Annotated in this window: 94 protein-coding genes and 1 pseudogene (2 of these 95 only partly in view); 36 read left to right on the top strand and 59 right to left on the bottom strand. The window is 65.1% G+C overall.

Annotation, left to right across the window (positions count from 1 at the left end):
* From KI242_RS22105 to KI242_RS22080, 6 genes are all read right to left on the bottom strand, one after another.
* Positions 1-1631, bottom strand: partial view of a ShlB/FhaC/HecB family hemolysin secretion/activation protein gene (locus KI242_RS22105; protein ID WP_202602773.1) — the 5' portion only. Its footprint begins 37 nt before the window's first position; 1631 of the gene's 1668 nt are visible here — the first part of the coding sequence; it begins with the start codon at positions 1629-1631; the stop codon falls past the left edge of the window.
* 824 nt (positions 1632-2455) lie between these two features.
* Complete coding sequence (locus KI242_RS22100) at positions 2456-3787, bottom strand: deoxyguanosinetriphosphate triphosphohydrolase (protein ID WP_053153067.1); 1332 nt, start codon at positions 3785-3787, stop codon at positions 2456-2458.
* Positions 3788-4012: 225 nt separating this feature from the next.
* Positions 4013-5176: an EAL domain-containing protein gene (locus KI242_RS22095; RefSeq protein ID WP_053153063.1), complete on the bottom strand. Its 1164-nt coding sequence runs from the start codon at positions 5174-5176 to the stop codon at positions 4013-4015.
* A gap of 125 nt (positions 5177-5301) precedes the next feature.
* The gene (locus tag KI242_RS22090; RefSeq protein ID WP_011062508.1) at positions 5302-5643 is read right to left on the bottom strand and encodes a hypothetical protein; all 342 of its coding nucleotides are present in this window, start codon (positions 5641-5643) and stop codon (positions 5302-5304) included.
* Positions 5640-6029, bottom strand: a complete 390-nt coding sequence (locus tag KI242_RS22085; RefSeq protein ID WP_011062507.1) for a phage holin family protein — start codon at positions 6027-6029, stop codon at positions 5640-5642. The genes KI242_RS22090 and KI242_RS22085 overlap by 4 nt, the downstream gene beginning before the upstream one ends.
* Before the next feature lies 1 nt (position 6030).
* The gene (locus KI242_RS22080) at positions 6031-6345 is read right to left on the bottom strand and encodes a YqjD family protein (protein ID WP_011062506.1); all 315 of its coding nucleotides are present in this window, start codon (positions 6343-6345) and stop codon (positions 6031-6033) included.
* A 335-nt stretch (positions 6346-6680) separates the two neighbouring features.
* Between KI242_RS22080 and KI242_RS22075 the strand changes: the two genes are divergently transcribed.
* Positions 6681-7889 carry an ammonium transporter gene (locus tag KI242_RS22075; protein ID WP_011062505.1) on the top strand — a complete coding sequence of 403 codons (1209 nt, stop codon included), beginning with the start codon at positions 6681-6683 and terminating at the stop codon, positions 7887-7889.
* Positions 7890-7951: 62 nt separating this feature from the next.
* On the opposite strand, the gene KI242_RS22070 is transcribed toward KI242_RS22075, so the two are convergent.
* Entirely contained in the window at positions 7952-9907 is a 1956-nt protein-coding gene (locus tag KI242_RS22070; protein ID WP_212805579.1) for a monovalent cation:proton antiporter family protein, read from the bottom strand.
* A 220-nt stretch (positions 9908-10127) separates the two neighbouring features.
* Here KI242_RS22070 and KI242_RS22065 point away from each other — a divergent pair, with 220 nt between their 5' ends.
* The 6 genes from KI242_RS22065 to KI242_RS22040 all read left to right on the top strand — a co-directional run bounded on the left by KI242_RS22065 (position 10128) and on the right by KI242_RS22040 (position 14426).
* A complete protein-coding gene (locus KI242_RS22065; RefSeq protein WP_041119367.1) occupies positions 10128-11222 on the top strand; it encodes an acyltransferase in 1095 nt (364 codons plus the stop codon).
* Positions 11223-11258: 36 nt separating this feature from the next.
* Positions 11259-12230, top strand: a complete 972-nt coding sequence (locus KI242_RS22060) for an acyltransferase (protein ID WP_212805578.1) — start codon at positions 11259-11261, stop codon at positions 12228-12230.
* Positions 12231-12299: 69 nt separating this feature from the next.
* Positions 12300-12536, top strand: a complete 237-nt coding sequence (locus tag KI242_RS22055; RefSeq protein WP_011062501.1) for a glutaredoxin family protein — start codon at positions 12300-12302, stop codon at positions 12534-12536.
* Between the two features lie 112 nt (positions 12537-12648).
* The gene (locus tag KI242_RS22050) at positions 12649-13095 is read left to right on the top strand and encodes a S24 family peptidase (protein ID WP_212805577.1); all 447 of its coding nucleotides are present in this window, start codon (positions 12649-12651) and stop codon (positions 13093-13095) included.
* 40 nt (positions 13096-13135) lie between these two features.
* Positions 13136-13456 (top strand): hypothetical protein, encoded by a 321-nt coding sequence (locus KI242_RS22045; RefSeq protein ID WP_011062499.1) that lies wholly within the window; start codon positions 13136-13138, stop codon positions 13454-13456.
* 79 nt (positions 13457-13535) lie between these two features.
* Entirely contained in the window at positions 13536-14426 is an 891-nt protein-coding gene (locus KI242_RS22040; RefSeq protein WP_041119365.1) for a pseudouridine synthase, read from the top strand.
* 72 nt (positions 14427-14498) lie between these two features.
* Here KI242_RS22040 and KI242_RS22035 read toward each other — a convergent pair whose 3' ends face one another.
* Positions 14499-14720, bottom strand: coding sequence for a YgdI/YgdR family lipoprotein (locus KI242_RS22035; protein WP_015636515.1), 222 nt, complete (start codon positions 14718-14720; stop codon positions 14499-14501).
* Between the two features lie 242 nt (positions 14721-14962).
* Here KI242_RS22035 and moaB point away from each other — a divergent pair, with 242 nt between their 5' ends.
* Both moaB and glp read left to right on the top strand, forming a co-directional pair.
* Complete coding sequence (gene moaB / locus KI242_RS22030) at positions 14963-15502, top strand: molybdenum cofactor biosynthesis protein B (RefSeq protein WP_015636514.1); 540 nt, start codon at positions 14963-14965, stop codon at positions 15500-15502.
* Between the two features lie 22 nt (positions 15503-15524).
* Positions 15525-16712 carry a gephyrin-like molybdotransferase Glp gene (glp, locus tag KI242_RS22025; protein WP_212806397.1) on the top strand — a complete coding sequence of 396 codons (1188 nt, stop codon included), beginning with the start codon at positions 15525-15527 and terminating at the stop codon, positions 16710-16712.
* 45 nt (positions 16713-16757) lie between these two features.
* On the opposite strand, the gene KI242_RS22020 is transcribed toward glp, so the two are convergent.
* The 13 genes and pseudogenes from KI242_RS22020 to KI242_RS21960 all read right to left on the bottom strand — a co-directional run bounded on the left by KI242_RS22020 (position 16758) and on the right by KI242_RS21960 (position 32284).
* Positions 16758-17012, bottom strand: a complete 255-nt coding sequence (locus KI242_RS22020; RefSeq protein WP_011062495.1) for a hypothetical protein — start codon at positions 17010-17012, stop codon at positions 16758-16760.
* Positions 17013-17139: 127 nt separating this feature from the next.
* Complete coding sequence (locus tag KI242_RS22015; RefSeq protein WP_077934584.1) at positions 17140-18066, bottom strand: glycosyltransferase family 2 protein; 927 nt, start codon at positions 18064-18066, stop codon at positions 17140-17142.
* 16 nt (positions 18067-18082) lie between these two features.
* A complete protein-coding gene (locus KI242_RS22010; RefSeq protein ID WP_019095070.1) occupies positions 18083-19498 on the bottom strand; it encodes a lipid II flippase MurJ in 1416 nt (471 codons plus the stop codon).
* Positions 19499-19507: 9 nt separating this feature from the next.
* Positions 19508-20329 carry an acyltransferase gene (locus KI242_RS22005; RefSeq protein ID WP_212805576.1) on the bottom strand — a complete coding sequence of 274 codons (822 nt, stop codon included), beginning with the start codon at positions 20327-20329 and terminating at the stop codon, positions 19508-19510.
* Entirely contained in the window at positions 20326-21744 is a 1419-nt protein-coding gene (locus KI242_RS22000; RefSeq protein ID WP_212805575.1) for an O-antigen ligase family protein, read from the bottom strand. The genes KI242_RS22005 and KI242_RS22000 overlap by 4 nt, the downstream gene beginning before the upstream one ends.
* Positions 21744-22844, bottom strand: coding sequence for a glycosyltransferase family 1 protein (locus tag KI242_RS21995; protein ID WP_212805574.1), 1101 nt, complete (start codon positions 22842-22844; stop codon positions 21744-21746). Before KI242_RS21995 ends, KI242_RS22000 begins: the two co-directional genes overlap by 1 nt.
* Complete coding sequence (locus KI242_RS21990; protein WP_015636507.1) at positions 22835-24052, bottom strand: glycosyltransferase family 4 protein; 1218 nt, start codon at positions 24050-24052, stop codon at positions 22835-22837. Before KI242_RS21990 ends, KI242_RS21995 begins: the two co-directional genes overlap by 10 nt.
* 2 nt (positions 24053-24054) lie before the next feature.
* Positions 24055-25349, bottom strand: a pseudogene (locus KI242_RS21985) (cellulase family glycosylhydrolase).
* On the bottom strand, positions 25339-26535 hold the full coding sequence (locus KI242_RS21980) for a glycosyltransferase (protein WP_212805573.1): 1197 nt from the start codon (positions 26533-26535) through the stop codon (positions 25339-25341). The pseudogene KI242_RS21985 and the gene KI242_RS21980 overlap by 11 nt, the downstream one beginning before the upstream one ends.
* Positions 26535-28529, bottom strand: coding sequence for an LPS biosynthesis protein (locus KI242_RS21975; protein ID WP_011062486.1), 1995 nt, complete (start codon positions 28527-28529; stop codon positions 26535-26537). Before KI242_RS21975 ends, KI242_RS21980 begins: the two co-directional genes overlap by 1 nt.
* 18 nt (positions 28530-28547) lie before the next feature.
* Positions 28548-29324, bottom strand: a complete 777-nt coding sequence (locus tag KI242_RS21970) for a polysaccharide biosynthesis/export family protein (RefSeq protein ID WP_015636504.1) — start codon at positions 29322-29324, stop codon at positions 28548-28550.
* A 68-nt stretch (positions 29325-29392) separates the two neighbouring features.
* Positions 29393-30850: a mannose-1-phosphate guanylyltransferase/mannose-6-phosphate isomerase gene (locus KI242_RS21965; RefSeq protein ID WP_212805572.1), complete on the bottom strand. Its 1458-nt coding sequence runs from the start codon at positions 30848-30850 to the stop codon at positions 29393-29395.
* Entirely contained in the window at positions 30851-32284 is a 1434-nt protein-coding gene (locus KI242_RS21960) for an undecaprenyl-phosphate glucose phosphotransferase (protein WP_011062483.1), read from the bottom strand.
* 438 nt (positions 32285-32722) lie between these two features.
* Between KI242_RS21960 and yegS the strand changes: the two genes are divergently transcribed.
* On the top strand, positions 32723-33622 hold the full coding sequence (yegS, locus tag KI242_RS21955; protein ID WP_011062482.1) for a lipid kinase YegS: 900 nt from the start codon (positions 32723-32725) through the stop codon (positions 33620-33622).
* A 1-nt stretch (position 33623) separates the two neighbouring features.
* On the opposite strand, the gene KI242_RS21950 is transcribed toward yegS, so the two are convergent.
* From KI242_RS21950 to KI242_RS21940, 3 genes are all read right to left on the bottom strand, one after another.
* A complete protein-coding gene (locus KI242_RS21950; RefSeq protein WP_011062481.1) occupies positions 33624-34283 on the bottom strand; it encodes a response regulator transcription factor in 660 nt (219 codons plus the stop codon).
* Positions 34280-35173 (bottom strand): sensor histidine kinase, encoded by an 894-nt coding sequence (locus KI242_RS21945; RefSeq protein ID WP_011062480.1) that lies wholly within the window; start codon positions 35171-35173, stop codon positions 34280-34282. Before KI242_RS21945 ends, KI242_RS21950 begins: the two co-directional genes overlap by 4 nt.
* A 537-nt stretch (positions 35174-35710) precedes the next feature.
* A complete protein-coding gene (locus tag KI242_RS21940; RefSeq protein ID WP_019095078.1) occupies positions 35711-36148 on the bottom strand; it encodes a hypothetical protein in 438 nt (145 codons plus the stop codon).
* Positions 36149-36709: 561 nt separating this feature from the next.
* On the opposite strand from KI242_RS21940, the gene KI242_RS21935 reads away from it, so the two are divergent.
* Together KI242_RS21935 and KI242_RS21930 are read left to right on the top strand one after the other, a co-directional pair.
* Entirely contained in the window at positions 36710-37645 is a 936-nt protein-coding gene (locus KI242_RS21935; protein ID WP_212805571.1) for a chemotaxis protein CheV, read from the top strand.
* An 82-nt stretch (positions 37646-37727) separates the two neighbouring features.
* Positions 37728-38531, top strand: coding sequence for an MOSC domain-containing protein (locus tag KI242_RS21930; protein ID WP_011062477.1), 804 nt, complete (start codon positions 37728-37730; stop codon positions 38529-38531).
* A 76-nt stretch (positions 38532-38607) separates the two neighbouring features.
* Here the strand turns inward: KI242_RS21930 and KI242_RS21925 are convergent, their stop codons facing one another.
* The 8 genes from KI242_RS21925 to KI242_RS21890 all read right to left on the bottom strand — a co-directional run bounded on the left by KI242_RS21925 (position 38608) and on the right by KI242_RS21890 (position 47952).
* Positions 38608-38892 carry a pyrimidine/purine nucleoside phosphorylase gene (locus tag KI242_RS21925; protein ID WP_011062476.1) on the bottom strand — a complete coding sequence of 95 codons (285 nt, stop codon included), beginning with the start codon at positions 38890-38892 and terminating at the stop codon, positions 38608-38610.
* Between the two features lie 74 nt (positions 38893-38966).
* Complete coding sequence (locus KI242_RS21920) at positions 38967-39506, bottom strand: exonuclease domain-containing protein (protein ID WP_015636499.1); 540 nt, start codon at positions 39504-39506, stop codon at positions 38967-38969.
* A 149-nt stretch (positions 39507-39655) separates the two neighbouring features.
* Positions 39656-41611: an acetyl/propionyl/methylcrotonyl-CoA carboxylase subunit alpha gene (locus tag KI242_RS21915; RefSeq protein WP_077934578.1), complete on the bottom strand. Its 1956-nt coding sequence runs from the start codon at positions 41609-41611 to the stop codon at positions 39656-39658.
* A 57-nt stretch (positions 41612-41668) separates the two neighbouring features.
* On the bottom strand, positions 41669-42466 hold the full coding sequence (locus KI242_RS21910) for an enoyl-CoA hydratase-related protein (protein WP_161466110.1): 798 nt from the start codon (positions 42464-42466) through the stop codon (positions 41669-41671).
* The gene (gene atuD / locus KI242_RS21905) at positions 42463-43620 is read right to left on the bottom strand and encodes a citronellyl-CoA dehydrogenase (protein WP_011062472.1); all 1158 of its coding nucleotides are present in this window, start codon (positions 43618-43620) and stop codon (positions 42463-42465) included. Before atuD ends, KI242_RS21910 begins: the two co-directional genes overlap by 4 nt.
* A gap of 41 nt (positions 43621-43661) precedes the next feature.
* The gene (gene atuC, locus KI242_RS21900) at positions 43662-45278 is read right to left on the bottom strand and encodes a geranyl-CoA carboxylase subunit beta (RefSeq protein ID WP_072450595.1); all 1617 of its coding nucleotides are present in this window, start codon (positions 45276-45278) and stop codon (positions 43662-43664) included.
* A gap of 3 nt (positions 45279-45281) precedes the next feature.
* Positions 45282-46151: an SDR family oxidoreductase gene (locus tag KI242_RS21895; RefSeq protein ID WP_019095082.1), complete on the bottom strand. Its 870-nt coding sequence runs from the start codon at positions 46149-46151 to the stop codon at positions 45282-45284.
* 10 nt (positions 46152-46161) lie between these two features.
* Positions 46162-47952, bottom strand: a complete 1791-nt coding sequence (locus KI242_RS21890) for an acyclic terpene utilization AtuA family protein (protein ID WP_053153022.1) — start codon at positions 47950-47952, stop codon at positions 46162-46164.
* Between the two features lie 186 nt (positions 47953-48138).
* Here KI242_RS21890 and KI242_RS21885 point away from each other — a divergent pair, with 186 nt between their 5' ends.
* The 3 genes from KI242_RS21885 to KI242_RS21875 all read left to right on the top strand — a co-directional run bounded on the left by KI242_RS21885 (position 48139) and on the right by KI242_RS21875 (position 50108).
* Entirely contained in the window at positions 48139-48762 is a 624-nt protein-coding gene (locus KI242_RS21885; protein ID WP_015636493.1) for a TetR/AcrR family transcriptional regulator, read from the top strand.
* 96 nt (positions 48763-48858) lie between these two features.
* On the top strand, positions 48859-49653 hold the full coding sequence (locus tag KI242_RS21880; protein WP_019095084.1) for a transporter substrate-binding domain-containing protein: 795 nt from the start codon (positions 48859-48861) through the stop codon (positions 49651-49653).
* A 95-nt stretch (positions 49654-49748) separates the two neighbouring features.
* Positions 49749-50108: a hypothetical protein gene (locus KI242_RS21875; RefSeq protein WP_019095085.1), complete on the top strand. Its 360-nt coding sequence runs from the start codon at positions 49749-49751 to the stop codon at positions 50106-50108.
* Positions 50109-50141: 33 nt separating this feature from the next.
* Here the strand turns inward: KI242_RS21875 and KI242_RS21870 are convergent, their stop codons facing one another.
* A complete protein-coding gene (locus tag KI242_RS21870) occupies positions 50142-50690 on the bottom strand; it encodes an RNA polymerase factor sigma-70 (RefSeq protein WP_011062465.1) in 549 nt (182 codons plus the stop codon).
* Between the two features lie 373 nt (positions 50691-51063).
* Between KI242_RS21870 and KI242_RS21865 the strand changes: the two genes are divergently transcribed.
* The 8 genes from KI242_RS21865 (at position 51064) to KI242_RS21830 (ending at position 72303) form a co-directional block, all read left to right on the top strand.
* On the top strand, positions 51064-64080 hold the full coding sequence (locus KI242_RS21865; RefSeq protein ID WP_212805569.1) for a non-ribosomal peptide synthetase: 13017 nt from the start codon (positions 51064-51066) through the stop codon (positions 64078-64080).
* Positions 64081-64307: 227 nt separating this feature from the next.
* Positions 64308-65345, top strand: a complete 1038-nt coding sequence (locus KI242_RS21860) for a hypothetical protein (RefSeq protein ID WP_183001569.1) — start codon at positions 64308-64310, stop codon at positions 65343-65345.
* A gap of 119 nt (positions 65346-65464) precedes the next feature.
* On the top strand, positions 65465-66514 hold the full coding sequence (locus tag KI242_RS21855) for a hypothetical protein (RefSeq protein ID WP_053153012.1): 1050 nt from the start codon (positions 65465-65467) through the stop codon (positions 66512-66514).
* A 111-nt stretch (positions 66515-66625) separates the two neighbouring features.
* Positions 66626-67132, top strand: a complete 507-nt coding sequence (locus KI242_RS21850) for a sigma-70 family RNA polymerase sigma factor (RefSeq protein WP_041752437.1) — start codon at positions 66626-66628, stop codon at positions 67130-67132.
* Positions 67129-68088 (top strand): FecR domain-containing protein, encoded by a 960-nt coding sequence (locus KI242_RS21845; RefSeq protein ID WP_015636488.1) that lies wholly within the window; start codon positions 67129-67131, stop codon positions 68086-68088. The genes KI242_RS21850 and KI242_RS21845 overlap by 4 nt, the downstream gene beginning before the upstream one ends.
* 86 nt (positions 68089-68174) lie before the next feature.
* Entirely contained in the window at positions 68175-70616 is a 2442-nt protein-coding gene (locus KI242_RS21840; protein ID WP_015636487.1) for a TonB-dependent siderophore receptor, read from the top strand.
* A 409-nt stretch (positions 70617-71025) separates the two neighbouring features.
* A complete protein-coding gene (locus KI242_RS21835) occupies positions 71026-71382 on the top strand; it encodes a hypothetical protein (protein WP_077934573.1) in 357 nt (118 codons plus the stop codon).
* A 108-nt stretch (positions 71383-71490) separates the two neighbouring features.
* The gene (locus KI242_RS21830; RefSeq protein ID WP_077934572.1) at positions 71491-72303 is read left to right on the top strand and encodes an alpha/beta fold hydrolase; all 813 of its coding nucleotides are present in this window, start codon (positions 71491-71493) and stop codon (positions 72301-72303) included.
* Between the two features lie 115 nt (positions 72304-72418).
* Here the strand turns inward: KI242_RS21830 and dsbG are convergent, their stop codons facing one another.
* From dsbG to dsbD, 3 genes are read right to left on the bottom strand one after another with little or no spacing between them, the layout of a single operon-like run.
* On the bottom strand, positions 72419-73186 hold the full coding sequence (gene dsbG / locus KI242_RS21825; RefSeq protein ID WP_053153005.1) for a thiol:disulfide interchange protein DsbG: 768 nt from the start codon (positions 73184-73186) through the stop codon (positions 72419-72421).
* Positions 73162-74025, bottom strand: coding sequence for a TlpA disulfide reductase family protein (locus KI242_RS21820; RefSeq protein ID WP_011062458.1), 864 nt, complete (start codon positions 74023-74025; stop codon positions 73162-73164). The genes dsbG and KI242_RS21820 overlap by 25 nt, the downstream gene beginning before the upstream one ends.
* A complete protein-coding gene (gene dsbD / locus KI242_RS21815) occupies positions 74025-75776 on the bottom strand; it encodes a protein-disulfide reductase DsbD (RefSeq protein ID WP_212805568.1) in 1752 nt (583 codons plus the stop codon). Before dsbD ends, KI242_RS21820 begins: the two co-directional genes overlap by 1 nt.
* A 153-nt stretch (positions 75777-75929) precedes the next feature.
* On the opposite strand from dsbD, the gene KI242_RS21810 reads away from it, so the two are divergent.
* From KI242_RS21810 to KI242_RS21795, 4 genes are all read left to right on the top strand, one after another.
* Positions 75930-76607 carry a response regulator gene (locus tag KI242_RS21810; RefSeq protein ID WP_011062456.1) on the top strand — a complete coding sequence of 226 codons (678 nt, stop codon included), beginning with the start codon at positions 75930-75932 and terminating at the stop codon, positions 76605-76607.
* A complete protein-coding gene (locus KI242_RS21805) occupies positions 76608-77933 on the top strand; it encodes an ATP-binding protein (RefSeq protein ID WP_194238002.1) in 1326 nt (441 codons plus the stop codon).
* 235 nt (positions 77934-78168) lie between these two features.
* Positions 78169-79581: an aspartate aminotransferase family protein gene (locus KI242_RS21800; RefSeq protein ID WP_019092941.1), complete on the top strand. Its 1413-nt coding sequence runs from the start codon at positions 78169-78171 to the stop codon at positions 79579-79581.
* Between the two features lie 82 nt (positions 79582-79663).
* On the top strand, positions 79664-79888 hold the full coding sequence (locus KI242_RS21795) for an MbtH family protein (RefSeq protein WP_011062453.1): 225 nt from the start codon (positions 79664-79666) through the stop codon (positions 79886-79888).
* A gap of 423 nt (positions 79889-80311) precedes the next feature.
* Here KI242_RS21795 and KI242_RS21790 read toward each other — a convergent pair whose 3' ends face one another.
* The 10 genes from KI242_RS21790 to KI242_RS21745 form a co-directional block, all read right to left on the bottom strand.
* Entirely contained in the window at positions 80312-81139 is an 828-nt protein-coding gene (locus tag KI242_RS21790) for a class I SAM-dependent methyltransferase (protein WP_019092942.1), read from the bottom strand.
* A 211-nt stretch (positions 81140-81350) separates the two neighbouring features.
* A complete protein-coding gene (locus KI242_RS21785; RefSeq protein ID WP_011062451.1) occupies positions 81351-82334 on the bottom strand; it encodes a zinc ABC transporter substrate-binding protein in 984 nt (327 codons plus the stop codon).
* A complete protein-coding gene (locus tag KI242_RS21780; RefSeq protein WP_015636482.1) occupies positions 82335-83234 on the bottom strand; it encodes a metal ABC transporter permease in 900 nt (299 codons plus the stop codon).
* The gene (locus KI242_RS21775) at positions 83234-83977 is read right to left on the bottom strand and encodes a metal ABC transporter ATP-binding protein (RefSeq protein ID WP_212805567.1); all 744 of its coding nucleotides are present in this window, start codon (positions 83975-83977) and stop codon (positions 83234-83236) included. Before KI242_RS21775 ends, KI242_RS21780 begins: the two co-directional genes overlap by 1 nt.
* Complete coding sequence (locus KI242_RS21770; protein ID WP_011062448.1) at positions 83974-84903, bottom strand: metal ABC transporter substrate-binding protein; 930 nt, start codon at positions 84901-84903, stop codon at positions 83974-83976. Before KI242_RS21770 ends, KI242_RS21775 begins: the two co-directional genes overlap by 4 nt.
* A gap of 35 nt (positions 84904-84938) precedes the next feature.
* On the bottom strand, positions 84939-85511 hold the full coding sequence (locus KI242_RS21765; protein ID WP_015636479.1) for a DUF6162 family protein: 573 nt from the start codon (positions 85509-85511) through the stop codon (positions 84939-84941).
* On the bottom strand, positions 85508-85846 hold the full coding sequence (locus tag KI242_RS21760) for a hypothetical protein (protein WP_015636478.1): 339 nt from the start codon (positions 85844-85846) through the stop codon (positions 85508-85510). Before KI242_RS21760 ends, KI242_RS21765 begins: the two co-directional genes overlap by 4 nt.
* Positions 85843-86385, bottom strand: coding sequence for a hypothetical protein (locus tag KI242_RS21755; protein ID WP_011062445.1), 543 nt, complete (start codon positions 86383-86385; stop codon positions 85843-85845). Before KI242_RS21755 ends, KI242_RS21760 begins: the two co-directional genes overlap by 4 nt.
* Positions 86382-87605, bottom strand: coding sequence for a PepSY domain-containing protein (locus tag KI242_RS21750; protein ID WP_053159635.1), 1224 nt, complete (start codon positions 87603-87605; stop codon positions 86382-86384). The genes KI242_RS21755 and KI242_RS21750 overlap by 4 nt, the downstream gene beginning before the upstream one ends.
* Positions 87606-87901: 296 nt before the next feature.
* Entirely contained in the window at positions 87902-88369 is a 468-nt protein-coding gene (locus KI242_RS21745; protein WP_011062443.1) for a VOC family protein, read from the bottom strand.
* A 283-nt stretch (positions 88370-88652) separates the two neighbouring features.
* Here KI242_RS21745 and KI242_RS21740 point away from each other — a divergent pair, with 283 nt between their 5' ends.
* The 3 genes from KI242_RS21740 (at position 88653) to KI242_RS21730 (ending at position 91398) form a co-directional block, all read left to right on the top strand.
* Positions 88653-89876 (top strand): SfnB family sulfur acquisition oxidoreductase, encoded by a 1224-nt coding sequence (locus KI242_RS21740; protein WP_047337435.1) that lies wholly within the window; start codon positions 88653-88655, stop codon positions 89874-89876.
* 3 nt (positions 89877-89879) lie between these two features.
* A complete protein-coding gene (locus KI242_RS21735) occupies positions 89880-90545 on the top strand; it encodes a methionine ABC transporter permease (protein ID WP_011062441.1) in 666 nt (221 codons plus the stop codon).
* Positions 90546-90627: 82 nt separating this feature from the next.
* Entirely contained in the window at positions 90628-91398 is a 771-nt protein-coding gene (locus KI242_RS21730; RefSeq protein WP_011062440.1) for a MetQ/NlpA family ABC transporter substrate-binding protein, read from the top strand.
* Between the two features lie 89 nt (positions 91399-91487).
* On the opposite strand, the gene KI242_RS21725 is transcribed toward KI242_RS21730, so the two are convergent.
* From KI242_RS21725 to soxR, 5 genes are all read right to left on the bottom strand, one after another.
* Positions 91488-92822, bottom strand: a complete 1335-nt coding sequence (locus tag KI242_RS21725; RefSeq protein ID WP_212805566.1) for a hypothetical protein — start codon at positions 92820-92822, stop codon at positions 91488-91490.
* Positions 92819-99136, bottom strand: a complete 6318-nt coding sequence (locus KI242_RS21720; RefSeq protein ID WP_212805565.1) for an AAA domain-containing protein — start codon at positions 99134-99136, stop codon at positions 92819-92821. Before KI242_RS21720 ends, KI242_RS21725 begins: the two co-directional genes overlap by 4 nt.
* Before the next feature lie 15 nt (positions 99137-99151).
* Positions 99152-99796: a 4Fe-4S cluster-binding domain-containing protein gene (locus KI242_RS21715; RefSeq protein WP_019092947.1), complete on the bottom strand. Its 645-nt coding sequence runs from the start codon at positions 99794-99796 to the stop codon at positions 99152-99154.
* Positions 99793-101631 carry an AAA family ATPase gene (locus KI242_RS21710; protein WP_077934566.1) on the bottom strand — a complete coding sequence of 613 codons (1839 nt, stop codon included), beginning with the start codon at positions 101629-101631 and terminating at the stop codon, positions 99793-99795. The genes KI242_RS21715 and KI242_RS21710 overlap by 4 nt, the downstream gene beginning before the upstream one ends.
* Positions 101632-101889: 258 nt before the next feature.
* The gene (gene soxR / locus KI242_RS21705; RefSeq protein ID WP_011062436.1) at positions 101890-102363 is read right to left on the bottom strand and encodes a redox-sensitive transcriptional activator SoxR; all 474 of its coding nucleotides are present in this window, start codon (positions 102361-102363) and stop codon (positions 101890-101892) included.
* Positions 102364-102471: 108 nt separating this feature from the next.
* Here soxR and KI242_RS21700 point away from each other — a divergent pair, with 108 nt between their 5' ends.
* Positions 102472-102837 carry an antibiotic biosynthesis monooxygenase gene (locus tag KI242_RS21700; protein WP_011062435.1) on the top strand — a complete coding sequence of 122 codons (366 nt, stop codon included), beginning with the start codon at positions 102472-102474 and terminating at the stop codon, positions 102835-102837.
* Here the strand turns inward: KI242_RS21700 and KI242_RS21695 are convergent.
* The 4 genes from KI242_RS21695 to msuE form a co-directional block, all read right to left on the bottom strand.
* The gene (locus KI242_RS21695; RefSeq protein WP_011062434.1) at positions 102834-103934 is read right to left on the bottom strand and encodes a sigma-54 dependent transcriptional regulator; all 1101 of its coding nucleotides are present in this window, start codon (positions 103932-103934) and stop codon (positions 102834-102836) included. The two genes, KI242_RS21700 and KI242_RS21695, sit on opposite strands and share 4 nt — an antisense overlap.
* Before the next feature lie 24 nt (positions 103935-103958).
* Positions 103959-105146, bottom strand: a complete 1188-nt coding sequence (locus KI242_RS21690; RefSeq protein ID WP_011062433.1) for an acyl-CoA dehydrogenase family protein — start codon at positions 105144-105146, stop codon at positions 103959-103961.
* Between the two features lie 134 nt (positions 105147-105280).
* Positions 105281-106420 carry an FMNH2-dependent alkanesulfonate monooxygenase gene (gene ssuD / locus KI242_RS21685; RefSeq protein ID WP_011062432.1) on the bottom strand — a complete coding sequence of 380 codons (1140 nt, stop codon included), beginning with the start codon at positions 106418-106420 and terminating at the stop codon, positions 105281-105283.
* A gap of 9 nt (positions 106421-106429) precedes the next feature.
* A complete protein-coding gene (gene msuE / locus KI242_RS21680; protein WP_011062431.1) occupies positions 106430-106993 on the bottom strand; it encodes an FMN reductase in 564 nt (187 codons plus the stop codon).
* A gap of 400 nt (positions 106994-107393) precedes the next feature.
* Here msuE and KI242_RS21675 point away from each other — a divergent pair, with 400 nt between their 5' ends.
* From KI242_RS21675 to KI242_RS21660, 4 genes are all read left to right on the top strand, one after another.
* The gene (locus tag KI242_RS21675) at positions 107394-107654 is read left to right on the top strand and encodes a hypothetical protein (protein ID WP_053152983.1); all 261 of its coding nucleotides are present in this window, start codon (positions 107394-107396) and stop codon (positions 107652-107654) included.
* Between the two features lie 102 nt (positions 107655-107756).
* Positions 107757-108371 (top strand): LysE family translocator, encoded by a 615-nt coding sequence (locus KI242_RS21670; protein WP_015636467.1) that lies wholly within the window; start codon positions 107757-107759, stop codon positions 108369-108371.
* 210 nt (positions 108372-108581) lie between these two features.
* Positions 108582-109751, top strand: coding sequence for an aminotransferase class V-fold PLP-dependent enzyme (locus KI242_RS21665; protein ID WP_015636466.1), 1170 nt, complete (start codon positions 108582-108584; stop codon positions 109749-109751).
* Between the two features lie 55 nt (positions 109752-109806).
* A complete protein-coding gene (locus tag KI242_RS21660) occupies positions 109807-111615 on the top strand; it encodes an aminopeptidase P family protein (RefSeq protein WP_053152981.1) in 1809 nt (602 codons plus the stop codon).
* Positions 111616-111699: 84 nt separating this feature from the next.
* Here KI242_RS21660 and KI242_RS21655 read toward each other — a convergent pair whose 3' ends face one another.
* Together KI242_RS21655 and KI242_RS21650 are read right to left on the bottom strand one after the other, a co-directional pair.
* Complete coding sequence (locus tag KI242_RS21655) at positions 111700-112296, bottom strand: 2-hydroxychromene-2-carboxylate isomerase (RefSeq protein WP_212805564.1); 597 nt, start codon at positions 112294-112296, stop codon at positions 111700-111702.
* 37 nt (positions 112297-112333) lie between these two features.
* Complete coding sequence (locus tag KI242_RS21650) at positions 112334-113074, bottom strand: SDR family oxidoreductase (RefSeq protein ID WP_019092954.1); 741 nt, start codon at positions 113072-113074, stop codon at positions 112334-112336.
* A 93-nt stretch (positions 113075-113167) separates the two neighbouring features.
* Between KI242_RS21650 and KI242_RS21645 the strand changes: the two genes are divergently transcribed.
* Positions 113168-113737: a TetR/AcrR family transcriptional regulator gene (locus KI242_RS21645; protein WP_011062424.1), complete on the top strand. Its 570-nt coding sequence runs from the start codon at positions 113168-113170 to the stop codon at positions 113735-113737.
* 9 nt (positions 113738-113746) lie between these two features.
* On the opposite strand, the gene KI242_RS21640 is transcribed toward KI242_RS21645, so the two are convergent.
* Complete coding sequence (locus KI242_RS21640) at positions 113747-114028, bottom strand: hypothetical protein (protein WP_011062423.1); 282 nt, start codon at positions 114026-114028, stop codon at positions 113747-113749.
* A 158-nt stretch (positions 114029-114186) separates the two neighbouring features.
* Positions 114187-114598: the final stretch of a threonine/homoserine exporter RhtA gene (rhtA, locus tag KI242_RS21635; protein ID WP_019092955.1), read on the bottom strand. It continues 476 nt past the right edge of the window; the window shows 412 of its 888 coding nt (coding positions 477-888); its start codon lies beyond the right edge, outside the window; it ends in the stop codon at positions 114187-114189.

The raw sequence follows: 114598 nt of genomic DNA, 5'->3' as shown, positions 1-114598 counted from the left end.
GGCTCCGTTCGGAAACCTTCTGGGGTGTTGAGGCTGCGTTGGTAGTCCAGGTCGACCTGGAGTTTTTTCCAGCTCAGGTTGAGCCCCAAGCTGGCACCGCTCAGCTGCCGGCTCCGGGCGCCGTGCTCGGCCTTGATCCAGCCGTTGTCCAGGCCCAGGCGCGGGGTGATCTTGACCGGCAGGTCGTTGTCGAGCGGCAGGCGCAGGGTGTTGCGCCATACCGCGCCAATGGCGCCGGAAGCACTGTTGATGCGATAGCCGCGCACCGCCGAATCGTCGGTGCCCAGCAGTTGTTCGATGGCCGGCAGCGGGTCCGGGCTGTACTGCGCCGAGAGCTGGCTCTGCCACTGCCAGCGCTGGGTGCCCAGCTGGCCGTTGCGCCACTGGCTGAGGCCGGCGCGGTACTTGCGGAATTGCGCCTGGGGCAGGTTGCGCTGTACCTGCTGCGAGTCGCGGTCGGCGCCGAACCAGGTCAGGCCCTGGGCGTAATTGACATCCAGGTTCCACACTGCGCTGTCGAGCCAGAACAGGTTGAGCCCGGCTTCGGCCACGGTCAGGGTCGGGCTCTGGATCTGCAGGTGGGCCTTCTGCAGGTAGCTGTCCACGTCCTTGTAGGCCAGTTGCAGGTTGGCGCTCAGCTGGTGGCTCTGGTCGCGCCACAGCACCCGGTCGGCGCGGCCGCTGACCATGTCGGTACGCCCGCTGTTGTACAAGGTGGTGCGGGGCAGCTTGAGCGGCGCGCGGTATTCGGCATGGCTGGCGAACAGGCTGTAGGTCCAGTAGCCGTAGGGCACCGAGTAGAACAGGCTGCTGCTGCGGCTGTAGCGCGGGCCGTGGTTGAGGGTGTCGCTGTAGTTCAGGTTCAGCGCATCGTTGATCTGCAACGGGCTGTCGAGGTTGAGGTTGATCGACTGCCGGTCACGCCCGGTGCCGGCGCTGCCCAGGTTGTCCACCCCCAGGCCCAGGCCCCAGCGTGCGGCGCTGCTGCGCGAGCGCAGGATGATCCGCGAGGCCCCGGGCTGGCTGCCGGGGGCGATGTCGGCGGTCAGGTCCAGGGAGCGCAGGCGGTTCAGTTGATCCAGGCCCTGCTCCAGGTCCCGCAGGTACAGGGGCTTGCCGAGCATGCCCGGGAAAGCGCCGCCCAGGGACACCGGCAGGCTCTGGTCGGCCAGTTCGATGGCTTCGACGTAGCCTTCCTCTACCAGGATATCCAGGCTGTGCCCGGCCGCCGGAGTGCTGGCCAGGTAAGGGCGGCTGGCGATGTAGCCGGCCTCTACATAGAGGCGAGTGATGGCCGCCAGCAACTGGTTGATCTGGTTGGCCCCCATGCACGGCGCGACATACGGCTTGATGTAGTCATTGAGCCGGGCCTTGTCGAACAGGCTGACGCCGCCGATGCGGGTGCCGCTCAGGGGCCAGCAGCGCTCGTCGCTGGCAGTCTGCGCAGGTTGGCTGGGGGCCGCCGGGGTGCTGCTGAAACTGCCGCGCTGCATCTGCCGCTGGCGCTGTTCCAGTTGCAGTTGTTGCAGGTCCCGTTGCTGTTGTTGCTGCAGGCGCAGGGCTTCCTGGCCCGGTTGCAGGTTATCGGCCAGGGCCGGCGTCAGGTACGTCAGGCCCAGCAGCAGTCCCAGGTACCAAGTGCTGGTGTGGGGGAGAAGGGAGCGGTCAGTGCGTAATGAATAGGGCACTTGGCATCCTTACTGTAATAAGACGAAGTGACAGACACTCGGAAAGCCGGGTATGAGGCTCAACTAGTGACGTCGCTTTTAGTTCTGCCCTGTGAACGCTAAATACCTTCGATATCTATATCTGAGGTTCAGTGCTCAAGTGCTCGGAAGTGACAGTTCCTGAGTAAGTGCCGGATGGGTTAGTGCAAATTCAGGTATGACAAAAGGGTTGAGTGAGTTGCAGTGGAAACGTTACAGCGCAGTGCAAAATTAATTTTTCCGGGGGTGGTCAGCGGGGGAATAGCCTGTGAAATCGAGACTATCCGAAACCCAAAAGGCTATTTGTACGTAAATTGTAAATACATAGAAGGCTAACGAAATTTGCTTGTCAGCCCTGATTGGCAAGGGGTGTGGCGCTCGGGTGAATTATTCAAAGGTAGGATGTTTGGTTGAATGGCTAACTGGATGTTTAATTCTGTAATCGTCAGTTCGTATATCAACTTGCGAGCGCCAAGTGTTTTCGGCTACTTGCTCTTTCTGTTTGAGTAGTTGCTCTATTGTTGTTCTTGTTTGATCGGGCTGTTGTTGCTAGGGGATCTCCTTAGATGTCTTGGTGGTAAGAATTCCGCACTGCACCCATAGTTTCTGGTGGTGTCGCGGGTAAAATTATCGACGTATAGAAAACTATATAGCGATACTCTGGCTAGGGGATTCCCTTAGTTGCAGATTGAATGTCGCAGGTCATATAAAGTGCCTGGCACGGTGGCCGGGCACTTGATGAATGACGGTTATTGCGGGCTGGAGCGCCCGGTCATTTCCCGGGCCATCTCACTGGCATAGCTGTCGGTCATGCCGGCGATGAAATCGATCATGCGCAGGAACGAGGTATGCAACGGCCAGTTCGGGTCCGGCGCGTTATTGCCCAGCAGATCGAGGATCCGCCGGTTCTTGAACGAGGGGGTCTTGCCGCCGTGCTGTTCCAGCGCCGCGCCGCAGAAGGAGTTCAGCAGGATCTCCAGGGTGGTGTAGGCGCCGATCTCGTGCAGGGTCTTGCGCTTGTCCTGGAAGATCTTGCGTCGCGCCACATCCTTGGCATTGAGTACGCAACGCTTGGCCGGACCATGCATGTGCTCCACCAGGTCGCCGTGCAGGGTGCCGGCCAGCAGGGCGTCCTGCTGTTCGACAAAGGCCCTGGCGGCGGCGTTGGTCAGGTGCTCGATGGCCTTGCCCCGCAGGATCGCCAGGCGTCGCCGGCGCGAATCGCTGGGGCCCAGCTGGCGATAGGTTTCCGGCAGGTCGTCGCCCACCAGGCCGAGTAGCAGCGCCTCGACTTCGGCGTACTCCAGCAGGTCCATCTCCAGGCCGTCCTCAAGGTCGATCAGGGCATAGCAGATGTCGTCCGCCGCTTCCATCAGGTACACCAGCGGGTGCCGGGCCCAGCGCTGGTCTTCCAGCTGGGGCAGGCCCAGCTTGTGGGCGATCTGTTCCAGCAGCGGCAGCTCGCTCTGGTAGCAGCCGAACTTGTGCTTCTTGTAGCCCAGGGAGTCGGCATGGCGCGCGGTCCAGGGGTACTTGAGGTAGGTGCCGAGGGTGGCGTAGGTGAGCCGGGTGCCGCCATCGAACTGGTGGTATTCGAGCTGGGTGAGCACCCGGAAGCCCTGGGCGTTGCCTTCGAAGTTGAGGAAGTCCTGGCGTTCGGCCTCGCTCATCGCATCCAGCCAGCCCCGCCCGGCGGCTTGCTGGAACCAGTGGCGGATGGCGTCTTCCCCGGAGTGGCCGAAGGGCGGGTTGCCGATGTCGTGGGCCAGGCAGGCCGATTGCACCACCATCCCCAGGTCGCTGGGCTCACACCAATCGGGCAGGGCGCTGCGCAGGGTCTCGCCGACGCGCATGCCCAGGGAACGACCGACACAGCTGACTTCCAGGGAGTGGGTCAGGCGGGTGTGGATATGGTCGTTGCTGGACACCGGGTGCACCTGGGTCTTGCGCCCCAGGCGGCGGAAGGCACCGGAGAAGATGATGCGGTCGTGGTCTTTGTGGAAAGGGCTACGGCCGAGTTCTTCCGGGCTGTGCACTGGCTTTGCGAGGCGTTCGCGGTTGAGCAGGGTCTGCCAATCCAAGGCGGGTCTCTCCGAAAAAAACTGAAGGGCAGAGCTTCCGGTTTCTCGAGCGTGGCCGCAAGAGGCGCATGGTCTGCGCTTGTGTCGACGCCTTCGCTGGCAAGCCAGCTCCTGCACGGAAATGACCTGGCCTGCGGCCCACCTGTAGAAGCCGGCTTGCCGGCGAAAGGGCCCGCAGTTCGTGCATCCATCGTGGCGCTGCGTTCGCCGGCAAACGGGACGGGGTTACAGGCCGGCCGCGTCGATGTCGATCAGCAGCAGGCGCTGGCCGTTGTCGAAAAACTGCCCGGCGGTCAGGCAATACTGGTTGCTGGTGGCGTCGCGGTAGGTGTTGGACAGGGTCAGGCGTCGCTCCTCCCAGCCTTCGGCCAGCAGGTGATAGAAGTACGGGCGCCAGGACCAGTTGTGGCCAACGTAGCTGCTGTCGGCCTGCCAGCTGTTGTGGCGCCATTCCAGGTTCGGGGTCAGTTGGGTGCCATGGCGGTCGCACTGATAGAAACGCAGCAGCCAGGGAAAGGCCTCGACCCGGGGCAGTTGGCTGATGGGCGCCTGGGCCTGGGCCCAGGCCTGCAGCAGGTTCATCAGTTCGGCCAGTTGCAGGCGCATGCGCATCAGCCGGTTGCGTTCGGCCAGCTTGTGCCGCACGTAGCGCTCGCGCAGGCGGGCGAAGGGCTGGACGAAGGCATCGCTGGGGTAAAACTGTTGCTCGGCCTGGGCAAACAGGAAGCCCTGTACATAGCGCGAGCCGCACTCCAGGGCGAAATCCAGTTCGGCTTCGGTTTCCACACCTTCGGCGATGATCCAGCAGCCGGTCTTCTCCGCCATCTGCGCCAGGGCCTTGACCACGTCGCTGCTGGGGCCACCCCGGGCCGCGGCCTGGAACAGGCGCATGTCGAGCTTGAGGATGTCCGGTTGCAGGGCCAGCACCCGGTCCAGTTGCGAGTAGCCGGCGCCGAAGTCGTCGATGGCGATCCGTGCCCCGGCCTGGCGATAGCGCGCCACCACTTCGCTGAGGCGTTGGCTGTTGCCCCCCAGTTCAGTGATCTCGAACACGATGCGCCGCGGGTCTACGCGGTTCTGCTGCAATTGCTTGAGGCTGGGCAAGGGCTGCCCGGGGCGCAGGCGGCTGATCCATCGGGGGGAAATGTTCAGGCTCAGGAACCAGTCCGCGGGTGCCTCGTGCAGGCGCCGCAGGGCGTCGTCGCGGATCAGCCGGTCAAGGCGGCGCAGGGCGCTGGAGGGGGTTCGAGGATCGGCGAACAGCGGCCCCACGGACGCCAGTTGGCCATTGTCCTGGCGCAGGCGGCCCAGGGCTTCGACCCCGGCGATACGCCCGGTGGCGGTGTCGATGAAGGGCTGGAAGCAGGCGAGCGGTTGCCCGTCGATCACAGGGCCTCCTTACAAGAGTCTGGGTGGAGTAGGGCCGTGGCTGACGGGTAGGCGGCCACGAACCGGCCCCTGGGTAAAGGGGCCGATCCGGGTTGCTTAGCAAGAATGCAGCCAGATAGCGCCGCTCAGGATTTGCGCGAGGAGCCTTGCATCACCAGCTTGATCAGCGGCACCAGCGTGGTGCCCAGGCGAACCAGGCGTGTGAGGCCGCCGGCACCGCCGCTCTTGGCACCCTTGCCGGTGATGAAGCCCAGGAGCGTCACCACTGCCACGCCCCAGAGCGGGGCGTGCTTGATGCCCAAGCCTTCCTGCCAGCTCTGCCCCAGGCCGCGGACCCGTTGCAGGGGTTGCAGCAGTTGCTGGGACTCGTGGCGGATTTCCTGGCGGTGCATTTCCATGCGCAGGCGGATCAGTACCTTGCGCATTTCCCGGCGTGAAGTGTTCTGCGGGACTTCAGGCAGTTTCATGGCAGGAGGCGCTCCCGATCATTGGCCAACTCTTCGAGGGTGGCGTGGAAAGGTGAGGATTCATCGAAGATCGCTGCCTTGAGGCGCAATCCGCAGAAGATCGCCGCCAGGGTGTAGAACACGCACAGGCCGATGATTCCAGCCAGGCGATAGCTGTCCCACAACAGGATCAGCACCAGTGCCGACAGCCCCACCAGCAACAGCAGGGCGAACACCAGGGCCAGCCCGGCGAACAGCAGCAGGCTCACGGTGCGTGCTTTCTGCTCCTGCAACTCGATGCCGAACAGCTCGACATGGCTGTGCAGCAGCCCCAGGACTGCCGCCCCCAGGCGCCGCGAAGACGCGCTCGGGCCGCTGCCGGACGAAGTGGATTCGCCGATAGCCATATCAGCGCCGCGTCGCCAGGAGGCCGATCAGGAAGCCCACGCCGGCAGCGATGCCCACCGATTGCCAAGGGTTGCTCTGCACATAGTCCTCGGCGGCGGTGACCGCTGCCTGGCCCCGCTGGCGCAGGGAGTCTTCGGTCAGTTGCAGGGTCTCCCGGGCCTTGAGCAGGCTGTCGTGGATCTGCTCGCGCAACTCGTCGGCCTGGTCGCCGGCCAGGGTCGCGGTGTGTTCCAGCAGACGCTCCGTGTCACTGACCAGTGCCTGAAAATCCGCCATCAGTACTTCTTGAGCCGTCTTTGCCGTTTTGCTGGCCATGGTTCCATCTCCGTTAGTTGCTTGTGTGAGCTATGAGTGTGAGCCCTGGGCGAAGGTTCACTGCAATTGTCTGGTACAGCTTTTGCTTTGTCCTGGTGCGCCAGGCCCCGGGCCTGCGCCGAAAACGAGCGAGGGTCGCGCTGTAGCCCGCGTAAACCCTGGCCAAGAAAACCATAACCTCAGGTCAGTCCTCACCCCGTGGTTTGTCGTGCCGCCCCCGGCGCGCCAAAACGGTTCACCGAATGCGTGCAATGGCGCGCCCGGGAGCCAACTTGGTGCAAGGAGCGGGGCGCCCTGCCAGGGAACGGCTGGCCGATTTCGGATCTGCCTACTCCATGGAAAATCTGCAAAGCGCTGTGGACACCCTGGTCCACGGTTCCAACACCCTGTTCATCCTGATCGGGGCGGTCATGGTCCTGGCCATGCACGCCGGCTTTGCCTTCCTCGAAGTCGGCACCGTCCGGCAGAAGAACCAGGTCAATGCGCTGTCGAAGATCCTCAGTGACTTCGCCGTCTCGACCCTGGCCTATTTCTTTATAGGCTATTGGATCTCCTACGGCGTGAGCTTCCTGCAACCGGCGGCGGTGATCAGTGCCGATCACGGCTACGGCCTGGTGAAGTTCTTCTTCCTGCTGACCTTCGCCGCGGCGATCCCGGCGATTATCTCCGGTGGCATCGCCGAGCGCGCGCGTTTTGTGCCGCAATTGTGCGCCACGGTGCTGATCGTGGCCTTTGTCTACCCGTTTTTCGAAGGGCTGGTGTGGAACGGCAACTTCGGGGTGCAGGCCTGGTTGCAGCAGCGCTTTGGTGCCGGCTTCCATGACTTTGCCGGCTCGGTGGTGGTGCACGCCATGGGAGGCTGGCTGGCCCTGGCCGCGGTGCTGTTGCTGGGGCCGCGCAATGGCCGCTACCGCGACGGCAAGCTGGTGGCGTTCGCGCCGTCGAGCATTCCGTTCCTGGCCCTGGGGTCGTGGATCCTGATTGTCGGCTGGTTCGGCTTCAACGTCATGAGCGCCCAGACCTTGCAGGGCGTCAGCGGGCTGGTGGCGGTGAACTCGCTGATGGCCATGGTGGGCGGTACGGTGGCGGCGCTGATCGTCGGCCGCAACGACCCCGGCTTCCTGCATAACGGCCCGCTGGCCGGGCTGGTGGCGATCTGCGCCGGCTCGGACCTGATGCACCCGGTGGGCGCCTTGATCACCGGTGCCATTGCCGGAGCGCTGTTCGTCTGGTGCTTCATCGCCGCGCAGAGCCAATGGAAGATCGACGACGTGCTCGGGGTCTGGCCGTTGCATGGCCTGTGCGGTGTATGGGGCGGCATTGCCTGCGGGATCTTTGGCCAGAGTGCCCTGGGCGGCCTGGGTGGGGTCAGCCTGGTCAGCCAGTTGATCGGCACCGGCCTCGGGGTGGCGGTGGCGCTGCTGGGCGGCCTGGCCGTGTATGGGGTGATCAAGGCGGTCTGCGGGCTGCGCCTGACCCAGGAACAGGAGTACTACGGCGCCGACCTGTCGCTGCACAAGATCGGCGCGGTGAGCCAGGACTGAGACGACGCCCCTGCTATTGATGACCCTGGGCGCTCGCCGCCCGGGGTTTGGTCTGGGTGGCTTCAACCGGCTTGCAGGCGTGCTTCGCAAGCCTCGATGGCCGCCTGCGGGCCGGACACCAGCACCCGGTCGCCGGCTTGCAGGCGCGGGCTGGGGTTCAGCGGCAGGTCGTTGCCATTGCGTTGCACCCCGCGTATATCCACGCCCAGTGCCTCCAGGCCCAACTCCTGCAATGGCCGGTTGCAGGCGTAGGCATCGGCGTCGAGGCTGACGGCGTGCATCTGCACCGCCGGCGGTTCGCGGTTGTCCTGGGCGCTGTTCTGGGTGCCGTGATAGAAGCCGTGCAACAGTTGGTAGCGGCTGTGGCGCACTTCATCCACGGTGCGCTGCACTCGCTGCTCCGGCAGGCCGAGCATGATCAGGGCATGGGAGGCGAGCATCAGGCTCGACTCCAGCAGTTCGGGCACCACTTCGTTGGCGCCGGCGGCCTTGAGTTCCGCCAACTGGCTGTCATCGCGGGTGCGCACCAGGATCGGCACCGTGCGGTCCAGGCGGCGCGCCGCCTTGAGCACCGTCAGCGCGATATCGCTCTTGTCCACTGCGATCACCAGCAGCCGCGCCCGTTCCAGGCCGACTGCGGCCAGGAGGTCGCCGCGCCGGCAGTCGCCGTAGTGCACGCATCTTTCTCCCGCAGACGCTTCCTGGACCCGCACCGGATCATCGTCCAGGGCGATGTAGCGCAGTTGCTCGTGGCGCAGGAAGCGGCCAATGGACTGGCCGACGCGGCCATACCCGCAAATCAGTACATGGCCTTGCAGCTCGGCGTTCTGCGCGCTGATTTCCTCCAGTTGCGCGGCCTGGTTGGGCTTGCGGTGCAGGCGGGCGGTGATGACCGGCGCCGCTCGCAGCAACAGCGGGGTTACCAGCATCGAGCAGAAGGTGGCGGCCAGCAGCAGGCTGCTGATGTCGGGCGGGATCATCTGGCTGAGCTGCATCTGCGCCATCAGGGCGAAGCAGAATTCACCGCCCTGGGCCAGGGCCAGGCCGCTGCGCCAGGCGGTTTCGCCATCGCTGCCGCGCAGCTTGAGCAGGGTCGCCACCACCGAACCCTTGATCAGCAGCAGGGCCAGGGTCAGGCCGGTGATCAGCAGGGCATGGTCGATGAACAGTTGCAGGTCGATGAGCATGCCGATGCTGACGAAGAACAGCCCCAGCAGAATGTCGCGGAACGGGCGGATGTCGGCCTCGATCTGATGCCGGTAATGGCTTTCCCCCAGCAGCATGCCGGCGAGGAAGGCCCCCAGGGCCGGTGACAGGCCCAGCAGGTGGGTGAGCCAGGCGGTGAGCAGGACGATCACCAGGGCCAGCAGCACAAAGAGTTCGGCGGAGTGCGAAGCGGCCACTTCATGGAACAGCCGCGGCAACAGCCAGCGGCTGGCCAGCAGCAGGCCGACGAACAGCACCACGGTCTTGCCCAGGGTCGCCGGCAGGGCCCAGTACCAGGCGTGCTCGCTGCTGCCGGCGAAGACCGGCACCAGGGTCAGCAACAGCACCGCCACCACGTCCTGGAACAGCAGCACGCCAATGGCGTTCTGCCCGTGGCTGCTGAAGATCTCGCCAAGGCTGGTCAGTTCCTTGCTGACGATGGCGGTGGAGGACAGGGCCAGCCCGGTACCGAGCATCAGCGCTGCGGTCAGGGGCATGCCGAACAGGGCCAGGAGGACCCCGAGGATCAAGCCGGTGCACAGCACTTGCAGGCTGCCCAGGCCAAACACCACGTGGCGCAGGGCAAGCATCTTCGACAAGGAGAACTCCAGGCCCAGGGAGAACAGCAGGAATACCACCCCCAGTTCCGCCAGGTCGGGCAGGTCCTCACTGTCGTTGACCCAGTCCAGCGCGGTGGGGCCGACCATCAGGCCCACCGACAGATAGCCCAGCACCGGGGGCAGGCTCAGGCGCCGGAACAACGCAATCACCACCAGCGAGGAGGCAAGAATGATCAGCAGATTGGCAAACAACGGGCATCTCCGGACAGGGGGCGGGCAAGGCAAAGCCTAGAGGCAAAAAAAGGCGCGAGGATTACCCGGGCCGCAGAGAGTGACGCTGATTCAGGTCATTGTTTGTCGAGAATGTCTCATATTCATGAGCCTTCGCTATGCTCAGAAATTGTCGATAAAGGCGGTGCCCGGGTGACGGGGTTATCCACAGGACCCTGCCAGTGAGGTGTCGGAGAGGTGTATGGAGCGTCTGTATTCACTGCAAGGGTTGCGGGGCGCCGCGGTGTTGGGCGTGGTGCTGTTCCACATGATGTCGGTGGAAATCAAGTATTCGGGCGGTGACATCCTGCTGCCGGTCATGCTGAATTTCTTCCAGCTCGGGGTCGACCTGTTCTTTGTCATCAGCGGCTTCGTGATGGTCATCGTCAGTCGTGGGCGCTTTCAGAAAACCGTCGAGACCCAGCGCTTCCTGTTCAACCGCCTGTCCCGGATTTACCCCACCTACTGGCTGTATTTCTTCATCACCCTGGGGGTGTATCTGTGGCAGCCGGCGCTGGTGAACAGCTCCCACGGCGGCTCCAACCTGTGGATGTCCTTCCTGCTGCTGCCCAATGACCGGGTGCTGCTGGTGATGGTGGCCTGGTCGCTGCTGTTCGAGCTGTGGTTCTACCTGATGTTCACCCTGTTCCTGTTCTTCAAGGAAAAGCGCCTGCCGCTGATCCTGCTGCTGTGGGCGGTGGCGCTGGTGGTGTTCAACCTGCTGCAGAACTGGCAGGACTATTCCCCGGCGCTGAAGATCATCCTCCATCCCTACGCCCTGGAGTTCATTGCCGGCAGTGCCCTGGCGCTGTTCTTCTACGGACCCCATAGCGCCAGGGTGCCGACGGCGCTGGTCTGGGTCGCGCTGGCGGCGGCTCTGCTGGTGGGGTTTCCGCTGATCTACGCCTACCAGCTGTTCTTCACCGAGGGCTTGCCGAGGATGCTCGCGGTGGGCCTGACCTTCGGTACCCTGACCCTGTCCCTGGCCTTGCTGGAGCGGCGGCAACTGATCCGTATGCCAGGGTTTCTTACAGCCACCGGTGATATGTCCTACACCATCTATCTATCCCACTTACTGGTGCTGGGGGTCGTCGGCCGGGCCTGGCAGGTGATCGGCGCCTGGCCCGAGAGCTATGTGGATAACCTGGCCTTCATCGTGCTGATGATGACGGCGGTGGTCTGCTATGGCTGGGTTGGCTATCACTTTTATGAAAAGCCGATCCTCGATCGTGCCACGGCCTACTGCAAGCGCCGGTTCAGTACCGCCCCCCGTCGCAAACACTACGATCCGGTGTAGTCGTCCGGTCCTTCCTGCTTACTCGGGTAGCCATCGATGCCGAAAGTGCTCAACGCAAACCTCGACGTGCTGAAAGTCCTGCTGGCGGTGATGGTGGTGGCGCTGCACTGCAAGCTGCTGGGGGGCAATTACACCTGGGTCGGCTACTTGCTGTGCAACGGCCTGTTCCGGGTGGCGGTGCCGACGTTCTTCATCATCAACGGCTACTACCTCTTCCAGACCCTGGAGAGCGGCCACTCCTTCGCCCAGTGGTTCAAGCGCGGCCTTCTGCTCTACCTGTTCTGGATGCTGGTCTACAGCCCGCAGTACATCGACCCGAGCACGATCGCCAGCCTGGGCGGGGTGCTGGGGGTCGTGAAGAAGCTGCTGATCGGCTATTTCCACCTCTGGTACCTAGTGGGCATGCTCGGCGGCGCAGCGATGCTGCTGGTGCTGCGTCGCTGGCGTTCAAGTGCGCTGATCGGCCTGGCCCTGACGGCGTTCCTCATCGGTCTGGGCCTGCAGTACGCGCGGGTCTACTACGAACTGCCCAACGGCTTTCTCCAGCACTTCAATCAGAACGACTACACCGCGCGCAATTTCCTGTTCATGGGCTTCCCGTTCATGGCCATCGGCTTTCTTTGTGCCCGGCATCGCTTGGCAGAGCGGCTCAGCCGGCGCGGGGTGTGCTGCTGGCTAGCGCTGGGGTTGGGGCTGATCCTGGCCGAGGCGGCGCTGAACTTCGCCCTGCGCGCCGATGTAGAGCAGAACTTCGACTTCCTCGCCTCATTGCTGGTTATTGCCCCGGCCCTGTTCCTGTTGCCCCAGGTGTACTTCCGGGCCTCCCACAGCAACTTCGCGGCCAAGCTGTCTTCGGCGGTGTATTACGTGCATCCCTGGTTCATCTTCGGCGCCTTGTCCCTGGGCATGGCCTATGGCAACGGCATGGCCGGGCTGGTCCTGCTGCTGGCCTTTGGCGTTGCGCCGCTGTTGATCATGGCCAGTCGCCGGGTCCGTTTCATTCTCTGAGGGCGCTTGGTCGACGGCTTTTTCTCTCGGGCCTAGAATAGGCACCTGTTCTTTTTTGGTTGCCCAGTCATGCCCCCTGAATGCCAATTGTTCGGCACCCTTGGATGCCACCTGTGCGAACTGGCCGAGGCCGAGCTGATGCCCCTGGTGGAACACGGCCTGATGGTCGAACTGGTGGATATCGCCGACAGCCAGCAACTGTTCGACAGCTACGGCCTGCGCATCCCGGTACTGCGCCGGGTGGATACCGGCGCCGAGCTGGGCTGGCCCTTCGACGCCGAGCAAGTGGTGGCCTTCCTGCGCTGATGCACCAGGGGGGGCGGGCAGGGTTTCCGCCCGTCGCTCATCGTGCGAATTCATTGGCGAGAGCTCTCGATTGGTTTACTGTATGCATATACAGCTATCGAGGAGTCTCGCCATGTCTCTCACTTTCCTGACCGGTACCGAACGCTCGCAACCGATGCCAGCCCGCTTTGCGCCGCAGGGTGACAGCGAGCCTGCCGCGTTGGCCGATGGCCCCAGCGGCAGCGGTTTTTCCCTCGACCGGACCCTGGGTCTGGGCGCGCCGCAGATCCATGGCCTGCTGGTGGACGATGACAACCTGCTGGGATTCGGCATCTACCCCGGTGACCGGTTGATCGTCGATCGCTCGGCCACTCCGGCGGTCGACCAGTACCTGGTGGTTCGGGCCCAGGGCGCCAGCGAATACTCGCTGCGCCTGCTGGCGCCCGATCCTCGTGGCGGCTTGCTGCTCAAGGCGGCGCGCCCTTCAATCCCCTCCATCGTTCTGGATGACCTGGGCTCGATCGAGATCTGGGGCGTGGTGTTGTGGGTGGTCAGTTATGTGGGGCGCAAGCAGCCCTGATGAGTGTGGTGGACGCTTCAAACCGTTAAAGGAATAGATGATGGTCAATGTCGAACAACTGAAAAACAGCGTGAACAGCATGCCCACCGATGTGGTGCGTGAAGCGGTGCTTGAGCTGCGCCTGGACGGGTTGGTCACCGAAGGCAAGACGCCCTTCAACAAGCTGCACTTCAACACCTGCTTTGCCGAGATCGAAGCCTTGTTCCAGCGTGCGGGCTACCACCGGCAACTGGACGTGGTGGGTTACCAGGGGCTGTTGTACGCCCTCTACGATCCGGGCCGCTGGGAGGCGGTGGATGTATTGCGCTGGCTCAAGGAGTTCACCGAGGCCGCGGCCCAGGCCAAGCAGTCCTGCGCCTGAAACCTCGGAAACTGTTCCTAGGTTCCTTGTGGCGGCTGTTGGATAATGCCGCCCTGCATTGATCCTTCGAGCTTTTTGTATGTCATCCGCACCTTTTTCCGCTGCACAGCATCAGGCCAGTACCCTGTACCTGCCCCCGGGCTCCTGGGCGACGGTGCTGGATTGCCTGTGTGATCACTTCAAGGCCATCAGCCGCGAGCAGTGGCTGGACCGTATCGCCCGTGGCCGGGTGCTGGACGGGCAGGGCCAGCCCATCAGTCTGGAGCTGGCCTATCGCGAAGGCTTGAGGATTCACTACTTTCGCGAGGTGCCGGATGAAAAGGTGATTCCGGTCGAGGAAACCATCCTCTACGCCGATGAGCATCTGGTGGTGGCGGACAAGCCGCACTTTCTGCCGGTGACCCCGGCAGGAGAGTACGTCGAGCAGACGTTGCTGCGGCGCTTGATCCGGCGCCTGGGCAACCCGCACCTGGTGCCCCTGCATCGTATCGACCGGCATACGGCTGGGCTGGTGCTGTTCTCCGCGAACCCAGACAGTCGCTCGGCCTATCAGGCGCTGTTTCCCACCCGCAAGATAGAAAAACGCTACGAGGCGATTGCCGCTGCCTTGCCGCAGTTGAACTTTCCGCTGCTGCACAAGAGCCGGCTGGTGGACGGTGAGCCCTTCTTCCGCATGCAAGAAGCGCAGGGGCCAAGCAATACCGAAACAGCCATCGAGGTCAGGGAGAAACACGGCGAGCTGTGGCGTTACGCCCTGTACCCGGTCACGGGCAAGAAGCACCAACTGCGGGTGCATATGAATGCCCTGGGAGCGGCGATCTGCAACGATCCCTTTTATCCCGAGGTGCTCAAGGACATCGAGGACGACTATGCCCGGCCGCTGAAGCTGCTGGCCCAGGGGCTGCGTTTCATCGACCCGTTGAGCGGGCAGGAACGCGAGTTCGAGAGCCGCATCAGCCTGCAGTGGTGAATACCCAGGCGCAGAAACAATAAAACCCGCACCAGGCGGGTTTTATTGTTTTCAGGTCGACAACCGTCAGGCTTACAGCTCTTTGACGGTACGGACCTGATCCTTGTTGATGCGAGTCTGCTTGCCGTCCAGCTGTTCAAACTCGTAGAAACCGGAATCCTTGTCGTATTTAGGGGTATCGACGGCCTGGATTTCGCGACCGTCATTCAAGGTGATCACTGTCGGCGAGGCGCAACCGGCGAGAGTGGCCAGGCCCAGTGCGAGCATGAGAGTGGCGAGGGTCCGTTGAGTCATTGTGTGTCTCCGAAATGAGTACTTTTGAGTGCTGGTCTTCAGACGTATACAACGTCTGCAAGTTCCTTGGCCAGGGACATTCTGCCACGTTGCCGGGCAGATCGCAGGCGTTCGCCGCGGCAGATTAGCCGAGTTCGCAGCAGCGTCTACCCACTGGGGGCTATTGCCGAGGCCACAGCGGCGGCAGGCCGGAGCGCTGTGATATAACAACGGGCTGTTTCTCCTACCTTTGGATCGAGCCTATGAAAGCCAAGGCTGATGTACCTTTTGCGCCGCTGAACATTGCGGTACTGACTGTCAGTGATACCCGCACCCTGGAAACCGACACCTCCGGGCAGGTCTTTGTCGAGCGCCTGGGCGCCGCCGGCCATCGTCTGGCGGCACGGGTGCTGCTCAAGGACGATCTGTACAAGATCCGCGCCCAGGTCGCGACCTGGATTGCCGACGACGTGGTGCAGGTGGTGCTGATCACCGGCGGTACCGGCTTCACTGGCCGTGACAGCACCCCGGAAGCCGTGGCCTGCCTGCTGGACAAGCAGGTCGACGGCTTTGGCGAACTGTTCCGGCAGATATCGGTCGCCGATATCGGCACCTCCACTGTGCAGTCCCGGGCACTGGCAGGCCTGGCCAATGGCACCCTGGTGTGCTGCCTGCCGGGTTCCACCAATGCGGTGCGCACCGGCTGGGACGGCATCCTCGCCGAACAGCTGGATTCGCGGCACCGGCCGTGCAATTTCGTTCCTCACCTGAAACAGGCGGCACCCTGTGAATCCCGCGGGTAAGCCGGGCAAGCAGGGCGCCCTGATGCCGGTGGAAGAGGCATTGGAGCGCCTGTTGGCGATGGCCGGTTCGGCCCCCATCCTCGAGCGTGAGCGCTTGCCGTTGGCGGCGGCTCAGGGCCGGGTGCTGGCCGAGGCGCTGATCTCCAGCCTGGACCTGCCGCCCTGGCCCAACAGCGCCATGGACGGTTACGCCCTGCGCCTGGAGGACTGGCGGGGGGAACCCCTGCCGGTCAGTCAGCGGATCTTTGCCGGTCAGGCGCCTGAGCCACTGCAGCCCGGGACCTGCGCGCGGATTTTCACCGGTGCGCCGGTGCCGGCCGGGGCGGACTGCGTCGAGATGCAGGAAAACGCCCAGGTCCAGGACGATCAGCGCGTGCTGTTTAGCGAACCTCTGCAACTGGGGCAGAACATTCGCCCTCAGGGCCAGGAAACTACGGTGGGCGAGCAGGTGCTCGCGGCTGGCACTCGCCTGGGACCGATCGAGCAAGGCCTGGCTGCCTCCCTGGGCTGCGCCGAGCTTGAAGTGGTGCGCCGGGTCCGGGTGGCGGTGCTGTCCACCGGTGACGAACTGGTGGAACCTGGCCAGCCCCTGGGGCCGGGCCAGATCTACAACAGTAACCGGGTGGTGCTGTGCAGTTGGTTGCAGCGCCTGGGCTGTGAGGTGCTGGATGCGGGAATCCTCCCTGACGATCTGGCCGCGACCCGCCAGCGCCTGGCGGAACTGGGGGAGGTCGACCTGATCCTGTCCACCGGTGGTGTCTCGGTGGGAGAGGCGGACTTCCTGGGCATCGCCCTGCGCGAAGAGGGCGAGTTGGCCCTGTGGAAGCTGGCGATCAAGCCCGGCAAGCCGTTGACCTTCGGCCATTTTCGTGGTGTGCCGGTGATCGGCCTGCCCGGCAATCCGGCATCGACCCTGGTGACCTTCGCCCTGCTGGCGCGCCCCTACCTGTTGCGTCGCCAGGGCGTACAGCAGGTGCAGCCCCTGAGCTTCCAGGTGCCGGCGGGTTTTGCCTGGCCCCAGCCCGGCAATCGCCGCGAATACCTGCGGGGGCGCCTGGAGAACGGGCAGGCGATTATCTACCGCAACCAGAGCTCGGGCGTGTTGCGCAGTGCGGCCTGGGCCGAAGGGCTGGTGGAGGTGCTTGAAGGGCGGACCCTGGTGCAGGGCGATCGGGTCAACTTCATTCCCCTGAGTGAAGTGCTGGATTGACCCCGGCAGCGCGGGCCCGGCTGCCACCGGCCCGCGCCGAGCGGTTTAACGCAGCAGCAACAGCAGCAACAGGCCGAAGCGGCTGTGCAAACCCCAGGTCACCAGGCCCGCCAGCAGTGCAGCGGCCAGTACCGCCCTGGCCAGGCGCTTGAGCCACGACAGGTGCCGACAATGACGCGGCAGCGGCTGCGAGGAAAGAGGCAGGTCGAGCTCCCGGGGGGAGCGGGTGGCCCCCCAGGGCTGGCCCTGCAGATGCTTGAGCGGTGATCGCGCTTGCGGATAAAACTCCTTGTCTTTCATGACGGTGCACTTCCTTGTATGAGGCGTCAGTGCCTGACATGCACAGTCACTGATTGGCCCCGCAGGGTCAATTCAGGTGATTCTCTTTCTTCGGTCAGAAAATTCACTTTAGGCCTGGGGGCTCGGTTCAGGCATAGGGGCTGTCCCAATAGCGCTTGTACATGCCGAGCTTTCTTTTCAGGCCCAGGGGCAGGTAGCGCTCCTGCTGGCTGAGTTTGTAGGCGAAGAGCTTCACCGCGTTGCGCAGCAGCGACCCGGGCCACTGCCCCAGGCGCCCGGGGCCGAGGAAGCGCAGTTCGGACTGGACGTAGCGCAGGCCTTCGCCACCGGCGCCACCGAAGGCTTGGCGGATCCAGGGTTCCCGGGCATGGAATACGCCAATGTCGAAGTAGCGGCGGAACTCTTCCTTGAGGCTGTAGTTATGGGAGTGGCGGCAGCAGGCGCTGCCTTCATAGGCAACCTTCCAGCCGGCCAGCAGCATCTTCGCGCCCACATACATGTCTTCGGACAGGATCACGTGGTTGGGAAAGCCGCCGACCTGCATCAGCGCCTCGCGCCGGTAGGCGGAAAACGAGTTGGACATGAAGGCGGTCTTGATCCCCAGTGCCGGCACATCGGCCAGGCTTTTCACCTGGGAAGTCGGCGGGTAGTTGAACAACCGCGCATGGTTGGCCAGGGGGCTGGCATCGAGGTGCGGCAACTGGCGACCGCATACTGCTCCCACTTGCGGGTCGGCGAAGGGCGCGACGATGCGGGCGAGACCTTCGGCATCCTCCAGGTAGGCATCCTGGGTCATGAACACATAGAGGTCGTAATCGGCGTAGCGCTCCACCATCAGTTGCCGGGTGCCGCCGTGGTTGAAGTCGCGGCTGTCGATGCGCAGCACATTGGCGCAGCGTGCCAGCGCCAGCTCGTAGGTGCCGTCGCTGGAGCTGGAGTCGACGATCAGGGTATCGAAGGGCGCGCTCTGGATTTCCAGAGAATCCAGCAGCCGCGCCAGGTCCTGGCAACCGTTGTAGGTGGGAATCACACAGGCCACGCGCAGTGTCGACATTGTCCAAGCCTCCGGTTCAGGTCAGGTTCTGGCGCCAGGGCCGCAGCCAGGCCGCGAGGATCAGCAACAGCAGCAGGCCGCAGGCGCTGCTCAGGCCCAGTTGCCACCAGATCGAGGTCAGCGGATGCAGGAACAGCGCCGCCAGGGCCATGCCACCCAGGCCGATCAGCCAATGACTGCGCCAAGGCACCAGCCCCAGCAACTGCTGGCGGCGCATCAGCAGCAGGCCGGTGAGGATCACCCCGCAGATCGCCGCCAGGGCGATGCCGATCAAACCGAGGAAATACGGCAGCGCCGCCAGCAGCAGGGCATTGAGCAGGCTACCGGCCAGTTCGCAATTGAGCGGCATTCGGGTGTCGCCGGCGGCATAGGCGTAGCGCGCCAGCAGGGCGTTCCAGGCGCCGAACATCAGCGGTACCGAGAACCAGGCCAAGAGCTCCGGCAAGGGGCTGTCCGCCGCTTGATTGGGCAGCAGCAGGTGCACCAGCGCGGCGGCGGCGCCAATCAGCCCGACCACCGCAGGAATGGTCAGCAGGGTGGCGCTGCTCAGGCCTTTGCGCAGCAGGTCCAGGCGTTGTTCGCCGGAGCTGCCGCTCATCAGCCCGAGCAGCACCTGGTTGAGGCTCATCAGGGCGATCAGCGGCAGGTTGATCAGCTTGCGTGCCAGGTTGATCCAGGTAACTGCCCCTTCACCCAGCAATGAGGCCGCCATGCGCTCCAGCAGGGCCAGGCCCTGGCTGGCGAGGTTGCTGCTCAGCAGCGGGCCGATGCGTTGCAGCAACTCGCGCCCGGCCCCGGGCGCGGCCTGCATGCGCCAGGGCCGCCAGCCATCGCGCAGCAGGCTCGGCAACAGCACTGTTGGCATCAGCAGGCTGCCGAGCACACAGGCCGCGGCCAGTCCGGTGGGGGTGGCGGCATGGTGCAGGCTCGCCAGGTAGATCACTGGCGGCAGGTTGAACAGCAGCGAGCCCAGGCCCGCCAGGACAAAGCGGGCGCGAGCCTGCAGAGGGACGCAGAACAGGCCGTGGAGAATGAACCCCGGCGCGCACCAGGCCAGCCAGTGCAGGCCGCCGCTGGCCAGGGCATAACCGTCGCTGCCCAGGCCGGGGCCGATCAGGCGTACCCATAGCGGCGCGCCGAGGCTCAGCAGCAGCGCCAGCAGCAGCCCACACAGCAACAGGCGGGGGGCCAGGGCACTGAGCCAGGCCTGTTGCTCCCCGGCCGAGCGCTGCTGGTACAGCGGCAGCGCGGCGGCGCTCAGCAGGCCCGCAGCCAGGGCCATGCGCAGAGCCTCGGGCAGGAACATCGCCACCAGGAAACCATCGCTCTGGCCACCGGCGCCCCAGGCCGCCACCAGCAGCCATTCCCGGGCAAAGCCGGCGGCCAGCCCGGTCAGGGTGGCCAGGGTCAACCACAGCGTCGCGCCGAACATGGGCCGGGCTTAGTGGAACAAAGTGAACAGGCCTTTGCCGCCCACTTTGTAGTTGAGGTTGCGGCAGCGCTCGCCCTTGATCGCCGCGTCCGGTCCGCTGACGATGGCGTAGGGCGGTACCGGCTTGGACACCACGGTCTGCCCGCCGACCACCGCGCCTTCGCCGATCTCGGCGCCAAACGACAGCAGGGCGCGGCTGGCGATCCAGGCGTAGTCATGGATGTAGATCGGCCCGCCTACCGCCCAGAATTCCGGCTCCTTGAGGTCGTGGCCACCGGCGATGATCAGCACATGGGAGGCGATGGTCACATGGTCGCCAATGATCAGCCCGCCCCGGGCGTCCAACTGGCAGTGCCAGGCCACGGTACTGTCCTGGCCGATGCGCAGGCTGTCGACACCCAGTACCTCGGTATTGCGCCACACCGTGGAGCCCTTGCCGATCTTCGCGCCGCCAAGGCGCAGCCAGAACAGGCGCAGGGTGTGGCTGGGGATCTTGCAGATGAGGATGTTGTAGATCTGCTCCCAGACCCGCAGCATGCGGTCGCGCAGGGTCGGCCAGTTGATTCCGTACATGGGAATCAGCGCCCCCTTGAGTTCGCGGCCCAGCAGTTTGTAGAAGCGCCGGGGCAGGGGCGGCTCGATCTTCGATTCGATGTTCAGGTAGCTGATGTAGGTCAGCACGTTGCCCTTGAGCGGTTGTTCGAACACGACTTCGTTCTCCAGCATCCACTGATAGGCCGCCTCCAGTTCTGCAAGGCTCACCCCCATTTTCTGCGCATAGTCAGGCAAGGCCTGTTTCAGGTTCTGCGAGTGGAAGAGGCGATGTTTCATGGCTGGATTCCTGAGGGTGGGGAGTCTGGAGTAACCCTGGGCGCCGCAGCGCCGGCCTTGAGTCGCAGGCGTCTGGCTTCATGCAGGTTCAGGCCCAGCAGCAGCCAGAACAGGGCGATCAACACCTGGGTGAAGCTGAAGTAATGGTCGAACAGGCCGCTGATCAGTGCGGCGCTGAGGCCGGCGCCGCTGCCCAGCCAGAGGGCGTTGTCCCGATTCAACTGGATGGCCACCCCGGGAACCCGGGTTTCCCGCCACCAGCTCCAGATCACCGCGACGAACAGCAGCATGCCGGGCACGCCGATCTTGTAGATGTAGTTCAGCCACAGGTTGGAAATCCCCCACAGGCCGGTGCCGGGCACGGGTGGGTCGACCTTGAAGCCGATGCCGAAGGGGAACATCGCCATGGCGGCGGGGAAGTGCGAGTACTCGTCGACCCGCACGCTGGTGCTGGCATCGTTGGAGGTGAACAGGGTCAGCAGGCGGTCCTGCAAGGGCGGATAGGACATCAGCAGCAAGGCCCCGAGAACGAAGCCACCCATCAGCATGCGCCCGGTGTAGGGCACCCGCTGGCGGGCCATCCAGATCAGCACGATCAGCAGGCTGAGCAAGGCTCCGCGAGAACCGGAGAGCAGCAACCCGGCGGCCCCCAGCAAGGCCACCGCCAGGCCGAGGTTACGCTTCCAGCCGCTGCGGGTCAGGCCGAAACAGAAGGCCAGGGGCAGTAGCAGGGCCATGGCGCCGCCGGTGACGTTGGGGTGCATCCACGGCGAGCCCATGCGATTGGCCAGGGCGCTGAGGCTGTCGCCCAGTACCGCGATGCCGCCGTAGCCGAGCTTTTCGAGGATCGGGGTCATGGCCGTGGCGCTGCCGTTCTTCAGAAACACCGGGATCGACAGCAGCAGGAGCAGCAGGGTCCCCAGCAACAGGCCACAGACCAGTTGCTCCCGGGCCTTGGCTTGCTGCAACAGGCGTCGGACCAGAAACAGCGCCGAGAGGTTGAGCAACCAGCGGACCCAGTTCACCGGGCCATTGCCATCGGCGTTCACCGTCACCTGGCCGATGATGAAGGGCAGGGCACTGAAGGCCATCAGGGCCAGCAGCAGCTTCTCGGTACGCAGCAGCCTGGGTGGCCGGGGCAGGTTGGAGAACAGCCCCTGGGCCAGGATGCTGGCCCAGACCAACAGCAGCAGGGCTTCGGAGACGGTGGTGCGCAGGCCGATCTGCACCGTCGAATAGGGCAGGAAGGTCGCCAGTACCGCGAACAGCAGCAGCCCGCGCATGGGCTGGCGGACCACGGTCACCGCCGCTGCGATGCCGACCATCAGCACCAGCACCTTGAGTGCTGGCAGCAACCAGATCAGCACGCCGAAAACCAGGCCGAAGATCAGCGCCAGCGGCAGGGCGATGGGCATTACTTGAGCTCCTCGAGCAATTCATTGAAGCGCTGGCGATAGGCATCCTCGGCGTAGCCGGCCGCCCAGGCCTTGAGGGGGGCGGGGTCTTCCGGCGGGGCGCTGGCCAGTTGCACCATCAACTGGCTCAGCGCGGCGCTGTCGGTAGGCGAGAAGCGCGGGCTGCCCGCCGGGGTGATCTCGTCCAGGGCCGAGCCGCTGGCCACCGCCACCGGAGTGCCGACACTCAGGGCCTCGATCACCGGCAGGCCGAAGCCCTCGGCGTAGGAGGGCTGCCACAGGCGCTGGGCCTGGCGGTACACCCCATGCAACTGGCTGTCGCTGAGGTCGCTGAGAAAGTGCAGGCCATGCACGGCGCGCAGCTCGCTGGGCAGGTGTTCGGGGGCGCCGATCAGTACCAGTTCCGGCACATCCGGGGATTGCTGGCGTGCGGCCTGCCAGGCAGTGACGAACCAGGGAATGTTCTTGCGCGGCTCGCGGGTGCCCACCGCCAGCCAGTAGCGCTCGGGCAGTTGCAGGTCGCGGATGTCGGCGGGTTCGCCCTGGAAACCGGTAACCAGGTTGGGCAGCACCCGGACCTTGTCCCGGGCCTGGGGAAAGAGCTTCACCAGTTCGTCGGCGGTGTACTGCGAAGGTGTCCAGATGCGGTCCGCCTGCTTCACCGAGTGGCCGATGGAGAGCTTGTCGGTGAGGCCATAGACCCGCTCCTTGAGCCGCGAGCCATGGCTGTTGGTCAGGGTCAGTTGGAACAGGTCATGCAGTTGCAATACATAGCGCAGGTTCTTAGGTTTCCTGCCCAGGGGCAGGCCCATGTTGAAGTTGCAGATGTACAGCTCCACCTCGGCCTCACGCAGGGCCTCGGGCAGAAAACCGCCCTCGAAGCGCAGCCGGTTCGGCAGGCGATGCACCCCCTGCAGTGGTGCGCCCCACCTGGGGCAATGCACCCGGCGGCGCAGCGGATGGTCTTCCGGGGCGACGCCGAACAATTGCAGGCTGACCTGCGGATTGGCGCGCAGGGCGTCTTCCAGTGCCAGGTTCTGCCGGCCGATACCACTGTTGCTGTAGCCCGCGGCGGGGCGGTAATCCAGACCTATGCGCATACGGACACTTCTTCTTTGTCAGAGGGGAGTTGGTGATAGACCGCTTCGAGCTGGGCCGCGGCGGCGCTCCAGTCATGGTGGGCCAGCACGTAGTCGCGCCCGGCGGCGCCGATGCGTTGCAGGCGCTCGGGGTCGGCCAGGGCCTGGGCGAGAATCTGCGCCAGGGCCCCGGGGTCTTCGCTGCCCAGGTAATGCTGGCCGTTCTCTACCTGCAGCCCGGAGCTGCCCTGGGCCGTGGTAACTACCGGCAGGCCGGCGGCCATGGCCTCCAGGACCTTGAGCTTGGAGCCGCCGCCCTGGCGCAGCGGGGCGAAGAACAGCGCGGAGCGCCGTTGCAGGTCCCGCAGGTCGGGGACAAAACCCTGCCACTCGATGCGCGGGTCGGTCCAGCGCTGGCGGAAACTGTCCGGCAGGGCGTAGCCGCAGATGGCGAAGTGCACCTCGGGGTTGATGGCCCACAGGCGCGGCAGTATCTCTTCCAGGGCCCATTGCACCGCATCCAGGTTGGGGCTGTATTCGTAGTTGCCGATAAACAGCAGGCGCTGGCTGCCAAGGTCCGGTTGCACCGCGGCGTAGTGCCCGCAGTCCACGCCGTTGACCACCACCGCGGCCGGTTTGCCACTCAGCCGGGCCAGGGTCAGGGCGTCCTGTTCGGTCACCGCGATGACCCGGGCCGCCTGCTGGAACACCCGGCGTTCCCAGCGCCGGTAGCGCCATTGGTCGTAACGGGTAAAGGGTTTCGACCAGGCCGGCAGGCGGTCGTAGCTGGCGGCACCGAGGGCCGACTCGACGTTGTGTTCGGTGAGGATGAACGGGCGCTGCAATTGCTTGAGCGGCTGTTCGAAGGGCTGGAAGCTGTAGCTGTGCTCGATCTGGATCACGTCCCAGGGTTCCTCCAACAGCTCGCGAAAACGCTGTTGCAGCGGCGCGGCCAAACCGTTGACGTCGGCCAGCATGGGGTAGGGCGCGAACAGCACCGAGAACAGGGTCTTGAGGCTGCGCAACGGCCGCCGCGGCAGCACGATCAGGCGTTCCAGCCAGGGCTCCAGGGCCGCGCGGGTGGCGTCGTCCAACGGGGTTTTCGATTGCACCAGCAAGGTGATGCGGTGCCCGCGGGCGGCCAGGGCCCGCAGCAGGTGGTATTGCCGGGTCTTGCCGCCGCTGGTGGCGGGCCAGGGCAGGTAGGGCAGGGTCCAGAGGATTTTCATGCTCACCACACCAACAGTTGCAGGCTGGTTTTCAACGGCACGCTCAGGCCCGCTTGCCCGCTCAGCTCGGTGCGGGTGCCGGTCAGCGGATCATGCAGCGTGGCCGCGTTGAGCCCGGGAACCTGCAGGCTGGCGCCGCTGGCGCTCCAGAACATCCAGACGTGGGAGCCGTCGGGCCGGGTCCAGGCGATGCTGTACAAGTCGCTCGGGGCGTTGCTCAGGCCGGGGGATCAGCCGGGGCCAGGCTCGGCCCGGTGGTGTCGAGAAAATACTTGAGGGCGTTGTAGACCGGCTTGGGTTCGCCGGCCAGGTCCACCAGCCCGTAGGACTGGTCGCGGTTGCTGGCGCGGGCATCCAGGTCGCTGAGGTTGAACAGGAAGATCCGCTGGTAGTCCATGGCCGCCATCAGGGCCAGGCGGCGCAGGGTGTAGTCGGCCTGGCCGTTGACGCCGATCATCGCCTGCATTTCCCGGGCTCCGCTGGTGTAGCTCGACCAGCCCCACTCGGTGGCCCAGACCTGTTGCACGCCCTGGCTGTGCAGCGCGTTGTTGAGGAAGTTGCCGCGTACGAGGAAATCCTGGGCCGCGGCATCGTCGCCTTCCGGGAGCTCGGAATAGGGGTGGTAGGCGGCAATCAGGTTTTCCGTGCCCAGGCCCTGTTGCAGCAGGTCTTCGAGCATCAGCCCCGGGGTGCTGCGCATCTGGCTATAGTAGGCCATGCCCGCGGTCGCTACAGGCTTGTCGGGAATCGCCGCGCGAATGGCGCTGGTGGTGGTCGTGAGCAACTGGTCGTAGGCGTCGGGGTCTTCCTTGGGCAGCCAGACGATGTTGGGTTCGTTCCACACCTGCCAGGTGTTCACCTGGGGATAACGCTGGGCGAGCATTTTCATGCGCTGGGCGAAGACGTTGAAGTCCTTGGGCGGGTACTGGTCGGAAGGGGGCGAGCCGCTGGGCACGTTGGCGGCGAAGGGCGCCGAACCCACCATGTAGGCCAGGACCCGGTACTGGCGGCCCTGGATGGCGTTCATCGCGGCGTCCAGGGTGTCCAGCTGCAGGTCATTCTCGCTGGGTTCGATCATGGCCCAGTGAATGGCCAGGCGGACCCAGCTCAGGCCCAGGGCATCGAGCCGGTCCATCTGCTTCTGGTAGACGCCGGGGGTGAAGTACTGGAACTGCGCGTTGACCCCGAGAAAATCCTTCCACACCACCGCTCGCGGCGCGCGCAGGGTGGTATCCGCCAGGGCGTTCCAGGACAGGCAGGCGAGCACCAGCAGGGCAATCGCCGAGCTACGTCGCATAGGCATGGGCCGGGCCTCCACAGGCATCGCTGAACACCCGGGCAAAGCGCTCGGCGGTATGGCTCCAGACCCGCCGGGAGCCGATCACTGCGGCGTGCTCGGCCCAGCGCTCCACCCGTTCCGGGCTGGCGCACAAGTGGCTGAGTTCGGCGGCCAGGGCGGCGACGTTGCCCTGGGGAAAGATCACGCCGTTGTCCTGGGCCACCTCTTCGGCGAAGGAGCGGGCGTCGGAGGTGATGGCGCCGCGGCCGCAGGCCACCGCCCAGGACAGGGCGCCGCTGGTCCCCCGCAGCGTGCCCAGGAGCTTGAGTTTGCTCGACTCGCGGTAGGGCAGGACCATTACGTGGTGGGCCTGGATCACCTTGGGAATGTCCGTGGCCGGCAGGTCCAGTTGCCAGTCGATGCTGTCCTGCAGGTTCAGGCGCTGTATGTGCTGGCGCAACTGGTCGAGGTAGCTGCCGGCGCTGCCGAAGGCCATTTCCGGTTCACTGCCCCCGGCCAGGGTCAGGCGCATGCGCTCGCGCATTGCCGGTTGCTGGGCGAAGGCCATGGCCAGTGCATCCAGCAGATCCTCGATGCCCTTGCCGCGGTAGATGAAGCCGAAATACAGCAGCCTCAACGGGCTCAGCGGCGGCAGCGGCCGGGCGGGGATGGCCAGGTTGCCGTGGGGGATCACCACCATCTGCTCCGCACGCAACCCCATGCGCTGGCGCAGGCAGGCGCCGCCGGCGTGGGTCAGGGTGATCAGCCGGGTGAGGCTGCGGGCCAGCTGCTTTTCTTCGTGCAGGCACAAGGGGTCGGTCAGTACCGTGGCGATCTGTGGCAGCGGTGAGGGCAGCCGCGTGGCCAGGGACAGCGGCCAGGGCAGGCTGGCCCGGCGCCAGACCAGGCGTTCGGGGTCGTGCACCGTGGCGCTCAGCGGCAGGCTGGGGAAACGCTCGCGCAACGCCTTGAGGGCATGAAACTCCGCCAGCCGGCCACCGCCCAGCTCGGCGTGCACCAGGTCGATCCCCTGCCAGTCACTGTGCGCCACCCGCTCGATGGCGCGTTGCGGGTCGTTGCCCAGCCCGGCCAGCGGCGTGCTGACTTTCAGCCCCAGGCCTTCCAGGGCGGTGCGCAGGTGCGCGGCGTAGTCGGCAATGCCGTTCTGCTCGGGAGGCATGGGTGCCAGCAGGGCAATGTGCATCAGTGGGGGCTCCTGATCCGCGCCAGGAAGTTCAGCACGTTCTCCGGGATGCCGAAGCGCCGGCGGTTGATGATGATGCCGTCAACCCGTTTGAAGGCGGTGGTGAGAATCGACAGGGCGTTTTGCAGCACGGGCACCGTGGTGGTTTCGGCTTCGACGATCAGGGCGATCAGGTCGGCCTCGCGCAGGCTGACGAAGGCTTCCTGGTTGGAGAAGAAGCCCGAGGCTTCCAGCAGGACGATTTCGCCAGGCACCGCGTTGGGTGCGCCATTGACCCGCACCACGTGCCCGCGCTCCTGGAGCAGGTCGCGCAGGTGCGCGGTGACGAAGCTCACGCCTTCGCCGCGGCGTGCCGAGGTCAGGCCGATCACCAGGCCCTGCAGCGCCACCTGCTTGAGGGGCAGGATGCCGTACAGGCGGTAGAGGCTGGCGGTGAAGGCGCTGTTGCGTTGCGGCAGGTGGCTGTCGAGGTCCTGCAGGCTGGTCCAGACCTTGACCCCGAAGCGCTCCTCGATCTGGTCGCCGTCATGGATGCGCTGGTCCAGCAGATAGAAGAAGTACAGCGCCAGCAGGCCCACCGCCAGGCTCAGGGGGATGGCGGCGAGCAGCATGCTCAGGCTCTTGGGAAAGACCCGGCTGGGTTTGAAGGTGGCTTCTTCGATCACCGCGATGTTGCTGATCTGGCTCTGGTCCAGCTCGCGGTCGATGCGGGCTTTCTCGGTGCTGTCGCTGTACAGCGCGAAGCTTTTCTCCGCCGCGCTCAGTTCCCGTTGCAGGCGTGCCAGTTCAGGTTCCACGGCCAGCGCCTGGCGCCGTTCCTGTTCGAGCTTGAGCAACTGGGTTTCCTGCTGGGCGGCCTGGGTCTGCAGGCGGCTGAGGCTGGCCTGCTGGTCGGCGAAGCTGTTCTGCAGGCGGGTATAGACCGGGTTCGGGGCCAGGTTTTCGCTGCGTTGCACAGTGCCGCTTTCCGATTTCAGCAAGGCTTGCAGGTTGGCGATTGCCGCATCCATGGCGCGGACCGGAGGGGCGCCTTCCTTGAAGGTGCGGAGCATTTCCTGACGCTCGATCTGCTTGGCGTTGATCCGCTGCTGCAGGTCCTGGCGGTCCGGGTTGAGGCTCATCTGGCGGCCGATGCTGATTTCTTTCTTCATGCTGTTGAGCTGCTTCTGGATGGTCTCCAGGCCGCTGCGAGTGGACGCCACTGCTCGGGTGGTATTGAGGTGTTCGCCCTTGAGGTTGTTGAGGTTGCGCGAGATATCGTTCAGGCGCTCTTCGATGCTCACCGCCCCCAGTTGGTTCAGGTAGTCGGCGATCTGCTTCTTGTAGCCGAGGATGCGCTGGTTGGTGGCGCCACTTTCGGTTTCATAGAAGGCGTACAGGCTTTTGCGCCCGAGGGTTTGCGCGCGTTCCTGCTGGTACTGCTCGATCCAGCTCTTGACCACTGTCTGGGCCACTTTGGGGTCGTTCCAGGTAAAGCTCACTTCCATCACCGAGGAGCCTGCGGCGTGGGTCACGCTGAAGCTTTTCAACATGCGTTCGGTCAGGCGTTCCACCGGGGTCTGCTTCTCCACCAGGCCCACCAGTTGCAGGGCCCCGCGCAGCAGGTCGACGATGCCTTCCACCGCGCCTTTCACTGCGTTCTTGAGGGTGGCCAGGGCACCACTTGGTTGGGGCTGGCGGGACAGGTCGTCGAGGTACTTTTCCGCCACTTTGCGGGCGATGGGCTCGCCGCCGAGGATGCGCTCCTCATCGATGATCGGATCACGCTGGGCGCTGGGAATCACCACAGCCTGGCGATCGGCGATCTCGATCGGCAGGGTGCTGGTGTCGCGTCCGGGCTTGACCAGCAGCAGGGCGGTGGATTCGAAGCGGTTGGGCAGCAAGAAAGCCCCCAGCACGATGATGATGAAGGTCACCAGGACGGTGATCTTGACCTCGCGCTTGAAGATGAAGAACAACCGCAGCAGATCGCGAAAGGAACGGATATTGATCATGAGTGCTGTCCTTGGCGATCAGTTGGCCGACTGGCGATTGATTTCGTAACTCGCCCCGATGCCGATCGACTTGGTGAACGGAATCAACTGGTTGAGGTACACATCCACCCATTCAATGCCGTTGCCGACGCTGGACTTGGGCACGAACACCACGTCGCCGCGTTGCAGCAGCACCGGCGCGGCTCCGGCGTTGCCGGCGATCATGAATTTTCGGTAGTCGAAAAAGTAGGTCTTGTAGCGACCGTCCTCGCCCTCGCGCAGCAGGGCGATATTGCGGCTGTCGCCCACATTCAAGAGGCCCCCGGCGCCGACTATGGCCTGCTCCAGGGTGGTGGTCACGGTCACCGGCAGGGACGCCGGGTTGCGTACCGAGCCGCCGACGAACACGGTGTTGCCCGGTGCCTGGTTGATGTTCACGGTCAGTGCCGAGTCCTGGTAGATGTTCTTCAGCTTGTTTTCCAGGACCTGGGTCAGTTGCTGCGGAGTCAGCCCCGCGGCCTTGACCTGCCCGGCATAGGGGTAGGCGAAGGTGCCATCGTTGAGCACGGTGAACAGCGTCAGTTCGTAGATCGAGTTGGCGGTGAATGCCGAGATCGATGGCGCCTCACCAGTGTTGCGGACGATGCGCAGGGTATCCCCCGGGCGAATCCGCTGGGGCGGCAACGGTTGGCCGGCCAGGGCATCACCGGCCCGATGGGCGGCCTCCAGGTCCTGGCTGGGCGGCAGTTCCACCTTTGCCGGAATGGAGCAGGCGCAGAGCATGAGAACACTGGAAATCAGCAGGAGTCTTTTCATCGAGCGGTCTTCCTGGCGTGCATAGTCACAACTCCCTGTCGGGCCAGATTGCTGCTTGGAGCGTCAGTTCAGGTCTTGGCGGCTTCGGCGGGAGCCCGCCCGTAAATGTCGTTGAAGCGCACAATGTCGTCTTCGCCGAGGTACTCCCCGCTCTGTACTTCGATCATCACCAGGTCGATCACCCCGGGATTGACCAGGCGGTGAGTGCGGCCGGGCTTGATGAAGGTCGACTCGTTGGTATTGAGCAGGAATTCGTCCTCGCCATTGGTGACCAGGGCCATGCCGCTGACCACGATCCAGTGTTCGCTGCGGTGGTGGTGCATCTGCAGCGACAGCGAGGCATTGGGCTTGACCATGATGCGTTTGATCTTGAAGCGCGGCCCTTCCTCGAGCACGGTGTAGGTGCCCCAGGGACGGGTCACGGTGCGGTGCAGCTTGTAGGCGTCGTGGCCCTGGCGCTTGAGTTCCTGGGCGATCAGCTTGACGTCCTGGCTGCGGTTGCCGTCGGCCACCAGCAGGGCGTCCGGAGTGTCGATGATGATCAGGTTGTTCAGCCCGACCCCGCCCACCAGGCGCTTGCGCGAGTCGATATAGCAGTTGCTGACATCGTGCAGCACGGTCTCGCCGTTGCACTGGTTGCCATGTTCGTCCGCCGGGGTCAGCTCGCGCACTGCCTGCCAGGAGCCGATGTCGCTCCAGCCCAGCTGGCAGGGCACCACGGCGACTTTCTTCGAGCGCTCCATCACCGCGTAGTCGATGGAGATGTCCGGGGCCTGGGCGAAGCTGTCGCCATCCAGCTCCACTTGCAGTTCGTGCTTGCCCTCCTTGCGGTGGCTCTGCTCCAGGCAGTGTTCGACGGCGCTGACCACCTCGGGCACGAACTCGCGCAGCTCCTGCAGGATCACGTCGGCACGCATGCAGAACATCCCACCGTTCCACAGGTGCAGGCCGCCATCGACATAACGCTGGGCGGTGGCGGCGTCGGGTTTCTCGACGAAGCGGCTGACCTGGAAGCTGTCCTTGTTCAGGCCCTGGCCTTTCTCGATATAGCCAAAGCCGGTCTCGGCGTGGGTGGGCACCAGGCCGAAGGTCACCAGCCAGCCTTGCTCGGCCAATTGCCGGGCGCTGTCCACGGCGTTGGCGAAAGCCTGCACATCCTTGATCAGGTGGTCGGCGGGCAGCACCAGCAGCTGTGCATCATCGCCATACAGGCGGCTCACGTGCAGGGCGGCGGCAGCGATGGCCGGTGCGGTGTTGCGCCCGAACGGCTCAAGGATGAAGTCCAGCTCCACTCTGGCCTTGTTCAGCAGGCGATAGTCGTCGAGGGTGCGAAAGAACACCTCGCGGTTGGTCACCGTCAACAGGCGGCCGACGTCCTTGAGCGCGGTGGCGCGCACGAAGGTTTTCTGCAGCAGGCTTTCGCCGTCTGGCAGGCGCATGAAGGGCTTGGGCATCGCCTCGCGGGATACCGGCCACAGGCGGGTGCCGGCGCCGCCAGCAATGATGCAGGGAATGAGTGTGCTCATTCAGAAGGCCTCGCGGGTCATGATCACGGATGGAACAGTGCGGAAGAGGATGTACAGGTCGAACCATACCGACCAGTTTTCAATGTATTCCAGGTCGAACTCGACACGTTTCTCGATTTTTTCCAGGGTATCGGTTTCGCCCCGATAGCCGTTGATCTGCGCCAGGCCGGTGATCCCCGGCTTGACCCGGTGGCGCGAGGTGTACTCCTTGACCGCCTCTTCGAAGAGAATGCCGGCGGCCTTGGTCGCGGTGGCATGGGGGCGCGGCCCGACCATGGACATGCTGCCGCCGAACACATTGAACAGCTGGGGTAGTTCATCGAGGCTGGTCTTGCGAATGAAGCGCCCGACCCGGGTGATGCGCGGGTCGCCCCGGGTGGTCTGCTTTTCGGCATGGGCGTCGGCCATGTGCTGGTGCATCGAGCGGAACTTGTAGACCTCGATCAGCCGGTTGTTGTAGCCGTAGCGCTTCTGCTTGAACAGCACCGGGCCGCTGGAGTCCAGCTTGATCGCCAGTGCCACCAGCAGCATCACCGGCGACAGCAGCACCAGGGCGATGCTCGACAGCACCATGTCTTCCAGGCGCTTGAAGAACGGCGACCAGCCCCGCAACGGCACTTCGGAGGCGTTGAACATCGGCAGGTTGGCGACTTCGGTGATGCGGTTGTGGGCGTGCCGGAAGGCCACCATGTCGGGCACCAGCAGCACGTTCACCGGCAGCCTTCGCAGCTCGCGGATGACATAGGCCATGCGGTTTTCCGCCGACCAGGGCAGCGCCACCAGGACCTGGGTAACCTTTTCCTCGCGGATCAGCCGTTCCAGGTCGCTGGAGTTGCCCAGCAGCGGCAGGTTGCACAGGGTCTTGGGCAGGCGGCCGATGCGGTCGTCGATGAAACCGGTCACTCCGGAGCGGATGTCCTGATGCTGGGCCAGGTATTCGGCCAGGCGCTGGCCGTTTTCCGTGGCGCCGAGAATCACCGCGTTCTGCAGGAACACGCCGCGCTGCATCAACTGCTGGAACAGGGTCAGCAGCACCAGGCGCTCGATGCCGAACAGCACGAAGCTGCCGGCAAACCAGCCGAACAGCTCGGGGTTGCCGATGGTGTTGAACATCTGCATCGAGTGATGCATGAACAGCAGCACGCAAAAGGACGAGGCCCAGGCGAAGAGGGTCAGCTGGAAGCGCAGCTGGTTGCTGAAGATGGATTCGGCGTACACCCCCAGGGCCTGGAAGATCAGCACGCTGATGAGGGCGAAGAACACCAGCAGGGTCAGGTCGCTTTTCAAGGCTTCCTGGCTGTTGTTGGACAGCAGGATCAGCAACAGCCCGGGAAGGATTGCAGTCAGCCCATGAACCACACGGATGCCGAACAGGAAGTACTCGACCATGCTGGGGCGAGTCAGTAACAGGCTGTCTACAGGTTGCAACCGCATAAGATCAATTCCCTCGACCTAAGGCACACCGGTTGACTGGAGAGATCGCGAGGAAGTTCGCAATGTTTGCGACTTCCCATCGTCTGGTCCCGGCACCGAAAAAAGCCACGTCCCTTCATCCCCAGGCGTGGTCGGCATTCAAGTGGGAAAACCGTGCCCTCTGCGTATTCAGGTGGGGCCCCCGGCGCCGGTCAAGGTGATGACCTGCACTTCCTCATCTAAACGACAGGGGTCAGTAAAGCTCATGAAACAACGACCCGCTAATTGAAAGCCGGACCGTGCCGGACGAATCCCTGCCTCCCTGCGGCTAAGCTGCCGGATTGCCGGGGGGCCATGGCCAGACTGCTTCCGGCAAAAAAATAAATTCCGACGACAGACTTTTTCGGCGGGCGGCAGGGTCAACATCCTTCATGGAATCCATAACCGGAGTCAGGGCTGATGAGTGAGCGCAAGGCATTGTTGATACTGCACGGCAAACAGGCCCTCAACGAGGAGGTGCGCGCGGCCGTCGAGGCCCGGCGCGCCGCCGGCTGGGACTTGCAGGTGCGCCTGACCTGGGAGGCGGGGGATGCCCAGCGCCTGGTGCAGGAGGCATTGGCTGCCGGCCATACCCGGCTGATTGCCGGCGGCGGCGACGGCACCCTGCGGGACATCGCCGAAGCCCTGGCCAATGCCGACGCCCCGGCCAGCCTGGTGCTGTTGCCGCTGGGCACGGCCAACGACTTTGCCCGGGCTGCCGGCGTGCCGCTGACCCCGGCGGCGGCCCTGGACCTGCTGGATGTGCCGGCGCGGGCGATCGACCTGGGGGAGGTCGGCGGGCAGATGTTCCTCAACATGGCCACGGGCGGCTTTGGCAGCCAGGTCACCGCCAACACCTCGGAGGATTTGAAGAAGGTCCTGGGGGGCGCGGCCTACCTGTTCACCGGTCTGTCACGTTTTGCCGAGCTGAGCGCGGCCTATGGCGAGTTGCAGGGGCCGGGTTTCCACTGGCATGGCGAACTTCTGGCCCTGGGCATCGGCAACGGCCGTCAAGCGGGCGGCGGGCACGAGTTGTGCCCGGGGGCCCTGGCCGATGACGGCTTGCTGGATATCAGCATCCTGCCGGCGCCCCAGGAACTGGTCGGCACGCTGAAGAACCTGCTGGCGGGCGGGTTGGGGATCGACAATCTGTTTGTCCGGGCACGCCTGCCCTGGGTCGAGATCAAGGCGTCCCGAGGCCTGGACATCAACCTCGACGGCGAGCCGCTGCAGGGCGATACCTTGCGTTTCACCGCCCGTCCTGGCGCGTTGCGGGTGCATCTGCCCGAGGATTCGCCGCTGCTGGGAGGCGCCCGCTGAGTCAGTCGTCGAGGCTGATGATGCGTTCGCGCACGGCGAACAGCACCAGCCCGGCAACGTCGAAGATCTGCAGGCGCTTCATGATCTGCGAGCGGTGGGTTTCCACGGTCTTGATGCTCAGGCCCAGGCCCAGGGCGATCTCCCGGGTGGATTTGCCGCGCACGATCAGCCGCAGGATTTCCAGCTGGCGGGCCGTCAGGTTGTGGTTCTGCTCCGGTGGCGGAGGTTGCTTCTGAGCCCGGGTCAGGGCCTGGTTGATCACCGTGTGGGCGATGGCCGGGCTCAGGTAGCGTTCATTGTTGCGCAGGGCCTGGAGGGCGTGCTCGAGTTCTGTGGCGGTGGTGTCCTTGAGCAGGTAGCCGTGGGCGCCGCATTCCAGGGCCTGCATGATCAGGGCCGGGTCGGTGTGCATCGACAGGATCAGCACCTTGCTCTGCGGGTGGAGCGCCTTGAGCCGGCGCAGGGCGTCGAGGCCGCCGGTGTGTTTCATCGACAGGTCCAGCAGGATGATGTCCGGATGCAGCCTTTCGACCATTTCCAGCAGGAACGAGCCGTCATCCGCTTCACCGATCACCGCGTATCCGGGAATGTCCATGACCAGGGCACGCACGCCAGCCCTGATGAGCGAGTGGTCATCCACCAAGAGTAAATTACAGGTCAATGTAAAACCTTATTCGTGCTGGCCCGCTCCAGAGTGCGAGGGGCCCAGGGAAAGAGTGCTTCGATCTGTGTGCCTTGGTCGGCCTCGCTGGTGACCTTCAACAGGCCGCCCAACTGACTGATTCGTTCCTGCATTCCGGCCATGCCGCGCTGGCCCTGGGCGCCCGGGTCGCTGGCCGGTGCGAAACCCTGGCCATCATCGCTGATGAACAGCGACAGGCCTTCGGGCAGTCGTTGCAGGCGTACCAGCAGGTTTTTCGCCTGGGCGTGGCGCAGGATGTTGGTTACTGCTTCCTGGGTGATGCGAAACGCTGCGACGGCCATTTCCTCGGGAATGCCCGCCAGGCGCTGGTGGCACTCCAGGCTCCAGTGCACCGAGGTGTTTTCCAGGGTCTTGAGCAGGTGGGCGCGCAGGCTGGCTTCCAGCCCGAGGCTGGCCAGTTGCCGCGGGTTGAGGATGGCGGAGACGTCCCGCACCTTGGCCAGGGTCTCTTCCAGGGTGGTGCCCAGCACCGCGCAATGTTCTTGCAGTTCGTCCGGCAGGCGGCGCTTGAGCCAGTCGGTCTGCAGCTTGGCGGCGGTCAGCAGTTGGCCGATGTCGTCATGCAGTTCACGGCTCAGACGGTGCCGTTCGTTTTCCTTGACCTCCAGCAGGCGTTCGGCGAGTTCCTGGGGCTGGAAGCGGATGGATTTGCGCGAATAACCGTATTGCATCCAGATGCAGGCCAGCGCCGCCACGTTGATGACCAGCAACCCCAGAGGCAGAGGCCGGCCCAGCCAGTAGACCAGCACACTGGCCAGGGTCGAGCAGGAGCACAGCAACAGGCTGAGCCAGCGCAGGTGATCACGGGAGGGGGGCCAAGAGAAGAATGACTTGAGGCTGGCGTACATAGCGGATGGAGCCAATGGATGTTCGCTGCGAAGAGCCCGGTCAAGTATGGATGACGAGGCTTGTTTGGGAAACGGTGCTCTTTGAATACCCGGTTTCAATCAACGCTGTCTGTTCGTGTTGTACAGGCTGAGTAGTAACTGCCGCCATTGGAATCAATGTGCCATTAACTGTGTCCGTTTATGCGCCGCATAATACCACCGAAGATACCGTCGGTCGCGTTTATACGCTCAGTCATATAGGACTTCAGAGTCAGGAACTGGAGGGTATCGGTACGTCGGTACCATTGGCGCCACGTGCGCCCGAACATCGCGCAAAGTGTGCTGGGGAGCGGGTTTGCCCGCATGCACAGCGCGTTGAACAGCAAGTCCTGGTGACCTTGCTAGTTGGCTTTATGGAGTGATTGATGTCGCTCTTGGGTATGAATTAATCAATAACGACGGGGTGCTTGGCAGTTGGCCCGATATTTTGTCGATGTTGTGCAGTAGGGCGGTGATTGGCGAGAGTTTTATCCGCTGCCCCGCCGGATAAATACAACTTCAGTGGCTGCAAGATGGATATGTGCAGTTACAGTTTTGACCCACTTGCTCTGTCAGTTCTTCGATCAGCATGACTTGTTCGCTGTCGTCCAGATTGAGCTGGCCGTTGCGCGGGTCGATCAGTTCCAGTTGCCAGGCCATCAGCGTCAGGCAGCTCTTCAAGGCGTCGAGGATCGGATCGTTGAGGTCCAGGGGATGGGGGGTGCGCTTGAGCACGCCATGAACATGCAGGGAGAATTCGGCCAGCGGGCTGACTGCGTGGCGGGCCGCGGCCTGGGCCAGGCTCAGCAGGCTGGCGAGCAGGCAGTTGATCGCTTCTTCATCGTTTCTGATCAGGTGCAGGTGGCTCAGGCAGTCTTCCGATCTGGCCAGCAGGGCCTGGGCTTCAAGCAGGAACTCGGGCAGCGGTGTGGCGCACTCGTGGCCGTCCTTTAGCATGCTTATCTCCATGACTGCGTGTCCGATGGCTTGATAGGGCGTTGGCTGAACGGTTTGCAAGTTGGACGCGATAGGTGCAGCTGGATTGACGTTATAGCTGAATGCTTGCCTGCGGTCGCAGCCTGCCGAGCGAGTCGAGTGGCCTCGAACCCGGTCCGTGCGCGCATGCCGGCCACAGCAAGGCGGCGCAAGCGCGCTGGGGCAGGATGAGCGAGGGTAGTGGGGCTTGAAAGGGGGCCAAGCCACCTTTCTGCGATCAAAAACAAAAGCCTGACTCCGTTCATGCAATGAGAATGGCGTCACATTAATGGCTATTGGATATCGCGAATATCAGGCTGGTCCTGATTGTTGATAGGGGATTCCCCTAGGCACGGGAACCTTGCACCGAAATAGAGGTCTGGCCGGCGCAGAGGGTGGTGCTGAATTGACCGCGCCAGTAAAGCATGATGTTAATGTGACATCAACGACTTTGTGTGGCAATTTGCATGCGGGTCAAGATACGGCAGACCCGGCCGATATCTGTCTTTAGTGAATTCATCAGAACAAGCCCAGGAGTCATTAATGGCCGGCATTCTCGACACGGTAGATCAACGCACGCAACTGGTGGGTGAGAATCGCCTGGAAATCCTCATGTTCCGCCTGGCCGGCCGGCAACTGTTCGCGATCAACGTGTTCAAGGTCCAGGAAGTGCTGCAACTGCCGAAGCTGACGCTGATGCCTCAGCGCCATCCCTTTGTCTGTGGGGTGGTCAATCTGCGCGGGCAGACCCTGCCGGTCATCGATCTGTCCCAGGCCATCGGCATGCGCTCGCTGGTCCCGGGCCCCAACAGCACCATCATCGTTACCGAGTACAACCGCTCGGTGCAGGCGTTCCTGGTCGGTGGCGTGGACCGCATCGTCAACATGAACTGGGAAGCCATCATGCCGCCGCCCACCAGCGCCGGGCGCCAGCATTACCTGACCGCCATCAGCAAGGTCGATGACCAGTTGGTGGAAATCATCGACGTGGAAAAGGTCCTGGCGGAAATCGTGCCCTACAACGCCAAGGTTTCCCGGGACAAGCTGGAAGATCCGGTGCTGGAGCGTGCCCGTGGCCGCGAAGTGCTGCTAGTGGACGACTCCAACGTGGCCCTCTCGCAATTGCGCGACACCCTCGGCCAGCTCGGGGTCAAGATGCACATCGCCAGTGATGGCCTCAAGGCCCTGAACATGCTCAAGGCCTGGGCCGACACCGACGTGGTGATGACCGACAAGCTGCTGATGGTGTTCACCGATGCGGAAATGCCGGAAATGGACGGCTACCGCCTGACCACCGAGATCCGCAACGATCCGCGTTTGCGCGGGCTTTATGTGGTGCTGCACACGTCCTTGTCCGGCAGCTTCAACGAATCGATGGTGAAGAAGGTCGGTTGCGACAACTTCCTGTCCAAGTTCCAGCCGGACAAGCTGGTGGACGTGGTCCGCCAACGGCTGATGCTGGACGAAGCCGACGCCTGACACGGGCCTTGCGCCGGCGCTCCTTTGTTTCGGCTAAATGCTGGTATAGGGTGAGCGCTTTTGCCCATACAGGGAGCTGGACATGCGTCTTAGCGCGCTTTACCGATACCCGTTGAAATCCGCCAGGGGCGAGACCCTGCAACAGATCGGCCTGGACAAGCTCGGGCTGCAAGGGGATCGCCGCTGGATGCTGGTGGATGAGGCCAGCGGGCGTTTCCTGACCCAGCGCGCCGTAGCGCGGATGAGTCAGCTGTCGGCCTTGTGGAATGACCAGGGTGGCCTGACCCTGAGCGCCCCAGGCCACTCCACCCTTGAAGTAGCGCTGCCGGGTGCGGATGCACCGTTGCGCGGCGTGACCATCTGGCAGGACACCTTGCGGGTTCCCGATGCGGGGGACGAAGCCGCGGCCTGGGTCAGCGAATTCATCGGCAAGCCCAGCCGCCTGGTGCAGGTTCCTGCGCAGCGGGCACGGAGCACCGCCGCCGGTTATGGCAGGGACGATGACCAGGTGGCCTTCGCCGATGGTTTTCCCCTGCTGCTGATTGGCCAGGCCTCCCTGGATGACCTGGTCGCTCGCGTGGGCCGGCCCCTGGAGATGCTGCGGTTTCGACCGAACCTGGTGGTCGAGGGCAGTGCGGCCTTTGCCGAGGACGACTGGAAACGCGTGCGTATCGGCGATGTCGAGTTCCGTGTGGTCAAGCCATGCTCGCGCTGCATTCTCACCACCATCGATCCGCAGACCGGCGAGCGCAGTGCCGACCGCGAACCTCTGGCCACCTTGCAGAAGTACCGGGCCCAGGCCGATGGGGCGATGTTCGGCCAGAACCTGGTCAATGATGGCAACGGTCGCTTGCAGGTAGGGATGGCGGTGACGGTCATCGAATAACCGGTGCCACCTCGAAAAATGCCCGTCTCCTGGGAGACGGGCATTTTTTATTCCGGGGTAACGCCGCGATGCTCGATCAGCCGCGGTATTCGCACAGGTAGGCGGTGTCCACTGCGACTTTGAGCTGGAACTTGCTGTTGGCCGGAACGTTGAACTGGCTACCGGCCGGGAAGGTTTCCCAGTCTGCGCTGTCTGGCAGGCGCACGGTAAGGGCGCCGGAGACCACGTGCATGATTTCCCGTTGTGCGGTGCCGAACTCGTATTCGCCCGGGGCCATGACGCCAATGGTGGCTGGGCCTTCGGCCGTGCCGAAGGCAATCGACTTGACGGTGCCGTCGAAGTACTCGTTGACTTTAAACATGGGCGATTCCTCAAGAAAGGGTCAAAAAGGGCGGCCAGTATGCACAAGGCCTTCAGGGCCGTCACCTGCCGCCGTCAAGGAAGAATCAGCGGTAATAAGCGTGCTGTATTGCGCGCATCTTCCAGGGCTCGATGCTGCTGGCCGGTAAACTGCATGCCGGCCAGTTGCAGGGCTGCATTGAGCCCCAGGGGCCGCTCCAGGCGCCGGGCCTTGGCGAAGCGCTGCTTGAGGTTCATGTGCGGCACCTCATTGAGCAGGCTGTGCAGCTGTTGGTTGTGCCATTCCAGCTGCAACTGCTTGCGGTCGTAGTCGCCCCAGCTGGCCCAGCCATCCAGGCGCGGCTGATGCTGGCCGAGCCAGCGCTCGAACAGGCCCCAGACCTCGCTCAGGGGCGCGGCGCTGTCGATATTGGCCTGGGTGATGTGGGTCAGTTCGCGGCAGAACGGCGTCAGCATGGGGCGCCGCAAGGGGCGGACGAAACGCTGGAAGTGGTCCTGTTCCCGGCCCTGACGGTTGACCAGGGTGGCGCCGATCTCAATGATTTCCATCTCGCTCACCGGCCAGCCCCCTTCATCCGTCGTGGCTTCCAGATCTATTACCAGCCAGTGGGGCATCACGAATTCCAGCCTTGAAACATCCTGAAGAGGCTTGAGCGTAGCCAAAGCCGAGGCATCCGCCTAGGGGGACGGCTGCTTGAGCGCATCGAGGGGGCATCGTCCCGACCGATGCCCCGTCTGCCTGGATCTGCTGGAAGGTGCCCGGGCTACTCCACCTCCACCAGTACCTGGCGGTTTTTCACCTGGTCCCCGAGGTTGACCTGGACCCGGGTGATCACTCCGTCGATCCCGGCCTTGAGCGGGTGCTCCATCTTCATCGCCTCCAGCACCAGCAGCAATTGGCCCTTGCTTACGTGCATGCCCTCACTGACCAGTACATCGACGATCGCCCCGTCCATGGGCGCCTTGAGCGTACCGCTGGAGGCAGTGTTCTGGCCCTGGGCCGGGGCATGGGTACGATCCACCAGGTGCAGGCTGCCCTTGGCGTTGCTCAGCCACAGCTCCCCGCCCTCCAGCCGATAGGCGCACGGGCGGCGAATGCCGTTGATCTCCAGGCTGGCCCGCCGGCCATCGGCGCTGCGCACCTTGAGCTCCAGCAGCCCATCGCCCTGGCGCACCTGCACAGCGCCCGAGGGCAGTGCGTTCAGGTGCAGCGACCATTGTCGGTCCTGCACCCCGAGCCGGTAGTCCAGGGGCACCCCGGCGTTGTTGCTCCAGGCATTGAGCGCCGGGCCATGGGCGCTGGCGCTGTGGTGGTGGAACAGCGCAGCGGCGATGGCCAGTTCCTCGGCAGTGGGCTCCTGGGGTTGCAGGCTCGGGTCCTGGGCAAAATGCTCGGCAATGAAGGCGGTGCTGAAGTGGCCGCTGGCGAACACCGGGTGGCGCAGCAGGTTGGCCAGCAGCCGGCGGTTGCTTTCCAGCCCCAGCAGCACGCAATCCTCGACGCCACGCAGCAGCTTGCGCCGCGCCTCTTCGCGGGTAGCACCGTGGGCGATCAGCTTGCCCAGCATCGGGTCGTAGAACGGGCTGATCCATTGGCCTTCCTGCAAGCCATGGTCGGTGCGGATCCCTGGTGCCGGCTCCCAGCGCAGGATCTGGCCGGTCTGCGGCAGGAAGTTCTGTGCCGGGTCCTCGGCATACAGCCGCACTTCAATGGCGTGGCCGTCGAGGCGCACCTGCTCCTGGCCCAGGGGCAGCGGCTCGCCGGCCGCCACTTGCAGTTGCAGGGCCACCAGGTCCAGGCCCGTTACCAGTTCGGTGACCGGGTGCTCCACCTGCAGCCGGGTATTCATTTCCAGGAAATAGAACTGCCCGCTCGCATCCAGGAGGAATTCCACGGTACCGGCGCCCACATAGTTCACCGCCCGCCCGGCCTTGAGCGCTGCCTCGCCCATGGCCTGGCGCAGCTCCGGGGTCATGACCGGGCAGGGCGCCTCTTCGATGACCTTCTGATGGCGGCGCTGGATCGAGCAATCCCGCTCACCCAGGTAGATCAACTGGCCATGCTCGTCGCCGAACAGCTGCACCTCCACGTGCCGCGGCTCGATCAGCGCCTGCTCCAGGATCAGTTCGTCGCTGCCGAAGGCGTGCAGGGCTTCGGAGCGGGCCGTGCGGATCTGCTCCAGCAACTGGCCGGCTTGGTGTACCAGGCGCATGCCACGCCCGCCACCGCCGGCGCTGGCCTTGATCATCAGCGGATAGCCGATGCGCTGGGCTTCGCGCTGCAAGGTGGCGTCGTCCTGTTCCGCCCCCTGATAGCCCTGGATGCACGGCACGCCGGCTTCGAGCATGGCGATCTTCGAGCGACGCTTGCTGCCCATCAGCTCGATGGCGGCAGCGCTGGGGCCGATGAACACCAGGCCGGCGCTTTCACAGGCGGCGGCGAACTCGGCATTTTCCGAAAGAAAGCCGTAGCCCGGGTGAATGGCGTCGGCACCGGTGCGCCGTGCCGCTTCCAGCAGCGCGGCGCCGTCGAGGTAGGACTGCTGTATCGCGGACGGGCCGATATGCACCGCTTCGTCAGCCAGTTGCACATGCAGGGCCTCGGCATCGGCATCGCTGAACACGGCCACGGTGCGATAGCCCAGGGCCTGGGCGGTACGCTGGATGCGGCAGGCGATTTCGCCACGGTTGGCGATCAGGATCTTGTTGAAATTGGGCATACAGGCTCCCGGGAATCGGTGGGGGGCGTTCGCCGGCAAGCCGGCTCCTACAAGGGCTCAGTTGGCCCAGGCCGGTTTGCGTTTCTGCACGAAGGCCAGGGTGCCCTCGACCCCTTCCTCACCCAGGACTGCATTGGCGAAGTCGTTGGCGGCCTGGTCCAGCAATGGCCCCTGCGGTTGGTCGACACTCGCCAGGAGCAAGGCCTTGGTCGCCGCGTTGGCCCCCGGGGCGCAGCGCAGCACCAGGGAAAGCTGCTGCTCCAGGCGTTCGTGCAGGGCCTTGGCATCGTTCTCGACAAAGTGCACCAGGCCCAGGCCCAGGGCTTGGGCGCCATCGAAACGGGCGGCGGTCAGGGCCAGGCGCCGGGCCTGGGCCAGGCCGATGCGCTGCACCACGAACGGGGCAATTTGCGCGGGCAGCAGGCCCAGGCTGGTTTCCGGCATGCCGAACTGGGCCGAGTGCTCGGCGATGGCGATGTCGCTGACACAGGCCAGGCCGAAACCGCCCCCCAGCACCGCGCCCTGCAGCACACACACCAGCACCTGGGGCAGGTGCTGCGCTTCTTCCAGCAGGGCGCCGAAGGCGCGGTTCAGTTCACGGTAGGCGGCGCTGCCATGGGCACGGGCGCCGGCCATGTCCTTGAGGTCGCCACCGGCACAGAAGTGCTCGCCGGTGCCGCGCAGCACCAAGGCACGGATGCTGCGCCGGTCACGGACCGCGGCCATCACCGTGCGCAGTTCGGCGACCATCTGCAGGCTCATGGCATTGCGGTTTTGCGGGCGATTGAGGCTGATGAACAGTACGCCGTTGCGCGGCTCCAGCAGCAGGGTCTGGCAGGTAGGGAGCGGGTTCATTTCTTTTTCCCCGGCAGGATGCCCATGAGCTTGCAGATGATCCCCAGCATGATCTCGTCGGCACCGCCGCCGATGGACACCAGGCGCACATCGCGATAGGCCCGGGCCACCGGGTTGTCCCACATGAAGCCCATGCCGCCCCAGTATTGCAGGCAACTGTCGCTGACCTCGCGGCCCAGGCGCCCGGCCTTGAGCTTGGCCATGGAAGCCAGCCGGGTCACGTCCTGGCCGCGTACATACTGCTCGGTGGCCTGGTAGACCAGGGCCCGCAGGCACTCGATCTCGGTGGACAGCTCGGCCAGGCGGAAGTGGATCACCTGGTTGTCGATCAGCGGGCTGCCGAAGGTCTTGCGTTCCTTGCAGTACTCGATGGTGCTGTCCACGCAGTACTCCAGGCCCTTGATCATGTTCGCCGCGCCGAACAGCCGTTCCTCCTGGAACTGCAGCATCTGCATCATGAAACCGGCGCCTTCGTGGCCGATGCGGTTGCGTTGAGGCACTCGCACATTGTCGAAGAACACCTGGGCGGTTTCCGAGCTGCGCATGCCGAGCTTGTCCAGATGCGAGCTGAGGCTGATGCCCGGGGTGTTCATCGGCACCATGATCAGCGACTTGTTGACGTGGGGCTTGTCGTCCGAGGTGTTGGCCAGCAGGCAGATGAAGTCGGCGCTGGGGGAGTTGGTAATCCACATCTTGCTGCCGTTGATCACGTAGTCGTCGCCGTCCTTGCGGGCGTGGGTCTTGAGCCCGGCCACATCGGAACCGGCGCCGACTTCGGAGACGCCGATGCAGCCGACCTGCTCGCCCGTGATGGCCGGCCGCAGAAACTCGTCGCGCAGTTCATCGGAGCCGAAGCGCGCCAGGGCCGGGGTGCACATGTCGGTCTGCACGCCGATGGACATGGGAATGCCACCGCAATGGATGGTGCCGAACTCCTCGGCGGCGACGATGGAGTAGCTGTAGTCCAGACCCATGCCGCCGAATTTTTCCGGCTTGGAGATGCCCAGCAGCCCCAGCTCGCCGGCTTTGCGGAAAATCTCGTGGATGGGAAAGCGCCCGGCCTTTTCCCATTCCTCGACGTGGGGGTTGATCTCGCGGTCTACAAATTGGCGCACCGTGCGCCGCAGTTCTTCGTGTTCCTGGGTGAAGATCATTGTTGTTCTCCTCAAGTGGGGTCAGACCGCGAAATGTCCTATCAAAACCGCGCCACGCCAAAGCTGTTGGGCGCCAGCTCGCGCACCTGCGCCTCATGGCAGATGTCCAGCAGGTAGCCCAGCAGAGTGCGGGTATCGCGCGGGTCGATCAGCCCGTCGTCCCACAGGTTGGCGCTGCCGTAGAGCGCCGTGGACTGGCTGTCGAGCTTCTGCGCGGTGACCTGTTCCAGCATGTCGAGCATCTTCGGGTCGGCTTCCTGGCCGTTCTTCGCATGCTTGGCCTCGGTGACGATGCGCAGCACCTTGCCGGCCTGGGCGCCGCCCATCACCGCGGTGCGGCTGTTGGGCCAGGCGAAGATGAAGCGCGGGTCCAGGCCACGGCCGCACATCGCATAGTTGCCGGCGCCGTAGGAGCCACCGACCACGATGGTCAGCTTCGGCACTCGGGCATTGGCCACTGCCTGGATCATCTTCGCCCCGTGCTTGATCACCCCCTGCTGCTCGGATTCGGTGCCCACCATGAAGCCGGTGGTGTTGTGGAAGAACAGCAGCGGGGTCTGGCTCTGGTCACAGAGCTGGATGAATTGCGCGGCCTTGCTCGCGCCCTGGGGCGTGATCGGGCCGTTGTTGCCGATAAAGCCGCAGGGCCGGCCCTGGATCTGCAAGTGGCCGCAGAGGGTCTGGGCATCGAACTCGCCCTTGAACTCCAGGAACTGCGAGCCGTCTGCCAGGCGGGCGATGATTTCCCGGGCGTCGTAGGGCTTCTTCGGATCGTCGGGAATCAGCCCGAGCAACTCGTCGATGGGGTACAGCGGCTCGTTCCAGGTCCTGGCGGGCTGCACTGGCAGTCGGGCGTTCCACGGCAACAGGCTGACGATCTCGCGGACGATGCGGATGCCGTCGGCGTCGTTTTCCGCCAGGTATTCGGCGGTGCCGGCCACCTGGGCGTGCATCTCGGCGCCCCCCAGTTCTTCATCGGTGGCCACTTCACCGGTGGCTGCCTTGAGCAGCGGCGGGCCGGCGAGAAACAGCTTGGCCTCGCCACGCACCACCACCACGTAGTCCGAGAGCCCGGGCTGGTAGGCGCCGCCGGCGGTGGCCGAGCCGTGGACCACGGTGATCTGCGGCAGGCCCATGGCCGACATCCGCGCCTGATTGGCGAAGCTGCGTGCACCTTCGACGAAGATTTCCGCGGCGTAGTTGAGGTTGGCGCCACCGCTTTGCGCCAGGGTCACCACTGGCAGTTTGTTCTCCATGGCGATCTGTTGCAGGCGCAGGGATTTCTTCAGGCCGCTGGGGGAGATGGTCCCGCCCTTGATCGCGCAGTTGTTGGCCACCACCAGCATGCGCACGCCGCACACATAGCCGATGCCGGCAATCAAGCCGCCGCCGGCCTGGGTACCGTCCTTGTCGTCGTGCAGCTTGTAGCCGGCGAGGCTGGCCAGCTCGAGAAACGGCGCGCCCGGGTCCAGCAGCAGGTTGAGGCGTTCGCGGGGCAGCAGTTGGCCGCGCCGGTCGAACTTGGCCTTGGCTTCGGCGGCCTTGGCCAGCAGGTTCTGTTGCAGTTCCTGCAACTGTTGCAGGCCCGCCAGCATGGCTGCGCGGTTTTGTGCGAACTGCGGGCCGTGGGGGTCGAGTTGGGACTGGATCACCGGCATGGCTTATTCCTCGCCCTTGAGTACGTCGGGCAGGTAGGCGCGATGGAAGCCGTTGTAGGACTCGCTGTTGCGTGCCTTGCCCAGGGGCCAGGCACGACTGCCCAGGCTGGCGGCGCCGTCGATGCGCAGGGTGCTGCCGCTGATGAAGGCCGCGCCGGGGCTGAGCAAGAAAACGATGGCGGCGCTGACTTCCGATTCGCTGCCGATGCGCTTGAGCGGCACGTGTTCACGCAGGGTAGGGATCACTGCCTTGAACGCGCCTTCATAGGTGTCCATGCCGCTGGAGGCGATCCAGCCCGGCGCCACCGCGTTGACCCGCACCCCGGCGTGCCCCCATTCATAGGCGGCGGTCTTGGTGAAATTGTCCATTCCCGAGCGCGCCGCACCGGAGTGGCCCATGCCGGGCATGCCGCCCCACATGTCGGCGAGCATGTTGACGATGCTGCCGCCGTGGCGGCTCATGGACTGGTTGAACACTTCCCGGGCCATGAGGAAGCCGCCCACCAGATTGGTACGCAGCACGGTTTCGAAACCCTTCTGGTTGATCGAGGCCAGGGGCGCCGGGTACTGGCCGCCGGCATTGTTCACCAGGCCATGGATCGGACCAAAGCGCTCCATCAGCCGGGCCACCAGGGCCTTGACCGCTTCCTCGTCGCGGATGTCGCAGGCCTGCCAGTCGGCCTTGCCGCCGTCCTCGGCAATTTCGCCGGCGACCTTCTGCAGTTTTTCCGCCTTGCGCCCCACCAGCAGCACCTGGGCCCCCAGGGCCGCCAGTTCGTGGGCAGTGCAGCGGCCGATACCGCTGCCGCCGCCGGTGACGATGATGGTCTGGCCGGCGAACAATTGCGCTTTGAAAATCGAGTCGTACACCACGGCAGCTCCTTTAATTGACGGCGTCGGCGATGCTCTGCGGCACCGGGATCTGGATTTCCAGCAACTGCTGGGCAAAGGCCTTGCCTTGCGGGTCGATGCGCAGGCTGGCGACGCCGCCGCCGCCCAGGGCGTTCTCCAGCAGGAAGTTGAGGCTATGGGTGCCCGGCAGGTACCAACGCTGGACCCGGCCATGCACCGGGTCCAGCACATGGCCCATCCAGTCCACCAGCACCTCGGGGGTCAGGGCTTCGGCGATCCACGGCAGGTAGTCGGGGTGGCGCGCCATGACCCCGATATTGCTGTGGTTGCCCTTGTCGCCGGAGCGTGCCACCGCCAGCTTCACCAGCGCCACGCTGGCATCGGCGCGGCCGCGGGGGGCGGGCAGGGAATGGGGGGCGGGCAGGGCTGCCGGGTCCAGGCGGTCGGTGTGCGGCAGGGCGCAAGGGTGACGCTGGCCGGCAAGGTCGATCTCCAGCCGGCAGGCGTCCTTGTCCAGCAGGAAGGAGAACAGGCGGATCACCGGGTACACCGTCGGCCGGCCACCGACGATGCCGGTGAGCCCCGGGGCCATGCCGGTGGCGGCCTGGGCGATTTCCCGGGAGAACAGCACCAGCGCCGCCTTGTTCGGGTGGCGCACCGCCAGCTTGATCACCACCTCGCGGCTGTCCTGGCGCTGGCCGTGGGGGCCGTAGGTGGCCTCGCTACCCAGCAGTTCGATGTTCACTTCGCTGTAGGGCCCCCAGCCGCGCTGGGCGAACATCTCGCTGGTCTTGTCGATGATCGCCTGGCTGACCCGGTGCGCCTTGGCGACCGCGTCGATCCCGGCCATCAGGCAACTGGCGGTGCAGCGGAAGCCGTCCGGGTAGGTGGCGCTGACCTTGTACTGGTGGCTGGGGGGCAGGCCCCTGGCACCCTGTACATGAACCCTTTCCGGGCCCTGTTGCCGCAGTTCCACCTGAGAGAAATCGCACACCACATCCGGAAGCAGATAAGCCCTGGGGTTGCCAATTTCGTACAGCAGTTGTTCGCCCACCGTCAGCGGGCTCACCAGCCCTCCGGTACCGGGTGCCTTGCCGACCACAAACTGGCCGTCAGCGCCGACCTCGACGATGGGAAAGCCGATATGTTCGTAGTCCGGCACCTGGCGCCAGTCGGTGAAATTGCCGCCGGTGCACTGCGCGCCACATTCGATGATGTGCCCGGCCAGGGCGGCCTGGGCCAGGCGGTCGTAATCCTGCCAGGACCAGTTGAACTCGTGGACCAGGGCGGCGCTGACCACCGCGCTGTCGACGCCGCGGCCGGTGATCACGATATCCGCCCCCAGGCGCAGCGCTTCGACGATGCCGGGGGCACCGAGGTAGGCATTGGTGGAGACGCACATTGGCGGCAGTGGCGCGCCGCTGAACATCTCCACAATGGCGGCGTCGCTCAACTGCTTGAACTGCGGTTGCAGGTCGTCCCCCAGCAGCACGGCGATCTTCAGCGTCACCCCGGCCTGTTCGCAGGCGGCCTGCAAGGCACTGGCACAGGCCTGCGGGTTGACCCCGCCGGCGTTGCTGATGACCCGGATGCCCTGTTCGCGGATCGAGCCCAGCAAGGGTTTGAGCACCTCGACGAAATCCGTGGCGTAGCCCGCCGTCGGGTCCTTCATGCGCGCCCCGGCCATGATCGACAGGGTGATCTCTGCCAGATAGTCGAACACCAGGTAGTCCAGGCGGCCGCCTTGCACCAACTGCGCTGCGGCGCTGCTGGTGTCGCCCCAGAAGGCACTGGCGCAGCCGATTCTTACGGTCTTGGTCATGACAGGGCTCTCGAATGAAGAACTGCGAGGAGGCTACCAAGCAAGCGCTTGGTTTGTAAATACGTTGGCCTATTCTTCTGGCCAAGCGCTTGCTTGGTAACCGGCAGAGGCTTAAATTGCGCGCGCCGCGCCCGGATTTGCCGGGTTACGCTGAGCTATTGATGACGTGAAGGTAGGAGAACACCGGTGGACGAGCAAAAAGCCCTGCAGGTAGTACGCGAGCTGATCGCCAGTGGCCAGGTGACCGACCCCGAGAGCGCCCGGGGCAAGCTGCTGCAAACCGCAGCGCACCTGTTTCGCAACAAGGGTTACGAGCGCACCACCGTGCGTGACCTGGCCAGCGCGGTGGGCATCCAGTCGGGCAGCATCTTTCATCACTTCAAGAGCAAGGACGACATCCTGCGGGCGGTGATGCAGGAAACCATCCACTACAACACCGCCTTGATGCGCGCTGAACTGGCCGAGGCCGGCAGCGTGCGCGAACGGGTGCTGGCGCTGATCCGCTGTGAACTGCAGTCGATCATGGGCGGCAGCGGTGAAGCCATGGCGGTGCTGGTGTACGAGTGGCGCTCACTGTCCCCGGAAGGCCAGGCAGCCGTCCTGGCGCTGCGCGATATCTACGAACAGATCTGGCTGCAGGTGCTGGGGGAGGCCAAGGAGGCGGGGTTCATCAAGGGCGATGTGTTCATTACCCGGCGCTTTCTCACCGGCGCCCTGTCCTGGACCACCACCTGGTTTCGTGCCGAGGGCAGCATGACCCTGGAACAGCTGGCCCAGGAGGCCCTGCTGCTGGTGCTCAAGGATCATTGAGCGGCTGGCTAATTGTGCGTGGCAACATTGTCGAAGTGGCTGAAAACGCCTAGCTTTAGCTCATTCATTTTCATTTCCTTGAGGTGTGTTGCCTTGATGTCCTTGCCGCTGCGGTCAGCCTTGCGAATGCTCTTGCTGGCGCTGGCAACACTTTGGGTCTGTCCGGCCTCCTCGGCGCAGCTGGTGCGGGTCGCGGCGGCGCATTTCCCGCCTTATACCGTCCGTCCAGAAACCGGTGCCGACACCGGTTTGCTGCCGCAACTGGTGGAAGCCCTCAACCAGTCCCAGAGCGACTATCAGTTCGTCCTGGTGCCCACCTCGATTCCCCGGCGTTTCCGCGATTTCGAGCAGGGCCGGGTGGACCTGGCGATCTTCGAGAACCCGGCCTGGGGCTGGCAGAACATTGCCCACACCAGTGTCGACATGGGCCTGGAAGACGCGGAAATTTTCGTCGCCCAGCGTCAGGGCGGGCGCCAGCAGGACTATTTCGCCAACCTGAAGGGCAAGCGCCTGGCCCTGTTCAGCGGTTATCACTACGCCTTCGCCCAGTTCAACGCCGACCCCAAGTTCCTGGCCGACACCTACAACGCCACCCTGACCTATTCCCATGACAGCAACCTGCTGATGGTCCTGCGGGGCAGGGCGGACATCGCCCTGGTGACCCGCTCCTACCTCAGCGACTTCCTGGCGCGCAATGCCGAAAGCACGGAGCAGTTGCTGGTTTCCGAACGCATCGATCAGGTCTACCACCATTACGCCCTGATCCGGCCCAAGGCGCCGATCACGGCCGAAGACTTTTCCGGGCTCCTGCAAAAACTGCGGGACAACGGCCAGATGCACAAGATCTTCGATCCCTATCGCATTGTGGTGATGAGCGTGCCCCACGCCTGACATCACGCAGCGACCGGCCCGGCCCGCGACGGGCTAAATTTCCGGCGGCGGCCCACGTCACTTGGTTGAATGCCCAACCGACGGTGAGCGCTGCCATGTCCTCTGTTGATCCGCTGAATGTTGCAGCCCTGCCCACTAGCCAGCTCACGGGAATCGATGAGGTCATCGCCCGCCAAAGGCTGTTCGAGTCTCTGCGGGGCCGGGGGCAGGCGCCCGTGCCGGTGGATGCCCAGGCAGCCGAGGCGGCGCGCCAGGATCGGCTGGCTTTCTGGCTGTCGGCCCAGGTACATGCCCTGTATCTGGACCCGCCAGGTGCGCAGCGGCCGGCGCCAGGCGCCCACGCGCCGCCCTGTGCTGCGCATGACCGTTGTCGGTTCTGCCAGCAGGAGTTCGATCTGTTGCATAAACGTGCAGCGTTACTGGTGCTTGGCCGCAGTGGCCTGCTTGAGGTGTAGGCACCCTTCAAGCCGGGTCATGCAGGGCGCCAGTCAGCGACGGGCGAAGGTATCGGGGCGGTTGCCCGAGACTTTGCGGCAATGCACCAGGGCATCGCGAATCATGAAGTTGACCAGGGTCGGCGATACCCCCAGCTCCTTGGCGATGTCCTTTTGCGGGACGCCATGCAGGCGGTACATCTCGAAGGCGTAGCGCGTGCGGCTGGGCAGCTCGGTCAGGGCTTCGGCGATGTTTTCCAGGGTGGAAAAGTTCATGTGGGAGGTTTCAGGTGAAGCGCCATGAATAACCACATTCAAGCCTTCCTCTTCAGTACCCGAGTACTTCTGCTCCAGCGCCTGCTTGCGGTAGTGGTCGATGGCCAGGTTGCGCACGATCTGGAACAGGTAACTGAGCTGGGCCTTGAACGAGGAGGTGATCTGCGGCGCCGACTGCAGGCGGAAAAACGCATCTTGAACCACGTCTTCAGCCCGGGATCGGCAGCCGGTAATGCGGGCTGCAATCTTCACCAGGATCAGACGGTTGTCGACAAAAGCCTGGAGTAACGGTGAATCGCACCTGCTTGTGGATACTTGTTCCGTCATGGAAATCACCTTGTTGCAAAGAGGTTAGTGGGACGTCAGAAAAATCTGACCCGTCCTACACATCGAGCGACAAATTAGGCTGAATGATAATGATTGTCAATTGAGAAAAAGAACTAATGCTCTCTGTCAGTGCAGATTGCGAACGGCTGCTCGTCAGTGGGCTGGATCAGGCCTTGAAGGGCAGGATGCGGACTAATTATTTCAAGACGTCATCCGTTCTCATTGGAGAAAGATTCCGGGTAGCAGACCCGGCCACGGCGCCCTCCGGATGCCCACGACTTTCTTATAACTATTTGATTTATAGATAGTTATTAAAGTTATGGGAGAGCAGGGCCCGCTCTCCATTGCAAGCACAATCCTGGCAGGAAACCCCATGACGGACGCGTTCGAACTCCCCAGCACCCTGGCCCAAGCCCTTCAACGCCGGGCAGTCCTGGCACCTGATCAAGTGGCGTTGCGCTTTCTCGCCGAAGAGCAGGATCAGAGCGTGGTCCTCAGTTACCGGGACCTGGACCTTCGTGCGCGCACCATTGCTGCGGCTCTGCAAGCCAACGCCGAATTCGGCGATCGCGCGGTATTGCTGTTTCCCAGCGGCCCGGACTACGTCGCGGCGTTCTTCGGTTGCCTGTACGCCGGGGTGATCGCGGTGCCGGCCTATCCGCCGGAGTCCACCCGTCGTCATCACCAGGAGCGCCTGATTTCCATCATGGCCGACGCCGAGCCACGGTTGCTGCTGACCAGCGCCGGGCTGCGGGATTCACTGTTGCAGATGGACGAACTCAAGGCCGCGGGCGCGCCGCAACTGCTGTGTGTGGACACCCTGCAAGCCGGGCTGGCCGAAGACTGGCAGGCCGTGGCGCTGCAGGGCGACGACATCGCCTTCCTGCAATACACCTCGGGCTCCACCGCGCTGCCCAAGGGCGTGCAGGTCAGCCATGGCAACCTGGTGGCCAACGAACTGCTGATCCGTCGCGGCTTCGGTATCGACCTCAACCCGGACGACGTGATCGTCAGCTGGCTGCCGCTGTACCACGACATGGGCTTGATTGGCGGCCTGCTGCAACCGATTTTCAGCGGCGTGCCCTGTGTGCTGATGTCACCGGCCTACTTCCTGGCGCGGCCCGTACGCTGGCTGGAAGCGATCAGCGAATACGGTGGCACCATCAGCGGCGGCCCGGATTTCGCCTACCGCCTGTGCAGCGAACGGGTCAGCGAGTCGGCCCTGGAGCGCCTCGACCTCAGCGGCTGGCGCGTGGCCTATTCGGGGTCCGAGCCGATCCGCCTGGACACCCTGGAGCGTTTCGCCGAGAAGTTCAGCGCCTGCGGTTTCAGCCATGAAAACTTCCTCGCCTCCTACGGCCTGGCCGAAGCCACCCTGTTCGTGGCCGGTGGCGTGCGCGGCCAGGGCATCCCGGCCCTGCACCTGGACGACCAGGCCCTGGCGCAGAACCGCGCCGAGCCGGGGCAGGGCAGCGCGATGATGAGCTGCGGCTTCAGCCAGCCGGAACACGCCGTGCTGGTGATGGATCCGCAGCAACTGGGCGAATTGCCTGACAACCGTATTGGCGAAGTCTGGGCCGCCGGGCCGAGCATTGCCCATGGCTACTGGCGCAATCCTGAAGCCACCGCCAAGACCTTCGTCCAGCATGCCGGTCGTACCTGGTTGCGCACCGGTGACCTGGGCTTTATCCGCGATGGCGAGCTGTTCATCACCGGGCGCCTGAAGGACCTGCTGATCGTGCGCGGGCACAACCTCTACCCCCAGGACATCGAAAAGACCATCGAGCGCGAGGTGGAAGTGGTGCGCAAGGGCCGGGTGGCGGCGTTTGCGGTCACCGAGCAGGGCCAGGAAGGCATCGGCATCGCCGCGGAAATCAGCCGCAGCGTGCAGAAGATCCTGCCCCCCGAGGCGCTGATCAAGGCCATCCGCCAGGCGGTGGCCGAAGCCTGCCAGGAAGCGCCGAGCGTGGTGGTGCTGCTCAACCCCGGGGCCCTGCCGAAAACCTCCAGCGGCAAGTTGCAGCGTTCCGCCTGCCGCACCCGGCTGGCCGATGGCAGCCTGGATTACTACGCGCTGTTCCCGCAGGCCGGCAGCGCAACGGCTGACGCCGCAGACAGCGCCGGTGACGCGCTGCAAACCCTGATTGGGCGCATCTGGCAGGAGCAACTGCAATGCGCTTCAGTGGCCGCCGACGATCACTTCTTCCTCCTGGGGGGCAACTCGATTGCCGCTACCCAGGTGATCGCCCGCCTGCGTGAAGAGCTGGGGCTGGAACTGGGCTTGCGCCTGCTGTTCGAGGCTCCGACCCTGGGTGCCTTCAGCGCTGCCGTGGCGCGCCAGCAGCAGGACGGCGGCGTGGCCCAGGGCAGTATCAATGCCCTGTCGCGCCAGCAGCCGCTGCCCCAATCCCTGGCGCAGAACCGCCTGTGGATCACCTGGCAACTGGACCCGCAGAGCAGCGCCTACAACATTCCCGGCGGCCTGCGCTTGCGTGGCGAGCTGGATGAAGAGGCCCTGCGCGCCAGCTTCCAGCAACTGATCCAGCGCCACGAAGCGCTGCGCACGCGCTTCTTCGAGCGTGACGGCCAGGCCCTGCAACAGGTGGATGCCGCCGGCGAATTCAACCTGCAGGTGATCGATATCAGCGACCTGCCACCGGCCGAGCGTGAAGCCCGGGCGCGGCAGATCCGCGAAGACGAGGCCCGGACCCAGTTCGATCTGGAGAAGGGGCCGCTGTACTGGGCGACCCTGGTGCGCCTGGATGACGAAGAACACCAACTGCTGCTGACCCTGCACCACATCATCGCCGACGGCTGGTCGCTGAATGTGCTGATCGACGAGTTCTCGCGGCTCTATGCCGCCGCGGCCCAGGGCCAGAGCCTGGAGCTGGCGCCCCTGGCCCTGCAATACGCCGACTACGGCAGCTGGCAGCGCCAGTGGCTGGCCCAGGGCGAAGGCCAGCGCCAGCTGGACTACTGGAAACAGCAGTTGGCGGACGAAGCCCCGGTGTTGAACCTCGCCACCGACCACCCGCGTTCGGCCCAGGTCCGCCACAGCGCCGCGCGCCATGACCTGCGCCTGAGCGCGAGCCTCAGTGAAGCCGTGCGCCAGACCGCCCAGGCTCGGCAGGCCACGCCGTTCATGCTGTTGCTGGCGGCGTTCCAGACCCTGCTGCACCGCTACAGCGGGCAGGGCGATATCCGCATCGGTGTGCCCAACGCCAACCGCCCGCGCCTGGAGACCCAGGGCCTTCTGGGCTTTTTCATCAACACCCAGGTATTGCGCGGGCAGTTGGATTCGCGCCAGTCCTTCGCCGACCTGCTGCAGCAGACCCGCCGCACCGCCCTGGAGGCCCAGGCCCATCAGGACCTGCCTTTCGAACAATTGCTCGAAGCCTTCCCCGAAGCCCGTGAGCAGGGCCTGTTCCAGGTCATGTTCAACCACCAGCAGCGCGACCTCGGCGCCTTGCGCCGCCTGCCGGGGCTGCTGGCCGAAGAGCTGCCGTGGCACAGCCGCGAGGCCAAGTTCGACCTGCAACTGCACAGCGAAGAGGACCGCAACGGCCGCCTGAGCCTGGCCTTCGACTACGCCGACGAGCTGTTCGAGGCGGCCAGCATCCAGCGTCTGGCCGGGCATTTCATCAGCCTGCTGGAGCATGCCTGCCAGCAACCGGACCGCGCCCTGGGCGACTTGCCGTTGCTCGGCAACGCCGAAACGGCGCAACTGCAGCAATGGAGCGTGGCCCCCTGCGCGCCGGCCGAGCAGTGGCTGCCGGAGCGCCTGCACGAACAACTGCGCCAGAGCCCGGAACGCACCGCGCTGGTCTGGGACGGCGGGCAACTGGGCTTTGCCGAACTGCACGCCCAGGCCAACCGCCTGGCCCACTACCTGCGGGACAAGGGCGTCGGGCCGGACGTGTGCGTGGCCATCGCCGCCGAACGTTCGCCGCAACTGCTGATCGGCCTTCTGGCAATCATCAAGGCCGGTGGCGCCTACGTGCCCCTGGACCCGGACTACCCCGCCGAACGCCTGGCCTACATGCTCGAAGACAGCGGCGTGGGCCTGCTGCTGACCCAGACCCATCTGCTGGGCCGGATGCCCGAAGCCCCGGGTGTCAGCGCCATCGCCATGGACAGCCTCAAGCTCGACAGCTGGCCGAGCCACGCGCCGGGCCTGCACCTGCACGGCGAACACCTGGCCTATGTGATCTACACCTCCGGTTCCACCGGCCAGCCCAAGGGCGTCGGCAACACCCATCGCGCGCTGATGGAGCGCCTGCAATGGATGCAGGACAGCTACCAGCTGCAAGCCGACGATGTGCTGATGCAAAAAGCCCCCATCAGCTTCGACGTGTCGGTGTGGGAGTGCTTCTGGCCGTTGATCACCGGCTGCCGGCTGCTGATCGCCGCTCCCGGCGAGCACCGCGATCCCCATCGCATCGCCCAGCTGGTGCAGGAGTATGGTGTCACCACGCTGCACTTCGTGCCGCCGCTGTTGCAGTTGTTCGTCGATGAGCCGCTGAGCGCCGAATGCCACAGCCTGCGCCGGGTGTTCTCCGGTGGCGAAGCCCTGCCGGCCGAGCTGCGCAATCGCCTGTTGCAGCAGTTGCCCAACGCGCAACTGCACAACCGCTATGGCCCGACCGAAACCGCGATCAACGTCACCCATTGGCAGTGTTCAGTCGATGACGGCGAGCGTTCGCCCATTGGCCGGCCCCTGGGCAACGTGGTGTGCCGGGTGCTGGACGCGGACCTCAATCCGTTGCCGGCAGGAGTTCCGGGTGAGCTGTGCATCAGCGGCCAGGGCCTGGCCCGGGGTTACCTGGGACGCCCGGCGCTGACCGCCGAACGCTTTGTGGTCGACCCCCTGAGCGAGGAGGGCGCGCGCCTGTACCGCACCGGTGACCGCGTACGCTGGTGCGCCGACGGCGTGCTGGAATACCTCGGTCGCCTCGACCAGCAGGTCAAGCTGCGGGGCTTTCGGGTCGAGCCGCAGGAAATCGAAGCGCGGCTACTGGCCCAGGACGGCGTGGCCCAGGCCGCGGTGCTGGTGCGCGATACCGTCGCCGGCCCGCAGTTGATCGGCTACTACACCGCCCAGGCCAGCGACGAAGATGAAACCGAGCAAAGCGCCCGGCTGAAAACTGCCCTGGCCGCCGAGCTGCCGGAATACATGGTGCCGGCGCAACTGCTGCGGCTGGACGCCATGCCCCTGAGCCCCAGTGGCAAGCTCGACCGCCGGGCCCTGCCGGAGCCGCAATGGCTGGTGCGCGAGCACGTCGAACCGAGCACCGAACTGGAACAGCAGATCGCGGCTATATGGCGCGAAGTGCTGGGCCAGCCACGCATCGGCCTCAAGGACGATTTCTTCGCCCTGGGCGGGCATTCGCTGCTGGCCACCCAGATCATTTCCCGCACCCGCCAGGCCTGCGACGTCGAGCTGCCACTGCGGGCGCTGTTCGAAGCCAGCGAACTGGGGGCCTTTGCCGAGCAGGTGCTGCTGATCCAGGAGTCCGGCGCGCGCAACCAGCAGCCGCCGATTGCCCGGGTAGACCGCAGCCAGCCGGTGCCGCTGTCCTATTCCCAGCAGCGCATGTGGTTCCTCTGGCAGATGGAGCCCGACAGCCCGGCCTACAACGTCGGTGGCATGGCGCGGCTGTCTGGCGTGCTCGACGTGGGCCGCTTCGAGGCCGCGCTGCAAGCGCTGATCCTGCGTCACGAAACCCTGCGCACCACCTTCCCCAGCGTCAATGGCGTGGCCCATCAGCAGGTGCATGCCGACACCGGCCTGCGCATGGCCTGGAAGGACTTCTCGGCCCTGGCCCCGGATGCGCGTCAGCAGCGCCTGCAACAATTGGCGGACAGCGAAGCGCATCAACCCTTCGACCTGGAGACCGGCCCCTTGCTGCGCGCCTGCCTGGTCAAGGCCGGCGAGCAGGAGCATTACTTCGTCCTGACCCTGCACCACATCGTCACCGAAGGCTGGGCCATGGACATCTTCGCCCGCGAGCTGGGCGCGCTGTACGAAGCCTTCCTCGACGACCGCGAATCGCCCCTGGAACCCTTGCCGGTGCAGTACCTGGACTACAGCGTGTGGCAGCGCCAGTGGCTGGAATCCGGCGAGCGCCAGCGCCAGCTGGACTACTGGACCGGGCAACTGGGCCGCGAACACCCCTTGCTGGAGCTGCCCAGCGACCGGCCACGGCCCGCGGTGCAAAGCCACCAGGGCGAGCTGTACCGCTTCGACTTGAGCGACGAGCTGGCGGCCCGGGTGCGGGCCTTCAATGCCGAGCACGGCCTGACCCTGTTCATGACCATGACCGCCGCGTTGTCGCTGCTGCTGTACCGCTACAGCGGCCAGAGCGACCTGCGCATCGGTGCGCCGGTGGCCAACCGCATCCGCCCGGAAAGCGAAGGGCTGATCGGCGCCTTCCTCAATACCCAGGTGCTGCGTTGCCAGCTCGACGGGCAGATGAGCGTCGGTCAGTTGCTGGAGCAGGTACGCCACACCGTGATCGAGGGCCAGTCGCACCAGGACCTGCCGTTCGATCATCTGGTGGAAGCCTTGCAACCGCCGCGCAGCACCGCCTACAACCCGCTGTTCCAGGTGATGTGCAACGTCCAGCGCTGGGAATTCCAGCAAAGCCGGCAACTGGCGGGCATGACCGTGGAATACCTGGTCAACGATGCCCGGGCCACCAAGTTCGACCTCAACCTGGAAGTCACCGACCTGGACCAGCGCCTGGGCTGCTGCCTGACCTACAGCACCGACCTGTTCGACGAGCCGCGCATTGCGCGCATGGCCGGCCACTGGCGCAATCTGCTGCAGGCCCTGATCGACGACCCGCAACGGCGCCTGTGCGAATTGCCACTGCTGCAGGCCGATGAACAGCAGCACCTACTGGACAGTTTGAGCGTCGAGCCCGGCGAGCAACGCCTGGATCAGTGCATCCATCATCTGTTCAGCGAGCAGGCCCTGGCCCGCAAGGACGCACCGGCCCTGACCTTCGCCGGGCAGACCCTGAGCTACAGCGAACTGGACAGCCGCGCCAACCGCCTGGCCTGGATGCTTCGTGAGCGTGGCGTGGGCCCGCAAGTGCGGGTCGGCCTGGCCCTGGAGCGTTCCCTGGAAATGGTCGTTGGCCTGCTGGCGATCCTCAAGGCCGGTGGCGCCTACGTGCCCCTGGACCCGGAATACCCCCTGGACCGCCTGCACTACATGATCGAAGACAGCGGCATCGGCCTGCTCCTCAGCGATGCGCGGATGTTCGCCGCCCTGGGCGAGCTGCCGGCCGGAGTCGGCCGCTGGTGCCTGGAAGAGGACGGTGCGCTGCTGGCCGACTACCCGGCCAGCGAGTTGCCCTTCATCAGCCTGCCCCAGCATCAGGCGTACCTGATCTACACCTCCGGTTCCACCGGCCAGCCCAAGGGCGTGGTGGTGTCCCACGGGGAAATCGCCATGCACTGCCAGGCGGTGATCCGCCGCTTCGGCATGCGCCCGGACGACTGCGAGCTGCACTTCTATTCCATCAACTTCGACGCCGCCACCGAGCGCTTGCTGGTGCCGCTGCTCAGCGGCGCCCAGGTGGTACTGCGGGCCCAGGGCCAGTGGGACGCCGAGGAAATCTGCCAGCTGATTCGTCAGCATCGCATCAGCATCCTTGGCTTCACCCCGAGCTACGGCAGCCAGTTGGCCCAGCATCTGGCGACCCAGCAGCAGACCCTGCCGGTGCGCATGTGCATCACTGGCGGCGAGGCCCTGACCGGCGAACACCTGCAGCGCATCCGTGCGGCCTTCCAGCCGAGCCTGTTCTTTAACGCCTACGGCCCCACCGAAACCGTGGTCATGCCCCTGGCCAGCCTGGCGCCGCAGCAGTTGGCCGAAGGCGTGGCCAGCGTGCCCATCGGCAGCATTGTCGGGGCCCGGGTGGCCTATATCCTCGATGCCGATCTGGCGCTGGTGCCCCAAGGGGCGACCGGTGAGCTGTATGTCGGCGGCGCCGGTCTGGCCCAGGGTTATCACCGTCGTCCGGGGATGAGTGCCGAGCGTTTTGTCGCCGATCCGTTCGCCACCGATGGCGGGCGCCTGTACCGCACCGGGGACCTGGTGCGCCAGTGCGCCGACGGTCAGCTGGAGTACATCGGCCGGGTCGACCATCAGGTGAAGATTCGCGGTTTCCGCATCGAGCTGGGGGAAATCGAAACCCGCCTGCTGGATCATCCGGCCGTGCGTGAAGCGGTGGTGCTGGCCTTGGATACCCCGGCCGGCAAGCAGCTGGCTGGTTACCTGGTGACCGAGGTGGCCGAGCACAACGATGTGCAGCAGGCCAACCTGCGTGAAGCCCTCAAGCAGCAGTTGAAAACCCAGCTGCCGGACTACATGGTGCCGACCCACCTGATCCTGCTCGGCAGCATGCCGTTGACCGCCAACGGCAAGCTCGACCGCCGGGCCCTGCCATTGCCGGACCCGGAGCTCAACCGCCAGCAGTACGTGGCGCCGAGCAACGAGCTGGAACAGACCCTGGCCAGGGTCTGGGGCGAAGTGCTGAACGTGCAGCAAGTGGGCCTCAACGACAACTTCTTCGAACTGGGGGGCGACTCGATCCTGTCGATCCAGGTGGTCAGCCGCGCCCGCCAGTTGGGGATTCACTTCACCCCGCGGGACCTGTTCCAGCACCAGACGGTGCAAACCCTGGCGCGGGTTGCCAGCCACACTCAGCGCGTCAGCGCCGAGCAGGGCCAGCTCAGTGGCGAAGCGCCGCTGACGCCGATCCAGCACTGGTTCTTCGACAGCCGCATTCCCCAGCCGCAGCACTGGAACCAGGCCTTGTTGCTGGAACCGCTGGGCACCCTGGATGCGTCGTTGCTGGAGCAAGCCCTGCTGGCGGTGCTGGAGCAACACGACGCCCTGCGCCTGCGCTTCAACCAGGCGGGCGGGCAGTGGCGCGCCGAGTACCTGCCGTTGTCCGATGCTCCCTTGTTGTGGCAGGTGCGGGTGCCGTCCATGGCCACCTGCGAGGCACTGTTCGCCGATGCCCAGCGCAGCCTCGACCTGGAACACGGGCCGCTGCTGCGGGCGGTGCTGGTGGACGGCCCTGAAGGCGAGCAACGCCTGTTGCTGGCCATCCACCACCTGGTGGTGGACGGTGTGTCCTGGCGCGTGCTGCTGGAAGATTTGCAAAACGCCTATCGTCAGTTGCAAGCCGGAAAGGCCCTGAACCTGCCGGCCAAGACCAGTGCCCTGCGGGACTGGTCGAGCCGCCTGCTGGCCTATGCCGGCAGCGAATCCCTGCGTGAAGAGCTGAGCTGGTGGCAGCAGCAATTGGCCGGCCCGGCCGCGCAACTGCCGGGGCTCAAGGCCACTGGCAGCCAGCAGCATCAACAGGCTCAAAGCCACAGCGTGACCCTGGATGCCGAGCGCACCCGTCAGTTGCTGCAACAGGCTCCAGCGGCCTACCGCACCCAGGTCAACGACCTGCTGCTGACCGCCCTGGCCCGGGTGCTGTGTCGCTGGAGCGGGCAGCCTTCGGCCCTGGTGCAATTGGAAGGCCACGGCCGCGAGGCGCTGTTCGACGAGATCGACCTGACTCGCACCGTGGGTTGGTTCACCAGCGCCTATCCGCTGCGCCTGACGCCGTTGCAGGTGGAAGAAGCGGCCGGGCAGGGCGCCTCGATCAAGGCCATCAAGGAACAACTGCGGGCCGTGCCGCACAAGGGCCTGGGTTACGGCGTGCTGCGCTACCTGGCGGATGAAAGCTGCCGCGAGGCCCTGGCAGCGCTGCCGCTGGCGCCGGTGACCTTCAACTACCTGGGGCAGTTCGACCAGAGCTTCGGCGCCGACGCCTTGCTGCGCCCGCTGGATGAATCCGTCGGCCCGGCCCACGCACCGGAAGCACCGTTGCCCAACGAACTGAGCATCGACAGCCAGGTGTATGGCGGCGAGCTGGTGCTGCGCTGGACCTACAGCAGCGAACGTTTCGACGCCGAGCTGATCGGCGAGCTGGCGGACGCCTACCTGGGCGAGCTGCACAGCCTGATCGCCCATTGCCTGAAGGACGATGCCGGTGGCCTGACGCCGTCGGACTTCCCCCTGGCGCGCCTGACCCAGGCCCAGCTAGATGGCCTGCCGGTACCGGCGGCGCAGATCGAAGACGTCTACCCGCTGACCCCGATGCAGGAGGGCATGCTGTTGCACACCCTGTTGGAGCCGGGCACCGGCCTGTATTACATGCAGGACCGCTACCGCATCAACAGCGAACTGGACCCGGAGCGTTTCGCCCAGGCCTGGCAGGCGGTGGTGGCGCGCCACGAAGCCTTGCGCGCGTCTTTTTGCTGGAACGTCGGCGAAGACATGCTGCAAGTTATCCACAAGCCGGGCCGCACCCCGATCGAATTCCTCGACTGGAGCGCGGTACCCGAGGCCGAGCAGGAAGCCAAGCTGCAAACCCTGCATAAACAGGAGCGCGAGGCCGGTTTCGATCTGCTCAACCAGGCGCCGTTCCACCTGCGGCTGATCCGCGTCGGTGCGGCCCGTTACTGGTTCATGATGAGCAACCACCACATCCTCATCGATGCCTGGTGCCGCTCCTTGCTGATGAACGACTTCTTCGAGATCTATACCGCCCTGGGCGAAGGCCGCGAGGCACAGCTGGCGGTGCCGCCGCGGTACCGCGACTACATCGGCTGGCTGCAGCACCAGAGCCTGTCCGAGGCGCGGCAGTGGTGGCGACAGAACCTTGAGGGCTTTGAACGCGCCACGCCGATCCCCAGCGACCGGCCGTTCCTGCGCGAACACGCCGGTGACAGCGGCGGCATGATCGTCGGCGACTGCTACACCCGCCTGGATGCCCGGGATGGTGCGCAACTGCGGGAACTGGCGCAGCAGCACCAGCTCACCATCAACACCTTCGCCCAGGCGGCCTGGGCCCTGGTGCTGCGGCGCATGAGCGGCGATCGCGACGTACTGTTCGGCGTTACCGTGGCCGGGCGCCCGGTGGAAATGCCGGAGATGCAACGCACCGTCGGCCTGTTCATCAACAGTATTGCCCTGCGGGTCAAGCTGCCCCAGGACGGTGAGCGCTGCAGCGTGCGCCAGTGGCTCAGCGCCTTGCTCGACAGCAACATGCAGCTGCGCGAATACGAGTACCTGCCGCTGGTGGCGATCCAGGAAACCAGCGAACTGCCCAAGGGCCAGCCGCTGTTCGACAGCCTGTTCGTGTTCGAGAACGCGCCGGTGGAAGTCTCGGTGCTGGACCGTGCCCAGAGCCTGAACGCCAGTTCGGATTCCGGCCGCACCCACACCAACTTCCCGATTACTGCCGTGTGCTACCCGGGGGATGACCTGGGCCTGCACCTGTCCTACGACCAGCGCTACTTCGAGCAGGCGACCATCGAACGCATGCTCGGCGAGTTCAAGCGCCTGCTGCTGGCCCTGATGCAGGGCTTCCATGGCGACATGGCCGAACTGGCGCTGCTAGGTGAAGAGGAGCAGGACTTCCTGCTGGCCGGCTGCAACCAGAGCCAGCATGAGTACCCGCTGGAGCGCAGCTACGTGGAGCTGTTTGAAGCCCAGGTGGCGGCCCATCCGCAACGCATCGCCGCCAGTTGCCTGGACCGGCGCTACAGCTACGCTGAGTTGAACCGCTACAGCAACCGCTTGGGTCATGCCTTGATCGCCAACGGCGTGGGCTTTGATCAGCCGGTGGCCTTGCTGGCCGAGCGCGGCCTGGAACTGCTGGGCATGATCATCGGCAGCTTCAAGGCCGGGGCCGGCTACCTGCCCCTGGACCCGGGCCTGCCGGGCCAGCGCCTGGGCCGTATCATCGAGCTCAGCCGCACGCCGATCCTGGTCTGCACCGCGGTCTGCCGCGAACAGGCCCAGGCCCTGCTGGACGAGTTCGGCTGTGCCGGGCGTCCGCGGCTGCTGGTCTGGGAAGAGCTGCAAGCCGCCGGGCATGCCGAGAGCAACCCGGGCCGCTACAGCGCGCCGGACAACCTGGCCTACGTGATCTACACCTCCGGTTCCACCGGCCTGCCCAAGGGCGTGATGGTGGAGCAGCGCGGCATGCTCAACAACCAACTGAGCAAGGTGCCGTACCTGCAACTGAGCGAAGCCGACGTGATCGCCCAGACGGCGTCCCAGAGTTTCGATATTTCGGTCTGGCAGTTCCTTGCCGCGCCGCTGTTCGGTGCCCGGGTCGACATTGTGCCCAACACCATCGCTCACGATCCCCAGGGCCTCTTGGCCCATGTCGAGGAGCAGGGCATCACGGTGCTGGAGAGCGTGCCGTCGCTGATCCAGGGCATGCTGGCCCAGGACGCCATCGCCCGGGATGGCCTGCGCTGGATGCTGCCCACCGGCGAGGCCATGCCACCGGAGTTGGCGCACCAATGGCTGCTGCGTTATCCACAGGTCGGCCTGGTGAACGCCTACGGTCCGGCGGAATGCTCCGATGACGTGGCCTTCTTCCGTGTGGACATGGCTTCGACCCGGGGCGCCTACCTGCCCATCGGTACGCCCACCGACAACAACCGGCTGTACCTGATGGACGAAGCCCTGGAGCTGGTGCCCCTGGGCGCGGTCGGCGAGTTGTGCGTGGCCGGTACCGGTGTCGGCCGCGGTTACGTCAGCGACCCGTTGCGTACAGCGCTGGCCTTCGTGCCCCATCCGTTCGGTGCTGCGGGCGAACGCCTGTACCGCACCGGCGACCTGGCGCGCCGGCGCAGCGACGGCGTATTGGAATACGTTGGCCGGATCGACCATCAGGTGAAGATCCGTGGCTATCGCATCGAACTGGGGGAAATCGAAGCGCGCCTGCACGAACAGCCGGAACTGCGCGATGCCGCCGTGGGGGTGCAGGAAGGGGTCAACGGCAAGCATCTGGTGGGCTATCTGGTCGCCGGTGACTCAAGCCTGAGCCCGAGCGAACGCCTGGAGCGGATCAAACCGCGGCTGCGCGCCGAACTGCCGGAATACATGGTGCCGCTGCACTGGCTGTGGCTGGAGCGCCTGCCCCTCAACGCCAACGGCAAGCTCGATCGCAAGGCCTTGCCGGCCCTGGAGATCGGTCAGTTGCAGAGCCAGGACTATCAAGCGCCGGGTAGTGAACTGGAGCAAACCCTGGCCGATATCTGGGCCGAGGTGCTCAAGGTCGAACGGGTGGGCGTGCGCGACAACTTCTTCGAGTTGGGCGGGCATTCCCTGCTGGCCACGCAGATCGCCTCGCGGGTACAGAAAACCCTGCAACGCAACGTACCGCTGCGGGCCATGTTCGAATGCAGCACGGTGCAGGAGCTGGCCGCGTACATCGACGGCCTGGGGGCCAATGAAATCAGCGAGGAGAAAGTGGATCGGCTGAGCGACCTGATGGCCGAGCTGGAGGGGCTGTGATCGACGGATGAGCGGTGGGGCGTTGTTCGCGCAGCAGGAAGACCGACATCTGGCGTAGGAGCCGGCTTGCCGGCGAAGAGGCCCGCAAGCCTTGCATCGTCCTGGCCGACGCCTTCGCTGGCAAGCCAGCTCCTACGGGCGAAGAGGCCCGCAGGTCCTCTGCTATGATCGCGCCCGGCCCAGGTCCAAGCACCTGCGCCGGGCGTTTTCATTCAAGGACCGTAACCATGGCAGAACAGCTTTACTGGCGCGACATCGAAGATTCCCTGGGCAACTGGAGTGGCCTCGGTGTCGAGGTCGAACCGGGCTCCACGGACAAACCGCCGCTTTACCTGCGCACCGGCGCCAATGCCCGGATCAAGCTGATGCACCACGACATGCCGTTGTTCTGGGCCACCCTGGCCCGGGACCACGGCGGCGTCTGGCTGGTACGCAACCCGCTGGCGGACGGCGCCGAATGCCGGCTGCTGGCACCCATCGACTCACCCACCGTGGAGCAGCACGCCGCTCTGGCGCCCGAGCTGCGGATCAGGGCCTGGAGCCGCTATTTCGTCAGCCGTCTCAGTGAAAGCGCCCGGCACTTCCTCACCCCCGGTTTCTGGCTGGCCCAGGGCCTGCTGCCGGAGCCCTCCAGCACCGCGAGCGGCCTGGACCACTGGCGCTTCACCTCGGTGATCGACCCTTTGACCCATGTGCCCAACTGGCACCTGTACGGCGAGGATTTTCTCGACAACCTGCAACCCCAGACCCTGGAGTGGATCGACTGGTGGCATGGCGGCGGCAAGCTCATCGGCCTGCACCGTGTCGACCCCGAGGCCGGGCGCCTGAAGTGGTGGCGCAAGAAGGCCCGCGAAGGCAGCCTGGCGCCGATCCTGCTGTGGTACGTCGGCGGGTTGGCGTCCTACGTGGTGATCGACGGCCATTACCGTTTGCAGGCGGCCATCGCGGAAAACCTCGCGCCATCATTCATCGTCCTCAGCGCCACCCGCGAGCGCGGCTTCGCACCGAGCCTGGAGCATCAGCAACGGATCATGGATTCACTGCGCAAGCGCGGCGACGCGGTGCCGCGCAACCCGGCCCTGAGCACCGAGAACCTCAACCGGGTGCTGATCCAGGCGTTCGATGACCGGCCGCAGTACCGCAGCGCTACCCCGGCCTGGGCCGGCAATGAGCCGGAGTCGCAGTGGTGCGACGAGGTGCGTCAGTGCCTGGGCGGGCAAGGGTTGGCAGACGAAGTAGACGCGGTCATTGGCCGCCATGGGTAAGGCGCTGGCCGCCTTCGCTGGCAAGCCAGCTCCTACAGGCGAATGGGCCCTCCAGCCCTCTGCTATAGTCGCGCCTGCCCGCCGCAGGGCCGGTCATTGATCAAGGATTAGGGACAATCGTGGAACAGATTTTCTGGCGTGATATCGAGGATTTGGCCGGCCACTGGAACGGCCTCGGCGTGGACGTCAAACGCCCGGCCAGCGGCAAGCCCAACCTGTGCCTGCTCAGTGGCAACAACAGCCGTATGCAGTTGGTGCTCGGCGACCAGACCCTGCTCTGGGGCACCATGTCCCGCTGCCTGTATGGCGTATGGCTGGTGCGCAATCACCTGCCGGAGCAACTGCCGCAAACCCTGGTGGGCCCCATCGACTCGCCTCAGGTGGAACAACAGGCGCGCCTCGACCCGGCGCTGCGCCTCAAGGCCTGGAGCCGCTTCTTCGTCGAGCAACTGATGCAGCACCAGCCGGACTTCTTTTACCCCGGCTACTGGCTGGTGCGGGCCCTGCGCCCGGCATCGCAGAAACCGATGCGGCCGCTGCTCAGCGGCACCGAAGCCTGGTACTTCAAGGGCGGTGAAGATGCCCTGAGCCATATGCCGCAGTGGGCGATCTATGGTCGCAACATCCTCGACAACCAACAGGCCGGTACGGCGCGCTGGGTCGGGTTGGGGGAGTACGGTGGCGCAGTAGTCGGCCTGCATGCCGTGGACCCGCATTCCGGGCGCTTGAAGTGGTGGCGCAAAAAAGCCCGCGAAGGCAGCTTGCCGCCGATCCTGCTGTGGTATGTCACCGGTCTGAGCTGCTATCTGATTCTCGATGGCCATTACCGCCTGCAGGCGGCCATCGATGAAAACCTGCCGCCGGAGTTTCTGGTGCTCAGCTCGCCGCGGCTCTACCGCTATCGCCCCAACCCGCAAGAGCAGCAGAAGGTGCTGGGGGCGCTGCAAGTGCAAATCCAGCGCAAAAAACTGGACACCGGGCGCTTCAACCAGTTGCTGATCAGCACCTTCGACGACCGGCCGTATCACGGCTTCGGCAGCCAGTCCTGGGCGGGGATTGCCTCGGAGCAGGCGTGGATCGACCAGGTCAGCGGCATTCTCAAGGAACGCGGTGACCTGAGCGACCTGGAGGAAATCCTCGAACGCGAAGCGCCGGAAGAGTACCGCTGATCGCCACCCCCGGATTTGCCGCGGCGCTGGGGGATTTGCAACGACGAACGTTGATTTTCATGACCGGCAAACTGGATAATGATAACAGTTACCATTAGCGTGCCGGTCTCGATGCACAGTCCCGTAGACACCAAAGCCATAGTTGCCAACCTCTATAGCGAGAATTACCGCTGGTTGCGTGCCTGGCTGTATCGCCGATTGCAGTGCCCGCAGGATGCCGCGGATCTGACTCAGGACACCTTCGTGCGCACGCTGACCGCCGGCCAACTGGCCGATCTCAACGAACCGCGGGCCTTTCTCGCCACGGTGGCCAGGCGCTTGTTGAGCAACCTGTTCCGGCGCCGTGCCTTGGAGCAGCAGTACCTGCTGGAACTGGCGCGGATGCCGCAGGCCTTCAGCCCCTCCGAAGAGGAGCTGGCGCTGGTGCGCGAAGCGCTGGAACTGATCGACCGGCTGCTCGAAGGTCTACCGCAACGGGTGCGTCATGCTTTTATCCTGCATCGCCTTGAAGGCCTGGCGCAGCCGCAGATCGCCGAGCGCCTGGGAGTTTCTCTGGCGACCGTCGAGCGCGACCTGCGGCGAGCCTTCCTGCATTGCCTCAGCGAGCGCGCCGCATGAGCCGTACCGCCAGCGACCAGGCCAATCGCGCCGCCGTGGACTGGTTGCTGAAGCTGGAATCCAGCAGCCAGGGAGATGCCGTGCAGCAAGCCTTTGCCCACTGGCTGGCGCAGAGCGGCGAACACGCCGCTGCCTGGCAGCGGGTCAACGCCGTGCTCAGCCAGCCCTTGCAGCAACTGCAGAGCAGCGAGCAACTGCAGGCGGCCAGCCGGGCCTTGCGATCGCTGCCTTCGCCAGCGCGGCGCAAAGTGCTGGGCGGCGGGCTGGCGTTGCTGGTGCTGGGAGGCGGTGCTGCCGGGCTGGTTAACCGCGTGTTGCCCTTGGGTCAGGTGCTGGCCGACCTGGATACTGCCACCGGCCAGCGTCAGTCCATGATCCTGGCCGATGGCAGTCGGCTCCACCTGAACGCCCGCAGCGCCGTGGATATCCGCTTCGATGCCGGGCAGCGGCGCATCGTCCTGCGTGAAGGCACGGTGCAGGTCGACGTCGCCGCCGACCCGGCGCGGCCGTTTATCGTCGAAAGCCGCGAGGGGCGGGTGCAGGCCCTGGGCACCCGTTTCATGGTCAGCCGCAACGATCTCGGCAGTCTGGTTTCCGTGCAGCAACACAGCGTGCTGCTGACCACCGCCCAGGGGCGCCAGCAGCGGGTCGAGGCCGGTGAAGCCTTTGCTTTCGGCGCTCAAGGCATCGAGCGTCAGGCACCGTCGTTGCGTACCCGGGTGGACTGGCTCGACGGCCGCATCGATGTGCGCAACGAGCCCCTGGGCGAATTGATCGAGCTGCTGCGGCCCTACCGCAGCGGCCTGTTGCGCATCAGCCCGGAAGCGGCGCGGGTCCGGGTCTATGGGGTGTTCCCCTTGGATGACAGCGATCAGGTGCTGCGCTCCCTCGGCGAAACCCTGCCGATCCAGGTGACTCGCTATGGCTTCTGGCTGACCCGTATCGAGCTGCGCTGATTGTTAAAGAAGCCAGGAACAGTGAGGGGGTTCGGTTTTTCCCGTGTCCTGGTTATGGAAAGCCAACCTAATAACGAGCCCTTTCCATGTCCCAGATTATTTTCCGTCCCAGCTTGCTGGCGATGGCTGTCGTTCTGAGTTACGCCGCTCTGCCCACTGTCGCCCATGCCGCGACCGACCCGCAGCAGGCTCAGGCCACCCGAGCGTTCGATCTGCCCGCCGGTGACCTGGGTGAGACCTTGAGCCGCATCGCCCGGGACAGCGGCCGGGTGCTGTCGGTGGCCCCGCAGTTGCTCAGCGGCAAGCGCGCCAGTCGGGTCAGTGGCCAACTGACTCCCGAGCAGGCTGTGCAGCAGGCCCTGGTGGGCAGCGGCCTGGGCCTGACCACCACCCCCAGTGGCACCTGGAGCCTGTACCTGTTGCCCACGGGGTCGGCGTTGCAACTGCAGCCGACCCATATTCAGGGCCAGGATCAGGAGCAGGCCTGGGGGCCAGTGGATGGCTACGTGGCTACTCGCAGCGCCACCGCGACCAAGACCGATACGCCGATCCTGGAAATTCCTCAGACCATCAACGTGGTCACTGCCGATCAGGTGCAGACCCAGGGCGCGCGCAACCTGACCCAGGTCCTGCGCTACACGCCGGGACTGAGCGTCAACGGCTACACCGACCGCAATACCATTGCCGACGAGATCACCAGCCGCGGTTTCGCCCCGACCCCGCTGTACCTGGACGGCGCCTACCTGCCCTATGCCGGCAGCCTGGGCGGGGCGCCGCAAATCGATCCCTACACCCTGGAGCGCGTCGAGGTACTCAAGGGGCCGTCGTCGGTGCTCTATGGACAGAACCAGCCCGGTGGCCTGGTCAATCTAGTGTCCAAACGCCCCAGCAGTACGCCGCAACATCAGGTCAAGTTCGGCCTGGGCAGCTACAACCGGGTCTATGGCGCCCTGGACAGCAGCGGCCCACTGGATGATCAGGGAGAGTTCTCCTATCGCCTGATCGGCGTGGCGAAAAAGGGCAACGAACAGGTGGCTCACACCAACAGCCAGCGCACCCTGCTGGCGCCGAGCCTGACCTGGAGCCCAAGCGACGCCACGCGCCTGACGCTGTTTGCGCAGATCCAGCGCGACGACGGGCTGGCCGACTACCAGGCGTTGCCGAAAATCGGCACCCTCGAACGCGGCCCCGATGGGCGCAAGATCGACCGCGATTTCTTCAATGGCGATTCGCGCTACAACGACTACAAGCGCGACCAGTACATCCTTGGCTACGAGTTGAGCCAGGCCCTCAACGACGACCTGAAATTCCGTTCCACCGCGCGCTACATCGACGTGCGCGACCGCTACAAGGGCTTTTACCTGCGTGGCTTCGTCACCGATGCTGGCGGTGTGACCGACTACACTCGAGCTACCCGCACCAAGCTCGACTGGCAGCAGCACAACACAGCCTACACCCTGGACAACAACCTGGAGTACCGCTTCAACACCGGTGCCCTGGAGCACACCACCCTGGCGGGCGTGGACTATCGCCATTTCAATCGCAAGTACACCGGCTACAACGCCTACGGGGTCTTGCCGGTAGACCTGTACGGCAAGAACAACTACGACACCAGCAGCGTCACCCCCGAACTGACCACGCGCTGGGACAACACCGTCAGCCAGACCGGCGTCTACGTCCAGGACCAGATCAAGCTTGACCAATGGATACTGACCCTCGGCGGCCGCCAGGACTGGGCCGAAGTGGAAAACAAGGACCTGCTGGCCCGCAGCATCGTTGAACAGCGGGACCACAAGTTCACCGGTCGGGTGGGCCTGACCTACGTGACCGATTTCGGTCTGGCGCCCTATGTCAGCTACTCCCAGTCCTTCCTGCCGACCGTGGGCACCAGCGCCCCGGAGCGCGGTGCCAAGGCCTTCAAGCCGACCGAGGGCGAGCAGTATGAAGTGGGGGTGAAGTACCAGCCCGTGGACAAGACGCTGATGACCGCGTCGGTGTTTCAGGTGAAGCAGAAGAACGCCCTGACCAACGACATCGACTACCCCGAATACAACGCGCAGCAGGGCGAGATTCGTTCCCGGGGCATCGAGCTGGAAATCAAGTCCAGCCTGGACAACATCGATGTGATGGCTGCCGCCACCTACATCGATTCCTTCTATACCAAGGCCAATGACTCCACCAAGGGCAACCGTAATGAAGCCCAAGCGCCGGTCTCGGCCAGTGCCTGGGTCGACTACCACTTCACCCAGGCGGCGCTCAGCGGCCTGACCTTTGGCGTGGGCGCGCGCTACACCGGCAGGAAGCCGGGGGACTCGGGCAGCACCTTCAGCACACCAGCCTATGTGGTGTACGACACCACCGTCAGCTATGACCTGGGCAAGCTCGACCCGAGCCTGCGCGGGCTGAAAAGCAGCCTCAACGTGCAGAACCTGTTTGACCGGGAATACGTCTCCGACTGCAACTACAACTTCGGCTGCTACTACGGCCAGGAGCGGGTGGCTTCGGTGGAAATGAGCTACGACTGGTAACGCAGGGCCAGGGGAGCAGATGGCCGTGAAGGCGCCTGCTGCCCTGGAACGTAGTGGCTCCGAATGTCGAGGAACAACGTCTGATAGTCAGGCGGTTCGCTTTCTTTTGTAAGGCAAATCCGAGAAACTGCGGGCCGCTTGAATGCGCCTGGTGGGCGGGATAGGGTTCCGGAGCCATCGCCCAATCGATGGCTCGGATGTGCAAGTCCGGTCATGTCGGCGCATCGTTGTCAAAAGCAGTTCGGGGTTTTTTGCCCGTTGTTTCTGCGTTATGGCAGCCGTGCGTGGGAGACTTTCGAGTCTGCCGGGTTCCGATATGCCCGGTCTTGCACACCTGCGTACGGCTGCCACCCTATTCGTGTGCAAGCGAACGGTGACGGCTCCTTTGAGTTCATATCGGAGTTACACCATGAAAAAGCTCGTCCCCGATCCACCCACGTCCTATCGCGATCCCGCCCTCAAGGCCGCCAACGCCACCCTGCGCGTGGCCCTGGCCCGGCAACCGCTGGACCCCGCGGTGTTCCAGCTCACGACCCAAGCCAAACCCGTTTCCCCCGACTCGCTGTTCAGCGTGCGCGAAGGCGTCAGCGCCGAAGAGGCCCTGGTGCATGTGGCGCTGCTGCTCAAATGTGCCGAGGAGGCGTGCGATGAAATCACCCAACAGGGCAGCGGCCTGGAGCGCGGGCTGATCTGGTCCATGGTGCATTCGGTGGAGATGGCCCGCGCCGTGGTGGAGGCCTTGCTCGACGGTCAGCGCGGGCCTTGAATCCGGGCATCTCCTGATACGTTTTGTCGGACGGGTCCGATTGACTGAGCTTTTTTCACGGCACAGTCTGTCGGACCTTTTTCGTCATTCCCTTGCAGGAGCTAGCCCATGCCTTTCGCAACCATCGATGGACAACCGTTGCACTACCTCGACCAGGGCCAGGGGCCGGTGGTGTTCCTGGCCGGCAGTTATTTGTGGGACACCGGCATGTGGGCGCCGCAGATCGGGGCGTTGTCGGCGCAGTACCGGGTGATTGCCGTGGACCTGTGGGGCCACGGCCAGTCCGGGCCGTTGCCGGCAGGCACTGCGTCGCTGGACGATGTGGCACGGCAGATGCTGGCCTTGCTCGATCATTTGCAGATCGAACGGGTGACCCTGGTGGGCTTGTCGGTGGGCGGCATGTGGGGCGCGCGCCTGGCCTTGGCGGCGCCGCAGCGCATCGACGGCCTGGTGCTGATGGACACCTACCTGGGCGCCGAGCCGGAGCCGACCCGGCAGTATTACTTTTCCCTGTTCCAACAGATCGAGGACAGCGGCCTGATCGCCGAGCCGCTGCTGGATATCGTGGTGCCGATCTTCTTCCGCCCGGGTATCGATCGACAGTCGGCGCTGTTCCAGGATTTTCGTGCCAGCCTCGCGGCACTGCCTGCCGAGCGCCTGCGCCAGAGCGTGATTCCCATGGGGCGCATCACTTTCAGCCGAGCGGATGTGCTGGATCAGCTGGAGCGCCTGGATGGGCAGAACACCTTGCTGCTGTGTGGTGATCAGGACCAGCCGCGGCCGCCTGCGGAAACTGTTGAGATGGCTGAGCGCATTGGCTGCCCTTATCAACTGATTCCCGAGGCGGGGCATATTTCCAGCCGGGAAAACCCGGAGTTCGTGACCCGGGCCTTGTTGGCGTTTTTACAGCGCAACGGCTGAAGCCTGACTCTCTTGCCGTAGGAGCTGGCTTGCCAACGAAGAGGCCTGCAAGCCAGGCGCCCGCCTGACGGACGCCTTCGCCGGCAAGCCGGCTCCTACGGGGGAGGGGGCGGGGTTATTTCGGGCCGAGGATCTGGGTCAGTTTGCCCGGGGCCGGGGCGCCTTGCTGCTGTTGCAACTCGCCCTTGTCGTCGAGGTAGAAGATCGCCGGGGTCGCCGACAGCTCCAGCTCTTCCATCAGTTTCATGTTGGCGTCGAGCTTGGCCTGCACCGCTGCGGGAATGCTGGCCAGGGGTTTCAGGGCGCTGCCCTTGCCGGCCTTTTCGTGATCCTGCAGGGCCTGCTGCGGGTCCTTGGCGGCCAGCAGGGCGGCGGATTTGCCCGGGCTGTCTTCGCGGATGATGCCCACCATGATATGCCGCAACTGCACTTTGCCAGCCTTGACCCAGGGCCGCGCCTGTTCCCAGAACATGTTGCAGTAGGGGCAGTTGGGGTCGCTGAACAGGTAGACGATGCGTGGTGCATCGGCCTTGCCGTCGGCGATCCAGTTGCTCTTGTCCAGGTTGCCCCAGACTTCCTTGGCCATCGGCGCGTAGACCAGTTTCTGCAAGGGTTCGGCGCTGAGGTCTTTGCCGTCGGCGTCGTACAGGTTGCCCAGCAGCACGTGCTTGCCGTCAGGGGTGAGGTACAGGGTCATGCCGCGGTTCTGGTACTGCGCGGCGTAGCCCTTGAGGCCGTCCGGGGCGTCGAAGCTGCCGATGATCTTGGCACCTTTTTCTTCGATCTTGCGGATGGGCGCAGGCAGTTCCTCGGCCTGTAGCAGCGGAGCGTTGAGCAACGCCGCGCCCAAAGACAGGCTCAGCAAGTGGCGGATGAAGGGCATGGCAGTTTCCTTGAAGGGGCGACCGAGGTCGGGTGGGCGCCGTCGAAGTTTTCCAGGGCCCGGGCCAGGCTGGCTTCCGAGAGTTCCCCCAGGTGGCTGCCCAGCAGGCGGCCATCGGCGCTATAGAACAGCGTAGTCGGCAGGGCCATGGAGCCCACGGCCTTGCCCAGGCGGCCACTGCCGTCGAACAGCACGTTGTTCAGGTTCAGGTCCTGGGTGGCCAGGAAGGTGCTGACGCTTTGCATGCTTTCGGCCTGGTTGACGAACAGGAAGGTCAGGTCCGGGCGTTGCTGCTGGGCTCTCTCCAGCACTGGCATCTCCCGCCGGCACGGTGGGCACCAGGTGGCCCAGAGGTTGATCACCAGCGGGCCACCCTGGTAGTCGGTGAGTTGCACGGTTTCGCCGGCGGCGTTGCGCAGGGCCACTTCCGGCAGGCGCGTGCCCTGGTCGTAGAGGGTCAGGGCCAGGGTCGCCAGCAGCCAGAAGGCCAGGCCGCTGGCCACCCCGGCACCCAATGGGCGGCGCAGCGCCGGGCGTTTCCAGCCCCAGGCCAGGGCCGCCAGGAGCATGACGATCACCCCCGGCCAGGCCAGGAAGCCGCCGTCGCGCAGGTCGATGATCATCCACAGGTCGTGCTGGTAGTGCTTCCAGTAAGCGAGCACGAAACTGACCCGGGCGGCGAGCATGCCCAAAAGGAACAGGCTGAACAGCACGGATTCGGGGTTGTCACCGCCGCGCTTGGCCACGCGCCAGCCCACCAGGGTGGCCAGGGCCAGGGCACTGATCAGCAGCAGGTGGTTGAGGGCGATGGCAAAGGTGCCGATGGTAAAGGTCAGCATCAACGGGCTTCCCGGGTCTGGGTCCAGCGTTGCAGGAAGGCGTTGGCATCCACTTCGCCGGTGATGCGCTGGCTGCGGCGTTCACTGCCGTCCGGGCCGATCCACAGCATGCTCGGTGGCCCCGGCACCTTGTAGCGGCTCAGGAGTTCGCGGCCGTCGGCGTTGTCCAGGGTCACGTCCAGGCGCAGCAGGCGCACATCCTTCAGGGCCTCCAGCACCTGAGGCTGGCCGAACACGGTTTTCTCCATGATCTTGCAGGACACGCACCAGTCGGCGTAGTAGTCCAGCAGCACCCACTGGCCCTGGGCCCGGGCGCTGTCCAGGGCGCCTTGCAGCTCGGCGGGGGACTTCACCGTGGTGAAGGCATCATGGGCCGTGACGCTATTGGCCACAGGGCCACCGCTGTAGACCTTAAGCGGCCGCCATAGGTCGTCGCCGCCACCGGCGGCACCCACCAGCAGCATGCCGCCCCAGGCCGCGAACAGCAGCGCGCCGGCACCGAACAGGTGCAGCAAGCGGCCGGCAATCGCCCGTTGCTGCCAGGCGCAGTAGGCCACCACCAGAGCCAGGGCGCCCCACAGCCCCATCCACAGGCCGGGGTTCAGTACCGGGCGCAGCATGTAGATGGCGGTGCCCAGGAACAGGAAGCCGAACACGCCCTTGAGCAGGTTCATCCACGGCCCCGGCTTGGGCAGGAAGCGGTTGCCCACGGTCACCAGCAACAGCAGGGGCAGGCCGATGCCCAGGCCCAGGGCGAACAGCGCCAGGCCGCCAAACAGCGCGTTGCCGGTCTGGGCGATGTACAGCAGGCCGCCGGCCAGGGGCGCGGTCATGCACGGGCCCACCAACAGGGCCGACAGCGCGCCGAGAATGCCGCAGCCAATCAGGCTGCCGCCCTGGCGCTGGCGGCTGGCGCCTTCCAGGCGGTCGCGCAGCAGGGCCGGCATCTGCAGCTCGAAGAAGCCGAACATCGGCAGCGACAGCAGCACGAACAGCGCGGCGAAGCTGCCCAGGACCCAGGGTTGTTGCAGCCAGGCTTGCAGGTTGCTGCCCAAAAGGGCGGCGATTACCCCCATGCCGGCATACACCAGGGCCATGCACAGCACATAGCTTGAGGCCAGGGCCAGGCCCCGGCGCGGGCTGGCGCCGCTGCCCACCACCATGCCGGCCAGAATCGGCAGCATCGGCAGCGAGCAGGGGGCGAAGGCCAGCAGCAGGCCGAAACCGAAGAAGGCCAGCAGGCCCAGGCCCCAGGATTTGTGTTGCAGGTCATTGGCCAGCACCTGGTCCTGGGCCGAGCCATTGCTGGTGGTCGCGACGTTGCTGGCGGCCACTGCGGGCGCACCGCCCAGGTCCACTTCCAGGGTTTGTGGCGGGTAGCACAGGCCGGCGTCGGCGCAGCCTTGCCAGCCCAGCTTGACCTTGCCGCTGGCGGCGGCCGGCAGCTTAACTTCCAGGCCCTGGCGATACACCGTCTGCTGGCCGAAGAATTCGTCGCTGTGGTCTTCACCGGCCGGCAGGGTGGGTTGCAGCTCTGGCGCCACGCCGTCGAATTTCAGGCGCTTCTGATACAGGTAGTAGCCGTCGGCGATCTGCCAGAACAGCTGGGTTTCTCCCGAAGGCAGGCGCTCGGAGGTGAAGACGAAGGCCTTGCCCACCGGCAGGAAGTCGGGCTTGACCTCGAACGGGTTGTTGCCGGCGTGCGCCAGTGTGGTGAAGAGCATGAACAACAGGAGAAACAATCGACGCATGGCCAAGCCTTAAACCGGTGCAAGTTGCGACCACAATGGCCGGTCCTGATTAACCGATGATTAACCATACTTGGCTTGTGGCCAGGAAACGGCGGGCATAATGTCCGCTTAATCCGCAGCCCGCTTAATCAACGCCTTTGTACAGGACCGACCATGCACGTACTTGTCTGTGAAGATGATGAGCTGATTGCCAGCGGGATAGTCGCCGGCCTCACGGCCCAGGGCCTGACGGTCGAGCATGTGGCCACCGCTTCGGCAGCGCGGGCCATGCTCGGCGTGGCCGATTTCGACGTGATGGTACTGGATCTTGGCCTGCCGGATGAAGACGGTTTGAAGCTGCTCAAGCAGCAGCGCCAGCAGGGCCTGGAGATTCCGGTGCTGATCCTCACCGCCCGCGACTCGGTGACCGACCGGGTCGATGGCTTGCAGGCCGGTGCCGACGATTACCTGCTCAAGCCCTTCGACCTGCGGGAACTGGCGGCGCGCCTGCACACCCTGTTGCGCCGGGTGGCGGGGCGCAGCGTCAACCTGATCGAGCACGGGCGCTTGACCTATGACCCGAGCACCCGGGAAACCCTGCTCGGCGGCCAACCGGTGGACCTCTCGCGGCGCGAGCAATCCCTGCTCCAGGCGCTGCTGCACAACCGTGGCCGGGTGCTGTCCAGCGAGCAACTCAAGGACAGCGTCTACGGTTTCAACGATGAGCTGGAGAGCAACGCGCTGAATGTGCACATCCATCACCTGCGGCGCAAACTCGGCAACGGCATCGTCGAAACCGTGCGCGGCCTCGGCTATCGCCTGGGCCCGGCCGACGGTGAGGAGAACCGCTAAGTGAGAAGCCTGCGCCTGCGCCTGAGCATGACCCTGGGCGCTGCCTTCATCCTGATCTGGGCCTTGGCCGCGGCCTGGATGCTCAGTGACCTGCGCAACCAGATGATGTTTTCCCTGGACCAGCGCCTGGTCGCCTCGGCGCGCATGGTCGCCGGGCTGCTGGAGCAGATGCCGGCGCTGCCGTCCCATGGCCCGAGCAACCAGATCAACAGCGCGGCCCTGACCATCCCCGGCGGCATGGCCTGCCAGGTCAGTTCCCTGCGCGGGCAGATCCTGGCCCGCAGCCACAGCACTCCGGAGCACCCGCTGGAAGCCGAGAAGCTGGGCTTTCACGACCAGATGATCGACGGCGCGCCCTGGCGCACCTTCACCCTGGTGCGCGGCGACATGCGCATCACCACCGCGGATCGCCAGGTCGAGCGCGAAGCCCTGAACATGTCGGTGCTGCTGGCGGCTTCGGTGCCGGTGGGCGTGGCCTTGCTCGGCTGCCTGTGGCTGCTGTGGCTGGGCATCGGCCAGAGCCTGGCCCCGCTGAACCGGATTCGTGACGCGCTGATGCGCCGCAGCGCCGACTCCCTGGAACCGTTGCAGATCCAGCCCATGCCCAGCGAGCTGCGGCCGCTGCTGGAAACCCAGAACCAGCTGTTCCAGCGCATCGCCAAGACCATCGAGCGCGAGCGCCGGCTGACCGGTGACGCAGCCCACGAACTGCGCAGCCCGCTGACCGCAATCAAGACCCACCTGCAAGTGGCGCGCATGACCGAAGGTGCGGCCCGGGACCAGTCCCTGGCCCGAGCCGAAGAAGGGGCCGACCGCATGCACCGGACCCTGGAGCAACTGCTGTTGCTGGCCCGGGTCGAGGGTAGCCTGTCGTTCGATGACGGTGTGCACTGTAACGCCGAGCAGGTGGCGCGCCTGGCGATCCAGGACGCCGCCGTGGGCGCTCGGGCCCGGGTCAAGCTGCATATGCACGGCAAGGCCGGCGAGGCTGCGGTGGAAATGCCCTCGACCCTGGCCATCGCTGCCTTGCGCAACTTGCTGGACAACGCACTGCGCCACACCCCTGAAGAATGCCCGGTGGAGCTGAACCTGGAGACAGTCGGCGCCCGGGTGCGTTTCCAGGTCCGCGACCATGGTTCGGGCATTCCCGCGCAAGACTTGCAGCACCTGACCCAGCGCTTCTGGCGCGACAGCCAGAGCAGTGGCTGTGGCCTGGGCCTGGCGATTGTCCAGGCCATCGTCCAGCGTTGCGCTTGCGAGCTGAATTTCGATAGCCGCCCCGATGGCCTGCGAGTCGAGCTGACCCTGCCTGCCCACCGCGCCTGACCCATCACCGTCCACTGTAGGAGCTGGCTTGCCAGTGAAGGGGCCCTTGAGACCGCCTTCGCCAGCAAGCTGGCTCCTACGGGGCGGCATGTGCAATTTCCTCGCCCCGGGGTGTAAATCCCCACCGCGCTGAAGCGTTTTTAGAACAGGAAAACCTGTCAGTGCGCGCCCGCGCTTGGGCTGCGCATCCGGCCGGTGGCCGTTTTGCTCAAATTGCAGCGTGAGGGTTCGAGACATGTCAGCCGTTACCAGCCTGATGGAAGATTCGCCGGTGGGCCTTGGCGCCGCCCCGCAAGAGACGCTTTACCAGTTCGACGAGTCGCCCCTGCTGGCCCGCCAGAGCCGCCAGGAATCCAATGCCCGCAGCTATCCACGGCGCATTCCCCTGGCCCTGAAGCGGGCCAGCGGCATTCACGTCGAAGACGTCGAGGGCCGGCGTTTCATCGATTGCCTGGCCGGTGCCGGGACTTTGGCCCTGGGCCACAACCACCCGGTGGTGATCGCCGCGATCCAGCAGGTGCTGGCCGATGAATTGCCGCTGTTGACCCTGGACCTGACCACCCCGGTCAAGGACCAGTTCGTCCAGGACCTGTTCGGCCTGTTGCCCGAGGCCCTGGCTGGCGAGGCCAGGATCCAGTTCTGCGGCCCCACCGGCACCGATGCAGTGGAAGCCGCGCTGAAGCTTACGCGCACCGCTACCGGGCGCAGCACCGTGCTGTCGTTCCAGGGCGGTTACCACGGCATGAGCCAGGGTGCGCTGAGCCTGATGGGCAGCCTGGGGCCCAAGCGCGCCCTGGCCGGGCTGCTGAACAACGGCGTGCAGTTCCTGCCGTTCCCCTATGACTACCGCTGCCCGTTCGGGCTGGGGGGCGCCGAAGGGGTCAAGGTCAACCTGCATTACCTGGAAAACCTGCTCACCGATCCGGAAGCCGGGGTGGCCCTGCCAGCAGCAGTGATTGTCGAGGCGGTGCAGGGCGAGGGCGGGGTGATCCCGGCCGACCTGGAATGGCTGCAAGGCGTGCGCCGCATCACCGAGAAGGCCGGAGTGGCATTGATCGTCGATGAAATCCAGAGCGGCTTCGGTCGCACCGGCAAGATGTTCGCCTTTGAGCACGCGGGGATCATTCCCGATGTGGTGGTGATGTCCAAGGCCATCGGCGGCAGCCTGCCGCTGGCGGTGATGGTCTATCGCGACTGGCTCGACACCTGGCAGCCGGGTGCCCACGCCGGCACCTTCCGCGGCAATCAGATGGCCATGGCCACCGGTTCCGCGGTGATGCGCTACCTCAAGGAACACCGGGTGCCCGAGCACGCGGCGGCCATGGGCGAGCGCTTGCGCGAGCACCTGCTGATCCTGCAGCGCGACTTCCCGCAACTGGGGGATATCCGTGGTCGTGGCCTGATGCTCGGGGTGGAACTGGTGGACCCGGCCGGCGCGCCGGATGCCCAGGGCCATCCACCCCAGCATGCGCGCCTGGCACCGCTGGTGCAGCGCGAATGCCTCAAGCGCGGGCTGATCCTGGAGCTGGGCGGGCGCCACGGCGCCGTGGTGCGTTTCCTGCCGCCGCTGGTAATCACCGCAGCGCAGATCGACCAAGTGGCCCAGATCTTCAGCAAAGCCGTAGCGGCGGCAGTGGCCAGCCTCTAATTTTTTGCCCCGCCGTTTCGTTCCTTCTACACAACCGCCGTGCGCTGAGCGCGGCGAACCTTATCAGTGATGGAGACAAGCAATGACTTCAGTATTCGACCGTGAGGACATCCTGTTCCAGGTGGTGGTCAACCATGAAGAGCAATACTCGATCTGGCCCGACTACAAGGCCGTGCCCCAGGGCTGGCGCACTGTGGGCAAGAGCGGTTTCAAGAAGGACTGCCTGGCCTACATCGAAGAAGTCTGGACCGACATGCGCCCCCTGAGCCTGCGCCAGAAGATGGACCAGCAGGCCGTCGCCGGCTGATCTGTAGCCGCTGCCGAGCCTGCGAGGCTGCGCAAAGGGCCGCAGGACCTTCAGCGATCTCAAAAGCAGCGCCTCCTGCGGAGCCGTTCGCAGCCTGCGGCAGCGGCTACGAAGATCCCGGATCAAGATTGTTCTGTAGCCGCTGCTGAGCCATGGCGAAGCTGCGCAAAGGGCCGCAGGACCTTCAGCGATCTCACGAGCGGCGCCTCCTACGGAGCCGTTCGCAGCCTGCGGCAGCGGCTACGAAGATCCCGGATCAAGATTGTTCTGTAGCCGCTGCTGAGCCATGGCGAAGCTGCGCAAAGGGCCGCAGGACCTTCAGCGATCTCACGAGCGGCGCCTCCTACGGAGCCGTTCGCAGCCTGCGGCAGCGGCTACAGAGGCGCTGCCTTCTTGAGCTTGGCGGTTTTTCATGCCGGGCGATCAGCCCCCGCGCTTGACGGCCTGCAAGGTGTAGCTCAGTGGCAGGCGCCATGGCGCTTCCTTGAGTCGCCATTCGCCGCGTTCATCCACCACCATCTGCCCGGGCAGGGCTTCCCAGGGGATGCTCTGGTGCTCCACCAGTCCCGTGATGTCCAGGCCCTGGGCCAGCAAGGCGCTGATGATCTCTCCCAGGCCGTGGTTCCATTCGTGGGTCATGGTGGCCTTGAGGGGGCTGTCGGTTTCCACGTAGGTGTTTTCGTCGTCCCAGACCAGAGGCTCGCGGGTTTCGAAGTAGGGCAGTTCCACCCGCAATGAGTCGTGGTGATCTTCGTTGATGGCCCAGAGCATCGGGTGGCCTTCGCGGATGAACAGCCGGCCACCGGGCTTGAGCAGGGCGCCGACGGTCTGCGCCCAGCGCTCGATGCTCGGCAGCCAGCACAGGGCACCGATGCCGGTGTAGACCAGATCGAAGTTGCCTTGGGGCAGTACCTCGGCGGCCAGGAACACGTCGGACTCGTGGTAGTCGATAGGCGTATTGCAGCGTCGGGCCAGGGTTCGGGCTTCCGCCAGGGACGCCGGGGAAAAATCCACGCCGCTCATCTGCGCGCCGAGGCGGGCCAGGGACAGGGTGTCGGTGCCGATATGGCATTGCAGATGCACCCCGCGCAGGCCTCGGATATTCCCCAGCAAGGGCCGGTCGAACTGCACCACGTCGGACAGATAGCCGGCTTCGTCGACAAAACGCTGCACCGCGTAGTCCGCCGAGGCGGCATGCAGGGGCGCGCGTTCGTCCCAGTTGGTCTTGTTGAGTTTTACGTAGTCGCTCATGGCGCGGGCTTCTTCTCTGGGCTTTTGGCGAAGCGCAGACTAGCACCGGGAAATGCGCGCGATCTTGAGGGAATATGTAAGCAGCCCCGGCCCCCTGACCCCGACTGTAGCCGCTGCCGAGCCATGGCGAAGCTGCGCCAAGGTCCGCAGGACCTTCAGCGATCTCAAGAGCAGCGTCTCCTGCACAGCCGTTCGCAGCCTGCGGCAGCGGCTACAGACTCAGGGCCTGGGTGACTTTCTGCAGGTTGCCTTCCAGTTCGGCGAGCGGGTCGGCGCTGTCGGTTTCCAGCACCAGTAGCTGGCTGCCGCCGGCGCTGATGGCGGCTTTCAGTGCATCGGACGGCTGGCGGTGGTGCAGGACCAGGGCCACATCGTTGTCCTTGAGCCGGGCTTGCAGCTTTTTCAGGGCCTCGGGGGTCCATTCGTTGTCGGCCCGGGCGTCCACTTCCAGCAGTTCCAGGTTCAGGCCACTGACCAGGTACCCGAAGTGCTCGGAGAGGCTCAGCACGCTGAGGTTGTCGGCCTCGGCCAGGCGCGCTTCGCTGTCGGCGCTGAGTTTCAGCAGGCGCTGTTTGAGGCCTGCCAGGTTGCTTTCGATCTGCGGTTTGGCTTCGGGCGCCAGCCGCGCGAGGTCCGCCGCCAGCACGTCGGCCATGCGCCCCAGGTTGTTGCTGGACAGCCAGGGCTGGGCGTTGAGCCCGTCGCTCTTGCCCGGTTGCAGGGCCACGCCGGGCAGGGCGCCGTCCACCGGGCGTGCAGCGTCGATCTCGACGATGCGGATGTTGCTGCGCCGGGCGTTGGGGTACAGCGGGTCGTCCGGCCAGATCGAGCGCAGGCCGATCACTGCGTCGGCATTGAGTGCCAGCTTGGCCAGGGCCGGAGCGCCACGCCCGGTGAAATAGGCCGTCTGCCGCGAGCCCGGCAGGTTGGCCGGGGCGGCCCGTTCCAGCTTGATGTCGGTACCCTGCAGCAGGATCTGCCCCAGGCCGAAAGTCACCGGCAGGGAAGCCAGCACCGTCGGTGATTTGCTTGAGGTGGCGCTGTGCAGCGCGGTGTTGCCCATGCCGTGGTTGGCGACCACGCGCATCGGTTCGAAGTGGTCGCGCTCGGCCAGGGCCGGAGTACTGATCAGGCCGCCGAGGGCCAGGGCCAGGGTCAGGCGACGCAGTGACAGGTGAGGCAATGAACTGTGCATTTATCCGATATTCCCTTTCAGGCTGGGGACAGTGCCGCGAGCGATGGCGGCCAGGGCGAAGGCGACACCGGCCACCAGGATGATCGCGGCGCCGGAGGGCACCGGCAGGTCGAAGACGATCGGCAGCAGGATGCCGCACAGGGTGCTGACGGTGGCGATGCTCACCGAGATCCAGAAGAAGCCCTTGAGCGACTGGCTCAGCAGGCGTGCCGCGGCGGCCGGAATCACCAGCAGGGCGCCTACCAGGATGGCGCCGATGACTTTGACCGCGGCCACGGTGATCAGGGTCACCAGGATCACGAACAGGTAGTCCAGGGTCTTCACCGCTACGCCGCGTACCGCCGCCAGCTGCGGGTTGAAGCTGGCCAGCATGATGCGGTTGTACAACGGCAGGCTCAGGCCCAGCACCAGGGCGCCGACGATCAGCAGCACCAAGAGGTCGCTGCCGTTGACCGTGAGCACCGAGCCGAACAGCACGTTTTCCAGGATGTGCACGTTGATCTTGCCGGCGAGGATCAGCAGCAGGCTGGCGCCCAGGGCCAGGGACACCGAAAGGAACACGCCGATCAGGGTGTCCGGGGCCAGGCCGGTGCGGTTGCGCAGGTAGTTGAGCAGGATGCCGAACAGCAGGCAGTAGCCGAACAGGCTGCCGTAGGGGCCGGTGTAGGGTTCGCCCAGGAGGATGCCGATGGCCACCCCGGTCAGCGCCGCGTGGCCCACGGCTTCGGAGAAGAAGGCGAAGCGCTTGACCACCACGAGCGTGCCCAGGCCGCCGAGCACCGGGCCGATCAGCAGGCCGGCCAGCAATGCATTGACCACGAACCCGTAGGCCAGGGCTTCGGGCAGGTAGCCGGCCGAAGCCCAGCCCTGGACCATCAGGCGAAAAGCTTCATAGGTCATCAGGCGGCGCTCCCGGCGGCTCGTGGATGGGTGGAGAACAGGCTGAGCAGGCGCTCCGGGGTCAGGGTCTGCTGCGCCGGGCCGTCGAACAGCACCCGACGGTTGAGGCCGGTGACCCGGTCCGCCAGGCGGCCCACGGCCTCCAGGTCGTGCTCGATCCACAACAGGGTGATGCCGCTCAGGCGCCAGTCGTGGAGCAGGCGTTCGAAGACCTGGATGCCGGCCTCGTCCAGGGCCGACATCGGCTCATCCAGTACCAGCAGTTGCGGTGCCGGGATCAGGCCCTGGGCCAGCAGTACCCGCTGGCGTTCACCGCCGGACAGGGCGCCCATGCGCCGCTTGCGCTTGTCCTGCATGCCGACTCGTTCCAGGGCCTCGCCAATGGCCTGGGCGTAGTGCCGGCTGAGGCCGAGAAAGGCCGGGCGGCGCTGGCACATGGCGGCCATGAAGTCGTCCACGGTCATGGGCAGGCCGCGGTCGAACTCCAGGGCCTGGGGCACGTAGCCGATGGTGCCGGGGGCATCCGGCCACTGCAGGCGCAACTGGCCCTGGTGCGGCATCTGCCCCAGCAGGGTCTTGATCAGCGAACTCTTGCCGCCGCCGTTGGGGCCCACCAGGGCGTGTACGCTGCCGGGTTGCACCTGAAAGGCGACGCGATCGAGGATGGTGGTGCGGCCCAGGGTCAGGCTGACCTGGTCGAACTCGATGGCCGGGCCCCGCAGTAGGGTCTCGATGGCGGTCATGCCCCGGCCTCCTGGATGGCCCGGACCACGGTGTCGAGGTTGCCCTTCATTTCCTTCTCGTACTTGTCGGCGCTGTAGTCGCCGTAGGAAATGTGCGACAGCGGGTAGAGCTTGACCCCGGATTCACGCTGGATGGTGTCGACGTAGGTGGAGGGGAAGTCCATCTCCGAGAAGATCACCTTGACGTCCAGCTCGCGCAGTTGGTCGATGGTCTTCTTCAACTGGCTGGGGCTGGGTTCGATGCCGTGGGCCGGCTCCACCACCGCGGTGACTTGCAGGCCGAACTCGCGCAGCAGGTAGTCGTAGGCAGCATGCACCGTGGCCACCCGCAGGTCGGCATTGGGCGCCTGGGTCAGCTTGGCCAGGGCGTCGGCGCGCATCTGCCGCAGGCGCTTGCCGTAGGCGCGGGCGTTCTGGGTGTAGGTCTTGGCGTTGGCCGGGTCCATCTTGCCCAGCTCCCGGGCGATGTTGTTGACCTGGGCGATGGAGGCGCTGATGGAGAGGAAGGTGTGCGGGTTGACCACTTTGCCGGCGCCTCGCGCGGCCACCCCGGTGGCGGCCAGCAGCGGCACGTTTTCGTTGGCTTCGATCACCGGGATGTCCGGGCGCTCGCTGGCGGCGATCATGCGGTCGGCGAAGTCATCGTGGCCCACGCCGTTGAGCACTATCACGTCCAGGGTGCCGATGCGCTTGATGTCCTCGGCCCGGGGTTCGTAGGCGTGGGGGTTGAAGCCGGCGGGAATCAGCGGCACCACCTCGGCCTTGTCACCGACGATATTGGCCACGTAGCTGTAGTAGGGGTGCAGGGTGATGCCGATGCGCAGGCGCTTGGCCGGGTCGGCGCTGGCCAGGGGGCTGAGCATCAGGGCCAGCAGACTGACCAGCAGCACCTGCAGAAAGGGGCGGCGTTGAGATGAAATAGGCATGGGCAAGCGGTCTTCTCTCGGGTGAATGCGAATGATCAGTGGCGATGCTGGCGGGTCACTCCGGCATCGAATTGCGCCACCACCTGTTGCCAGCCGGCGGCGGCCAGTGGTTCGTCGCCCAGGTCAGCGGGCAGGGCGGCGGAAGGGGCGCGGTTGAGCCAGATATCCACCTGGGTGTCATCTTCGGCGTCGATGCGCATCAGAAAGGAGCCGGCCACTTGCGGGTTCTGGCTCAGGCCCAGGTAGGCCTGGTTCTGCACCGTCCAGATATGGCCACCGCGGCTCACCGAGCTGGCGTCCTGGGCGAAGGGCGCGAAGCCTTCGCCGGCCAGTTCCTCGGGGGTCGGCAGGTCCTGGCTTTCGGCGCGCAGCAGGTGGATTTCGTCGAGGGTCACCCGCAGGTCGGCATAGATGCCCTGCTCGCCGGCGCTGAGGTCGCGGCGCGCGTCCAGCTGGTGGCTGGCGACACTGCCGGTCGCGGTTTCTTCGCCGCGCCACAGCACCACGGTGGCAGCCACACTCAGAATCAGTGCACACAGCAACAGCACATAGAGGGTTTCATGGCCGGCGCCGGCGGGGCGCACGACCTGGGTGGTGGCAGGAGTCATGGGGCCTCGATATCCGCTTGGTCGATCTCGACCACGTGGCCGGGGCCCGCATCGAAGAGTACGTAGAACTCGCTGGAAGGTTTCTTGAAGGTCAGGGTCGAGTCGGCCCCCAGCTTGCCCGGCACCAGGATGGTTTCGTCGTAGCCGATCACGTCCAGGGTCACCCCCGGGGCGCCGCTGCCATCGGAAAAACCACCGGTGCAGCGGATCTGCTCGGCGTCTATGGCCTTGCACTCGCACATCGGGTTGTGGGCCAGGGCGCTGTGGCTGAAGGCGCCGCCCAGCAACAACAGGGCCAGGGCGCCAAGGCGCCGTGGGGATACTGCGCAACTCATCGTTTGCCTCCTTGTTTTTCGAGCCAGGCCACGGTGGCGGGTGACGCCTGGCTCAGGGGAATGGATGCCTGGTGCATGCTGCCGTCCCAGCCTTCCATGGTGATCCACAGCTCGGAATCGGCCTTGGTCTTTTCCGGGATGGGCAGGCTGGCGCCCATGCGGTACGGGCTGCCGAAGAAGATCACCCCGGCGGCCCGCAGGCTGCGGGGCTTGCCGATGCGCAGGTAGGTGGCCTTGACCGGCTCGATGCAGGCCTGGCACAGGGCGGCGTTGAAGCTTTTCAGGTAACCGGCGGGGCCATCGCTGCGAGGCGCTTCGTTGCGCATTTCCGCCAGGCGCAGGCTCCAGGGGCCGACCTGGATCTCGCCGATCTCCCGTTCACCCAGGCCGCTTTCGCCGCGAAACAGGGCAACGTCGGCGAAGTATTTGGGCATGAAGCCCAGGGGAATCAGCAACAGCAGGATGTTCAGGTGAAAGCGCCACTTGTGCCAGAGCCGGCTCAGGTTCGAAGGCGCGGCGGCGGTGCTGGTCTGGCTCACAGGGTGCTCTCCGAGGTTTCGGCGCTCATGGCCGGGGCGGGTGCCTGGGCGGGTTTGCTGGCGGGGCGCGCACGGGCGGCCTTTTCTTCGCGCTTGAGGGCGTTGGCGGTGGCCAGGGCGGTGCGTTTGGTCCAGATCAGCAGGCCGCTGAGGACCATCATGCTCAGCACCAGGCCGAAGAAGAACCAGATCAGCTTGATCCAGAGGCCGCCGAAATCACCGGTGTGCAACGGGCGCATGGATTCGGTGACGAACTCCAGGGTGTTGCGGTCCGCCAGCAGGTGCGAGGTGTCCAGGGAGCCGGTATAGGGGTTGATGTTGGCCGTCTGGTACATCAGCGGATACCAGCCGCGGCCGCCGACATACAGGTGGCTGTAGGCGTTGCTCGGCAGGCTGACGAAGCTGATGTCGAAGCCGGGGATTTTCTGTGTGGCAATGCCGATGGCCTGGTCCAGGCCGATCATCGGCGCCGGGCTGCCATCGCCCGTGGTCGGCACTTGCTCGCGGGCGATCACCGGGACCACGGGTTCGCTGGAGATACTGATGTGGTTGTCCGAGAGAATCGCTTCGATCATGAACCAGGTGCCGGTGATGGAGATCACCGCGATGAACCAGATCGACCAGATGCCGCTCAGGCGATGGAAATCACCCCAGAAGATCCGTGCACCGTGGCGCAGGCGCAGGGTCGGCTTGAGAAAGCCTTTCCAGAACTTCTTGTAGACCACCAGCCCGGTGATCAGCGACACCAGCATGGGCAGGCCCAGCAAGGACACCAGGTACCAGCCCCAGCTGTAGCCGTTGGTGAAGGGCACCAGCCACCAGCCGTGCAGGGCGCGGGTGAAGCCCTGGAAATCGAACTGCGGGCTAGTGCCCTGGATCACCCCGGTGTAGGGGTTGACGTAGAGCGTCGGCGAGCGGCCGTCCGGGTAGCTGACACTGACACTCAGGGCGAAGTGGCTTTCATCCGGGGTGACGATGGTGTCCACCCGGGTCTGGGGTTCGGCACGCTTGATGGCCTGGACGATCTGGTCGTAATTCAGCGGTTGTGCGTCATCGCTGGGCTTGCTGGCGCGCACGTCGGGGTTGGCCAGCCACACGATCTCCTGGCTGACCACCGCCAGGGTGCCGGTGACGCAGACAATCAGCACAAAGAACCAGATGGGCAGGGCCAGCCAGCTGTGCACCAGAAACCAGATTTTTGAACGGGACTTCTTCGACATTGAATGGGCGTCTTGATTCGAGGAATGGAGCGGCACTGGAACCCGGGACCGGGCCCGGGACAAAAAGCGCCGGGCATAGCCTGGGCCAACGCGGCCTGCTGCATCTAATTAAGACGAATGAGAATCGTAAATCCCGAAAGGCGATATGAAAGTAAATGTTACGAAGCTGCGAAACCCTCGTGAAAGCCGCTGCTTGACTGGTTTGGTCAATGCCCATGGCCCCGTAGGAGCGGGCTTGCCCGCGAACGGGTCCGCGAGACGCCTTCGCCGGCAAGCCGGCTCCTACAGGGGCAGGCTCAGCCGGCCTGTTGCTGGAACATTTCCCGGGCCCGTCGGCCGATTTCCTCGGCGCTCAATTCCTCCTTGCGGCTGGCGAGGAACCACACATGCCCGAAAGGGTCGCGCAGGCTGCCGCTGCGATCGCCGTAGAACTGGTCCTTGACCGCCGACACTTCGGTGCCGCCCGCGGCGATCGCCTGGGCAAAGCGGCTGTCGACATCTTCCACATACAGGTGCAGCCCGACCGACGTCTTGTGGGCTTCCGGGCTGCCCATCGGGGTTTGTTCGCAAGGGCTGCCGAGCATGATGGCCGAACCGCCGATGCGCAGTTCGGCATGGCCGACCCTGCCGTCGGGCATGTCCAGGCGCATGATCTGCACCGCGTCGAAGGCCTTCTTGTAGAACTCGATAGCCTCGGCGGCGCGCTGGATGCCCAGGTAGGGGGTGACGCCGCTGAAACCTTCGGGAATGGGATTGACGCTCATCAGGGTTTCTCCTTGATCTTGTTGTTGGGGGCGACGCTGACGCCGCGTGGAGCAGGCTTCACTCTATACCCGGGCCCTTGCTTGCCCGGCACGGGCCGACGAGGTGTCGTCCAGGCAACACTGGCCTACTGTTGGCCCATCAACAGCGTTCCAGCAATCTGCCCGGCAGAGGGCCTGATGCCGGGGCGAAATACCCACCCAAGTCCTTGAATTCATGGGGGCAGGCTTTAGGCACAGAAGCTGCAATGAGCGGCAGTCACCTTCATTCGCCCGAGAGCGCCGTATGCCTGCATTGCCTGAATCTGCCGTTTATCCCCTGCACACTCCCGCTGCCCATGTGATCCGCGATGGCGCCGAAGCCCTGGCCGTGGCCCGGCAAGTGGCCGCGATCCTGCTGGAGCAGGACGCCGAGCGCGACCGTACCCGGGAAGTACCGGCGCAGGTGGTCGACCTGTACTCCAACAGTGGCTTGTGGGGCATCAGCGTGCCTCGCGAATTCGGCGGCGCCCAGGTGTCCTATGCGGTGCTGGCCGAGGTCATCGCGATCATTTCCGCTGCCGACCCGTCCCTGGGGCAGATCCCGCAGAACCACTACTGCCTGCTGGAAGACATCCGCCTGCAGGGCACGCCGGAGCAACAGGCGCACTTTTTCGCCCTGGCCCTGCAAGGCCATCGCTTTGCCAATGCGTTGTCGGAAACCGGCGGCAAGAACGTCCAGGACATCCAGGCCACTGTCCGCCGCTCGGGTGACGGTTATGTGATCAATGGCCGCAAGGGCTACTGCACCGGTTCGCTGTATGCCCATTGGCTGGCAGTGCTGGCGCTGGACGAGCAGGGCAGGGGCCAGCTGGCCTTCGTGCCCCGGGGCAGCGAGGGGCTGGCGGTGATCGACGACTGGGACAGCATCGGCCAGCGCACCACCTCCAGTGGCACCGTACTGGCCCAGGACCTCAAGGTGCCGGCCTTCAACCTGTTTCCCACCTACCGTTCCTACGAAAGCCCGACCCTGGCCGGGCCCTTCGCCCAGCTGACCACGGCCGCCATTGACGCCGGGATTGCCCGGGCGGCGCTGCGCGACACCATCGCCTTCGTGCGTGAGCATGCCCGGCCGTGGATCGATGCCGGGGTGGAGAAGGCCAGTGAAGACCCGCTGACCATCATCCAGGTGGGGGCCCTGGACATTCGCCTGGAAGCCGCCGAGGCCCTGCTGGAACGGGCCGGCCTGGCCCTGGACGCGGCCCGCCCGGCACCCGATGAAGACAATGTGGCCCGGGCCTCCCTGGCGGTGGCCAAGGCCAAGGTGCTGACCACTGAAATCGCCATCGAGGCCAGCAACAAACTGTTCGAACTGGGGGGCACCCGTTCCACCCTCAAGCGCCACAACTTCGACCGCCACTGGCGCAACGCCCGGGTGCATACCCTGCACGACCCGGTGCGCTGGAAATACCACGTGGTGGGCAACTGGCTGCTCAACGACATCAAGCCACCGCGCCATGACTGGTCCTGAACCATGGCCGAACTGTTCAAGAACATTTACTGGGCCGATATCGCCCAGGCCTGCGTCGATACCCTGAGCATGCTCGGCGCGGCCCTGGGTTTTACCGTGCTGCTGGGGCTGCCCCTGGGCGTGCTGCTGTTTCTCACCGGCAAGCGCCAGTTGCATGAAGCGGTGGGCCTGTATCGGGTGCTGTCGGTGCTGGTCAACATGCTGCGCTCCTTGCCCTTCATCATCTTGCTGATCGTGCTGATTCCCCTGACCACCTTGCTGGTGGGCACCTCGCTTGGCGTGCCGGGCACCATCCCGCCGCTGGTGGTGGGCTGCACGCCGTTCTTTGCCCGGCTGGTGGAAACCGCCCTGCGGGAAGTGGACCGCGGGGTGGTGGAAGCGACCCAGGCCATGGGCGGCAGCACCTGGCAGATCATTCGCCACACCTTGCTGCCCGAAGCCCGGGGCGGTCTGCTGGCGGCGGTCACGGTGACCGCCATCGTGCTGGTGGACTACACCGCCATGGCCGGGGTGATCGGTGGCGGCGGCCTGGGCGACCTGGCCATCCGCTACGGCTACCAGCGTTTCCAGACCGATGTGATGGTGGTCACCGTGGTCCTGCTGCTGGTGCTGGTGCAGGCCCTGCAGATGACCGGTGACCGCCTGGTGGCGCACTACAGCCGCCGTTGAAGCGATTTATTCGAACCCAACCCGAAACACGGCCCCACGTGCGCCCCACGACGGCTGCCTGCCTCTGCCTTAGGAGCAACCCATGAAGAAGACCCTGGCCGTATTGGCCGCCGTACTGTCCCTGAGCGTCAACGCCAACGAAAAGCTGCTGGTGGGCGCGACCCCGGTGCCCCACGCCGAGATCCTCGAATTCGTCAAACCGCAACTGGCCAAGGAAGGCGTGGACCTGCAGATCAAGGTGTTCACCGACTTCATCCAGCCCAACCAGCAGCTGGCGCTGAAGAACCTCGACGCCAACTACTACCAGTACCGGCCGTTCCTCGATGACTTCAACAAGACCCGGCACACCGACCTGGTGCCCGTGGTGGGGGTGCACATCGAACCGTTCGGCGCCTACTCCACCAGGATCAAGAGCATCGCCGAGCTCAAGGACGGGGCCAGTGTGTCGATTCCCAACGACCCGGTGAACACCGGCCGGGCCCTGGTGCTGCTGGATGAAGCGGGGCTGATCAAGCTCAAGGACCCGAGCAACACCCTGGCCACCCAGCGCGACATTGTCGAGAACCCCAAGCACCTGAAGATCCGTGAACTGGAAGGCGCCTTGCTGGCCCGCTCGGTAAGCCAGGTGGACTTGGCGTTTGTCTTCGCCAACTACGCCCTGGAAGCCGGGATCGATACCAACAGCGCCTTGATCGTGGAGAAGGGCAAGGACCTGTACATCGAATTTCTGGTGGCGCGCCCGGACAACATCAACGACCCGCGGATCCAGAAACTGGCCAAGGCGCTGAACTCCGATGCCGTGCGCCAGTTCATCCTGACCCGCTACAAAGGCCAGATCGCCCCCGGCTTCTGAGCATCTGCCCTCTTGTAGGAGCTGGCTTGCCAGCGAACGAGCCCGCGAGATCGCCTTCGCCGGCAAGCCGGCTCCTACGGGGAGGCGGGTCAGGTGCGCTGTTGCGCCTGCTCCCGGTATTGCTGCTGGGTGTCGTCCAGCAGCACCTCCCTGAGCGGCACCGCCCCTACGGCCAGGGCTTTCTCGATGCTCAGGTCGTCACCACGGGCCGCCAGCAGGGCTTGCAGTCGCTGGAACTCACCGCACCAGATGGTCTCGATGTCTTTGTCGCGCTGGGTATCGCGCTGGGCGCTGAGGGCTACCGCGCGTACCTGCAACCGGCCGTTATCGGCATTGCCGCCCACCTCCACGCCATAACCCGGAGTGGCGCCCTTGCGCAGCACCACCCTGCCGTCCTGGGCCCAGGCGGTGGCCATGCCCTCGCGAACTTCGTAGCCCAGGCTGGCCAACCCTTCGAGTACCGCCTGGCGGCGGGCCAGGGCGGCGTGTTGTTGCAGCTCGGCTTCGATCAGCGCACTGAAACGGGCAATCAGCCCGTCCACTGGCGCCATATGGGCCAGGCTGCATTGGCCGGCCTGGGCCAGCTCGTTCTCGGCGGTTGCGGGGCACAAGGTCGCCACTTCGCTGGCCAGTTCCTCAAGGCGCGCCAGGCGCGCGCGGCGCTCCTGGCTGTCGCGGGTGGCCTGGGCCAGCTCCAGCACCAGGCTGTCCAGCAGCAGGTTGCGCTGCTGCACGCGGGTTTCTGCATCTATCTGGCGCAACTTGGCCAGGTAGGGTTCGGCGCTGGCCTGATCATCGAGGGTCAGCAACTGGGCAATGTGCTGCTCGATGCGTTCCAGTCTGGGTTCCGCTTGCTCATGGGCGGCGCGCCACTGCGCCAGGGTCTGGGTTGGGGTTTCGCCTTGCAGGCGCCGGGCCAGTTGCTGCTGGGCCTCGCTCAGGCCCTGTTCTTCGACTGCCGCCCCCAGGCTGGCGAAACCCTGGGCCAGGATCGACTCCACAGCCGGCACCGGCTGCCCATCGGCAATCGCCCGCAACGGCTCCAGCAATTGGGCTGCGAGCGGCTTGCCTTGCAGGGCGCCCAGCAGGGTGGCGGCGTTTTCCCGCTGGCGGCGGGCCAGTTGGCGCTGTTGCGTGGCTTGCTGCACCGCGCGGTTTTCCCGTTGTTGCAGATCGTCCTTGAGGAACTCGATCTCGATCGGTACCTGCTTTTGCAGGTCCTGCAGGCGATCGGCCTCGATCAATTGGCGCAATTGTTCGAAACGTCCGTGGGTGGCGGCCCGCTCCTGTTCGGTCAGTTGCCCCAGGCGCTGGGCCTGTTCTTCCCAGCGGGCAATCGCCTGTTCCAGGCGCCGCAGGTGACCGGCGCAGATCTCCAGGATTTCTTCACGGGTGACGATACGCACCACTTTCGGGCCGCTCATGGGGTTTGCTCCGTGTCTGCCAGGGCTTGGGGCTGCGTCACCGAATCGGCACCGGCCAGCGGCTGCAGGGCCTGCTCGATGGCGGCCTGCAGGCGAGCGCGCTCGCTTTGCGGGTCGTGGTACCAGGCCTGCGACGAGACCCGGTGCAGGTGGGGAATGGCCCGGCGCAGCACCGAAGGGCGCCAGATTTCCCGGGAGCGAGCGCGGGCCAGGAGGCCGTGGCGCGGGGTATCGCATTCGATGCCCAGGGCATAGAGCCCGGTATCGGGATGCTCGATGGCAAAGTCCAGGCCGAAGGCATCCCCTTCGTTGGCGCTGACCGGGCTCCAGCCCAGGGTACGGATGAACGCCGCCACCGCCTGGGTGAAACCGTCGCTGTGGGCGTTGTGCTGGACCTTTGCATCCTGGCGCTCGGTGACCAGGCGCCCCAGCAGGCTGTGGCCGCTGGCAAACTCCCCGGCCGACAGGGCGCGGGCGTACTCCAGGTAGCCTTGCAGGTAGTCCCGCGGGCTGGCGGGTGGGCGCTGGGTGGTGAGCATGTCGGAGATATCGGCAATCGGCATCGAGGTGATCATCACCACTTTGCGCCGGGCCCGGGTCACCGCCACATTGAGCCGGCGCTCGCCGCCGGTCTGCCCCAGGACCCCGAAGTTGCGGCGGAAGCTGCCCTGGCTGTTACGCCCGAAGGTCGAGGAGAACACGATGATGTCGCGCTCATCGCCCTGGACGTTCTCGACGTTCTTGACGAATACCGACATGTCCTCGCCGTCCTCGCTGCGTTCGCGCTCCTGGCTGTAGGCCGCACGAAACAGCGGGTCCTGCTCGGCGCGCAACTCCAGGCGCTCTTCGATCAGGTCGGCCTGCTTGCGGTTGAAGGTCACCACGCCCACCGAGGGGCGTTCGGCGTAGGGCGCCTGCCAGAGCTCGGCCAGGTAGTCCACCACCCGTTCGGCCTCGTCGGGGTTGACCTGCTGCTGATAGACGCCGTCCACGCGGATCAGCTCCAGCGGCTTGATGGCGAGGATATTGGCCTGGGGATGGCGTACCGGGATGCTCAGGCGGTTGCCGTAGAACGAGGCGTTGGAGAAACCGATCAGCTCGCGGTAGGCCGAGCGGTAGTGGATCTGCAGGGTGGTGGAGGGTAGCGAGCTGCGAGCCAGTTGCAGCAGGTCCGGGCAGTCCTTGATTTCGCGGCGGTTCCAGGTGTCTTCGAAGGCCTCCCGTTGTTCCTCGTCGGCATCGGCGTCCGGCTGGTCGCCATCGAACAGTTCGGCTTCGTCGCTTTCCACCCGGCTGGAGAAGAAGGCGGTGGGCGGCATCTGCTTCTCGTCGCCGCTGACCACCGTGACCCGGCCCCGGTACAGGGTCGGCAGGGCGAACTCCACCGGCATCTGCGAGGCTTCGTCGTAGATCACCGTATCGAACAGCCCGGGCTTGAGCGGCAGCACCCGGCTGGCCACGTCCGGGTTCATCAGCCACACCGGTCGCAGGCTCATCAGCCCCAGGCCGGCGCCCATTTCCATGAACTCGCGCAAGCGTCGCGAACGCCGTCCGGTGAGGCGGGTGACGTCTTCCCATTGTTTGCGGGTGCCCAGGCGCGACAGCTCGATGCCTTCACTGAGCAGTTGGCGGTTGAGGCTGCGCATCTGGGTGTCGGCTTCGCCCAGGCTGGCGATCTTCGCCGCGGTTTCGCTGTGCTCGAGCATCAGCTCGGGTTGGCGTTGTTCGATCTGGCGCTTCCAGCCCAGCCGTGCTTCGCGGTTGAGCATGCGCCGCACCACGGCTTCCAGTTGCTCGGCGGGAATGGCGTCGAGCGTGTCCTGGTAATCGCGCAGGACTACCAGCAACTCCAGGTCCGCCGGCGACAGCTGGCCGGCCCGGGCCCGGAAAGCCTGGTAGGCGCTCAGGGTCGGCAAGGCGTCGCGCAGGCGGTTGAGGGCCGACTGATTGCCCTGGTTGTGCTCCACGCGCTGGCGCAGTTGGCCCAGCAGCTCGGGTTGCAGCCACTGATCCAGGCGCTGCAGGGCATTCAGGCTGTCCTGGCGCACGCTGTGGCGGATAAACGCGGCGTCGTAGCCGGCCAGCAGGCTGTCCAGGGAGCGCCGCTCGCCGGTCAGTACCACCGCATCCAACTGCTCCACCCGGGGGGCTTGCGCCAGGGTCATGGCCAGGGCGCGCATTTCTTGCAGTTGCCCGAGGTCCTGGCGTACCTGCGGCAGCAGGCCCGGGCCGCAATCGCTGGCGATTTGTGCAAGGCTCAGTTGCTGATGCAGGTGTTGCAACTGCGCGCGCAAGGGCCGCCACTGGCTTTCCAGCAGGGCCGCCGCCAGCAGTTCTGGCAGGCGCTGCGGCTGGGCCGCGGCGCCCTGTTCGGCGAGGAAGGCCAGCAACTGGCGCTGGCGGATCAGGCGCAGCGGGTTGAGCCGCGCCAGCCAGGAGCGACCCTGGATAACGGCGCGGGCGCGTTGCTGCAGGGTGCGCAGTTGGGCCGCGGGCAGGGCGCTGAGGCCCGGCGCCAGGTCGGCCTGGTAAGCGGCGGCGTCGCACTGTTCCAGTTGTTGAGCCAGTGCCTGCAGGGCCTGGATCAGCCCGTCGCCTTCTGCGGCCTGGCCGTTGCTGCCACGAAACAGCGGGAGCCAGCGTGCCAGCCGTTGGCGACGCTCATCGTCCAGGCCCAGCAGGCTGTGCAGGTGCTGGTCGAGCCAGGCGCGGTAGGGCGCCGGGTCGTCGACTTCGAAGTCGGCCGGGTGCGCCTGCTGGGTTTCCAGGCGCTGTTCCTCGCAGCTCAGCAGGCGCTCGAAGCCCTGGTTGAACGCTTGCACCGTGGCGGCGTCGGTGGGGAAGGGCTGGAGCTGGGCCAGGGCGCTGTGTTCATAGCGGGCCGGCAGCCACAGGCGGATCAGCGGCGCGCAGGCCTCTTCCAGGCGGGTCAGGCTGGCGATGTCCAGGGCCGCCAGGTGCTGGCGCAATACCGGGACATCCAGGGCCGCTGGCCCCTGTTCCAGGCCGATCAGCTCGCCGATCAACTGGCGGTAGCTCAAGCCACAGTGTTCATCGATGCGGTGCAGGCTCTGGTGGAAGCGATCCAGTTCGCCCTCCAGGGCTTCGATGCGTGCCGCCAGGCGTTCACGCTGGTGCAGCCAGGGTTGCTGGACGGCATCGTCCTTGAACAGGGCCTCAAGCTGTTCGCGGACACTGCGGATCACCGGTTCGCGGTCACGGTTGATGTCGTTGAGCATCACCACCCGGTTGCCCAGGCCTTCTGCCACCAGGCGCTTGTGCACCACTTCCAGGGCGGCGTGCTTCTGGCAGACGATCAGCAGGCTGCGCTGGCGGCCGATGGCGTCGGCCACCATGTTGACGATGGTCTGGCTCTTGCCGGTGCCGGGCGGGCCTTCCACCAGCAGCCCGGGGGCGTGACGGGCCTGGAGCACCGCGGCTTCCTGGGAGGGGTCGCTGGCCACGGTAAAGAAGCGCTGCAGTTCAGGCGCGAGCGCGGTGGCAGCGCTGTCGCCGCTGTCGGGCTCCGCGGGGTTCAGGCGCAGGGCGGTTTCCAGGCCGGTGCCGCCGGGGGGCAGGGCCTTGAGCTGGCGCAGGTCCTCGCCGATGGCCTGGCCCATGAAGGCCACATGGAACAGCACGGCGGCACAGGCCAGTTGATCCTGGTAGGGCTGCACTTCGGTGCTCGGCGGTGGCAGGCTGCCGAGCACCCGGGAGCTGGCAGTGGCCAGCATGCCGAAGGCGTCCATCACGTCGGCGGCCTTGAGCGCCGAACGCCCCAGCAGTTCATCGGCGGCCTTGCGCCAGAGCTTGGCGGCATCGATGCCCAGCAAGGTGTCGAGCCCCGGATTGAGGCGCACCTCTTCACGCTCGCTGTCGAAGACCAGGGCCACCTTGCCGCGGCTGCCGACTTCCAGCAGCAGCTTGACCGGCCACAGCAGCAACGGCGCGATGCGAGTGCGAGTGGTGCCACGCGCGTCCCGGGTCAGGAGGAAGGGGAAGCCCAGGTACAGGCCATCGATCCCGGTGTCGCGCTTGTACAGCGAACTCTGGCGGTACAGGCTGTTGAGCCGTGCATCCAGCTGCAGGTTTTCGGCGAAGCACGCCGGGTCGAGGCTGATGGGCTGGGCGTTGCGCGCCACCAGGTGATCCAGCAGCGCCGGGGCCGGGCTGCGCTCACTGTGCAATTCGTTGAGGTCGACCCGGGCGGTGGTCTTGCCGATGCTCATGCGCACCAGCGGGCCGCGCAGCACCACGCTGGCGACCTTCTTCTCGAAGAAGTCGAGGATCTGCGACACGTAGTGCTGCTTTTGCGGCTCCAGCCACTGCTCTGCGCCGATGGCCAGCAGCACCAGGGCCCTGGCCAGGGGCATGCGGCGTTCCAGGCGGAACTGCTCGGCCCATTCATCGACGCTTGGCACGCCACAACGGGCGAAGCCGCTGATGCGCTCATCGACTTCACGGTACAAGGCCGGGCGCGGCAGCCCCAGCAGGGCACGCGCACTGGCCGCATCGAAGCTCAGGACCACGGCTTCGCGGGCCAGGGTGGCGGCTTCTTCGAGGATCGCGTCCACCGAGCGGAACTGCCCGATGGCGGCGCTGAGCAGCACGATCAGGTCTTCTTCGCTGATGGAGCGGCGGTCCGCCAGGGACAGGATGCCGTTGTGCTCGCTGTCCGGCAGCAGGCGCTGGCGTTCTTCCCACTGTGCGGCCAGACGGGCGCGGGAGCTGGAGAGCAGGTAGATGCGCAGTTGCTCCTCGTCCAGTTCGATGGCCTGGTGCTGGGCGCGCTGGCGTACCTGTTCGGCCCGCAGCTTGAGCCGCGACAGCCAGTGCTCGGTCTCCAGGCGTTCCAGCAGGTCCGGGGCCGGGCCGCTGATCAAGCGGTAACCGTCCAGGGGATGCTCCAGCAACCAGCCGGGGGTGACGATCTCGCCGCGCTGGATCAGGGGCATTTCCGGGTTCAGCAGTTTCAAGGCGAGCATCAGCCGGGTGTCATCGTCCAGCCCTTCGTGCTGGGCCACCTGGCGCAGGCCCGCCAGCTGCCGTGCGGGCAAACCGGCCTGTTCGGCCCAGGTGACGATCACCCCGCGCAGCAGATGATCCAGGGCCTGGGGCCAGTGTTCGACTTCGGCGGCAGCCAGGGCGAACGGCCCTGGCCGGCGAAAGCGCCGGCTGCCCAGGGCGATGCTGGCGCCTTCCTCGGCGTCCTCTTCACTGGCGACCGAGGCCGGGACGCTGGGGCTTTCGCCCTGGAGCCAGGCCTGCACCTGAGGCCATTGCCAGCGCTGGTGGCGGTCCCGGGCCAGCAGGCCGCGCAGCAGCAGTTCCAGGCGCGGGTCGAGGTCATCCGGCAGCAGCACGCCGTTGGCCAGAATGTGAATCAGGTAGGCGTTGGCATTGATGCCGGCGAAGCATTCTCCCTGGGTCAGCTGTTCCAGCAGGATCATCCCCAGGCTCCACCAGTCGGAGGCCGCGGCCACGCCCCCGGCAATGGCTTCGGGGGCCATGTAGCGGCTGGTTTCCAGGGGCGAGACGATGTCCAGGTCGAACTCCGACAGCCGCGCCGAACCGAAGCCGCTGATCACCAGGTCCAGGGGCTCGCGGCTGCGCACCAGCAAGGTGGCCGGGCGCAGGTCGCGGTGGCGCAGGCCGGCTTCGCTGAAGGCATGCAGGGCCTGGCCCAGTTCACGGACGATGTGCTGCACCGCGGCCCTGTCGCTGACCACGATCCCCAGGTCGGCCAGGGTGCCGCCGGTGAGTTCTTCAGCCACTTCGAAGGCGCGCTCGTCCCAGCGGCCGGTGAGGATGATTTCCGGCACGTGTTCCCGGGGCAGGCGCTTGAGGGCTTCGTACACCGATGGGTCGGGTTCGGCGCCGGCCTGGTACAGGGTCAGCACCGCCTGGTGCGCGGTTTCCCGGTGCTCGGCGATAAAGCGCTCGCGCACGCCGCCGCTGCTGATCTGGCGCAGGAGGCGCCAGCCTTCGATCACGGTTTCACTGTCGGCGGCTGGGGGCGCGGCGGGTGGCTGTTGCTCCGGGGCGAGCGGGTCGGCGCCGCAGACCAGGCACATCAAGTCGCCGTCCACCATGGCATGACCGTTGCCGCAGAGCAGGGGGGAGCCGCTGTCCGCCGCGACCGGGGGCTGCGGCTCAAGCGCTTCGAGGGTGACTACCGGTTGTGGGCGCCAGCCTTCGGGATGAATCGCTTCGGCGGAAAGTTCCCAGCCGCAGGCCCGGTTGTCTACCTGGCCTTCACAGAAAATTTCGGCCAGTGGGCGTTCAGTCTGGCAATTGGGGCAAAAACGTATCATCGGTAGCGGTTCCGGTTAACGGCGGCGTGAGGTGTGGGCGCTGATCTGGAGTTGGTGGCCCTGGTCGTGCAGCAGGTCGCGCAGACGCAGCACGTCGTCACGCCGGGGAATTCCAGCCATCCAGACACTGCCGTCGTCGTCGAACATCACATCCAGCGCGCGGTCTTCGTGGTGCAGCGGGCGCTGGTAGGTGGACAGACGCCGGCGGCCCAGCTCGGTCAAGAAGATCAGGCGCTGGTTGTCGCTGCCCCGTAGGACCAGCGTTTGCGCCTGTTGTTGCTCGAAGGGGTCGCAGATCAATGCATCCAGCAGGCCTTCGGCTTGTTGCAATAGCGGTTGCAGGGTTTCCAGGGAGTGGCCGCTGTAGACCAGGATGTCGACCCCGGTGCGCTCGCGCAGGCCTCGAAGCAGGGCCAGCAGCGCCTCGGGCTGGTCGAAGGGCTCGCCGCCGGACAGGGTGATGCCTTCGGCCCGGGCCAGCCAGGGTTGCAGGTCGTCCAGCACCTGGGCCAACGGCAAGGGGTGCTTGCCCGGCCCCCAGGTGTCCGCGGAAATGCAGCCTGCACAGCGGATGCTGCACCCCTGGAACCACAGGCCCAGGCGCTGCCCCGGCCCCAGGGTGGTGACCGGGAAGTGCACCCGCGACAGGCTGATGTTCACGAGGCGCGGGCAAGCAGTTGCAGGCCGCCGGCCTGCAGTTGGCGGATTTCGAAGGATTGGCCGGGCTGCGCATCCTGGTCGAACAGGGCCCGGGCCAGGGGGTTGAGCAGGTGCGCCTCCAACTGGTTGCGAATGCCCCGGCCACCGTTGGACAGGTCCTGCAGGCACAGCTGGCGCAGGTTGTGCAGCGAGTCGTCATCGAGCTGCACATGCAGGGCCTGGGCCGCCAGGTCGGCGAGGATATTGCCGACCATCTGCTGGAAGATCTGCTCGGCGATGTCCGGGCGGATGAAGTCGAAGACGATGATGTTCTCGCCGATCCGGTTGAGGATTTCCGGGCGGTTGAGCACCAGTTTGAAATAGCGCTCGATCTCGCCCTGGACCTTGCCTTGCACCGCTTCGAAGGCTTCGCCGGGCTGGACGTTGGCGACTCGCTCGCCGTTGTCGCCCTGGCGGTAGATGCCCAGGTTGGAGGTGAAGACGATCAGCGCCTCGGAGAAGTACACCCGGTCGCCCCGGCCTGAGGTAAGCACACCGTCATCAAGGATCTGCAGGAACTTGTCGAGGATCCGCGGGTGAGCCTTTTCGATCTCGTCGAACAGCACCACGCTGAAGGGTTTTTCGCGGATCGCATTGGTCAGTTCGCCGCCCACGTCGTAGCCGACATAGCCGGGTGGCGCGCCTACCAGGCGCTGGTCCGCGTGTTCGGCGCTGAATTCCGACATATCGAAGCGGATGTACGCGCTTTCATCGCCAAACAGCAGGCTGGTGATAGTCTTGGCCAGTTCGGTCTTGCCGACCCCGGTGGGCCCGGCAAGAAAGGCCACGCCCCGGGGCCGGTTGCCCTTGCGGCTGGCGCCGACCCCGGTCATGGCGCGCTTGACGATATCCAGCATGTGGGTCACGGCGTGGCCCTGGCCCTTGACCCGCTGGCGAATGAAGCTGTCGGCCTGGCGGATGCGCTGGCGGTCGATCTTCAGCCAGGGGTCTTCGGTGACCCCGACTTTATAGCGGCGTACGGCATCGCCGATGCGTTCCATGGCCAGGCCTTCGACCCGGGCCAACTGGACGATCGCGTTGAGGTCGAGCAGCAGCAGGCCCTCGGTGTTTTCGACGAAGGCCCGCACCGCGCTGTCGCGGCTTTCTTCGCTGGCCTCCTGGGCGCCGGGCAGGCCGCGCAACAGTGCCGGAGCCAGGGCCTGGCGGGCCTGCTGGTCGGGTTTGGACACGGGAATGGGCCGCAGGCGTGGGTTGTCGATCAGCATCCAGTCGGGCAGGTCGCCTTCCTTTTCCACCACCCAGAGAATGCTGTTGAAGAACGGCGTGCGCTGTTCCCCGGCCGGGCGGCTGCGGGCCTGGTGGGACAGCACCAGGGCCTGGGTGAACAGCTGGTGTTCTGCGGCGCTCAGGGCGTCGTTGCGGATCACCAGGCGTGAAGCGAAATCGACAATCAGGGCCAGGGGGGCGCCTTGGCGCTCCACCAGGCGCGGCAAGGTGGCCGACAACAGGTCGAGGCCGGCCGGCGCGGCCCCGTCCACCGGGGTCAGGCCCAGCTCGCGCAGCAGGTTATCGGCCTGGGCCGGCTCGCTGCCGGGGGCCAGCAAAACCCTGAGGCCGCCTAGGGGATCCCAGCTCAGCACCTGGGCATAGCCGGCTGCCAGCAGTTCATCGCGCAGGTTGAGGTTGAAAGGCTGGGGGGTGATGACCCCGGGGGCGACCTCACTGGCCTGCAGGTCACGGACGTTACCGGACAGTACGAACTGGCTTTTCAGTGGGAGAAAGCGCAGCAGATCGCGCAGCCAGCGTGGCTTTTCGAAAGTGGCAGTCCTTGGCATGGAAGCGGAGCTCGTCGTAGGAAGCAGGACGCGACATTAGCATAGGGACGTTTTTACTTACGATGCTCCACAGGCTTTCTTACCTGTCAGCGCTGAGCGGGAATCCGGCTTGCGAGGGAAGAGACCCGTGAGATCGCCTTCGCCGGCAAGCCGGCTCCTACGGGTATGAAGGCGATGTGGCTGTAGGAGCTGGCTTGCCAGCGAAGAGGCCCGAGAGTCAGCCTTGGCCGGCAAGCCGGTTCCTGCGAGGGAAGCCGGCTACGGGGTGTCGGTGGCGGCGTCGGGCTCCAGCAGGCGGGCGCCCGGGCCGGCGTCTCCCAGGGCATCTCCATAGTTGCGCAGCGGGCACCCTTCCATGGACAGGCAGCCACAGCCAATGCACTGGTTCAGCCGCTCGCGCAGCAGGCTCAGTTGGCGGATGCGTTCGTCCAGTTCGCGGCTCCACTGTTCCGACAGGCGCTGCCAGTCCGCGGCAGTGGGCGCGCGGTCAGCGGGCAGGGTCGCCAGGGCCTGGCCGATCTCTGCCAGGGGAATGCCCAGGCGCTGGGCCACCTTGATCAGCGACACCCGGCGCAGCACCGAACGTGGGTAGCGGCGCTGGTTGCCCGCGTTGCGATGGCTGTGGATCAGGCCCTTGGTTTCGTAGAAATGCAGCGCGGTGACGGCTACGCCACTGCGGGCCGACAGTTGGCCGACGCTCAGCTCTTTATGACGGGAGTCGGGTTCGATCATCAGTGGACCTCGGGAGGAAAAATACGCTTGACCTTGACTTAACTAGAGGTTTTACCCTGCGGCGCATTCAACAGCAATATTCTGTTTGCCCCCAGTGGAGAGTGATCCATGAGCGCCTTTGAAAAGACCCGCAGCTTTACCCAATTGATCGAGTTCGAGATCGAGCCCCATCAGCAACAGGCCCTGGTATCGGCCCTGGCCGAGCAGACCGAGCGCTTGGCCCAGGGCTATGGCGGTTTTCTGAGTGCCAGCGTGCAGGCCAGTGACGATGGCCGGCGGGTGCTCAATTACCTGCAATGGCAATCCCGGGAAGCCGGCGAAGCGGCGTTCCGGCGCTTCGAGAACGGCGAGCAGGATTTCTGGCAGTTGATCCTCGCCCACCAGGCCAAGACCGTGACCTTCGGTTCATTCCAGGTGCGCAGCAGCATCGCCCGTAGCCACGACAATGCCTTGCACTGCGACCTGCCGGGCTAGATCGACAGTTGCAGGGTGCGCTCGTTGGGCGCATCGATCGGGCGCCGCTTGTTCACCGCCAGTTCGCCGATCTTGATCAGCCGGGTCCGGGTGACGTTGCGACTCAGGCCCAGCAGGTTGGCGGTGTGCACCTGGTTGTAGTGGCTGAAGCGGTAGGCCGCGCGCAGCAAGGCATCCTCGACCTTTTCGTGCAGGGCCCCGGCCTGTTCGGCGAAGAGTTTTTCAAAGGCCCGTTCCAGCAGGGCCTCGGCGGAGTCGTCGTGGCTCGGGTGGCTGTCGTCGGCGCGTTCGATGCGCATGTTCGACAGGCGCAGGTCGTCGCGCTGGATCACCCCGTTGCGGCAGATCAGCAGGGTGTGGTGGATGACGTTTTCCAACTCGCGGATGTTGCCCGGCCAACTGTAGCTCTTGAGCTTGTGCTCGGCCTCGGGGCTGATGCTGATGCTGCCGTAGCCCAGGCGCTGGCTGTAGGCCTCGATGAAGTGCCGGGTCAGCGGCAGGATGTCGCCGGGGCGCTCGCGCAGCGGGCTCAGTTCCAGGCTGACCACGTCCAGGCGGTAATACAGGTCTTCGCGAAAATGCCCGGCGTTGATGGCCTTTTCCAGTTGCACGTTGGTGGCGGCCAGTACGCGCACATCGATGGGAATGCTCTTGCGCGAACCCAGGCGCACCACTTCGCGCTCCTGCAGCACCCGCAGCAGCTTGACCTGGATGGCCATGGGCAGGTCGCCGATCTCGTCGAGGAACAGGGTGCCGCCGTCGGCCTCTTCGAACCACCCGGCCTTGGCGCTGAGGGCACCGGTAAAGGCGCCTTTCTCATGGCCGAACAGTTCCGCCTCCACCAGGGATTCGGAGAAGGCACCGCAGTTCACCGCCACGAACGGTCGGTTGCGCCGGGCACTGAGGTTGTGGATATGGCGCGCCACCAGCTCCTTGCCGGTCCCGGTTTCGCCAATGATCAGCACGCTGGCTTCGCTCGGTGCCACCTGTTGCAGGTGCGCCAGCAGGGCCTGGGATTTCGGGTCCTCGAACACCTGGGCGGTGGCGCGGATCGAGGTCGCCAGGGCGGGCGAAGGGGGTAGGGTCAGAAGCTGCATCGGCACTCTCCGTCGAACAGAAGGCTAGGAGTAGAAAGTCGGGGTTGGCAGGGACTGGTTCAGCGCCCAGTCGCCCAGCTCATGAAGCTTGTAGTCCAGCGGGTCGTGCAGGGTCTGGGTGCGCAGGTTGCGCCAGTGCCGGTCCAGGCCCAGGGAGGCGTGGGTCGAGCGCGCGCCGGTGACTTCGAACAGGCGGCTGCACAGCTCCAGGCCCTGGCGGCTGGCGGCGACCTTGGCGGTGGCGATGGCCGTGGCCAGGTGCCCGCGCTCTTCGGCGCTGAGGGCCGGGCCCTTGGCCCAGGCCTGGTCCAGCAGCGCGGCGGCCCGCTCCACCAGCAGGCGGATGCCTTCCAGGGCGACCCAGAATTCGCCGTAGTGGCTGAGTATGTAGGGGTCCTGGCGCACGTCCTGGGCGCTGGACTTATGCCAGACCCGGGTTTCGCCGAGGGTGTACTGCCGGGCTTCTTCGAAGGCGCCTTCGGCGATGCCGAGGAACATGTGGGTGAAGGTCAGTTGGGCGATCAGCGGGCGCAGGCAGGCGAATGGTGTGCTCAGCGGGCCGGGGTCCAGCAGCAGTTCCGACTCCTCCACCCGTACCCGTTCGAAGGTGGCGCTGCCGCTATCGGTCTGGCGCTGGCCGATGTTGTTCCAGTCGTGGTGCAGGGTGATGCCGCTGCGGCCGCTGGGGATCGCGGCGATCAGCAACTTGCCGCCATTGCTTTCATCCACTGCCGAGGCAATGAGCATTTCCGAGTCGCTGGCACCGGAGCAGAAGCTCTTCTTGCCGGAAAACTCGCGCCAGCCCCCCAGGTTCCGGACCACGGTGCGGGTGTCCAGTGGGTTCAGGGCGTTGCCCCAGAACCAGTTCTTGCGTGCGGTCTGTTCGAACCAGGGTTGCCACTGTTCGGGTTTGGCAAACAGGCGCACGGTGGCCAGCATCAGGTGGTGGAAGCCGAAGACATGGGCGATGGAGCTGTCGACCCGGGCGAATTCGCGGACGATGTTCAGCGTCTCGCTCCAGGGCGCGCCGAGCCCGCCGAACTGGCTGGGAATGCTCAGGGCCAGCAGGCCGCTTTGGCGCAGCGCGTCACGCTCGGCCTTGGGGGTGCCGCCGCGCTCGTCGCGTTCGACGGCGGTCAGGGCAAACTCGGCGGCCAGTTGGCGGGCGGTCTGCAGGGGGGACAACAGGGCGCTTTGCGGTTTGGCAGTCACGCGGTGTTCCTCGTTCGTGGCCGTTGTGGCGGCCGGGAAAAGGTGCTGCGAGCTGCAGGAGCTGGCTTGCCAGCGAAGCGGGCCGGAAGATCGCCTTCGCCGGCAAGCCGGCTCCTGCAACAGCATTGGGGATTTCAGCGGCTGTTGGGCAACACGTCGTTGGCGATCATTTCGCCGAACGGCCCGGTGAGGTTGGTGACACCGCGGCCGGCCAGGCTGGCATAGGGCTCCGGCAGCAGCGGGAACACCAGCTCGGCGAAGCGATAGGCTTCTTCCAGGTGCGGGTAGCCGGAGAAAATGAAGCTCTCGATTCCCAGGTCCGCGTACTCCTTGATGCGCTCGGCCACTTGCTGCGGGTTGCCCACCAGGGCGGTACCGGCGCCACCGCGCACCAGGCCGACCCCGGCCCAGAGGTTGGGGGCGATCTGCAACTGGTCGCGGCGCCCGCCGTGCAGCGCTGCCATGCGCCGCTGGCCTTCGGAGTCGAAGCGGGAAAAGGACTGCTGGGCGGCGGCGATGGTGTCGTCGCTGATGTGCTCGATCAGCTTGTCCGCGGCTTTCCAGGCTTCGTCCTCGGTCTCACGCACGATCACATGCAGGCGGATGCCGAACTTCACCGTGCGGCCCTTGCGCGCTGCACGTTCGCGTACGTCGGCCAGTTTCTGCGCCACCGCCGCCGGTGGCTCGCCCCAGGTCAGGTAGACATCCACCTGGTCCGCCGCCAGTTCATGAGCGGCCTCGGAGGAACCGCCGAAGTACAGCGGCGGGTAGGGTTTCTGCACGGGCGGGTAGAGCGCCTTGGCGTTCTGCACATGCAGGTGCTTGCCTTCGAAGTCCACGGCTTCGCCTTGCAGCACCCGACGCCAGATCTGCAGGAATTCGTCAGTGACTTCATAGCGTTCGCTGTGGCTGAGGAAGCTGCCGTCGCCGCGGTTTTCGTCCGGGTCGCCGCCGGTGACCACGTTGATCAGCAGGCGGCCGTTGGACAGCCGGTCCAGGGTCGCGGCCATGCGCGCGGAAACCGTGGGGGAGATGATCCCCGGGCGGATCGCCACCAGGTAGCGCAGGCGTTCGGTCAGGGGCACCAGGGCCGAGGCGATCACCCAGGAGTCTTCGCAGGAGCGCCCGGTGGGAATCAGCACACCGTGGTAGCCCAGGCTGTCCGCGGCCTGCGCCACTTGCTTGAGGTAGTTGAGGGTGACCGGGCGCGCGCCCTGGGCAGTGCCGAGGAAATGGCCGTCGCCGTGGGTCGGAAGAAACCAGAACACATCCATGACAGCTCCTCAGGCGATTTTCAGCAGGTGGGTCGGGTGGGCGCGAAACAGCGGCGCGGCCCGTTCGGCGGCGAGCTGGATGCGCGCTTTGAGCAACTCGCTGGTGATCTGGTAATTGCTGAAGTCGGCCTCGGTGGCGTACACGCCGATCGGCAGGGTCAGGGCCTGGAAGAAACTGAACAGTGGGCGTAGCTGGTGATCCAGAACCAGGGCATGGCGTTCGCTGCCACCCGTCGCGGCCAGCAGCACCGGGGTGTCGATCAGGGCATTGAGATCGATCAGGTCGAACAGGTGCTTGAGCAGGCCGGGATAGGAACCGCGATACACCGGGGCGGCGACGATCAGCAGGTCGGCGTTCTCGATGGCCTGGAGTTCGGCTTCAACCTCGGCCGGCAGTTCCTGGCGCGACAGGGCGGCACCCACCGGGCGGGCGATATCCCCCAGTTCGATCAGGTGGGCGTTGAAGGACAGGTGCCCGGACAGTTCAGCCAGCAGGGCCTGGGTCAGCACCAGGGTGCGCGATGGGCGCCAGGTTCCACCGGAAAGGGCTACGACGTTCAAGGGGCGGGACATGATCAGTTCCTTTTTAAACAGTGGCTCAACGAGCAGTGGCAGGTCCCGGGCTCTGGAGCAAGAGCTGTACCAAAGACTTGCAGCCCTTGTACGGCGTGGTTTTGCGCTGATCTGCAGTTGCCGGGGGCTGTTGCCCAACCGCTGTTTTGTTGATCGGCTGTTGCCTGGCCAACAGTTGCTCTGGCAACAGTTGGCGGGCGAGATGGGACTGTTATAAAGGCTTGTTGTTATTCCTCAAAAGAGCTTGTTTCCATATTTATAGAGTTTTATGGAATATAAAGGTGCGCAGCCCCCTGGCCTTGGAACGATCGATAGCCACTATCGAGCAGGGTGATTTTTGCCGCTGATGGCGCGCGAGTAGCCTGTGTCCATTGTTCGCAACCCGCCCCAGGTGCTCGCCATGAAGGCTTTCTCTGCTGTCTTGCTGTTGTTGGTTTCCAGTGTGCTGGCCGGTTGTGCCAGCCCCGGTGCACCGGAGTTGCGGCCCTATACCGCGCAGGAAACCCGGGAGCTGGCTATGGAGGCGTTGAACCGGCGCGGTTTGTCCTTCGATGAATACCAGCAGAAAAAGGCCGAGTTGCTGGGCCGCCCGGCGAGCTTCGACAGCCAGGGTGAAATGAGTGCACAGCGCAATTTCAGTCGCCATCAACCTGCCAGTTGAGAAGAACTGTACTGGTCCAAGTTTTCAGCAACTGTCCGTGGGTTTCAGCCTGAGGCTGGGTTAGGGTCGAGGCCTGATCGACCTGCCCCGGACCTTGCCCCCATGAGCCTTTCCCCTGACCTGCTGTTGGCCTTCGCCCTGTTTGCCCTGGTCACTTCCATCACGCCCGGCCCCAACAACACCATGTTGCTGGCCTCGGGGGTGAACTTCGGCTTCAACCGTTCCATTCCCCACATCCTCGGCATCAGCTGCGGCTTCTTTGTCCTGGTGCTGGCGGTCGGCCTGGGCCTGGGCGCGGTGTTCGAGGCCTACCCGCTGCTGTACAGCGTGCTGCGCTACGTTGGCGCAGCGTACCTTCTGTACCTGGCGTGGAAGATTGCCCGTTCCGGGCCGCTGTCCGATGAACAGCAGCACCACGGCCGGCCGCTGGGCTATTGGGGCGCCGCGGCGTTCCAGTGGGTCAATCCCAAGGCCTGGGTCATGGCAGTGGGGGCCATCAGTACCTATACCCCGTTGCAGGGCTACTTCACCAATGTGCTGGTGATTGCCGCGGTGTTCGCGCTGATCAATGCGCCCACGGTGAGCCTCTGGGCTGCGTGCGGCAGCTTGCTGCGCAATGTGTTGCGCAACCCGCGCTGGTTGCGCCTGTTCAATCTGTTGATGGCCGCCTTGCTGGTGCTTTCCCTGGCACCGCTGTTGTTCGAAAAGATGAGTTGAACGGCGCTTCATGGCGCTGCCTCGAGCCTGTAAGCTGCGATGCAGGAGCGTTCCTACGCACTTTTAAACGAAGATGTTCTTCTTTAACTGCATCCGATCGGGTATTGCTCAAGGCCAGCATTTGCCGCGCCGCCTATGCACAGCGCGTGGCTGCTTCGCCTTTTTGCCAGCATATGCCGACCCTGGAACAAGCTCTGCGGGTTTTCAGTCATGAACAAGCGTCCTCTTTATTTCGACTACGCCGCCACCACGCCGGTGGATGAGCGAGTCATTCAGGTCATGCTGGAGTGCCTGGGTTTCAACGCCCATTTCGGCAATCCGGCGTCCAGTTCACACGCCTTTGGCCGGGAAGCGCGGGGTTACGTCGAGCGCGCCCGGCAACAAGTGGCACAACTGGTCGGCGCGCAGCCCGAGCAGATTGTCTGGACCTCCGGCGCTACCGAATCCAACAACCTGGCCCTCAAGGGGGTGATGCAGGCCCGGGGCGTGAGCGGCGGCCATGTCATCACCAGCCAGATCGAACACAAGGCGGTGCTCGACACCGCCCGGCAACTGCAGGAGGCCGGGGTCGCAGTGACCTACCTGGTGCCGGATGCCGATGGCCTGATCACCGCGCAAGCGGTCAGCGAAGCCCTGCGCGACGACACCTTCCTGGTGTCGCTGATGCTGGTGAACAACGAACTGGGCACCCTCAACGACATTCTGGCCATTGGCCAGGTGGTGCGTGAGCGTGGCGCCCTGTTGCATGTGGATGCCGCCCAGGGTGCGGGCAAGGTGGCCATCGATCTGGCCCGGTGGCCGGTGGACCTGATGTCGTTCTCGGCCCATAAGCTATATGGCCCCAAGGGCATCGGCGCGCTGTATGTCGGGCCGCGGGCGCAGCAACACGTGCAGGCGCAGATTCATGGCGGCGGCCATGAGGGCGGCTTGCGCTCCGGAACCCTGGCCACCCACCAGATCGCGGCCATGGGCGCCGCCTTCGCCCTGGCCGGCGAACTGTTCGAGGAAGAAACCGCCGCCATCGTGCGTCTGCGCGGGCGCCTGCTGGAGCAACTGGCGGGTATCGCCGGCCTGCGCTTGAATGGCAGTGTCACCCAGCGCATTCCCCACACCCTGAGCCTGACCTTCACCGAGGGAGGTTTTGATGGGGCGGCGTTGGGCGCGGCCCTGGCCTTTTCCGCGACTTCGGCCTGCAACTCGGCAAGCAATGCGCCTTCCCATGTATTGCTGGCGCTGGGGCATGATGCCGGGCAGGCCGCGCGGACCATCCGCTTGAGCCTCGGGCGTTTCACCTGCGAACAGGATGTGGATCGCGCCGCTCAACTGATCCAGGCGGCGACCGCCTCAGCCCCTGCGTTCTGGGCCACAACACAACCTTGAGGGTCGAGTGACTTCGATCTTCCATAACAATGATTAAGCCGGTTAAGGAGACACAATGAGTACCCAGCCTTCGACCAATGGAGTGGTCCCCCAGCGCTTGGCGCATGTCCGTCAGCTGATGAGCCGCGAAGGCATTCACGCCTTGCTGGTGCCCTCGGCCGACCCGCACCTGTCGGAATACCTGCCGGGCTACTGGCAAGGGCGCCAGTGGCTATCGGGGTTTCATGGGTCGGTCGGGACCTTGATCGTGACCGCTGACTTTGCCGGCGTATGGGCCGACAGCCGTTACTGGGAGCAGGCCACCAAGGAACTCAAGGGCAGCGGCATCGAACTGGTGAAGTTGCAACCGGGCCAGCCCGGGCCCCTGGACTGGCTGGCCGAGCAGACCCCGCAAGGTGCGGTGGTGGCGGTGGACGGCGCGGTCATGGCCTTGGCTTCGGCCCGTACCCTGGGCAGCAAGCTGCAGGAACGCGGGGCCAGCCTGCGTACCGATATCGACCTGCTACAAGAAGCCTGGAACGACCGCCCGTCATTGCCTGATCAACCGGTCTATCAGCATCTGCCGCCCCAGGCCACCCAGAGCCGGGTCGAGAAGCTTGCGGCGTTGCGCGAAACCCTCAAGGAGCGCGGCGCCGACTGGCATTTCATCGCTACCCTCGATGACATTGCCTGGCTGTTCAACCTGCGCGGCGCCGATGTGTCCTTCAACCCGGTGTTTGTCTCCTTTGCCCTGATCAGCCAACAGCAGGCGACCTTGTTCGTGGCCTTGAGCAAGGTCGATGAGGCATTGCGCGCGCAACTGGAGATGGATGGCGTCAGCCTGCGCGACTATTCAGAGGTGTCCGCGGCCTTGCAGGCAGTGCCGGAGGGCGTAGCGTTGCAGATCGACCCGGCGCGCGTCACCGCGGGCTTGCTGGAGCACCTGAACCCCGGGGTGAAGCTGCTGGAGGGGCTCAACCCCACCACCCTGGCCAAGTCGCGCAAGAGCCTGGCGGACGCCGAGCACATTCGCCAGGCCATGGAGCAGGATGGCGCGGCGCTCTGCGAATTCTTCGCCTGGCTGGACAGCGCCCTGGGGCGTGAACGCATTACCGAACTGACCATCGATGAGCGCCTGACGGCCGCCCGTGAGCGGCGCCCGGGTTATGTCTCGCTAAGCTTCAATACCATTGCTGCGTTCAACGCCAACGGCGCCATGCCCCATTACCACGCCACGCCTGAAGAGCATGCGGTGATCGAGGGGGATGGCCTGTTGCTGATCGATTCCGGCGGCCAGTACCTGGGGGGCACCACCGATATCACGCGCATGGTGCCGGTGGGGACGCCGAGTGCCGAGCAGAAGCGCGATTGCACCCGGGTGCTCAAGGGCGTTATCGCGCTGTCCCGGGCGCAGTTTCCGCGGGGCATTCTGTCGCCGTTGCTGGATGCCATCGCCCGGGCGCCGATCTGGGCCGAGGGTGTGGACTACGGGCACGGCACCGGGCATGGCGTCGGTTATTTTCTCAACGTTCACGAAGGCCCGCAGGTGATTGCCTATCAGGCCGCAGCGACGCCGCAGACCGCGATGCAACCGGGGATGATCACTTCGATCGAACCCGGGACCTACCGCCCTGGCCGCTGGGGCGTACGAATCGAGAACCTGGCGCTCAACCGTGAGGCGGGCAAGACCGAGTTCGGTGAGTTTCTGAACTTCGAAACCCTGACCTTGTGCCCGATCGATACCCGTTGCCTGGAGCCATCGCTGCTCACCGAGGATGAGCGCGAATGGTTCAACGGCTATCACGCCGAAGTCCGCCGGCGCCTCAGCCCGCTGCTGGAGGGCCCGGCCCTGGAGTGGTTGCAGGTTCGTACTGCGGCTATCTGAGCAAAGATGTCACCCGCGCAAGGCGGGTGACGTCACGCGATGGGTTCCTGGCAATGGCGCGGCCGCTGCCAGGGACAGGGCAGGTTACTGCGCGTTCAAGGCTTCGCGGACGAAATCCAGGCGGTCCTGGCCAAAGAACAGTTCGTCTCCCACGAACATGCTGGGCGCGCCGAACACACCTTTTTGCAACGCCTGTTCGGTCTTGTCCTTGAGGGCGGCCTTGACCTCTTCGTCATTGCTCAGGTCGAGGATCTGCTGCGGGTCGAAGCCACCTTGCTCCAGGACCTGGGTGATGGTGGCCGGGTCGTTGAGGTTGCGTTTGTCCACCCAGAGCGCGCGGAACAGGCAGTCGAGGAATTCACCGAAACGTTCCGGCAGGTGCAGTTGTACCCCGGTGGTGGCGCGCATCAGCAGCAGGGTATTGATGGGAAAGTGCGGATTGAAGTTGAGCTCCACCCCATAGCGCCGGGCAAAGCGCGCCAGGTCGTGCAGCATGTACCGGCCCTTGGCGGGAACACTGATGGGGGAAGCATTGCCGGTGGTCTTGAAGACCCCGCCCAGCAGCATGGGCTGATACACCAGCTGGCTATCGGTTTCGACGCAGATTTTTGGCAGTTGGGTATAGGCCAGGTATGAGGTCGGGCTACCCAGGTCGAAGAAGAACTCCACCTTTTTGCTCATGTTTCAGACTCCTTGATTGTTGTTATTGGAGAAGGCCTTACCAGCGTTCGTTCCACGGGCGCAGGTCCAGCTCGAAGGTCCAGGCGTCCCGGGGCTGGCTGTGCAGGTACCAGTAGTTTTCGGCGATATGCTCGGGGTTGAGGATGCCGTCCTGGTCCTTGAGGGCGTATTTTTCGGGAAAGCTGGTACGGATGAAATCGGTGTCGATGGCACCGTCGACGATGACATGGCCGACATGGATGTTCAGGGGGCCCAGTTCCCGCGCCATGCTCTGGGCCAGGGCGCGAATGCCGTGCTTGGCCCCGGCGAAGGCGGCAAAGCCGGCGGCACCGCGTACGCCTGCGGTGGCGCCGGTGAACAGAATAGTGCCGCGTTGGCGTTTGGCCATGCGCTTGGCCACTTCCCGGGCATTGAGAAAGCCCGAAAAGCAGGCCATTTCCCAGATCTTGAAATACTTGCGTGCGGTTTCTTCAAGAATGCTGCAGGGCACATTGGCGCCAATATTGAAGACAAAGGCCTCGATAGGGCCGATCTGGGTTTCGATCTGCTCGATCAGCGCGATCACGTCTTCCTCTTTGCGTGCATCACAGCCAAAACCATGGGCCTGGCCGCCGGACTGCTGGATGGCGTCCACCAGGGGTTGCAGTTTGTCCGCGCTGCGGCGGGTCATGCAGGCAATAAAGCCTTCGGCGGCGAAACGCTTGGCAATAGCACCGCCGGTCGCGTCGCCGGCACCCACTACCAGTACGACTTTGTTCTTGTTCAAGGTTGCAGTCATGGGAGGTTCGCTCTTTGGTAAACGATCGTTAACTAAACGAACGTTATGCTATGATTTTTCCGTCGTCAAGAAAACTTGGGAGCCCGTCAGGGAATGCGTTATTCAGCTAGTCACAAGCAGGAAACCCGCGAGCGTCTGCTGCAAAGCAGCGCGGCGCAGGCCAAGAACGAAGGTTTTTCCACTGTGGGGGTGGATGCCTTGATGAAAGCCATTGGCCTGAGTGGCGGGGCTTTCTATAGCCACTTCACCTCCAAGGACGAATTGTTCAGCTCGATTGTCGAGCGCGAGTTGAGCCAGAGCCTGGCGCGCCTGGGCGGGGAGGGGCAGCAGAATCAGGAGAAGTTGCGTCGCTGTCTGAAGCAGTACTTGAGCGTGGCGCATCTGCAACAGCCGGGTGCTGGCTGCGCACTGCCGGCATTGGGTGCGGAGATTGCCCGGGGGAGCCTAGAGGTGCGGCAGGAGGCGCAGGACTGGATCTGCCGCTTGCACCAGGCTTGGGCGCAGACTCTGGGCAGCGAGAGCCTGGCCTGGTCGATCCTGTCCCAGTGCGTTGGCGCGTTGGTGGTAGCGCGAATGCTGGTGAACCCCGCCATTCAGCATCAGGTACTGGCGTCCAGCCATGAGCAGATCATCGGGCAGCTGGAGCGGCTGCCCGCAAGTTGACCGGCAAGACTATTTGCAGATGACGATCATGCTGCGGCTGGTGTAGCCGGCAGGGTTCAGGCCGAAGGGGTAGTCGCCTGGGTCTTCCACGGCATCACCGGACTTGGCGATGACCTTGTAGCCTTTGGGGCCGCAGGACTCAGTCGCCTTGGTGTAGCACTTTTCCCAGGAAGAAGATAAACCCGAGCAGTTGATGTGGAGTCCTTTCTTGCCCCGTTTGACTTCGGTTTTCGCGGTAGCCGCGCAGCCTGCAATTGCAAGTACGGCCAACAGTATCAAAAATCGTTTCATCCCCGTCCTTATCGCTAGCCCCGGATCTGGCGTCCGAGTGTGACTGCATTACCTGTCGTCTTTTGCGTGTGCGATATCCCTGTCCGGCAACTCCCTGGGCGACGTTGAGTAGCCGGCTAAACATGGCCTAAATGAGCACTAATTACCAGAGTTGAATCTCAATCAACTGCAACTATTGGTTTGGTCTCGCGGCGCATGGTCATGGTGGCGCCTACGGAAGCCAGGATGATGCAGGCGATTGCCGTCCACTGGGACAGGGACAGGTACTCGTGGAGGAACAACAGGCCGGAAAGCGCGCCGAAAGCGGGCTCGATACTCATCAGGGTGCCGAAGGTCCGGGCTGGCATGCGAGTCAGGGCAACCATCTCCAGGCTATAGGGGAGGGCTGTGGACAAGATAGCGACTCCCAGGGCAACCGGGATCAGGGAGGGAGTCAGTAGTGCGGCGCCGGCATGGACTATGCCTATGGGTGCAACAAAGAGAGCAGCAATCATGACGCCCAGGGCGGCGGTCTGAATGCCGTTCTCGGCTCCGGCCTTCTGTCCGAAGAGTATGTACAGCGCCCAGCAG

This window comes from Pseudomonas sp. Eqa60 (genome assembly GCF_018326405.1).
Taxonomy (GTDB): domain Bacteria; phylum Pseudomonadota; class Gammaproteobacteria; order Pseudomonadales; family Pseudomonadaceae; genus Aquipseudomonas; species Aquipseudomonas protegens.
The sequence above is the reverse complement of the archived record's forward strand: the minus strand, read 5'-3'. Positions and strand labels throughout refer to the sequence as shown.

Coding starts and splice junctions, on each gene's coding strand:
- KI242_RS22090 (WP_011062508.1), bottom strand. CDS start 5,643: ATGAAACTGCCTGAAGTCCCGCAGAACACTTCACGCCGGGAAATGCGC.
- KI242_RS22085 (WP_011062507.1), bottom strand. CDS start 6,029: ATGGCTATCGGCGAATCCACTTCGTCCGGCAGCGGCCCGAGCGCGTCT.
- KI242_RS22080 (WP_011062506.1), bottom strand. CDS start 6,345: ATGGCCAGCAAAACGGCAAAGACGGCTCAAGAAGTACTGATGGCGGAT.
- KI242_RS22075 (WP_011062505.1), top strand. CDS start 6,681: ATGGAAAATCTGCAAAGCGCTGTGGACACCCTGGTCCACGGTTCCAAC.
- KI242_RS22065 (WP_041119367.1), top strand. CDS start 10,128: ATGGAGCGTCTGTATTCACTGCAAGGGTTGCGGGGCGCCGCGGTGTTG.
- KI242_RS22060 (WP_212805578.1), top strand. CDS start 11,259: ATGCCGAAAGTGCTCAACGCAAACCTCGACGTGCTGAAAGTCCTGCTG.
- KI242_RS22055 (WP_011062501.1), top strand. CDS start 12,300: ATGCCCCCTGAATGCCAATTGTTCGGCACCCTTGGATGCCACCTGTGC.
- KI242_RS22050 (WP_212805577.1), top strand. CDS start 12,649: ATGTCTCTCACTTTCCTGACCGGTACCGAACGCTCGCAACCGATGCCA.
- KI242_RS22045 (WP_011062499.1), top strand. CDS start 13,136: ATGGTCAATGTCGAACAACTGAAAAACAGCGTGAACAGCATGCCCACC.
- KI242_RS22040 (WP_041119365.1), top strand. CDS start 13,536: ATGTCATCCGCACCTTTTTCCGCTGCACAGCATCAGGCCAGTACCCTG.
- KI242_RS22035 (WP_015636515.1), bottom strand. CDS start 14,720: ATGACTCAACGGACCCTCGCCACTCTCATGCTCGCACTGGGCCTGGCC.
- moaB (WP_015636514.1), top strand. CDS start 14,963: ATGAAAGCCAAGGCTGATGTACCTTTTGCGCCGCTGAACATTGCGGTA.
- glp (WP_212806397.1), top strand. CDS start 15,525: ATGCCGGTGGAAGAGGCATTGGAGCGCCTGTTGGCGATGGCCGGTTCG.
- KI242_RS22020 (WP_011062495.1), bottom strand. CDS start 17,012: ATGAAAGACAAGGAGTTTTATCCGCAAGCGCGATCACCGCTCAAGCAT.
- KI242_RS22015 (WP_077934584.1), bottom strand. CDS start 18,066: ATGTCGACACTGCGCGTGGCCTGTGTGATTCCCACCTACAACGGTTGC.
- KI242_RS22010 (WP_019095070.1), bottom strand. CDS start 19,498: ATGTTCGGCGCGACGCTGTGGTTGACCCTGGCCACCCTGACCGGGCTG.
- KI242_RS22005 (WP_212805576.1), bottom strand. CDS start 20,329: ATGAAACATCGCCTCTTCCACTCGCAGAACCTGAAACAGGCCTTGCCT.
- KI242_RS22000 (WP_212805575.1), bottom strand. CDS start 21,744: ATGCCCATCGCCCTGCCGCTGGCGCTGATCTTCGGCCTGGTTTTCGGC.
- KI242_RS21995 (WP_212805574.1), bottom strand. CDS start 22,844: ATGCGCATAGGTCTGGATTACCGCCCCGCCGCGGGCTACAGCAACAGT.
- KI242_RS21990 (WP_015636507.1), bottom strand. CDS start 24,052: ATGAAAATCCTCTGGACCCTGCCCTACCTGCCCTGGCCCGCCACCAGC.
- KI242_RS21980 (WP_212805573.1), bottom strand. CDS start 26,535: ATGCACATTGCCCTGCTGGCACCCATGCCTCCCGAGCAGAACGGCATT.
- KI242_RS21975 (WP_011062486.1), bottom strand. CDS start 28,529: ATGATCAATATCCGTTCCTTTCGCGATCTGCTGCGGTTGTTCTTCATC.
- KI242_RS21970 (WP_015636504.1), bottom strand. CDS start 29,324: ATGAAAAGACTCCTGCTGATTTCCAGTGTTCTCATGCTCTGCGCCTGC.
- KI242_RS21965 (WP_212805572.1), bottom strand. CDS start 30,850: ATGAGCACACTCATTCCCTGCATCATTGCTGGCGGCGCCGGCACCCGC.
- KI242_RS21960 (WP_011062483.1), bottom strand. CDS start 32,284: ATGCGGTTGCAACCTGTAGACAGCCTGTTACTGACTCGCCCCAGCATG.
- yegS (WP_011062482.1), top strand. CDS start 32,723: ATGAGTGAGCGCAAGGCATTGTTGATACTGCACGGCAAACAGGCCCTC.
- KI242_RS21945 (WP_011062480.1), bottom strand. CDS start 35,173: ATGTACGCCAGCCTCAAGTCATTCTTCTCTTGGCCCCCCTCCCGTGAT.
- KI242_RS21940 (WP_019095078.1), bottom strand. CDS start 36,148: ATGCTAAAGGACGGCCACGAGTGCGCCACACCGCTGCCCGAGTTCCTG.
- KI242_RS21935 (WP_212805571.1), top strand. CDS start 36,710: ATGGCCGGCATTCTCGACACGGTAGATCAACGCACGCAACTGGTGGGT.
- KI242_RS21930 (WP_011062477.1), top strand. CDS start 37,728: ATGCGTCTTAGCGCGCTTTACCGATACCCGTTGAAATCCGCCAGGGGC.
- KI242_RS21925 (WP_011062476.1), bottom strand. CDS start 38,892: ATGTTTAAAGTCAACGAGTACTTCGACGGCACCGTCAAGTCGATTGCC.
- KI242_RS21920 (WP_015636499.1), bottom strand. CDS start 39,506: ATGCCCCACTGGCTGGTAATAGATCTGGAAGCCACGACGGATGAAGGG.
- KI242_RS21915 (WP_077934578.1), bottom strand. CDS start 41,611: ATGCCCAATTTCAACAAGATCCTGATCGCCAACCGTGGCGAAATCGCC.
- KI242_RS21910 (WP_161466110.1), bottom strand. CDS start 42,466: ATGAACCCGCTCCCTACCTGCCAGACCCTGCTGCTGGAGCCGCGCAAC.
- atuD (WP_011062472.1), bottom strand. CDS start 43,620: ATGATCTTCACCCAGGAACACGAAGAACTGCGGCGCACGGTGCGCCAA.
- atuC (WP_072450595.1), bottom strand. CDS start 45,278: ATGCCGGTGATCCAGTCCCAACTCGACCCCCACGGCCCGCAGTTCGCA.
- KI242_RS21890 (WP_053153022.1), bottom strand. CDS start 47,952: ATGACCAAGACCGTAAGAATCGGCTGCGCCAGTGCCTTCTGGGGCGAC.
- KI242_RS21880 (WP_019095084.1), top strand. CDS start 48,859: ATGTCCTTGCCGCTGCGGTCAGCCTTGCGAATGCTCTTGCTGGCGCTG.
- KI242_RS21875 (WP_019095085.1), top strand. CDS start 49,749: ATGTCCTCTGTTGATCCGCTGAATGTTGCAGCCCTGCCCACTAGCCAG.
- KI242_RS21870 (WP_011062465.1), bottom strand. CDS start 50,690: ATGACGGAACAAGTATCCACAAGCAGGTGCGATTCACCGTTACTCCAG.
- KI242_RS21865 (WP_212805569.1), top strand. CDS start 51,064: ATGACGGACGCGTTCGAACTCCCCAGCACCCTGGCCCAAGCCCTTCAA.
- KI242_RS21860 (WP_183001569.1), top strand. CDS start 64,308: ATGGCAGAACAGCTTTACTGGCGCGACATCGAAGATTCCCTGGGCAAC.
- KI242_RS21850 (WP_041752437.1), top strand. CDS start 66,626: ATGCACAGTCCCGTAGACACCAAAGCCATAGTTGCCAACCTCTATAGC.
- KI242_RS21845 (WP_015636488.1), top strand. CDS start 67,129: ATGAGCCGTACCGCCAGCGACCAGGCCAATCGCGCCGCCGTGGACTGG.
- KI242_RS21840 (WP_015636487.1), top strand. CDS start 68,175: ATGTCCCAGATTATTTTCCGTCCCAGCTTGCTGGCGATGGCTGTCGTT.
- KI242_RS21835 (WP_077934573.1), top strand. CDS start 71,026: ATGAAAAAGCTCGTCCCCGATCCACCCACGTCCTATCGCGATCCCGCC.
- KI242_RS21830 (WP_077934572.1), top strand. CDS start 71,491: ATGCCTTTCGCAACCATCGATGGACAACCGTTGCACTACCTCGACCAG.
- dsbG (WP_053153005.1), bottom strand. CDS start 73,186: ATGCCCTTCATCCGCCACTTGCTGAGCCTGTCTTTGGGCGCGGCGTTG.
- KI242_RS21820 (WP_011062458.1), bottom strand. CDS start 74,025: ATGCTGACCTTTACCATCGGCACCTTTGCCATCGCCCTCAACCACCTG.
- dsbD (WP_212805568.1), bottom strand. CDS start 75,776: ATGCGTCGATTGTTTCTCCTGTTGTTCATGCTCTTCACCACACTGGCG.
- KI242_RS21810 (WP_011062456.1), top strand. CDS start 75,930: ATGCACGTACTTGTCTGTGAAGATGATGAGCTGATTGCCAGCGGGATA.
- KI242_RS21800 (WP_019092941.1), top strand. CDS start 78,169: ATGTCAGCCGTTACCAGCCTGATGGAAGATTCGCCGGTGGGCCTTGGC.
- KI242_RS21795 (WP_011062453.1), top strand. CDS start 79,664: ATGACTTCAGTATTCGACCGTGAGGACATCCTGTTCCAGGTGGTGGTC.
- KI242_RS21790 (WP_019092942.1), bottom strand. CDS start 81,139: ATGAGCGACTACGTAAAACTCAACAAGACCAACTGGGACGAACGCGCG.
- KI242_RS21785 (WP_011062451.1), bottom strand. CDS start 82,334: ATGCACAGTTCATTGCCTCACCTGTCACTGCGTCGCCTGACCCTGGCC.
- KI242_RS21780 (WP_015636482.1), bottom strand. CDS start 83,234: ATGACCTATGAAGCTTTTCGCCTGATGGTCCAGGGCTGGGCTTCGGCC.
- KI242_RS21775 (WP_212805567.1), bottom strand. CDS start 83,977: ATGACCGCCATCGAGACCCTACTGCGGGGCCCGGCCATCGAGTTCGAC.
- KI242_RS21770 (WP_011062448.1), bottom strand. CDS start 84,903: ATGCCTATTTCATCTCAACGCCGCCCCTTTCTGCAGGTGCTGCTGGTC.
- KI242_RS21765 (WP_015636479.1), bottom strand. CDS start 85,511: ATGACTCCTGCCACCACCCAGGTCGTGCGCCCCGCCGGCGCCGGCCAT.
- KI242_RS21760 (WP_015636478.1), bottom strand. CDS start 85,846: ATGAGTTGCGCAGTATCCCCACGGCGCCTTGGCGCCCTGGCCCTGTTG.
- KI242_RS21750 (WP_053159635.1), bottom strand. CDS start 87,605: ATGTCGAAGAAGTCCCGTTCAAAAATCTGGTTTCTGGTGCACAGCTGG.
- KI242_RS21745 (WP_011062443.1), bottom strand. CDS start 88,369: ATGAGCGTCAATCCCATTCCCGAAGGTTTCAGCGGCGTCACCCCCTAC.
- KI242_RS21740 (WP_047337435.1), top strand. CDS start 88,653: ATGCCTGCATTGCCTGAATCTGCCGTTTATCCCCTGCACACTCCCGCT.
- KI242_RS21735 (WP_011062441.1), top strand. CDS start 89,880: ATGGCCGAACTGTTCAAGAACATTTACTGGGCCGATATCGCCCAGGCC.
- KI242_RS21730 (WP_011062440.1), top strand. CDS start 90,628: ATGAAGAAGACCCTGGCCGTATTGGCCGCCGTACTGTCCCTGAGCGTC.
- KI242_RS21725 (WP_212805566.1), bottom strand. CDS start 92,822: ATGAGCGGCCCGAAAGTGGTGCGTATCGTCACCCGTGAAGAAATCCTG.
- KI242_RS21720 (WP_212805565.1), bottom strand. CDS start 99,136: ATGATACGTTTTTGCCCCAATTGCCAGACTGAACGCCCACTGGCCGAA.
- KI242_RS21710 (WP_077934566.1), bottom strand. CDS start 101,631: ATGCCAAGGACTGCCACTTTCGAAAAGCCACGCTGGCTGCGCGATCTG.
- soxR (WP_011062436.1), bottom strand. CDS start 102,363: ATGATCGAACCCGACTCCCGTCATAAAGAGCTGAGCGTCGGCCAACTG.
- KI242_RS21700 (WP_011062435.1), top strand. CDS start 102,472: ATGAGCGCCTTTGAAAAGACCCGCAGCTTTACCCAATTGATCGAGTTC.
- KI242_RS21695 (WP_011062434.1), bottom strand. CDS start 103,934: ATGCAGCTTCTGACCCTACCCCCTTCGCCCGCCCTGGCGACCTCGATC.
- ssuD (WP_011062432.1), bottom strand. CDS start 106,420: ATGGATGTGTTCTGGTTTCTTCCGACCCACGGCGACGGCCATTTCCTC.
- msuE (WP_011062431.1), bottom strand. CDS start 106,993: ATGTCCCGCCCCTTGAACGTCGTAGCCCTTTCCGGTGGAACCTGGCGC.
- KI242_RS21675 (WP_053152983.1), top strand. CDS start 107,394: ATGAAGGCTTTCTCTGCTGTCTTGCTGTTGTTGGTTTCCAGTGTGCTG.
- KI242_RS21670 (WP_015636467.1), top strand. CDS start 107,757: ATGAGCCTTTCCCCTGACCTGCTGTTGGCCTTCGCCCTGTTTGCCCTG.
- KI242_RS21665 (WP_015636466.1), top strand. CDS start 108,582: ATGAACAAGCGTCCTCTTTATTTCGACTACGCCGCCACCACGCCGGTG.
- KI242_RS21660 (WP_053152981.1), top strand. CDS start 109,807: ATGAGTACCCAGCCTTCGACCAATGGAGTGGTCCCCCAGCGCTTGGCG.
- KI242_RS21655 (WP_212805564.1), bottom strand. CDS start 112,296: ATGAGCAAAAAGGTGGAGTTCTTCTTCGACCTGGGTAGCCCGACCTCA.
- KI242_RS21650 (WP_019092954.1), bottom strand. CDS start 113,074: ATGACTGCAACCTTGAACAAGAACAAAGTCGTACTGGTAGTGGGTGCC.
- KI242_RS21645 (WP_011062424.1), top strand. CDS start 113,168: ATGCGTTATTCAGCTAGTCACAAGCAGGAAACCCGCGAGCGTCTGCTG.
- KI242_RS21640 (WP_011062423.1), bottom strand. CDS start 114,028: ATGAAACGATTTTTGATACTGTTGGCCGTACTTGCAATTGCAGGCTGC.